This window comes from Streptomyces sp. NPDC094032 (assembly GCF_040303965.1).
In the GTDB taxonomy this organism is placed as follows: domain Bacteria; phylum Actinomycetota; class Actinomycetes; order Streptomycetales; family Streptomycetaceae; genus Streptomyces.
Map to the genome: position 1 here is coordinate 55297 of NZ_JBEOUE010000010.1, position 113332 is coordinate 168628.

General features: G+C 73.0%; 96 protein-coding genes, 1 pseudogene and 2 riboswitches (2 of these 99 running past the window's edge). Of the genes and pseudogenes, 62 read left to right on the plus strand and 35 right to left on the minus strand.

The window, feature by feature from the left end; translation table 11 throughout:
• Nucleotides 1-1892, minus strand: the 5' portion of a protein-coding gene (locus tag ABTZ54_RS16430; RefSeq protein WP_351663199.1) for an MMPL family transporter. The gene continues 391 nt to the left of window position 1, outside the view; only the first 1892 of its 2283 coding nucleotides appear in the window; the start codon lies at nucleotides 1890-1892; its stop codon lies off the left edge, out of view.
• 148 nt (nucleotides 1893-2040) lie between these two features.
• Entirely contained in the window at nucleotides 2041-2505 is a 465-nt protein-coding gene (locus ABTZ54_RS16435) for an Lrp/AsnC family transcriptional regulator (RefSeq protein ID WP_351663202.1), read from the minus strand.
• 94 nt (nucleotides 2506-2599) lie between these two features.
• On the opposite strand from ABTZ54_RS16435, the gene ABTZ54_RS16440 reads away from it, so the two are divergent.
• The 3 genes from ABTZ54_RS16440 to fusA all read left to right on the plus strand — a co-directional run bounded on the left by ABTZ54_RS16440 (nucleotide 2600) and on the right by fusA (nucleotide 6187).
• A complete protein-coding gene (locus tag ABTZ54_RS16440) occupies nucleotides 2600-3403 on the plus strand; it encodes an LLM class flavin-dependent oxidoreductase (RefSeq protein WP_351663205.1) in 804 nt (267 codons plus the stop codon).
• Nucleotides 3400-3840: a nucleoside deaminase gene (locus ABTZ54_RS16445; protein ID WP_351663207.1), complete on the plus strand. Its 441-nt coding sequence runs from the start codon at nucleotides 3400-3402 to the stop codon at nucleotides 3838-3840. Before ABTZ54_RS16440 ends, ABTZ54_RS16445 begins: the two co-directional genes overlap by 4 nt.
• A gap of 337 nt (nucleotides 3841-4177) precedes the next feature.
• Complete coding sequence (gene fusA, locus ABTZ54_RS16450) at nucleotides 4178-6187, plus strand: elongation factor G (RefSeq protein WP_351663210.1); 2010 nt, start codon at nucleotides 4178-4180, stop codon at nucleotides 6185-6187.
• 65 nt (nucleotides 6188-6252) lie between these two features.
• Here fusA and argG read toward each other — a convergent pair whose 3' ends face one another.
• Nucleotides 6253-7707 (minus strand): argininosuccinate synthase, encoded by a 1455-nt coding sequence (argG, locus tag ABTZ54_RS16455; RefSeq protein WP_351663213.1) that lies wholly within the window; start codon nucleotides 7705-7707, stop codon nucleotides 6253-6255.
• A gap of 160 nt (nucleotides 7708-7867) precedes the next feature.
• On the opposite strand from argG, the gene yddG reads away from it, so the two are divergent.
• On the plus strand, nucleotides 7868-8821 hold the full coding sequence (gene yddG / locus ABTZ54_RS16460; RefSeq protein WP_351663215.1) for an aromatic amino acid exporter YddG: 954 nt from the start codon (nucleotides 7868-7870) through the stop codon (nucleotides 8819-8821).
• A 36-nt stretch (nucleotides 8822-8857) separates the two neighbouring features.
• Here the strand turns inward: yddG and ABTZ54_RS16465 are convergent, their stop codons facing one another.
• Nucleotides 8858-10636, minus strand: a complete 1779-nt coding sequence (locus ABTZ54_RS16465) for a B12-binding domain-containing radical SAM protein (RefSeq protein ID WP_351663218.1) — start codon at nucleotides 10634-10636, stop codon at nucleotides 8858-8860.
• Between the two features lie 348 nt (nucleotides 10637-10984).
• Between ABTZ54_RS16465 and ABTZ54_RS16470 the strand changes: the two genes are divergently transcribed.
• From ABTZ54_RS16470 to ABTZ54_RS16485, 4 genes are all read left to right on the plus strand, one after another.
• A complete protein-coding gene (locus ABTZ54_RS16470) occupies nucleotides 10985-12073 on the plus strand; it encodes a sugar ABC transporter substrate-binding protein (protein ID WP_351663220.1) in 1089 nt (362 codons plus the stop codon).
• A gap of 15 nt (nucleotides 12074-12088) precedes the next feature.
• Nucleotides 12089-12895, plus strand: coding sequence for an ATP-binding cassette domain-containing protein (locus ABTZ54_RS16475; protein WP_351663223.1), 807 nt, complete (start codon nucleotides 12089-12091; stop codon nucleotides 12893-12895).
• A 50-nt stretch (nucleotides 12896-12945) separates the two neighbouring features.
• Nucleotides 12946-14166, plus strand: a complete 1221-nt coding sequence (locus ABTZ54_RS16480) for a sugar ABC transporter permease (protein WP_351663699.1) — start codon at nucleotides 12946-12948, stop codon at nucleotides 14164-14166.
• 79 nt (nucleotides 14167-14245) lie between these two features.
• Nucleotides 14246-14854, plus strand: coding sequence for a GNAT family N-acetyltransferase (locus ABTZ54_RS16485; RefSeq protein ID WP_351663226.1), 609 nt, complete (start codon nucleotides 14246-14248; stop codon nucleotides 14852-14854).
• A gap of 61 nt (nucleotides 14855-14915) precedes the next feature.
• Here ABTZ54_RS16485 and ABTZ54_RS16490 read toward each other — a convergent pair whose 3' ends face one another.
• Nucleotides 14916-16130 carry a S8 family peptidase gene (locus ABTZ54_RS16490; RefSeq protein WP_351663229.1) on the minus strand — a complete coding sequence of 405 codons (1215 nt, stop codon included), beginning with the start codon at nucleotides 16128-16130 and terminating at the stop codon, nucleotides 14916-14918.
• Nucleotides 16131-16449: 319 nt separating this feature from the next.
• Between ABTZ54_RS16490 and ABTZ54_RS16495 the strand changes: the two genes are divergently transcribed.
• Nucleotides 16450-17595, plus strand: a complete 1146-nt coding sequence (locus tag ABTZ54_RS16495; protein WP_351663232.1) for a PP2C family protein-serine/threonine phosphatase — start codon at nucleotides 16450-16452, stop codon at nucleotides 17593-17595.
• A gap of 15 nt (nucleotides 17596-17610) precedes the next feature.
• Here the strand turns inward: ABTZ54_RS16495 and ABTZ54_RS16500 are convergent, their stop codons facing one another.
• Nucleotides 17611-18156, minus strand: coding sequence for a GNAT family N-acetyltransferase (locus ABTZ54_RS16500; RefSeq protein WP_351663235.1), 546 nt, complete (start codon nucleotides 18154-18156; stop codon nucleotides 17611-17613).
• Between the two features lie 79 nt (nucleotides 18157-18235).
• Between ABTZ54_RS16500 and ABTZ54_RS16505 the strand changes: the two genes are divergently transcribed.
• Both ABTZ54_RS16505 and ABTZ54_RS16510 read left to right on the plus strand, forming a co-directional pair.
• Nucleotides 18236-18592 (plus strand): hypothetical protein, encoded by a 357-nt coding sequence (locus ABTZ54_RS16505; RefSeq protein ID WP_351663238.1) that lies wholly within the window; start codon nucleotides 18236-18238, stop codon nucleotides 18590-18592.
• 89 nt (nucleotides 18593-18681) lie between these two features.
• Nucleotides 18682-19275 carry a DUF998 domain-containing protein gene (locus ABTZ54_RS16510; RefSeq protein WP_351663241.1) on the plus strand — a complete coding sequence of 198 codons (594 nt, stop codon included), beginning with the start codon at nucleotides 18682-18684 and terminating at the stop codon, nucleotides 19273-19275.
• Nucleotides 19276-19340: 65 nt separating this feature from the next.
• Here the strand turns inward: ABTZ54_RS16510 and ABTZ54_RS16515 are convergent, their stop codons facing one another.
• From ABTZ54_RS16515 to ABTZ54_RS16525, 3 genes are all read right to left on the minus strand, one after another.
• Complete coding sequence (locus ABTZ54_RS16515; RefSeq protein ID WP_351663244.1) at nucleotides 19341-22139, minus strand: alpha/beta hydrolase; 2799 nt, start codon at nucleotides 22137-22139, stop codon at nucleotides 19341-19343.
• Between the two features lie 184 nt (nucleotides 22140-22323).
• A complete protein-coding gene (locus tag ABTZ54_RS16520) occupies nucleotides 22324-23169 on the minus strand; it encodes an alkaline phosphatase family protein (protein WP_351663247.1) in 846 nt (281 codons plus the stop codon).
• Nucleotides 23170-23287: 118 nt separating this feature from the next.
• Entirely contained in the window at nucleotides 23288-25417 is a 2130-nt protein-coding gene (locus ABTZ54_RS16525; protein ID WP_351663250.1) for an alpha-galactosidase, read from the minus strand.
• A 175-nt stretch (nucleotides 25418-25592) separates the two neighbouring features.
• Here ABTZ54_RS16525 and ABTZ54_RS16530 point away from each other — a divergent pair, with 175 nt between their 5' ends.
• The 8 genes from ABTZ54_RS16530 to ABTZ54_RS16565 all read left to right on the plus strand — a co-directional run bounded on the left by ABTZ54_RS16530 (nucleotide 25593) and on the right by ABTZ54_RS16565 (nucleotide 35069).
• Entirely contained in the window at nucleotides 25593-26783 is a 1191-nt protein-coding gene (locus tag ABTZ54_RS16530; RefSeq protein WP_351663253.1) for an ROK family protein, read from the plus strand.
• Nucleotides 26784-26937: 154 nt separating this feature from the next.
• Nucleotides 26938-28218: an ABC transporter substrate-binding protein gene (locus ABTZ54_RS16535; RefSeq protein ID WP_351663256.1), complete on the plus strand. Its 1281-nt coding sequence runs from the start codon at nucleotides 26938-26940 to the stop codon at nucleotides 28216-28218.
• The gene (locus tag ABTZ54_RS16540) at nucleotides 28218-29216 is read left to right on the plus strand and encodes a carbohydrate ABC transporter permease (RefSeq protein WP_351663259.1); all 999 of its coding nucleotides are present in this window, start codon (nucleotides 28218-28220) and stop codon (nucleotides 29214-29216) included. Before ABTZ54_RS16535 ends, ABTZ54_RS16540 begins: the two co-directional genes overlap by 1 nt.
• A gap of 7 nt (nucleotides 29217-29223) precedes the next feature.
• The gene (locus tag ABTZ54_RS16545) at nucleotides 29224-30066 is read left to right on the plus strand and encodes a carbohydrate ABC transporter permease (protein WP_351663262.1); all 843 of its coding nucleotides are present in this window, start codon (nucleotides 29224-29226) and stop codon (nucleotides 30064-30066) included.
• A 58-nt stretch (nucleotides 30067-30124) separates the two neighbouring features.
• A complete protein-coding gene (locus ABTZ54_RS16550) occupies nucleotides 30125-32065 on the plus strand; it encodes a glycoside hydrolase family 5 protein (protein WP_351663265.1) in 1941 nt (646 codons plus the stop codon).
• A 57-nt stretch (nucleotides 32066-32122) separates the two neighbouring features.
• A complete protein-coding gene (locus ABTZ54_RS16555) occupies nucleotides 32123-33871 on the plus strand; it encodes a glycoside hydrolase family 35 protein (RefSeq protein WP_351663268.1) in 1749 nt (582 codons plus the stop codon).
• 52 nt (nucleotides 33872-33923) lie between these two features.
• On the plus strand, nucleotides 33924-34613 hold the full coding sequence (locus ABTZ54_RS16560; protein ID WP_351663271.1) for an HAD family hydrolase: 690 nt from the start codon (nucleotides 33924-33926) through the stop codon (nucleotides 34611-34613).
• 45 nt (nucleotides 34614-34658) lie between these two features.
• Complete coding sequence (locus ABTZ54_RS16565) at nucleotides 34659-35069, plus strand: RidA family protein (protein WP_351663274.1); 411 nt, start codon at nucleotides 34659-34661, stop codon at nucleotides 35067-35069.
• 29 nt (nucleotides 35070-35098) lie between these two features.
• Here ABTZ54_RS16565 and ABTZ54_RS16570 read toward each other — a convergent pair whose 3' ends face one another.
• Together ABTZ54_RS16570 and ABTZ54_RS16575 are read right to left on the minus strand one after the other, a co-directional pair.
• On the minus strand, nucleotides 35099-37540 hold the full coding sequence (locus tag ABTZ54_RS16570) for a SpoIIE family protein phosphatase (RefSeq protein ID WP_351663277.1): 2442 nt from the start codon (nucleotides 37538-37540) through the stop codon (nucleotides 35099-35101).
• Complete coding sequence (locus ABTZ54_RS16575; RefSeq protein ID WP_351663280.1) at nucleotides 37537-39630, minus strand: SpoIIE family protein phosphatase; 2094 nt, start codon at nucleotides 39628-39630, stop codon at nucleotides 37537-37539. Before ABTZ54_RS16575 ends, ABTZ54_RS16570 begins: the two co-directional genes overlap by 4 nt.
• Nucleotides 39631-39998: 368 nt before the next feature.
• Nucleotides 39999-40153, plus strand: a riboswitch (cyclic di-AMP (ydaO/yuaA leader).
• Nucleotides 40154-40157: 4 nt separating this feature from the next.
• Here ABTZ54_RS16575 and ABTZ54_RS16580 point away from each other — a divergent pair.
• The 4 genes from ABTZ54_RS16580 (at nucleotide 40158) to ABTZ54_RS16595 (ending at nucleotide 42997) form a co-directional block, all read left to right on the plus strand.
• On the plus strand, nucleotides 40158-40991 hold the full coding sequence (locus ABTZ54_RS16580; protein WP_351663283.1) for a transglycosylase SLT domain-containing protein: 834 nt from the start codon (nucleotides 40158-40160) through the stop codon (nucleotides 40989-40991).
• Between the two features lie 76 nt (nucleotides 40992-41067).
• Complete coding sequence (locus ABTZ54_RS16585) at nucleotides 41068-41430, plus strand: DUF1304 domain-containing protein (protein WP_351663286.1); 363 nt, start codon at nucleotides 41068-41070, stop codon at nucleotides 41428-41430.
• Nucleotides 41427-41993: a TetR/AcrR family transcriptional regulator gene (locus tag ABTZ54_RS16590; protein WP_351663289.1), complete on the plus strand. Its 567-nt coding sequence runs from the start codon at nucleotides 41427-41429 to the stop codon at nucleotides 41991-41993. The genes ABTZ54_RS16585 and ABTZ54_RS16590 overlap by 4 nt, the downstream gene beginning before the upstream one ends.
• A gap of 74 nt (nucleotides 41994-42067) precedes the next feature.
• Complete coding sequence (locus tag ABTZ54_RS16595; protein ID WP_351663292.1) at nucleotides 42068-42997, plus strand: oxidoreductase; 930 nt, start codon at nucleotides 42068-42070, stop codon at nucleotides 42995-42997.
• A 30-nt stretch (nucleotides 42998-43027) separates the two neighbouring features.
• Here the strand turns inward: ABTZ54_RS16595 and ABTZ54_RS16600 are convergent, their stop codons facing one another.
• The 3 genes from ABTZ54_RS16600 to ABTZ54_RS16610 form a co-directional block, all read right to left on the minus strand.
• On the minus strand, nucleotides 43028-44359 hold the full coding sequence (locus ABTZ54_RS16600; RefSeq protein ID WP_351663295.1) for an amidohydrolase: 1332 nt from the start codon (nucleotides 44357-44359) through the stop codon (nucleotides 43028-43030).
• Nucleotides 44360-44532: 173 nt separating this feature from the next.
• Nucleotides 44533-45216, minus strand: a complete 684-nt coding sequence (locus ABTZ54_RS16605) for a GntR family transcriptional regulator (protein WP_351663298.1) — start codon at nucleotides 45214-45216, stop codon at nucleotides 44533-44535.
• A 93-nt stretch (nucleotides 45217-45309) separates the two neighbouring features.
• Nucleotides 45310-46818: an MFS transporter gene (locus ABTZ54_RS16610; RefSeq protein WP_351663301.1), complete on the minus strand. Its 1509-nt coding sequence runs from the start codon at nucleotides 46816-46818 to the stop codon at nucleotides 45310-45312.
• A 160-nt stretch (nucleotides 46819-46978) separates the two neighbouring features.
• Between ABTZ54_RS16610 and ABTZ54_RS16615 the strand changes: the two genes are divergently transcribed.
• Entirely contained in the window at nucleotides 46979-47419 is a 441-nt protein-coding gene (locus tag ABTZ54_RS16615; protein WP_351663304.1) for a MarR family winged helix-turn-helix transcriptional regulator, read from the plus strand.
• A 55-nt stretch (nucleotides 47420-47474) separates the two neighbouring features.
• On the opposite strand, the gene ABTZ54_RS16620 is transcribed toward ABTZ54_RS16615, so the two are convergent.
• Genes ABTZ54_RS16620 through ABTZ54_RS16635 form a run of 4 tightly spaced genes read right to left on the minus strand, consistent with a single transcriptional unit; the run spans nucleotide 47475 to nucleotide 51206 of the window.
• On the minus strand, nucleotides 47475-48686 hold the full coding sequence (locus ABTZ54_RS16620; RefSeq protein ID WP_351663307.1) for an ABC transporter permease: 1212 nt from the start codon (nucleotides 48684-48686) through the stop codon (nucleotides 47475-47477).
• Nucleotides 48668-49429 (minus strand): ABC transporter ATP-binding protein, encoded by a 762-nt coding sequence (locus ABTZ54_RS16625; RefSeq protein ID WP_351663310.1) that lies wholly within the window; start codon nucleotides 49427-49429, stop codon nucleotides 48668-48670. Before ABTZ54_RS16625 ends, ABTZ54_RS16620 begins: the two co-directional genes overlap by 19 nt.
• Nucleotides 49430-49488: 59 nt before the next feature.
• The gene (locus ABTZ54_RS16630; protein WP_351663312.1) at nucleotides 49489-50574 is read right to left on the minus strand and encodes a peptidoglycan-binding protein; all 1086 of its coding nucleotides are present in this window, start codon (nucleotides 50572-50574) and stop codon (nucleotides 49489-49491) included.
• Nucleotides 50571-51206, minus strand: coding sequence for a hypothetical protein (locus ABTZ54_RS16635; protein WP_351663315.1), 636 nt, complete (start codon nucleotides 51204-51206; stop codon nucleotides 50571-50573). The genes ABTZ54_RS16630 and ABTZ54_RS16635 overlap by 4 nt, the downstream gene beginning before the upstream one ends.
• A gap of 154 nt (nucleotides 51207-51360) precedes the next feature.
• Here ABTZ54_RS16635 and ABTZ54_RS16640 point away from each other — a divergent pair, with 154 nt between their 5' ends.
• From ABTZ54_RS16640 to ABTZ54_RS16650, 3 genes are read left to right on the plus strand one after another with little or no spacing between them, the layout of a single operon-like run.
• Nucleotides 51361-52050 carry a response regulator gene (locus ABTZ54_RS16640; RefSeq protein ID WP_351663318.1) on the plus strand — a complete coding sequence of 230 codons (690 nt, stop codon included), beginning with the start codon at nucleotides 51361-51363 and terminating at the stop codon, nucleotides 52048-52050.
• Nucleotides 52047-53618, plus strand: coding sequence for an ATP-binding protein (locus ABTZ54_RS16645; RefSeq protein WP_351663321.1), 1572 nt, complete (start codon nucleotides 52047-52049; stop codon nucleotides 53616-53618). The genes ABTZ54_RS16640 and ABTZ54_RS16645 overlap by 4 nt, the downstream gene beginning before the upstream one ends.
• A gap of 47 nt (nucleotides 53619-53665) precedes the next feature.
• Entirely contained in the window at nucleotides 53666-54145 is a 480-nt protein-coding gene (locus ABTZ54_RS16650) for a hypothetical protein (RefSeq protein ID WP_351663324.1), read from the plus strand.
• 177 nt (nucleotides 54146-54322) lie between these two features.
• Here the strand turns inward: ABTZ54_RS16650 and ABTZ54_RS16655 are convergent, their stop codons facing one another.
• From ABTZ54_RS16655 to ABTZ54_RS16670, 4 genes are all read right to left on the minus strand, one after another.
• On the minus strand, nucleotides 54323-55501 hold the full coding sequence (locus tag ABTZ54_RS16655) for a nitric oxide synthase oxygenase (protein WP_502997254.1): 1179 nt from the start codon (nucleotides 55499-55501) through the stop codon (nucleotides 54323-54325).
• Nucleotides 55502-55706: 205 nt separating this feature from the next.
• Nucleotides 55707-57638 carry an ABC transporter ATP-binding protein gene (locus ABTZ54_RS16660; protein WP_351663330.1) on the minus strand — a complete coding sequence of 644 codons (1932 nt, stop codon included), beginning with the start codon at nucleotides 57636-57638 and terminating at the stop codon, nucleotides 55707-55709.
• Nucleotides 57639-57758: 120 nt separating this feature from the next.
• Complete coding sequence (locus ABTZ54_RS16665; protein ID WP_351663333.1) at nucleotides 57759-57920, minus strand: hypothetical protein; 162 nt, start codon at nucleotides 57918-57920, stop codon at nucleotides 57759-57761.
• Nucleotides 57917-58087 (minus strand): alpha/beta hydrolase family protein, encoded by a 171-nt coding sequence (locus ABTZ54_RS16670; protein ID WP_351663717.1) that lies wholly within the window; start codon nucleotides 58085-58087, stop codon nucleotides 57917-57919. The genes ABTZ54_RS16665 and ABTZ54_RS16670 overlap by 4 nt, the downstream gene beginning before the upstream one ends.
• A gap of 102 nt (nucleotides 58088-58189) precedes the next feature.
• On the opposite strand from ABTZ54_RS16670, the gene ABTZ54_RS16675 reads away from it, so the two are divergent.
• From ABTZ54_RS16675 to ABTZ54_RS16715, 9 genes are all read left to right on the plus strand, one after another.
• A complete protein-coding gene (locus ABTZ54_RS16675; protein WP_351663701.1) occupies nucleotides 58190-59389 on the plus strand; it encodes a glycosyltransferase in 1200 nt (399 codons plus the stop codon).
• A gap of 381 nt (nucleotides 59390-59770) precedes the next feature.
• Nucleotides 59771-60280 carry a tellurite resistance TerB family protein gene (locus ABTZ54_RS16680; RefSeq protein WP_351663336.1) on the plus strand — a complete coding sequence of 170 codons (510 nt, stop codon included), beginning with the start codon at nucleotides 59771-59773 and terminating at the stop codon, nucleotides 60278-60280.
• 203 nt (nucleotides 60281-60483) lie between these two features.
• Nucleotides 60484-61863, plus strand: coding sequence for an SUMF1/EgtB/PvdO family nonheme iron enzyme (locus ABTZ54_RS16685; RefSeq protein WP_351663339.1), 1380 nt, complete (start codon nucleotides 60484-60486; stop codon nucleotides 61861-61863).
• On the plus strand, nucleotides 61860-62585 hold the full coding sequence (locus ABTZ54_RS16690; protein WP_351663342.1) for a class II aldolase/adducin family protein: 726 nt from the start codon (nucleotides 61860-61862) through the stop codon (nucleotides 62583-62585). Before ABTZ54_RS16685 ends, ABTZ54_RS16690 begins: the two co-directional genes overlap by 4 nt.
• An 84-nt stretch (nucleotides 62586-62669) precedes the next feature.
• Nucleotides 62670-63731, plus strand: a complete 1062-nt coding sequence (locus ABTZ54_RS16695; RefSeq protein ID WP_351663344.1) for an LLM class flavin-dependent oxidoreductase — start codon at nucleotides 62670-62672, stop codon at nucleotides 63729-63731.
• Complete coding sequence (locus tag ABTZ54_RS16700) at nucleotides 63728-65020, plus strand: aminotransferase-like domain-containing protein (RefSeq protein ID WP_351663347.1); 1293 nt, start codon at nucleotides 63728-63730, stop codon at nucleotides 65018-65020. The genes ABTZ54_RS16695 and ABTZ54_RS16700 overlap by 4 nt, the downstream gene beginning before the upstream one ends.
• Nucleotides 65017-65574: a pyridoxamine 5'-phosphate oxidase family protein gene (locus ABTZ54_RS16705; RefSeq protein WP_351663350.1), complete on the plus strand. Its 558-nt coding sequence runs from the start codon at nucleotides 65017-65019 to the stop codon at nucleotides 65572-65574. Before ABTZ54_RS16700 ends, ABTZ54_RS16705 begins: the two co-directional genes overlap by 4 nt.
• Nucleotides 65531-66913 (plus strand): aminotransferase family protein, encoded by a 1383-nt coding sequence (locus ABTZ54_RS16710; RefSeq protein WP_351663353.1) that lies wholly within the window; start codon nucleotides 65531-65533, stop codon nucleotides 66911-66913. The genes ABTZ54_RS16705 and ABTZ54_RS16710 overlap by 44 nt, the downstream gene beginning before the upstream one ends.
• A gap of 27 nt (nucleotides 66914-66940) precedes the next feature.
• Nucleotides 66941-68149 (plus strand): cytochrome P450, encoded by a 1209-nt coding sequence (locus ABTZ54_RS16715; RefSeq protein WP_351663355.1) that lies wholly within the window; start codon nucleotides 66941-66943, stop codon nucleotides 68147-68149.
• A gap of 25 nt (nucleotides 68150-68174) precedes the next feature.
• On the opposite strand, the gene ABTZ54_RS16720 is transcribed toward ABTZ54_RS16715, so the two are convergent.
• Entirely contained in the window at nucleotides 68175-68543 is a 369-nt protein-coding gene (locus ABTZ54_RS16720; protein WP_351663358.1) for a hypothetical protein, read from the minus strand.
• 286 nt (nucleotides 68544-68829) lie between these two features.
• On the opposite strand from ABTZ54_RS16720, the gene ABTZ54_RS16725 reads away from it, so the two are divergent.
• The 4 genes from ABTZ54_RS16725 to ABTZ54_RS16740 are packed head-to-tail and all read left to right on the plus strand — an operon-like array spanning nucleotide 68830 to nucleotide 73020.
• Nucleotides 68830-69585: a (5-formylfuran-3-yl)methyl phosphate synthase gene (locus tag ABTZ54_RS16725; protein WP_351663703.1), complete on the plus strand. Its 756-nt coding sequence runs from the start codon at nucleotides 68830-68832 to the stop codon at nucleotides 69583-69585.
• A gap of 8 nt (nucleotides 69586-69593) precedes the next feature.
• Nucleotides 69594-71003 (plus strand): aldehyde dehydrogenase family protein, encoded by a 1410-nt coding sequence (locus ABTZ54_RS16730; RefSeq protein WP_351663361.1) that lies wholly within the window; start codon nucleotides 69594-69596, stop codon nucleotides 71001-71003.
• 2 nt (nucleotides 71004-71005) lie between these two features.
• Nucleotides 71006-72112 (plus strand): NAD(P)-dependent alcohol dehydrogenase, encoded by a 1107-nt coding sequence (locus tag ABTZ54_RS16735; protein WP_351663705.1) that lies wholly within the window; start codon nucleotides 71006-71008, stop codon nucleotides 72110-72112.
• Nucleotides 72109-73020, plus strand: coding sequence for a class I SAM-dependent methyltransferase (locus ABTZ54_RS16740; RefSeq protein ID WP_351663364.1), 912 nt, complete (start codon nucleotides 72109-72111; stop codon nucleotides 73018-73020). The genes ABTZ54_RS16735 and ABTZ54_RS16740 overlap by 4 nt, the downstream gene beginning before the upstream one ends.
• 67 nt (nucleotides 73021-73087) lie before the next feature.
• Here ABTZ54_RS16740 and ABTZ54_RS16745 read toward each other — a convergent pair whose 3' ends face one another.
• Nucleotides 73088-73621, minus strand: coding sequence for an EF-hand domain-containing protein (locus tag ABTZ54_RS16745; RefSeq protein ID WP_351663367.1), 534 nt, complete (start codon nucleotides 73619-73621; stop codon nucleotides 73088-73090).
• Nucleotides 73622-73835: 214 nt separating this feature from the next.
• Between ABTZ54_RS16745 and ABTZ54_RS16750 the strand changes: the two genes are divergently transcribed.
• Together ABTZ54_RS16750 and ABTZ54_RS16755 are read left to right on the plus strand one after the other, a co-directional pair.
• Complete coding sequence (locus ABTZ54_RS16750) at nucleotides 73836-74363, plus strand: hypothetical protein (RefSeq protein ID WP_351663370.1); 528 nt, start codon at nucleotides 73836-73838, stop codon at nucleotides 74361-74363.
• On the plus strand, nucleotides 74360-77287 hold the full coding sequence (locus ABTZ54_RS16755) for a M48 family metalloprotease (RefSeq protein WP_351663373.1): 2928 nt from the start codon (nucleotides 74360-74362) through the stop codon (nucleotides 77285-77287). The genes ABTZ54_RS16750 and ABTZ54_RS16755 overlap by 4 nt, the downstream gene beginning before the upstream one ends.
• A gap of 7 nt (nucleotides 77288-77294) precedes the next feature.
• On the opposite strand, the gene ABTZ54_RS16760 is transcribed toward ABTZ54_RS16755, so the two are convergent.
• Nucleotides 77295-78137, minus strand: coding sequence for a hypothetical protein (locus tag ABTZ54_RS16760; RefSeq protein ID WP_351663376.1), 843 nt, complete (start codon nucleotides 78135-78137; stop codon nucleotides 77295-77297).
• 171 nt (nucleotides 78138-78308) lie between these two features.
• Between ABTZ54_RS16760 and ABTZ54_RS16765 the strand changes: the two genes are divergently transcribed.
• The 5 genes and pseudogenes from ABTZ54_RS16765 to ABTZ54_RS35705 all read left to right on the plus strand — a co-directional run.
• On the plus strand, nucleotides 78309-78995 hold the full coding sequence (locus ABTZ54_RS16765) for a hypothetical protein (RefSeq protein ID WP_351663379.1): 687 nt from the start codon (nucleotides 78309-78311) through the stop codon (nucleotides 78993-78995).
• 333 nt (nucleotides 78996-79328) lie between these two features.
• Nucleotides 79329-79835 (plus strand): hypothetical protein, encoded by a 507-nt coding sequence (locus ABTZ54_RS16770; RefSeq protein ID WP_351663382.1) that lies wholly within the window; start codon nucleotides 79329-79331, stop codon nucleotides 79833-79835.
• Nucleotides 79836-79837: 2 nt separating this feature from the next.
• The gene (locus tag ABTZ54_RS16775; RefSeq protein WP_351663707.1) at nucleotides 79838-80215 is read left to right on the plus strand and encodes a tail fiber domain-containing protein; all 378 of its coding nucleotides are present in this window, start codon (nucleotides 79838-79840) and stop codon (nucleotides 80213-80215) included.
• Nucleotides 80212-80886: a 2OG-Fe(II) oxygenase gene (locus ABTZ54_RS16780; RefSeq protein WP_351663385.1), complete on the plus strand. Its 675-nt coding sequence runs from the start codon at nucleotides 80212-80214 to the stop codon at nucleotides 80884-80886. The genes ABTZ54_RS16775 and ABTZ54_RS16780 overlap by 4 nt, the downstream gene beginning before the upstream one ends.
• 377 nt (nucleotides 80887-81263) lie before the next feature.
• Nucleotides 81264-81392 (plus strand): annotated as a pseudogene (locus ABTZ54_RS35705) (IS5/IS1182 family transposase); the annotation flags it as partial.
• Here the strand turns inward: ABTZ54_RS35705 and ABTZ54_RS16785 are convergent.
• Complete coding sequence (locus tag ABTZ54_RS16785) at nucleotides 81357-81761, minus strand: HlyD family secretion protein (protein ID WP_351663388.1); 405 nt, start codon at nucleotides 81759-81761, stop codon at nucleotides 81357-81359. The pseudogene ABTZ54_RS35705 and the gene ABTZ54_RS16785 overlap by 36 nt on opposite strands.
• A 395-nt stretch (nucleotides 81762-82156) precedes the next feature.
• Between ABTZ54_RS16785 and ABTZ54_RS16790 the strand changes: the two genes are divergently transcribed.
• The 3 genes from ABTZ54_RS16790 (at nucleotide 82157) to ABTZ54_RS16800 (ending at nucleotide 86760) form a co-directional block, all read left to right on the plus strand.
• Nucleotides 82157-83506 carry a peptidoglycan DD-metalloendopeptidase family protein gene (locus tag ABTZ54_RS16790; RefSeq protein WP_351663391.1) on the plus strand — a complete coding sequence of 450 codons (1350 nt, stop codon included), beginning with the start codon at nucleotides 82157-82159 and terminating at the stop codon, nucleotides 83504-83506.
• A gap of 211 nt (nucleotides 83507-83717) precedes the next feature.
• Nucleotides 83718-85346 carry a glycoside hydrolase family protein gene (locus tag ABTZ54_RS16795; protein ID WP_351663394.1) on the plus strand — a complete coding sequence of 543 codons (1629 nt, stop codon included), beginning with the start codon at nucleotides 83718-83720 and terminating at the stop codon, nucleotides 85344-85346.
• 64 nt (nucleotides 85347-85410) lie between these two features.
• On the plus strand, nucleotides 85411-86760 hold the full coding sequence (locus ABTZ54_RS16800) for a peptidoglycan DD-metalloendopeptidase family protein (protein ID WP_351663397.1): 1350 nt from the start codon (nucleotides 85411-85413) through the stop codon (nucleotides 86758-86760).
• A gap of 126 nt (nucleotides 86761-86886) precedes the next feature.
• On the opposite strand, the gene exaC is transcribed toward ABTZ54_RS16800, so the two are convergent.
• Together exaC and ABTZ54_RS16810 are read right to left on the minus strand one after the other, a co-directional pair.
• On the minus strand, nucleotides 86887-88410 hold the full coding sequence (gene exaC, locus ABTZ54_RS16805; RefSeq protein ID WP_351663400.1) for an acetaldehyde dehydrogenase ExaC: 1524 nt from the start codon (nucleotides 88408-88410) through the stop codon (nucleotides 86887-86889).
• Nucleotides 88411-88457: 47 nt separating this feature from the next.
• Nucleotides 88458-89732 carry a GAF domain-containing protein gene (locus tag ABTZ54_RS16810; protein ID WP_351663709.1) on the minus strand — a complete coding sequence of 425 codons (1275 nt, stop codon included), beginning with the start codon at nucleotides 89730-89732 and terminating at the stop codon, nucleotides 88458-88460.
• Between the two features lie 181 nt (nucleotides 89733-89913).
• Nucleotides 89914-90019, plus strand: a riboswitch (ZMP/ZTP riboswitch).
• Between the two features lie 28 nt (nucleotides 90020-90047).
• Here ABTZ54_RS16810 and ABTZ54_RS16815 point away from each other — a divergent pair.
• Both ABTZ54_RS16815 and ABTZ54_RS16820 read left to right on the plus strand, forming a co-directional pair.
• On the plus strand, nucleotides 90048-90902 hold the full coding sequence (locus ABTZ54_RS16815) for a bifunctional 5,10-methylenetetrahydrofolate dehydrogenase/5,10-methenyltetrahydrofolate cyclohydrolase (protein ID WP_351663403.1): 855 nt from the start codon (nucleotides 90048-90050) through the stop codon (nucleotides 90900-90902).
• A 139-nt stretch (nucleotides 90903-91041) separates the two neighbouring features.
• A complete protein-coding gene (locus tag ABTZ54_RS16820) occupies nucleotides 91042-91839 on the plus strand; it encodes a hypothetical protein (protein WP_351663406.1) in 798 nt (265 codons plus the stop codon).
• Between the two features lie 22 nt (nucleotides 91840-91861).
• Here the strand turns inward: ABTZ54_RS16820 and ABTZ54_RS16825 are convergent, their stop codons facing one another.
• Both ABTZ54_RS16825 and ABTZ54_RS16830 read right to left on the minus strand, forming a co-directional pair.
• On the minus strand, nucleotides 91862-93178 hold the full coding sequence (locus tag ABTZ54_RS16825) for an SWIM zinc finger family protein (RefSeq protein ID WP_351663409.1): 1317 nt from the start codon (nucleotides 93176-93178) through the stop codon (nucleotides 91862-91864).
• On the minus strand, nucleotides 93175-96189 hold the full coding sequence (locus ABTZ54_RS16830; RefSeq protein ID WP_502997255.1) for an SCO1167/SCO6262 family helicase: 3015 nt from the start codon (nucleotides 96187-96189) through the stop codon (nucleotides 93175-93177). The genes ABTZ54_RS16825 and ABTZ54_RS16830 overlap by 4 nt, the downstream gene beginning before the upstream one ends.
• Before the next feature lie 257 nt (nucleotides 96190-96446).
• Here ABTZ54_RS16830 and ABTZ54_RS16835 point away from each other — a divergent pair, with 257 nt between their 5' ends.
• The 3 genes from ABTZ54_RS16835 (at nucleotide 96447) to ABTZ54_RS16845 (ending at nucleotide 99922) form a co-directional block, all read left to right on the plus strand.
• Nucleotides 96447-97553 carry a fatty acid desaturase family protein gene (locus ABTZ54_RS16835; protein ID WP_351663412.1) on the plus strand — a complete coding sequence of 369 codons (1107 nt, stop codon included), beginning with the start codon at nucleotides 96447-96449 and terminating at the stop codon, nucleotides 97551-97553.
• A 42-nt stretch (nucleotides 97554-97595) separates the two neighbouring features.
• Nucleotides 97596-98159 carry an MOSC domain-containing protein gene (locus tag ABTZ54_RS16840; protein ID WP_351663415.1) on the plus strand — a complete coding sequence of 188 codons (564 nt, stop codon included), beginning with the start codon at nucleotides 97596-97598 and terminating at the stop codon, nucleotides 98157-98159.
• Between the two features lie 170 nt (nucleotides 98160-98329).
• On the plus strand, nucleotides 98330-99922 hold the full coding sequence (locus tag ABTZ54_RS16845) for a phospholipase D-like domain-containing protein (RefSeq protein ID WP_351663417.1): 1593 nt from the start codon (nucleotides 98330-98332) through the stop codon (nucleotides 99920-99922).
• 280 nt (nucleotides 99923-100202) lie between these two features.
• Here ABTZ54_RS16845 and ABTZ54_RS16850 read toward each other — a convergent pair whose 3' ends face one another.
• From ABTZ54_RS16850 to ABTZ54_RS16870, 5 genes are all read right to left on the minus strand, one after another.
• Nucleotides 100203-101120 carry a MurR/RpiR family transcriptional regulator gene (locus ABTZ54_RS16850; RefSeq protein ID WP_351663420.1) on the minus strand — a complete coding sequence of 306 codons (918 nt, stop codon included), beginning with the start codon at nucleotides 101118-101120 and terminating at the stop codon, nucleotides 100203-100205.
• Between the two features lie 98 nt (nucleotides 101121-101218).
• The gene (locus tag ABTZ54_RS16855; protein WP_351663423.1) at nucleotides 101219-102589 is read right to left on the minus strand and encodes a tannase/feruloyl esterase family alpha/beta hydrolase; all 1371 of its coding nucleotides are present in this window, start codon (nucleotides 102587-102589) and stop codon (nucleotides 101219-101221) included.
• Between the two features lie 195 nt (nucleotides 102590-102784).
• On the minus strand, nucleotides 102785-103597 hold the full coding sequence (locus tag ABTZ54_RS16860; RefSeq protein WP_351663713.1) for a hypothetical protein: 813 nt from the start codon (nucleotides 103595-103597) through the stop codon (nucleotides 102785-102787).
• Nucleotides 103598-103751: 154 nt separating this feature from the next.
• Nucleotides 103752-105905 (minus strand): InlB B-repeat-containing protein, encoded by a 2154-nt coding sequence (locus tag ABTZ54_RS16865; RefSeq protein ID WP_351663426.1) that lies wholly within the window; start codon nucleotides 105903-105905, stop codon nucleotides 103752-103754.
• Between the two features lie 125 nt (nucleotides 105906-106030).
• Nucleotides 106031-106633: a class I SAM-dependent methyltransferase gene (locus tag ABTZ54_RS16870; RefSeq protein ID WP_351663429.1), complete on the minus strand. Its 603-nt coding sequence runs from the start codon at nucleotides 106631-106633 to the stop codon at nucleotides 106031-106033.
• A gap of 183 nt (nucleotides 106634-106816) precedes the next feature.
• Here ABTZ54_RS16870 and ABTZ54_RS16875 point away from each other — a divergent pair, with 183 nt between their 5' ends.
• The 7 genes from ABTZ54_RS16875 to ABTZ54_RS16905 all read left to right on the plus strand — a co-directional run.
• Nucleotides 106817-107719, plus strand: coding sequence for an MHYT domain-containing protein (locus ABTZ54_RS16875; protein ID WP_351663432.1), 903 nt, complete (start codon nucleotides 106817-106819; stop codon nucleotides 107717-107719).
• A gap of 108 nt (nucleotides 107720-107827) precedes the next feature.
• A complete protein-coding gene (locus ABTZ54_RS16880; protein ID WP_351663435.1) occupies nucleotides 107828-110749 on the plus strand; it encodes a nitrate- and nitrite sensing domain-containing protein in 2922 nt (973 codons plus the stop codon).
• Nucleotides 110746-111177 (plus strand): roadblock/LC7 domain-containing protein, encoded by a 432-nt coding sequence (locus ABTZ54_RS16885; protein WP_351663438.1) that lies wholly within the window; start codon nucleotides 110746-110748, stop codon nucleotides 111175-111177. Before ABTZ54_RS16880 ends, ABTZ54_RS16885 begins: the two co-directional genes overlap by 4 nt.
• Nucleotides 111178-111189: 12 nt before the next feature.
• The gene (locus ABTZ54_RS16890) at nucleotides 111190-111606 is read left to right on the plus strand and encodes a DUF742 domain-containing protein (protein WP_351663441.1); all 417 of its coding nucleotides are present in this window, start codon (nucleotides 111190-111192) and stop codon (nucleotides 111604-111606) included.
• A complete protein-coding gene (locus tag ABTZ54_RS16895; protein WP_351663444.1) occupies nucleotides 111587-112204 on the plus strand; it encodes a GTP-binding protein in 618 nt (205 codons plus the stop codon). Before ABTZ54_RS16890 ends, ABTZ54_RS16895 begins: the two co-directional genes overlap by 20 nt.
• A 115-nt stretch (nucleotides 112205-112319) precedes the next feature.
• A complete protein-coding gene (locus ABTZ54_RS16900) occupies nucleotides 112320-112742 on the plus strand; it encodes a roadblock/LC7 domain-containing protein (RefSeq protein ID WP_351663446.1) in 423 nt (140 codons plus the stop codon).
• Between the two features lie 60 nt (nucleotides 112743-112802).
• A protein-coding gene (locus tag ABTZ54_RS16905) for a DUF6397 family protein (protein WP_351663449.1) crosses the window boundary here: on the plus strand, nucleotides 112803-113332 show its beginning. It continues 559 nt past the right edge of the window; the window shows 530 of its 1089 coding nt (coding positions 1-530); it begins with the start codon at nucleotides 112803-112805; its stop codon lies beyond the right edge, outside the window.

Here is a 113332-nt window from a genome sequence, read left to right on the forward strand (position 1 = left end):
AAGACGATCGCGAACATCATCATCGGTACGTAGCTCTCGACGGGCACCTTGCCGGAGACGCCGAGCGCCGGGCCGCCCCAGCCCCACTGGAAGACGGCGACGACGACACCGTACGAGGCGGCGATCGACAGCACGTTGAGGACGGCCGCCTTGACCGCGACGAGGAGGCCGCGGAAGACGGTCAGGATGACGAGGAAGGCCAGGCCGACGACGACGGCGATGATCAGCGGCAGGCGGCTGGAGACGATGTCCAGGAAGTCGACCTGGGCGGCGGTGGTGCCGGTGACATAGGTCTGGGCGCCGGTGCCGGCGACCGCCTGGGGGAGGACGTCGTCGACGAGGTGGTCGGTGAGCTGGGTGGTGCGCTGGTCCTGCGGGGCGGCGACGGAGTAGGCCGTGCCGATGAGGACGTCGCCGTCGGGCGTGGCCTTCAGGGGCGTGATGGACGCGGCGTCGGGGACGCTGGCGAGCGACTGCTGGAGCTTCGTGGCCAGCGCGGCCCGGTCCGCCTGGGGCACGGCCGTCTGGTCCACCACGAGCGTCAGCGGCCCGTTGGCTCCCGGCCCGAAGGCGGTGGAGATCAGGTCGTACGCGCGCCGGTCGGTGAAGCTCTTGGGGTCGGCGCCGTCGCCGATGTGGCCGAGCTGGATGAAGAAGAGCGGGATCGCCAGGATGACGAGCGCCACGACTCCGCAGGTCAGGAAGGTCCAGGGGCGCCGTTCGACGCGCTGCGCGTAGCGGTGCCAGGTGCCGTGCGCCGTGGCGCCCGGCTCGGCGTCGGTCTCGGCGACGGGTTTGCGCACGTGGTAGCGGTCGATGCGGCGGCCGACGAGGCCCAGCATCGCCGGGACCAGGGTCAGCGCGGCGAGGACGGCGGTGACCACGGTGAAGGCCGCCGCGAGCCCGAGTTTGCCGATGAAGGTGACGCCGGAGACCCACAGCCCCGACAGGGCGATGATCACGGTGCAGCCGGAGACAAGCACGGCCCGGCCGCTGGTGGTCGTGGCGAGACCGGCGGAGTCGGCGGGATCGTGCCCGTCCATGAGGTTCTGGCGGTGCCGGGTGATCAGGAACAGCGCGTAGTCGATGCCGACGCCCAGGCCGATCATGGTCGCCAGGGTCGGCGAGACCGTGCCGAAGGTGAAGGCCGCCGCCATCAGGCCGAGCAGCGCCAGTCCGCAGATCGCTCCGATGAGGGCGGTGACCAGCGGGAGGACGGCGGCGATGACGCTGCCGAAGCCGATCAGGAGGACCACGATCGCCACCGCGAAGCCGATCGCCTCGCTGGTGCGGTCGTCGGGCGCGGGCCTGGCCAGTTCGCCGAGCGGGCCACCGTACTCGACGGTGACGCCCGCGTCGCGGAGCGGCTTGACCGCCGTGTCCACGCCGTTGAGGTAGTCGGTGCCGAGGGTGGACGGCGGCACGCTGAAGCGCACGGTGATGTACGCGGTCTTCCCGTCGGTGGACAGCGGCCCGGTGTTCGGCACCGAGGACGGGCTCGTCGGCGGGGGCGTGCCCGGCGGCGGCAGCGGGTTCTGGGCGCTGAGCACGTCGGGCAGCTTCTGCAGCGAGGCGACCGCCGAGTTCACGGCGGACGCCTCCTTGGTGAGCGGCTGCGAGGGGTCGTTGAGCACGATCTGGGCGCCGTATCCGCCGGCGGCCGGATCGTGGGCCTTCAGGACGGCGAGACCGTCGGCCGACTGCACACCGGGGAGCGTGAAGTTGTCGGAGTACTGCCCGCCGACCGCCCTGTTCACGAGCTGGAGGCCCACCAGGGCCGCCAGCCACAGCACGATGACGACGACGAACCGACGGGCACACCAGTGCCCGATCCGGTAGAGGACACTCTTACGCGGTGCGAGCCCGCCCGCGGCGGGGGCCTGTGCGCTCATGACGTGGCCACGTTCCGGTAGGGGAGTCCCCGAGCGGAGGCGACGGCGACGGCGCCGGTAGCCGTACGGCCTCCTTGGCTCGTGCCTCCTCACCCAATTGTTCGCCCTCGTAGGCGGGTCGGCATCTCGGCCCCGGGAGCCCGGCGCCTCACGGCCGGGCGGGCCCCCGGAACGGCAGCGTCTGGCTGTAGACGACGCTGGTGGCCGTGGAGCCGAAGCCGGCCAGCTCGTCCATCAGCGCCTCCAGGTGCGGCATGGAGGTCGCGGCCACCTTGAGGGTGTAGCAGTCGTCGCCGGTGGTCCGCAGGCACTCCAGGATCTCCCGCCGCTCGGCGAGCAGGTGGCGCAACGGCTGGTGGCGGTTGCCCGGGTACTTCAACCGGACGACGGCGAGCACCGGATAGCCGGCCTTCGACAGGTCGACCGTCGCGTGGTAGCCGGTGATGACCCCCAGCGCCTCCAGCCGCCGCACCCGTTCCGTGGTGGCCGACGGGCTCAGGCTCACCCGGCGCCCCAACTCGCTGAGCGAGACGCGGGCTTCGCGCTGCAACTGGGTGATGATCGCCCAGTCGACGTCGTCGAGGTCGGCGCGTGCGTCGGGATCCACGGTCATGGCGCGATCCTACCGGGAAATCCACGGAGGACGGGCCCCAGCACGGGGAGAAAGGTCTTCAGCCGTCCATGATCGCCGGGATAGCCTCCGGGGCATGCAACTAGGCGTCAACGTACCGAACTTCGGCCCCGGCACCGACCCCGGCGTGCTGCGCGACTGGGCCCGGGTCGTGGAGGGCCTCGGCTTCGACCTGCTCATGGTCTCCGACCACGTGGCCGTCACCCCGGACGTGGCCGAGCGCTACCCGGAGCCGTTCTACGAGCCGTTCACCACGCTGTCCTGGCTCGCCGGTGTCACCGAACGGGTGCGGCTCGGCACCACCGTGCTCGTCCTGCCGTACCGGCACCCCCTCCTGGTGGCCCGCATGGCGGCCAACCTGGACGCGCTCAGCGGCGGGCGCCTGGTGCTCGGGGTCGGCGTCGGATGGGCCCGGCAGGAGTACGAGGCGCTCGGAGTCCCCTTCGCCCGGCGCGGGCGCCTCACCGACGCGCACCTGGCCGCCCTGCGCGAGGCCGGCGTCGGCTCCGTACCCCTGTGGGTCGGCGGCAACAGCGAGGCGGGGATCCGCCGCGCGGTCCGCTTCGGCGACGCCTGGCACCCGCTGCGGGGCACCCTGCCCTGGATGCGCGCGGTCGTGGGGAGCCACGAGCTGCCCGGGTTCGCGCCCCGGATCGCGCTGCGGCTGACCCCCGAGCCCGCCGACCCCGCCGATCCCGAGCGGCTCGCCGGGGTCGGCAGCATCGAACAGGTCCTCGACGACCTCGAACAGCTCCGCCTGCTCGGCGCCGGGACCGTCGTGCTCGACCCCTACCACGGAGACCCCGAGACCACCCGCAGGCCGCACACGGCCTGGCGGGACCTCACCACCCTCGCCGCACACCGGAGGACCGCACCGTGATCAGCCCCGCCGACGAGAAGCTGCTGCGCCGCGCCGTCGACCTCGCCGCCCGCGCCGTCACCCTGGGCGACGCGCCCTACGGCTCCCTGCTCGCCGGACCCGACGGCACCGTCCTCGCCGAGGCCCACAACACGGTGCGCCGCGACGACGACATCACCGCGCACCCCGAACTCAAGCTGGCCCGCTGGGCGGCGAGCGAACTCGACCCCGAGACGGCCGCCCGCACCACCCTGTACACCAGCTGCCAGCCCTGCGGCATGTGCGCGGGCGCCCTCGTGCGCTCCGGTGTCGGCCGGGTCGTCTTCGCGCTGGCCACGGAGCAACTCGTCGCCCTCAACCCGGAGTCGGGCGCCTGGCCGACCCTCCCGCAGGACGGCCCGGCCCTCTTCGACGAGGCACGCCGCCCGATCGAGGCGTACTACGGGGCGAAGGGCTGACCCCCGAACCACCTTCCGGAAAACCGTTGTTCACCCCGGCCCGCTTCTCCCTACACTCCCCGAAGCGGGCCGGAAGGCCCCTCACGTCACCACCGCAGAGCCACGAAACGAAGGGAGCCGACCATGCGTACCGACGTCACCGTCAACGCCGCCGTCGTCTCCCGTGCCCGGTACGACGTGATCCTGGCCTCTTCGTCCGTCCGGTGCCCGCTGCGCGGCCGGCACCGCTGACCCGAGACGAAGACCGATCCCCGCAGGCTCCCCGCTCCTCCGCGTGCCCACCGTCACGGGAATCGCGCTGCCCGGCACACCGCTTCGCACGCGAAGGACCATCCTCATGCGTACCGCCCGTACCCTGCTGCGCAACCTCGGCATCCTGGCCCACGTCGACGCGGGCAAGACCACCCTCACCGAGCGGTTCCTCTTCCTCACCGGCGCCGTCCACAAGCGCGGCGAGGTCCACGACGGCACCACCGTCACCGACTTCGACCCGCAGGAGCGCGACCGCGGCATCACCATCTCCGCCGCGGCGGTCAGCTGCGACTGGGCAGGACACCGGCTGAACCTGATCGACACACCGGGCCACGTCGACTTCTCCGACGAGGTCGAGCGCGCGCTGCGCGTCCTCGACGGCGCCGTCGCCGTCTTCGACGGCGTGGCGGGCGTCGAGCCGCAGAGCGAGTCGGTGTGGCGCCAGGCCGACCGGCACGGGGTCCCGCGGATCGCGTTCGTCAACAAACTGGACCGCGCGGGCGCCGACCTCGACACCGCCGTGGACTCCCTGCGCACCCGGCTCGGCACCGTACCGCTGCCCGTCCAGCTCCCCATCGGGCGCGAGTCCGCCTTCACCGGCGTCGTCGACCTCGTCCGCATGCGGGCGTACGAGTGGCCCGACGGAGCCGACACGTACACCGAGGGACCCGTGCCCGGGGACCTGCGGGACGAGGCCGAACGCCGCCGCCGGCACCTGACGGAGACGGTCGCGGAACTGCACGCCCCGGCCCTGGAGGAGTACTGCGAGCGCGGCACGCTCACGGACACCGCCCTGGCCGCCGCGCTGCGGGACCTCACCCTCTCCGGCGAGGCCCTCGTCGTGCTGTGCGGCTCCGCCTACCGCAACCGGGGGATCGAACCGCTGCTCGACGCCGTCGTCGCCTACCTGCCCGCGCCGACCGACCTGCCGCCGGTACGCGGGGAACGCCCCGCCGACCCGGAGGCGCCCTTCACCGCGCTCGCCTTCAAGGTGAGCAGCACGCCCACCGGCCGCCTGACCTACCTCCGCGTCTACGCGGGAACGATCCGAAAGGGGGACACCGTGCTCGACACCGCCGCGCGCCGCACCGAACGGATCGCCCGGATCCTGCGGGTCCAGGCCGACCGGACCACCGAGGCGGACCAGGCCGTGGCCGGTGACATCGTCGCCGTGGCGGGCCCGAAGGCGGCCCGCGCCGGCGCCACGCTCTGCGCCCCGGACGCGCCGACACTGCTCGAACCGCCCGTCTCCGCCGACCCGGTCGTCTCCGTGGCCGTCGAGGCCCGGCGCGGCCTCGACATCGAACGCCTCGCCGGGGCGCTGGCCCGCCTCGCCGAGGAGGACCCGTCGCTGGTCGTGCGCACCGACCCGGAATCCGGCCAGACCGTGCTCTCCGGCCTGGGCGAACTGCACCTGGAGGTGGCGGTGGAGAAGCTGCGCCGCGCCCAGGGGCTCGAGGTCACGGTCGGCCGGCCGCGCGTCGCGTACCGGGAGACCGTCGCCACGGGCGTCAGCGGGCTCACGTACCGGCACGTCAAACAGGACGGCGGCGCGGGCCAGTTCGCCCAGGTCGTCATCGACGTCGCACCCCTGGAAGGGGGCTTGGACGCGGCGGAGTTCGTCTTCCGCTCGACGGTCACCGGCGGGCGCGTCCCGCAGGAGTTCGTCCGCGCGGTCGAGGCCGGCTGCCGTGACGCCCTCGCCGAGGGCCCGCTCGGCGGTCATCCCGTGACGGGCGTCCGGGTCACGCTCACCGACGGGGCGACCCATGTGAAGGACTCGTCCGAGCTCGCCTTCCGGGCCGCCGGCCGCTTCGCCCTGCGCGAGGCGCTCCGCCGGAGCGCGATGACCCTGCTCGAACCGGTCGCGGAGGTCACCGTGACCGTGCCCGACGCGGCCGTCGGCACGGTCCTGGGCGATCTGTCCGCCCGGCGCGGCCGGGTCACCGACTCGACCACCCGGGGCGGTACGGCGGTCCTGACGGCGACGGTGCCGCTGGCCGAGCTCTTCGGCTACGCGTCCCGGCTGCGCGGCCGCACCCAGGGCCGCGGCACCTTCACGACGCGCCCGGCGGGCTACGCGCCGGCCGGCTGACCGTACGGGGGCATGGGAACGGCCCGGCGCCAGAGGCGTCGGGCCGTTCCCGGAGGCGGTACGGGTCAGTCCGTGCCGGACTCCATCGCGGCGGCGTCCAGCAGCTCGTCCTCGGCCGAGACCTCGCCGCGCGAGGCGATGGCCTCGGCGCCGCCCTCGGGCAGCTCCGGCATGGTGCCGATCAGACCGGTCGCGGCGGCCTGGGCGGCGCCGATCGCGGGGCTGCCGGTGCCGATCAGGCCGAGGCCGACGTACTGCTCCAGCTTGGCGCGGGAGTCGGCGATGTCCAGGTTGCGCATGGTGAGCTGGCCGATGCGGTCCGTGGGGCCGAAGGCCGAGTCCTCGGTGCGCTCCATGGACAGCTTGTCCGGGTGGTAGCTGAAGGCGGGGCCCGTGGTGTCGAGGATCGAGTAGTCCTCGCCGCGCCGCAGCCGCAGGGTCACCTCGCCGGTGACGGCCGCGCCGACCCAGCGCTGGAGGGACTCGCGGACCATCAGCGCCTGCGGGTCCAGCCAGCGGCCCTCGTACATGAGCCGGCCGAGGCGACGGCCCTCGTTGTGGTACTGGGCGAGGGTGTCCTCGTTGTGGATGGCGTTGACGAGCCGCTCGTACGCGGCGTGCAGCAGGGCCATGCCGGGGGCCTCGTAGATGCCACGGCTCTTGGCCTCGATGATCCGGTTCTCGATCTGGTCCGACATGCCCATGCCGTGGCGGCCGCCGATGGCGTTGGCCTCCATGACCAGGTCGACGGCGGAGCCGAACTCCTTGCCGTTGATGCTGACCGGGCGGCCCTGGTCGAAGCCGATGGTCACGTCCTCGGCGGCGATCTCGACCGACGGGTCCCAGAACCGCACGCCCATGATCGGCTCGACGGTCTCGACGCCGGTGTCCAGGTGCTCCAGGGTCTTGGCCTCGTGGGTGGCGCCCCAGATGTTGGCGTCGGTGGAGTACGCCTTCTCGGTGCTGTCCCGGTAGGGGAGGCCGTGGGCGAGCAGCCACTCCGACATCTCCTTGCGGCCGCCGAGCTCGGTCACGAAGTTCGCGTCGAGCCACGGCTTGTAGATCCGCAGGTGCGGGTTGGCCAGCAGGCCGTAGCGGTAGAACCGCTCGATGTCGTTGCCCTTGTAGGTCGAGCCGTCGCCCCAGATCTGGACGTTGTCCTCCAGCATCGCCCGGACGAGCAGCGTGCCGGTGACGGCGCGGCCGAGCGGGGTGGTGTTGAAGTAGGCGCGGCCGCCCGAGCGGATGTGGAACGCGCCGCAGGCGAGCGCGGCCAGGCCCTCCTCGACGAGCGCGGCCCGGCAGTCGACCAGGCGCGCGATCTCGGCACCGTAGGCCTGGGCGCGGCCGGGCACCGAGGCGATGTCGGGCTCGTCGTACTGGCCGATGTCGGCGGTGTAGGTGCAGGGCACGGCGCCCTTGTCGCGCATCCACGCGACCGCGACCGAGGTGTCGAGACCGCCGGAGAAGGCGATGCCGACGCGCTCGCCGACCGGGAGGGAGGTGAGGACCTTAGACATGGCAATATTATGCATCAAGACGCATGGTCATGCAAAGCCCACTTCGGGAGCGCCGCCCCGGCTGTCCGGAAAGCGCAGGTGCCGGTGGTGCGCCCCCTCCCGCCTCCCCGATAGTCGTCGACGGGCAGAGCGGCACCGGACCCGACGGAGTGGGGAGCACGTGGACGCACAGGACGCACGGCAGCAGGTCGTCATCGCCGGGGGCGGGCCGCACGACGGCGGCCCCGCCGCCACTCCGGGGCGCCGCCTCAGAGCGACCGCGGTCGGCGGCGTGGCGGTGCTGCTGTGGGCGTCGCTCGCCCTCTTCACGACGCTCACCGGGCGGATCCCGCCGTTCCAGCTCACCGCCATGGCCTTCGCCGTCGGCGGGCTCATCGGGCTTCCGAGGGCCCTGCGCGGCGGCGCCGCCCTGGCCCGTGGGCTGCCCGCCGGCGCCTGGGTGCTCGGCATCGGCGGCCTCTTCGGCTACCACTTCTTCTACTTCCTGGCCCTGCGCAACGCCCCGCCCGTCGACGCCGGGCTCATCGCCTATCTGTGGCCGCTGCTGATCGTCGTGTTCTCCGCGCTGCTGCCGGGCGAGCGGCTGCGCTGGTGGCACATGGCCGGCGCGGTCCTCGGCCTCGCCGGCACCTTCCTGCTCGTGACCGGCGGCCAGGGCGTGCGCTTCCAGGGCGCGTACCTGCTCGGCTATGTCGCCGCCGCCGTCTGCGCCGTCGTCTGGTCGGTGTACTCGGTCGCCAACCGGCGCTACCCGCAGGTCCCGACCGACGCCGTGGCCTTCTTCTGCCTGGCCACCGCCGCCCTCGCCGCCGTCGCCCACCTGCTCTTCGAGACCACCGTCCGGCCCGAGGGCTGGCAGTGGCTCGCGGTGCTCGCCCTGGGCGTCGGACCGGTCGGCGGGGCCTTCTACGTCTGGGACCACGGCACCAAGCACGGCGACATCCGGCTCCTGGGCACGGTCTCCTACTTCGCCCCGCTGCTCTCCACCGGCCTGCTGGTGGCGACGGGACGGGCCGCGGGGAGCTGGCCCGTCGCCGTCGCCTGCGTGCTGATCACCGGCGGCGCGCTGCTGGCCTCGGCCGAGGCCCTGCGCGCGGCGCGCCGCCGTACCTAGGGGACCTAGGGGACCTAGGGGGACCTAGGGGACCGGTCAGGCGTCCACCGGCCAGGTCCCCCTGCGGACCATTTCGGTCACCTTGTCGGCGCCGTTGGCCCGGACGAGGAGCTCCAGACGCATCCGCTCGATGTCCTCCGCCGTCCACTTCTCCGTGGCCATCGTCGCCTTCTCGTGCGACCAGCCGTTGTCGTAGTGCCGTACGACGTAGTCCTTCTGGAAGTCCCACATCTTGGTCCCCGGCAGCGGGGTGACGATGAACGGGTTCGCGTACGCCATGCCGTGCCCCATCAGCGTCACCGCGTAGTCGATCGTCTTCTCGATCTGCTCAAGGGACTCGATGTACGGCGCGGCGCCGGGCCGTTCGGGCGGATTGACGAAGCCGAGCATGAAGCCGCCGGTGACCTGGATGCCGTACTCGGTGAACATCTCGACGATTTCACCGGTGGCCTGCTGGAAGGCGTTGAGCCGCGGCTTGCCCGACTGCTCCAGGCTGTCCTCGTTGGCGCTCTCCACCGCGAGGTACACGCTGTAGCAGCCGCCGTCCGCCATGGCCCTGATGAGGTCCCGGCAGGTCAGCCCGTCGCGCATCGCGGCCAGCACGTTGCGGAAGTTGGGGTTGCGCCGTTCCGACTCGGCCATCGTGGCGGCGAACTTCTCGCCCAGGTGCAGCAGCACCAGGTTGAACAGGCTCAGGCCGCCCTCCTCGACCCACGGCAGATCGTGCTTGCGCAGCAGCTCGAAGACCCGCATCGCGTACAGCGGGTCGTGCAGCAGATGGTCGTCCTCGATGAGGACCTCGGTCACGCCCTGCTTGGTGATCTCGGCGAGGTGCAGATCGAACCAGTCGTGGCCGAGCGCCCGCCACGGCCCGTTCACCATCGGGATGTAGCAGAAGTCGCAGCCGACGTTGCAGCCGATCGTCGAGAAGATCTGCGCCCACGAGCCGTGCGCCCGCACCCGCTTGCCCGAGGAGTGGTACGCCTGCTCGTACTGGCGCATGTCCAGCAGCCCGAAGTCGGGCAGCGGCATCATGCCGAGACGCTGGTCGAGCCCCTGCCGCTTCGGCAGGATCCGCATGTACGGGGAGGAGGCCGTCGTCCGGACCACGGCGCCGTCCGCGCGGCGGTAGGCGAGGCCGGGCACGGCGTCGATGTCGCCGCCCTCCTCGGTCAGCGCCTGGAGCAGCGCCGTGAAGGTCTGGTCGGCCTCGTTGATGACCACGTGGTCGAAGGGCGAGTCGGGCACCGAGTAGCGCCAGTCGCCGCTCGGGTGCGCGCCGCCGGTGACCGTCACGATCGACGGGTCGATGTCCTTGATCAGATCGGCGAGGGCCCGGGCGTTGCCCCACTGGACGGTGTAGATGCACTGGACGCCGACCACGTCCGGATCGAACTCCTCGATGACGGCCCGTAATTGGGCGTCGTCGAGGCCGTAGCGGACCAGGTTGCTGCCGCCGCCGAGGTCGACCAGGTGACGTTCCTGCTCCCAGCCGGCGAAGGGGGAGTCGACGATCTTCACCTCGAAGCCGGAGAGCCGGGCGTTGGTGGCGATGCGCAGCAGGCCGATCGGCGTACCGGCCCGCTTCATGACCTCGAAGGTGTCCAGGCCGAGCGCCCGGAAGCTGCTCCGTTCCGGAGAGGGCTCCACGACCCGCGTGTACGAGGGCACGAGGAGCAGGACCCGCGGCGCCTCGCCATGGGCGCGCCGCCGGGTGCCGGAGACCGAGGTGCGCAGCGAGGGGCGGCCCAGGTGCCGCAGCGGCCGGCGCTGCGGGGCACTGGAGAAGTCGATGGTGGGATTCTCGATGAGCACGGGCGAAGGGGAAACGTTTCGCGACACGAGCGCTCCATCTGTCCGATGCGAATGGACAATGAGCTCAGATCGTGAACCCCCGCGGACCGCGCGGGTGGTGCTTCCGCGGTCAATGGCGTGAATTCACGCGCCCGCCGCCCAATGCGTCCGGATCCGGTGGAGCGACCGGCACGGGACGTGACCCGGCGGCCACCCCAGGTGAGACGGACCGCGCCCCCGGATTCCCCGCGCCGACGGCGAATGGTCGCCCCTCAGGGTTGGGTCTAGTGTCGAGATATAGGCCAGAGGCGCGCCCGCGCCCCCGCGGTCTCGGAGGCGGAATCGCGCGGCGTGCGAAAGGAGCCTCCCATGACCCGTACATTGCGCGCCGCGATCACTCTGGCGGGCACCGCGGTCCTGTCTCTGGGAGTGGTGTCGACGAGCGGAGTCCTTCCCGCGTCCGCGTCGACGATGGCCACCGACGTGAAGATCGGTCTGCTGCTCCCGGAGAGCAAGACCACGCGGTACGAGAAGTTCGACCGGCCCTACATCGAGCAGAAGATCCAGGAGCTGGCCCCGGGCGCCCACGTGGACTACTACAACGCCGCCGAGAGCGCCACGACCCAGCAGCAGCAGGTCAACACCGCGCTCGCCAAGGGCGACAAGGTGCTGATCCTGGACGCGGTGGACGCCAAATCGATCCAGTCCTCCGTGCAGAAGGCCCATGACGCGGGCGTGAAGGTCGTGTCCTACGACCGCCTCGCGCAGGGCCCGGTCGACTCCTATGTCTCGTACGACAACCGCGAGGTCGGCAGGCTCCAGGGCAAGGCGCTGCTCGACGCCCTCGGCGCCAAGGCCCAGAGCGGCGAGATCGTGATGCACAACGGGTCGCCGACCGACCCGAACGCGGCCGAGTTCAAGGCCGGCGCGCACTCCGTGCTCGACGGCAAGGTGAAGATCGGCAAGGAGTACGACACCCCCAACTGGGACCCGAACAACGCCAACCAGCAGATGTCCGGCGCCATCAGCGCCCTCGGCAAGGACAAGATCGTCGGTGTCTACTCGGCCAACGACGGTCTGGCCGCCGGTATCTCCACCGCTCTCCAGGCGGCCGGCATGCACGTGCCGCTGACCGGCCAGGACGCCCAACTCGACGCCATCCAGCGGATCCTGCTGGGCACCCAGACCATCACCGTCCAGAAGCCGTACAAGCCCGAGGCCGACATCGCCGCGACCATGGCCGTCGACTACGCCCAGGGCAAGACGCCGCCCGCCGCCCTGACCCCCGTCACCGTCACCAGCGGCAGCGGCCAGAAGGTGCCGTCCAACCTGCTGAAGCCGGTCGTCGTGAACAAGACCAACATCCAGGACACGGTCGTCAAGGACGGCATGTACACGGTCCAGGAGATCTGCACCCCGGCCTACCAGGCGGCGTGCAAGCAGGCCGGCCTGATGTAGTCGGAGGCGGTGGACGTGCCGGAAGCACCTGTGCTGACCCTGCGGGGGATCTCCAAGCGGTTCGGCGCGGTCCAGGCGCTCTCCGGGTTCGACCTGGAGGTCCACGTCGGCGAGGTCGTCGCCCTGGTCGGCGACAACGGCGCCGGAAAGTCGACCGCCGTCAAGTCGATCGCCGGGGTCAACCCGCCCGACGAGGGCGTCATCGAGTGGCAGGGGCGGCCGGTCTCGATCGGCCGCCCGCACGACGCCCAGAACCTCGGCATCGCCACCGTCTACCAGGACCTCGCCCTGTGCGACAACCTCGACGTGGTCGGCAACCTCTTCCTCGGCCGGGAACTGCGCCGCTTCGGGATCCTCGACGAGGTCCGCATGGAGCGGCGCTCCCGCGAGCTGCTCGACACCCTCTCCATCCGCATCCCCAGCGTCCGTATCCCCGTGGCCTCCCTCTCGGGCGGCCAGCGCCAGACCGTGGCCATCGCGCGGTCCCTCATCGGCGACCCCAAGGTGGTCATCCTGGACGAGCCGACCGCCGCACTCGGCGTGGAGCAGACCGCCGAGGTCCTCGACCTCGTCGAACGCCTCCGGGGCCACGGCCTGGGCACCATCCTCATCAGCCACAACATGGTGGACGTGATGGCCGTCGCCGACCGGATCGCGGTGCTCCGGCTCGGCCGGAACAACGGCGTCTTCGACAAGAGCTCCACCACCACCGAGGAGATCATCTCCGCGATCACCGGAGCAGGCGACAGCGCCGTCACCCGCCGCCAGGCCCGTATCCGCGAGGAACGGGAGGCCCGGGGGGACCGCCGGGAGGAGCCGTGACGAGGCCCTCCGGAGGCTCCGGCGACCGGGACCGGGCGGCCCCCGAGGCGATGCCCGCCGTCGACAGCCGCCTGATCGTCCGTGAGAAGGGAGTGCGCGGTTACGTCACCGAGTTCCGCCGCAAGCTGCGCAGCGGCGAACTGGGCTCGTTGCCCGTCGTCGTGGCCGTCGTCGTCATCTGGACGGTGTTCGGCAGCCTGAACAGCGCCTTCCTCTCCGCGCAGAACCTCTCCGACCTCAGCCAGCAGATCGTCGGCACCGGCATGATCGCCGTCGGCATCGTCTTCGTCCTGCTGCTCGGCGAGATCGACCTCTCGGTCGGCTCCGTCAGCGGCCTGTGCGCGGCCATTTTCGCGGTGCTCAACGTCATCAACGGCATGAACCAGTGGCTGGCGCTGCTGGTCGCCCTGGCCGGGGGAGCGGCCGTCGGCCTCATCCACGGCTTCTTCTTCGCCAAGGTGGGCGTGCCCGCCTTCGTCGTCACCCTGGCCGGCAACCTCGCCTGGAACGGCCTCATGCTGCAAGTGCTCGGCAGCAGCGGCACGGTCAACATCCCCAGCGAGAGCATCGTCTCCCGGCTGTACTCGACCATCTTCCACAGCCCGGCGGCCGCCTATGCCGCCGCGGGCGTCGGCGTCGGTCTCTTCCTGCTCGCCTCGCTGCTCGACGCCAGGCGCCGCCGGGCGGCCCGGGTGCCCTCCCGGCCGGTCGCCGAGATCGTGCTGCGCACGGGCGTGATCGCGGCCATCGCCTTCGCCGCCGCGTACATCCTCAACCAGTACCAGGGGCTCCCGCTGGCGCTGCTGATCTTCCTGATCCTGCTGGTGGTCCTGGACTTCGTGCTGCGGCGCACCCGGTACGGGCGCCAGATCTTCGCCGTCGGCGGCAACATCGAGGGGGCCCGCCGCGCCGGCATCGGCGTGCCCTTCATCCGCATGAGCGTCTTCACCGTCTCCGGCGTGATGGCGGCGGTCGGCGGGCTCTTCCTGGCCGGCCAGATCCAGTCGGCGAGCCAGACCTCCGGCGGCGGCAACCTGCTGATGAACGTCATCGCCGCCGCCGTCATCGGCGGCACCAGCCTGTTCGGCGGCCGGGGCTCGGTCTGGTCGGCGCTGCTCGGCTCCCTGGTCATCGGCTCGATCCAGTCGGGCATGAACATCATGGGCGTCAGCAACGCGGTCCAGTTCATGATCACCGGCTCGGTGCTGCTGGCCGCCGTGGTCGTCGACTCGCTGTCCCGGCGCAGCCAGAAGGCCGCGGGACGCGCCTGACGGCGGCCCGCTCCCGGGGCTCGCGGGAAGCGGGACCCCACCCCGAAGACCAAGATCATCTCGGGGCAGAATGACGCCCATGACCATGACGAACGTACCCAAGACGGCCACGGTCGACGACGCCGCGCTCATCGGCGGCATCCTGACCCGCGCGTTCGACGACGACCCGATGATGCGCTGGTTCTTCCCGGAGGACGCCACCCGCGCGGCCTCGCTGGACCGCTACTTCACCACCCTCTTCACCCGCCAGTACGTCCACCACGGCGTGTGCGAGCGCACCGGCGCCGCCGCCTCCTTCTGGGTGCCCGCCGAGGCGCAGGAGAAGGCCGTGCCCGACGCGGACACCATCGAGGAGCTCAAGGGCATCCTCGGCGACCGGGTCGCGCAGTTCGGGGCGGCCGTCGAGACCGCCGCCGCGCACACGCCCCAGGAGCCCCACTGGTCCCTGTCGCTCATCGGCGCCGACCCGGCCGCGCAGGGCCAGGGTCATGGAGCCGCGCTGCTGCGCTCGGGCCTGGCCCAGGCCGACGCGGCCGGCATGCCGGTCTACCTGGAGTCCTCCAAGGCGGCGAACCTCCCCGTCTACGAGCACTTCGGCTTCACCGTGCGCGAGGAGGTGCCGCTGCCCGGCGACGGCCCGATGCTCTGGGGCATGTGGCGCGAGCCGCGCCGCCCGGCGGACGCGTAGCGGGACGGGCGGACGCCCCGGCGGCCCTGGTGGGCCTCCGGGGCGTCCCCTGGAGCGTGGGTCACGGCACGAGCCGCAGCAGGCGGTTCGGGGAGCCGCTGCCCGGGCTCGTCACCTTGTTCGGGGTGGCGCCGTTGACGAGGGCGGTGGCGACCTGCGCCGGGGTGGCGGAGGGGTGGCCGGCCAGGTAGACGGCGGCGGCGCCCGCGACGTGCGGGGTGGCCATCGAGGTGCCGGAGATGGTGTTGGTGGCGGTGTCGCTGGTGTTCCAGCCCGCGGTGATGGACACGCCCGGGGCGAAGAGGTCGAGCACCGAACCGTAGTTGGACCAGCTCGCCTTGGCGTCCGCGCTGTCGGTGGCGCCGACGGTGAGGGCGGCGGCGACCCGGGCCGGGGACGAGGAGGACGCGTTCGTCCCGGAGTTGCCGGCGGCGACCGCGTACGTGACGCCGTCCGCGATGGACTTCTTGACCGCGTTGTCGAGAGCGGTGGAGGCGCCCCCGCCGAGCGAGAGGTTGGCGACGGCCGGATCGCCCGCCGCGTGGTTCGCCGTCACCCAGTCGATGCCCGCGATGACACCGGAGGTGGTGCCGGAGCCGTTGTTGTCGAGCACCCGGACGGCCACGATCCTCGCGGCCTTCGCCACGCCGTACGTCTTCCCGGCGATGGTGGTGGCGACGTGCGTGCCGTGCCCGTTGCCGTCCTGTGCGACGGAGTCGCCCTCGACGGCGTCGTAGCCGTTGACGGCGCGCCCGGCGATCTCGGTGTGACCGATGCGGACACCGGTGTCGATGACGTACGCGGTGACGCCCGCGCCCGCGCTGTCGGGGTAGGTGTACGTGCCGGAGAGCGGCAGGTCCGCCTGGTCGACGCGGTCCAGGCCCCAGGGGGCGTTGGACTGCGTGGCGTCGGAGCGGACCACCTGGTCCTGCTCGACGGACGCGACAGCCGGGTCGGCGGCCAGCCGGCGGGCCGCGGCGGCGTCGAGCCGGGCGGTGTAGCCGTTGAGCGCCGAGCCGAAGGTCCTGCCGACCCGGCCGCCGTAACCGGCTATGAGGCCCCGCCCCTTGGCGGAGGCGGCCGTGAACCCGGCGCCCTGCTTCAGGGTGACGATGTAGCTGCCGGGCACGGCGTCGGCCGATCCGGCGGCGAGCACGACGCCCTCGGCGGGGGCGGCCTGGGCGGGGACGGCGGCGAAGGCGCCCAGGAGGGCGGCCGCCGTGGCGGCGGAGACCGTCACGGCCAGACGGGCCCTGGAGTTCTGCGGAAGTGCCATGGTGAGGGAGTCCTCCTCTTGGCGGCGCGCCCGGGGTGGGCGGCGCGACGGTGGGGGCTGTGCGCTCGGGACCGCCGGGAACGGGGGTGTGGCGTTCCCGGCGTGAGCAGCAGCCTGGCCGCCGCCACGGGTGGGACTCAAGGGAGTTGGGGTCTTGTCATGGATCCGCCATACCGCCGCAATCGAATCCGCAAGGAAAAGGGGTGAACCGGACGGCGCATGGTCGAAGCCCGGCCACTGGCGTGATCTGACGGTGGAAAAGATTCGGAGGGGACCCGACAAACGGGACATACCCCATCACCTGATGTATGCCTTTCACATGGATCCCCACCAGCAGGCCTCCGCCGCCCCCCGCCTCGCCCGGCGCGGCGGCCGACTGCTGCTCGCCGTACCCTTCGCGCTCATCGCGGTGGTCACCGTCGTGGACGTCCTGTCACCGCCCGACGTCCACCTCGGGCCCTTCCTGATCGCCGCGCCCGCCGTCACGGCCTCGTTCGCGGGCGCGCGCATGACCGCCTTCGTGGGGGCGGTCGCCGTGCTCGCCCAGTCGGTGGTGGCGGTCTCCCGGACCACCCTCACCGACCTCAACCACACCTACCAGATCGTCGCGCTGGTCCTGATCTCGGTCATCGCGACCTTCTTCGCCCACCTGCGCGAGCGGGACGAGGAGCGGGTGCGGCGGCTGCGGTCCATCGCCCACGCCGCGCAGAGCGTCGTCCTGCGCCCGCTGCCGCACCGGGCCGGACCGCTGCACATCGCCTCGGTCTACCTCGCGGCGGAGGAGGAGGCGCAGATGGGCGGCGACCTGTACGCGGCGGCCCGCACCGCGACCGGGACGCGGCTGCTGATCGGGGACGCCCGGGGCAAGGGCCTCGACGCCATCGGCGAAGCCTCCCTGGTCCTGGGCGCTTTCCGGGTCACCGCCCGCCGCGAGCAGGAGCTGCCGGACCTCATCGGCCACCTGGAGGCGGGCGTCGGCTCCGCCGAGCCGACCGGGGACGAGCCGGGCACGGGAGCGGCGGCCGCGGCGGCCGACGACACCGCGGACGAGGCCTTCGTCACCGCCCTGGTCCTCGACATCCCCGACCGCGAGCCGGTCGTACGGCTCGTCAACTGCGGGCACCCGCCGCCACTGCTCCTGCGGCAGGGCCGGGTGATCCCCCTCGACACCGCCGACGCGAGCCCGCCGCTTGGCCTGTCGGACGTCCTGGCACCCGCCGTCACCGTGGAGACCTTCCCCTTCGACGTCGGCGACGTCCTGCTCCTCTACACCGACGGGGTCGTCGAGGCCCGCGACGCCTCCCGCGCCTTCTACCCCCTGACGGAGCGCCTCGCGGCCTGGGCCGGGGACGACCCGCCGACCCTGCTCGGCCGCCTGCGCGCCGACCTCCAGGCGTACGCGGGCGGCCACCTCGGCGACGACGCGGCCCTCGTCGCCGTCGAGCGGCTGGCCCCGGAGCCGTAGGGCCTGTCCGACGGATCAGACCTCGGGCAGTGAAGGGTGCGGCGTCCACGGCAGCGGGGCGGTGACGGCCCACCGCTCGTGGTCCCGCCAGTCCCCGTCGATGTATAGGTAGCCGGGCGACATCCCCTCGTGACGGAAGCCCAGCTGCCGGACCAGGGCCAGGGACGGCTCGTTCCCCGGCTGGATGTTGGCCTCGATCCGGTGCAGCCGCAGCTCGGTGAAGGCGTGCTCAAGGACGAGGGCGACCCCCTCGGACATGTACCCGTGCCCCGCCGACGGCGCGAAGGCCGCGTACCCGATGGACGCGCCCTGGTAACGCCCCCGGATGATCGAGTTGATGTTGACCATGCCCGCGACGGCACCCGTCTCCCGGACCCGGACCAGGAAACCCAGGTTGGCGTCGTCGAAGCGCCGCATCCAGACACGGAACTCCTCCGCCGTCCCGGGCAACTGCATCCACGGCCCGTGCAGCTCGGCGCTGGCCCGTACGAGCGCGCAGAACTCGTCCTGGTCGGAGAGGGTGAGCGGGTGGAGTGCGACCCGTGGCGGAAAGTTGACCATGGGCCAACGGTAGGGGACGCCGCTCCCGTGGCGGCGGGAGACCGCAACCACGGGCGGCGCGGAGGCGTCCCTGCCGGGTATGAGCGAGAAGCGGACGTCCGCCGACGGAACCAGGGCCGAGAGCGCCGGAGGCTGCCTCGTGACCGCCGGGGGAGCGCTCGCCGGTCTCGGCTACTGGGCGCGGCGAGCCGCCTTCAGCGTCGACGGCGGCTTCGAGGCGCACGCCCGCGACCTGAGCGTCGTCCTCGTGGACCTCCCGCTCATCCTCCTCGGCGCCGTCGCGCTGCCCCTCGTCACCTGGCTCCTCACCTTCCGCCGCGGGCCCTGGCCGGCCGCCCTCGCCGCCCTGCTCGTCCTCGCCCTCTTCCTGTACGGCGTGGACGCCTTCTGGCGGCCCCGGCAGGCGCCGGACCCCGGCTACGGACCCGGGATCTGAGGGGCGCGAGCCGCGCCGTTCGGGCCCACCTGCCCGCGCGGGCGTGCCGGAGGAACGCCCGGGTGCGTCGGCGTGGTTACGGTGGGCCGATGCGACCAGTTCCCCGGTGGGCCCTGATCTCCTCGGGGTGCGCCCCGGTCCTCCTCATCGGCGGCTGGACGATCGCGGGCAGCATGGAAGGGCCCGGCTACGATCCCGTCACCCAGACCATCAGCGTCCTCGCGGCGTACGGAGCGCCGGGAGCCTGGGTGATGACGGGCGCGCTCCTCGGCCTCGGCGTCTGCCATCTGTTCACCGCCTGGGGGCTGCGCGCCGCCGCGCTCGCCGGACGGATCGCCCTGGCCGCCGGCGGCGTCACGGCGCTGGTCGTCGCGCTGCTCCCCGCGCCGAGCAGCGGAGGCTCCCTGCGGCACGGCTCGGTCGCCGCCGTCGGCTTCGCCCTGCTCGCGCTGTGGCCGCTGCTCGCCACCGACCGTACGGGTCCGGCGCCCTGGGGCCTGCGACCGGTGCCCGCCGTCGCGGTGACGGCGCTGATGGGGCTCGGGGCCGGCTGGTTCCTCGTCGACATGCAGCGGCACGGCGCCGTCGGCGTCGCCGAACGCCTGGTGACCTGCGTGCAGGCCGTCTGGCCCCTCGTGGTCGTGGTCTCCTGCCTGCTCCACCGAAGGCGGGACGCCCAGTAGAACGCGAAAGGCGGACACCGGCCCCGGGAAGGGGCGGTGTCCGCCTCGCGTCACCTCAGATCACCTCAGACCGCGTCCCGCACGGTGCCGGTGACCTCCGGGCCCGGGATCGGCTCCCAGTTGCCGTCGTAGGTGGTGAACCTGCCCCGCAGGGTCTCGGCGGGCTCGGCGATCGTGTCCTTGACGGTCGGCACGCGGATCTCCGCGCTGGTCTGACCGGCCGGGACGCTCACGCTCAGGTACAGGCCCCAGCCCTCCATCACCTGGGACAGCGGCACGGCCGGGTCCGGCACCTGGCCGATCTGCTCCTCCAGCCAGGCACGGTCGACGTCCGCCGTGGACAGCTCGGTGCCGCCGGTCACCGGCTCCAGCTGGATCCCGCCCATGATGTCGACGTCGGCGGGCTCCGACAGCGTCGCCCGCCAGACCAGGGCGGCGCCCTCGGTCACGTCGTCGGCGACGGGCGTCAGGGTCACCTTCGGCATGGGGTCGTCGTTCCGCGCGGTCACCCCGCCGTGGTGCGCGCCGACCACGGCGCCGCGCACCGCCTTCACGAAGGCGTCCCGCGAGATGTCGTAGCCGAACCGGGTGTTGCCCCGCACCTGGACCGGAAGGTCGATGTCATGGCGTCCGGGGCGCACCGTCACCAGCCGGGTCGTCACCTGGTCGCTGTCCGGCTTGGGCACGAACAGCCGGACCTGGCCGCTGCCCTGGCCCGTGACCTTCACCGGGATCCGGTACGTCTTGACGCCCGAGTCGCCCTCCTTGACCGTCAGACGGCCCACGTCGACCCGCGCGAGCGCGGCGGGCCGGACGGCCGGAGTGCCGGGGCGCCAGCCCCACCCGTCCATCAGGAACGCGCGGCCGTCGCGGCTGCGCGGGGTCAGTTCGAGCGAAGCGATCTTCTTCAGGTCCAGCCGGGCCCGGGTGGCGGCGGACAGCGGTACGCGGATCTCACGCGCCCACGAGGCCGCGGTACGGGAGCTGCCCGGCAGGCCGTCGACGCGGGTGCGGCCGAGGTGCGCGCGCTTGCCCGCGGCATCCCTCACGGCGATGTCGAGCACGGTGCCGGTGCTGTTCGGCGGCACGATCAGGCGCAGCGCCAGCGACTCGGAGCCGGCCAGCGAGACCGGCCGCTTGGCCCGCACGGTGACCGGCGCGCCCGGGTTGGTCCAGCGCAGCGCGACGGCGTCACGGCCCGGTTCGGGCGAGGCCTCCCAGTTCGCGAAGTGCGGCGAGGCGCCCTCGTCGGGCGACAGGCAGGAACGGGTCGCGTCGGGGTCGACCTGGGCGCAGAGCCGCGCGCCGGTCCCGGACACGGTGACCGAGGAGCCCGGCAGGAAGGCCGGGGTGCGCCGCGCGCCGACGGCGTGGGTGACGACCCGCGCCGGGTCGGCCGAAGGGGCGCGCCGGCCGGTGCCGTCGAGGAGCGGCCGGACCCGGTCGTCGCCGCCGACGAACAGCCGCGCGGCCGCCGCGATGTAGGTGGCGCCCGCGGTCTGCTGCTGCGGGGCGGTCAGCCGGGTGCGGGTGCCGGGGGAGCAGACCGGGTCGGTGCCGTCCTCGGACGAGAAGTCGTCGAAGGCGGGCGCCTTGGCCTGTCCCGGGGTCCACTCGCTGTTGAAGAAGTTGTGGTTCGCGCCGACCATGTAGACCGCGCTGTGCAGGGCGGCGCCCTGGCTGACGCCCCGGGTGCCGTCCACGTAGATCTGGCCCTGGAGGTCGGACACGTCGCCGTCGCAGCCCGGCAGGATCGTCGTGGAGGGCACGTCGGGGGCCGGGTTCTGGCCGAAGATCGTGGGCCCGATCAGGACGTTGCCCCGGATCTTCCAGCGCACGGGGCCCCGGTAGCCGTCCTGGTCGGCGGGGGCCGGGTAGAGGCTGTCGAGCGCGGCGCGGTTGACGCCCTCGCCGCCACGGGAGTGGCCGACGAGCAGGACGCGGGAGAGGTCCGCCTGCCCGACGCCTCGGACGGCGGCCGGCGCGGAGGGCCGCTTCGTGGTCCACGCGGCCCAGCGGGCGAGGTGCTGGCGCACGAGGGAGGAGCGGGCCTGGGCGCCGCCGTCCTCGGCCTGCCAGTCCTGCCCGTTGATGCCGTTGGCGGAGATCGACACCGTCACGTAACCCTGGGAGGCCAGCAGCTTCTGGGCCTTCAGATACCCCTTGTGGCTGGGGATCGGCTTGAAGCCGGGGGCGCACGGCCAGTCGCCGGTGACGTCCTCGGTGCCCGGCTTGTAGCAGGTGCCGTGGCGGCCGTGCAGGAACAGGGCCACCGGGCGCTTGCCGGGAGCGTTGGTCGGGCCGACGACCACGGCCTCCATCTCGACGGGCTTCGGGAAGCCGGGCAACGAGACGGAGCGCAGGGCGTATTCGCCGCTGCTCGTACGGTAGGGGCCGGCCTTGCCCGGGTCCACCGGGTTCGCGGGCAGCGCGGCCTCGGGCCGGACGGCCTGGGCGCGCGGGCGGTTGTGGGCCGAGCGGGCCGGCGCGGCGGCGTCGAGCCGCCGTCCGCCGGCCGTCACGCTCAGGTCGGAGGTCTTGTCGATCCGGACGCCACCGAGCGGCAACCGGAAGGTCCGGCCGTCCCGTTGGGCCTCCGGAAGGCCGAGCAGCCGGTCCCCGGCGCGGAACTCGACCCGGGCGTCGCCCATGCGGACGGGCTTGGGCGAGGTCCACACCAGATGGGCGGCGGCGCCGGTCCCGGAGATCTGCCAGCCCTCGGGGAGGCCGGCGTCCCCGGCCCGGCTCCCCGGGGACGCCGGCGGTGATCCCGGGGTCGGCTGCGCGAACGCCGGCAGGGGCGACGCAGCCGTTATGGCGAGCAGCGCCACGGCGGTGGTCACGCCGCGTGTGACACGTATCAAAGCGGTCTTCCTCACGATCGGTCTCGTGAGGGCACCTGCGGTGTCCCCGGTCCCCCGGGCATCCCCCGTCCCTGGTGCCCCCCTCGACCCGGAGGACGGTGGGAAAGACCTGTGGGTTGCCTCAAGGGGGCGTCAAAAACCTGTCAGGGTAAGGAAAAACCTTCGGGGCCGTGCGCGGGGCGTCTCAGGGACAGAAGGCCTTGCCGTCCAGGGTCCAGTGCGGGTCCGGGGCGATCCCCAGGGCGGTGTAGACGTGCGCGGCGACGTCCGCGTGGTGGAGCGGCGCCGACGGGGCCTTCCCGGGCGGCAGTCCGGGCCCGCACGCCGCGATCCAGGCGGTGCGCTCCAGCTCGCTGCGCCCGCCGTGGCCGCCCTCGTCCCGGTGGCCGTGGTCGGTCACCGCGATGACCGTCCACTCCTCGCCCGCGCGCTCACGGCGTCCGCGTACGGCGTCGAGGAGCCGGCCGAGCCGCCGGTCGGCGGCCTCGACCGAGGCGCGGTACTCCTTGCCGCAGCCGACGAAGTGCGCCGTCTCGTCCACGGCGCCGAGATACACGAAGCCCGCGTGCAGCTCCTCGTCGAGACCCAGGAGGTGTTCCGCCTCGGCCGTCACCCGCTCGTCGGCCTCCTCCCACGCCTCGGGCGTGTCCTCGGCCGGGGCGACGTAGCCGAGCCGGGTCGGCGCGACGAACAGCGGGCCGCCCTCCCGCGCGAGGAAGAGCGGCGCCCACCCGCCGACCGCGAAGGTCCGGCGCCCGCACTCGGCGGCGAGCCGGGTCGTGAAGTCGGGAAAGACATCGAGCCGGTTGCCGTCGAGCCGGTTGCCCCAGACACCGTGCTTGGCGACGCCGACGCCGGTGACGATCGTCGTCCAGCAGGGCCCCGACATGGTCGGGGTCGTCGCGTCCACCTCGACGGGCGCGAGGAAGCCCGCGCGGGCGATCGAGTCGAGGTGGGGGGTGTCGAGGCCGGGGAGCACGTCGAGGCGTACGCCGTCGATGCCGATCACCAGGGTGGGGGAGGTGTGCATGGAGGGTTCCAGGGGGTGTGGGTGGGTGGGTGCCGCAGGAAGGGGACGGGGAAGGGGAAGGGGACGGGGATGGGTGAAGGGGCGGCGGGCGGGTGGTGGCGCCCTGCGGAGTGCCCCGTCAGGCGGAGCCCACCCGCCGGAGCCGGATCATCCGGCTCGCGTGGTCCCCGGCCGGGAGGCGCAGGTCGAGGCCCCGGTGGACCAGGACGTCGCCGCTGTGCGACTCGTCCAGGTCCAGGTCGCGGTAGCGCGCCGTGGGGTCGAGTGCGGGCAGCGGCACCGGGGCCGGGGCGTGGCCGAAGCGGGTCGTGGGGCGCCAGGCGAGGACCACGTGGTCGTCGCCGTCGGGCGCGGCGTAGTGGACGGCGCGCACCGGCCCGGTCGTCGCGACGCGGTGCTGGACGCCGTGCTGGACGACGGGGCGCACGCTCTTGTAGCGCGCGACGAGCTCGGCGGCCTCCGCCAGCTCCTCGTCCGTCCACCGCGTCAGGTCGCCGCCGAGTCCCAGGGCCCCGGCCATGGCGACATGGAAGCGGAAGCGCAGCGGGGTGCGCCGGCCGGTGGTGGTGTTGGGGCTGTCGGTGACCCACGCGGCCATGGCCTGCGCCGGGAAGAGCTGGCCGAAGCCGTGCTGGATGCCGATGCGGTCGACCGGGTCGGTGTTGTCCGAGACCCAGGCCTGGTCCGTACGGGAGAGGATGCCCAGGTCGACCCGCCCGCCGCCGCCCGCGCAGGCCTCGATCCGCAGCCCGGGGTGGTCGGCGCGCAGCCGGTCCATGATCCGGTAGACGGCCCGGGTGTGGTCGATCCAGAGCCGGTCGGGGTCGGGGTGCCCGGCCCATCCGGCCTCGGTGAAGGCCCGGTTGGCGTCCCACTTGAGCCAGTCGACCCGGTGGTCGCGCACAAGATCGTCGAGGGTCCGCCAGGCCCAGTCCGCCACCTCGGGGCGGGCGAAGTTCAGCACCAGCTGGTTGCGGAGCTCGGTGGCGTCGAGCTCGGGGGAGTGCACGACCCAGTCCGGGTGCGCGCGGTACAGATCGCTGTCCCGGTTGACCATCTCCGGCTCCACCCAGAGCCCGAACTCCATGCCGAGGCGGTGCACCTCGTCGGCGAGCGGCCGCAGGCCCTCGGGGAAGGCCGCGCGGTGGGGGGTCCAGTCGCCGAGCCCCGCCCGGTCGCTGCGCCGGGCGCCGAACCAGCCGTCGTCCAGGACGAACAGCTCGGCGCCGAGGCCCGCGGCCAGCCGGGCGAGCCGGATCTGCCCCGCCTGGTCGACGTCGAAGCCCGTGGCCTCCCAGGAGTTGTAGAGCACCGGCCGGTCCCGCCCGGGCTCCGGCAGGACGTGCCGCCGGATGTGCGCGTGCCAGCCGCGACTGGCCGCGCCGAAGCCGTCCGGGGTGTAGAGACCGGCGTACGACGGGGTGCGCAGCGTCTCGCCCGGGCGCAGCGTCCAGCCGAGCCCCTCGTGGCCGAAGCCGCCGGTCCAGGTCGTGCGCCCGACTGGGTCGCGGTGGACGGTGACGCGCCAACTGCCGCTCCAGGCGAGCGCGGTGCTCCACACCTCGCCCCGCTCCTCGGTCGCGGTGCCGTCGTCCAGGGCCAGCCACGGGCTGGCCTGGTGGCTGGTGATCCCGCGCCGGCTGGTGAGGACGGTCTCGGCGACCGGGAGCCGGTCGCGGCGGAGCTGGAACTCGCTGTTCCAGCCGCCCACCAGATGGCTGAGCCGGTAGTCGGCCAGCGCGGGCGCGGTCCAGGACGCCGAGTCCAGCCGCTCGACGGTGACGGGCCGCGCGGGATCGGCGTCGGGCGCGGTGTGGGTGAGCTCCGTCCAGCGCTCGACGACGTCGCTGTCCGGCCGTACCCGGTAGCAGAGTTCGGTACGCAGCGGACGGCGCCGGTCGTCGAGGCGCAGCCGCAGCTCGCCGCCGTCGACGACGGCCCCGGCGAACCGCCACTGGACCCCCCGGGTGCCGTCCGCGAAGCGGACCTGGAGGCCGGCCGGACCGAACCGGGCGCCGCTCTGGGGCGCGAGCTCGTCGGCGGCGGCGTCGGCCTCGAAGCTGCTCGCGGCGGGCGACGCGGGCGCCGGGAGCCGGGCGAGGACGGCGCTGTCGAGCGGACGCCCCCAGTGCAGGTGCCGTGGGCTGCCGTCGGCGCCGACGCGTACCGCGTACTGGCTGTTCGGCGTGCGCAGGACCGCGAGGCCGAGCGCGGGGTCGAAGGTGACGGGCGGGAGCGTGTCGTGCACGGATGAGTCCCCTTGACGTGCGGAGAGATACGGGGCGGGGCCGACGGAGGCGAAGTCAACACGCGGTCGGCCGGAGCCCCTTGGCGGAAGGCACGGAGGCGGCCACGAGCGTAGGGCGGCACCTGACGGGAAATCAATACTGGAAGAAGTTATTTATTTGCTCTACGTTTCACCCGTGTTTCGACATCGAACCCGGCCTCTGGTCAGCGCACCCGCCGAAACCGCGGTCCTCGCCCTCCTGTTGGCGGAAGGACCGCTCAGCAGGGTGGAGCTGGCACGCCGCACCGGACTCTCCTCGACGGCCGTCACCAAGGCGGCCCGGCCGCTCCTCGACGACGGCTACCTGTACGAACTCCCGCCGGAGCGCACCGCCCCCGGCGCCGGACGGCCCGTCAACCCCCTGGCGGTCGCCCCCGACCGGGAGTTCTTCATCGGCGTCAAGGTCAGCCCCGACCACCTCTTCGGCGCGGTGTGCGACCTGCGGGCCGGCATCCGCGTCACGGCGAGCCTCCCGCTCACCGACTGCGAACCCGGCACCGTCGCCCGGGTGTTCACCGAGCTGATCGACCGACTACTCGACACGGAACCGGAGTTCCGTGACCGCACCCGGCACGTCGGGGTCGCCGTCTCCGGCGACGTCGACCGCGAGAGCGGCCGGGTGCGCCACTCCGGCCTGCTCGGCTGGAGCGACGTCCCGCTCGCGGAACTGCTCACCGCCGCCACCGGTCTTGCCGTCACCGTCGAGAACGACGTGCGGGCCCTGACCGTCGCCGAGCACTGGTTCGGCGAGGGCATCGGCACCGGCTACTTCGCGCTCGTCACCATCGGCGCGGGCATCGGCTCCGCCCTGGTCGTCAACGGGGAACTGCTGCGCGGCGCCTACGGCGTCGCGGGCGAGGTCGGGCACATCTGCGTCGACCAGACGGGACCGCGCTGCCGCTGCGGCGCCCACGGCTGCGTCGAGGCCCTCGCCTCGACCGACGCGATACTCCGCGCGGTCCGCGACGCCACCGGACGGCCGGAGCTGGCCTTCGAGCAGGTCGTCGAGCTCGCCCGCAAGGGCGACCCGGCGGCCGTCGCCGCCTTCGCCCGGGCCGGCCGCGCCATCGGCGTCGGCATCGCCACCCTGGTCAACCTGGTCGGCCCCGAGCGCGTGGTGGTCAGCGGCGAAGGGCTCGCCGCCTACGACCTGTTCGGCCGCCACATCCAGGAGGCCTTCGCGGCCCACGCCTTCGGCGCGGCCGCCCGCTGCCCGCTGCTGCTCCGCCCGCTGCCCTGGGAGGAATGGGCGCGCGGCGCCGCCGCCGTCGCCATCCAGGCGCTCTTCCCGCAGTACGCGGCCACCGCCGCGACCGGCTCCGGCTGACCCGCATGACCACCACGGCTCGCGCGGGCCCCCACCGTTCGCGCGCGCCCGTTCCGTACGACTCCCCGGCCGACGCCCTCCACTGCCGGCAAGCACTGTCGAAGGCACCGGCCAGGGAGCACCCGCCCCGCCCCACCCTCACGAAGGATGCGACATGAGCGCACGCAGAACCGAGCTTAGCCGACGCGGATTCCTCACCGGATCGTTGCTGGTCGCCGCCGGAACCGTGCTGACGAGCGCGTGCAGCACCGACCCCACCGGCGCGGCAGGCTCCGGCGCCCGGACCACGCTCAACGTCTGGTACCACGCCTACGGCGAGGCCGGCACCCAGCAGGCCGTGCTCCGCTACGCCACCGCGTTCACCAAGGCGCACCCGGACATCGCCGTCAAGGTCACCTGGGTCCCCGGCGACTACGCGGGCAAGCTCAACGCGACCCTGCTCACGGATGCCGCCCCCGACGTCTTCGAGATCGGCGACTTCAGCGAGAGCCTGGCCCGCCGGGGCCAGATCGCCGCCCTGGACGACGTGTACGGCAGCGCCAGGAGCGACTTCAACACCAACGCCGTCGACTCGGTCACCGTCGACGGCAAGCTGTACGGCGTCAAGATGATCGACGACGTCATGATGCTCTACTACCGCAAGAGCGCCCTGGCCAAGGCCGGCATCACCCCGCCCGCCGACTACGACGGCCTGGTGGCCTCCGCGAAGGCGCTCAGCACGGGCAGGAGCAAGGGACTCTTCCTCGGCAACGACGGCCTCGGCGACGCGCCCATCCTGGCCGTCTGGTCCAACGGCGGCGAACTCGTCGCCCCCGACGGCACGGTGGGCTTCGGCTCGCCCCAGGCGCTCGAAGCGCTCACCGGTCTCAAGCGCCTGCACGACGACAAGTCGCTGCTGCTCGGCTTCACCACCGACTGGTGGGACCCGGCCGTCCTCACCCAGGGCGTCGTGCCGATGCAGTGGTGCGGTCTGTGGGCGATGCCCGCCGTCAAGTCCGCCCTCGGCGACGACTTCGGCGTGCTTCCCTGGCCCTCCTACAAGCCCGGCGGCACCCCCGCCGTGCGCGTCGGCGGCTGGACCAGCTGCGTCAACGCCAAGGGCAAGAAGGTCGACGCGGCCAAGAAGTTCGTCCAGTGGCTGTGGGTCCAGCAGGCCGACCTGCAGAAGGACTTCGCCGAGAGCTACGGCTTCCACGTCCCGCCGCGCCGGTCCGTCGCGGCCACCGCGAAGAAGCTCTCCGAAGGCGCCGCCAAGGAGACCGTGACCCTCGCGGACCGGTACGGCAAGCACAACCCCGGCACCTGGGACACCGCCGTCAGCGCGACCTTCAGCGCGGCGGCGGCCAAGATAGCCGCGGGTGATGGCGACCCCGCCGCGCTCATGGCCGCGGCGGTCAAGAAGGCCCAGGGCGAGATCGACAAGCAGCGCGGCTGATGGAACCCGCACCGGAACTCACCCTTCCGTCAGCCCGCGCAGGGCGCCCCGCGGCCGAGCCGCGGGGCGCGCTCCGCACCCGCCGCACCGGCCGCCCCCGCACCGGACGCGCGAACTGGCTCGCCTTCACCCTGCTGACCGCGCCCATGCTCATCGGGCTCGGCGTCTTCAAATACGTCGCCATCGGCTGGAGCTTCCTGCTCAGCCTCAGCGACGCCCGGGGCACCATCGCGCTCGGCCACTGGGTCGGACTCGACAACTACCGCACCCTCCTGGCCGACCAGGCCTTCCGCGACTCCCTCGGCCAGATCCTGGTCTTCACCGCCTTCATCGTGCCCGTCACCTTCGCCGCCTCCCTCGGACTCGCCCTGCTGGTCCACCGGGTGAGGCGCGGCCGCGCCCTGGTGCGCACCGCCTTCCTCGTCCCGGCGGCCGTCTCCTACGTCGCCGCCTCGCTGCTGTGGAAGATGTCCCTGTTCAACGGCCTGCCCGCGGGCATCGCCAACACGATCGGCGGCTGGTTCGGCGCGGACCCGGTCCCCTGGCTCCAGACCACGTCGCCCCCGCTGTACTGGGTCGTGCTCGTCACCCTGCGGCTGTGGCTCCAGGTCGGCTTCTACATGGTGCTCTTCCTGGCCGGACTCCAGGCCATCCCGAGGGAGGTCCACGAAGCCGCCGCGCTCGACGGTGCCACCGGCCTCCGGCTGCTGCGAAGGATCACCCTGCCAATGCTCCGCAACACCTCCGTCGCCGTCCTGATGCTGCTGTTCATCGCCGCCTTCCAGGCCTTCGACGAGTTCTACAACCTGTTCAACAGCGGCCTCTCCGGCACCGGCACCGCCCCCGTCCAGACCCCGCTGGTCCACCTCTACAACACCGCCATGGGCAGCCAGAACTACGGTCTCGGCTCCGCCGGAGCCTTCGTGCTCACCGCCCTCATCGTCGGCGTGACGCTGCTCCAGGGCCGGTTCACGGGATTCGGCAAGAGCGAAGGATGAGCCGCACATGACCCTTCCCGGACTCTCCCGAGCCCTCCGCCGCACCGGCCGCGGGCTGCTCGTCGGCCTGCTGACCGCGCTCTTCCTCGCGCCGTTCTACCTGATGCTGCGCAACGCGCTGATGGACTCCCAGGGCCTGACCTCGCCCGACTGGACCTGGTGGCCCTCGACGGCCCACTTCGAGAACTTCACCGCGCTCTTCGCCGACCCCACCGTCTCCATGGGCCGGGCGCTCGGCAACTCGCTGCTGATCGCCGCGATCACCGCCCCCGTCTCCACCCTGCTCGCCTCCGCCGCCGGCTACGCCTTCGCCCGGATCCCCGTACCGGGCCGTGGCGTCCTGCTGGCCCTGGTGGTGGCCACCCTGATGATCCCGGGCTCGGTCACCTTCGTACCGACCTTCGTCGTCGTCGGCTCCATGGGCGGCGTGAACACCCTCTGGGGCATCATCGTCCCGGGCCTGTTCAACCCCTTCGCCGTGCTGCTCTTCCGCAACTTCTACCTCCAGTTCCCGGCGGAGATCGAGGAGGCCGGACGGCTCGACGGCCTCGGCTGGTTCGGCCTGTACGGGCGGATCGCCCTGCCCAGCTCCGGCGCGATGCTCGCCTCCCTCGGCGCCCTGTCCTTCATCGACAGCTGGAACTCCTTCCTGTGGCCGCTGGTCATCGGCCAGGACCCCTCGGCGTGGACCGCCCAGATCGCCCTGTCGACCTTCCTCACCTCGCAGACCGTCAACCTGCCGGGCCTCTTCGCCGGCGCCGTCGTCACCATCACCCCCCTCGTCGTCATGTTCCTGGTCGCCCAGCGCTACATCGTCGAAGGCATCGCCACCAGCGGCCTCAAGGGCTGACGCACCCCCCCGCACCACCAAAGAGCAGGCACCACACCTCCCTCCACAAGGAGCCCCCGTGACACCTGGCACTCTGCTCCGACGCGCGACCACGGCCCTGGCCACGGTCTCCGCGCTGCTCATCGGCGTCCCCGCAGCGGTCGCCTCCACACCCACCGGGCCCGCCGTCGCGGCGGCGCCCACCGTCCTCACCGGGCCGCAGCTCGCCGCCTCCTGGACCGGACCGCTCAGCACCCGTGGCCGGTGGATCGTCGACGCGGCCGGCAACCGCTTCAAGCTGAAGGCCGGCAACTGGGCCGGCGCCCAGGGCACCTGGGAAGGCAGCGGCGACGTCAACGACGTCACCAACCACCAGGCCGACCAGATGTCGCACAACATCCCGCTCGGCCTCGACCGCACCCCGATCGACCGGATCCTGGCCGACTTCCACGCCCTCGGCCTGAACAGCGTCCGCCTCCCCTTCGCCAACGCGGTCGTGCACGACACGGTCCCCGTCCCCGACTCGGCGGTCGCCGCCAACCCGCAGCTCAAGGGCAAGACCCCGCTCCAGGTCATGGACGCCGTGGTCGCCGCGCTCACCGCGGACGGCTTCGCCGTCATCCTCAACAACCACACCACCAGCTACCGCTTCTGCTGCGGCCTGGACGGCAACGAGCGCTGGAACAGCGGCCAGACCACCCGGCAGTGGATCGACGACTGGGTCTTCCTGGCCAAGCGCTACCAGAACGACACCCGCGTCGTCGGCGCCGACCTGCGCAACGAGGTCCGCCGCGACACCTGGAACGACGCCAACTGGGGCTGGGGCAACGACTACGACCTCAACAAGGCCTTCGAGGAGGCCGGCAACGAGATCCTCCAGGCCGACCCCGACCTCCTGATCGTCATGGAGGGCATCAACTGGCAGGGCATCCCCACCGACATCACCCCGCACGGCCGCCCGATGCTCACCCCCGTCGCCACCCTCTCCAACACCCTCATCCACTCCGACAAGCTGGTGTACGCGGCCCACTTCTACGGCTACACCGGCCCGAACCACACCGGCGCCACCGGCACCGGCGAGACCCACGACCCGCGCTACGAGGAGCTCACCCCCGAGGCGCTCGCCCAGGCCGTCGACGACGAGGCCCTGTTCGTGACCCGCGACGGCCAGCACTTCACCGCCCCCGTGTGGATCAGCGAGTTCGGCGCGGGCGGCCGGGGTGCCGTCGACGCCCCGGAGCGCGCCTGGTTCGGCCGCTTCACCGACATCCTGGTCAAGAACGACACGGACTTCGCGATCTGGCCGCTCGTCGGCTGGACCAACGCCGCCGGCATCCCCAACGACAGCTGGGCCATGGTCAACTACAGCGCCACCGGCACCCGCCTGAGCGTCCTGGACCCCGGCGACTGGCGCGCCGCCGACTGGACCAAGCTGGTCGAGGCCCCCGCCCGCTCGGGCCGTATCGACCCCACCCCCCGCTGGAACATGCTCAACCTGGACTACGGCGACTACGACGTCTCCGCCACCATGCGCGCCAAGCCCGACTGGTCCGCCGGCAACCGCAAGGGCAACTGCCCGGACACCCAGCGCCTGGTCGGCCTCGGCCGCAGCGACAGCCGCGGCCTGTGCACCGACTCCGGACAGCCCGCCAAGGCGAGCGGCGCCTGGACCACCGTCACCGACGAGCGGTACGTCACCGGCGGCGACTGGGCGAGCGGCTACAACAAGCTCCAGTGCCCCGACCGCACCTTCGCCGTCGGCTACAGCGTCAAGAGCAACGCCATGTCCGCCCTGCTCTGCGCCCCCGCCACGGCCGCCCTGCCCGTCAACGGGCGGGTGCTCTGGTTCGACCACGGCGACAACCGGCCCGCCACCGGCGGCTCGAACGCCAGCGACTGGGCCCCCGGCTACTACAAGGGCCAGTGCGCCGACGGCGAGCACCTCGCGGGCGTGGCCTTCACCTGGAAGTGGAACCACGGCGGCGTCCCCGACGCGCTGCTGTGCCGGCCGCTCGCCTGATCACCGGCCCAGGCGCCTGAACCACCCGCACACGTTACGTTGAGGAGTACCACCGCCATGCCCCGACTGGAGATCGCCGACGACGGCTTCCGTCTCGACGACCGCCCGTTCCGGATCGTCTCCGGCGCCCTGCACTACTTCCGCGTCCACCCGGAGCAGTGGGCGGACCGCCTCCACAAGGCACGGCTGCTGGGCCTCAACACCGTCGAGACCTACGTCCCCTGGAACCTGCACGCCCCCCGGCCCGGGGAGTTCCGCATGGACGCCGGTCTCGACCTGCCCCGCTTCCTCGACCTGGCCGCCGCCGAAGGACTCCACGTCCTGCTCAGGCCCGGCCCCTACATCTGCGCGGAGTGGGAGGGCGGCGGGCTGCCGTCCTGGCTGCTCGCCGAGGAGGACATCGTCCTGCGCAGCCGCGACCCGCGCTTCCTGCGCGCCGTCGACGCGTACCTCTGCGCTCTCCTGCCCCCGCTCCACCGCCACCTCGGCGGCAACGGCGGCCCCATCCTCGCCGTCCAGCTGGAGAACGAGTACGGCGCCCACGGCGACGACACCGCCTACCTCGCCGAACTCGCCGCCCTGCTGCGCCGCCACGGCGCCGACGTCCCGCTCTTCACCTGCGACCAGCCCGCCGACCTGGCCCGCGGCGGCCTCGACGGCGTCCTCGCCACCGCCAACTTCGGCAGCCGGACCACCGCCGGCCTCGCCGCGCTCCGCGCGCACCAGCCCACGGGCCCCCTCATGTGCTCCGAGTTCTGGATCGGCTGGTTCGACCGCTGGGGCGGCATCCACACCCGCCGCGACCCCGCCGACGCCGCCGCCGAGCTCGACACCCTGCTCGCCGCCGGAGCCTCCGTCAACATCTACATGTTCCACGGCGGCACCAACTTCGGCTTCACCAACGGCGCCAACGACAAGGGCACCTACCGGCCCACCGTCACCTCCTACGACTACGACTCCCTCCTCGACGAGGCCGGCGACCCCACCCCCAAGTACGCGGCCTTCCGCGAGGTCATCGCCCGCCACGCCCCCGTCCCCGACGCCCCCGTCCCCCCGGCCGCCCCCAAGGCCGCCCACGGCGCCGTCGAACTCCCGTACACCGCGGGACTGCTGACCCAGGCCGACGCCCTCGGCACACCCGAGAAGGCCGGCCGGCCGCTCACCATGGAGGAGCTCGGCCAGTCCTTCGGATTCGTCCTGTACGAGACGGAGCTCACCGAGCCGGGACCCGCGCTCCTGCACGCCGAGCGGGTCCACGACCGCGCCCAGGTCTTCGTCGACGGACAGCCCGTCGGCGTCCTGGAGCGCGAGAACCACGAGCACGCCCTCGCCTTCACCGTGCCCCGGCCGGGCGCCACCCTCACCGTCCTCGTCGAGAACCAGGGCCGGGTCAACTACGGCGCCGCCCTCCACGACCGCAAGGGCCTGCTCGGCCGCGTCACGGTCGACGGGCACGCGCCCGCCGTCTGGCACAGCCGCGCCCTGCCGCTCGACCGCCTCGACACCCTGACCTTCCGGCCCACCGGGTCCCCGGAGGTCGGGCCCGCCTTCCACCGGGGCACCTTCACCGTCGCCGGGCCCGCCGACACCTATCTGCACCTGGACGGCTGGACCAAGGGCCTGGCCTGGATCAACGGCTTCCCGCTCGGGCGCTACTGGTCCCGTGGCCCGCAGACCGCCCTGTACGTCCCGGCGCCGGTCCTGCGCGACGGCGAGAACCAGCTCACCGTCCTCGAACTGCACGCCGCCACCGGCCGCCACGTCCACCTGCGGGACCACCCCGCCCTCGGGGCCACCGAGGAATGACCTCCCGGTGGACGCCCATCCGTACCCTTCGACCCGCCCGGGAGGCCGGCGCATGACCGCGGTCCTTTTCGACATGGACGGCACGCTCGTCGACACCGAACGGCTCTGGGAACAGGCCGTCGAGGAGGAGGCCCGGCGGCTGGGCCTCGGCCTCGGGGACGCCGACGTCGCGTACATACGCGGCCGGGCGATCGAGGACTGCGCCGCGTACCTCGCCTCGCTCACCGGCCACCGCGCCGACCCGGTCCGGCTGGGCGCCTCCCTCGGAGCCCGCTTCGCGGAACTCGTGCGCGGGCAGGTCGTCCCGCTGCCGGGCGCCCTGGCACTCCTGGCGGCGCTGCGCACCGCGGGCGTGCCCACCGCGCTCGTCTCCGCCTCGCCCCGGGCCGTCGTGGACACCGTCCTCGACACCCTCGGACGCCACTGGTTCACCACCTCCGTCGCCGAGGGGGAGACCCCGCGCACCAAACCGGCCCCCGACCCGTACCGGGCGGCGATCGGCCTCCTCGGCCTCGTCCCGGCCGACTGCGTCGCCGTCGAGGACTCCCCGACCGGCGTCGCCTCCGCCGAGGCGGCCGGCTGCGCCGTCGTGGCCGTCCCCTCCCTCACCCCCATCCCGCCGGGACCCCGCCGCAGGGTCGTCCGCAGCCTCCTGGACGTGGACCTCGCCCTGCTGCGGAGCCTGGCGCCGGGGGCGTTCGGAGCGCCGGGAAAACCCGTCGAGAGCCTGGGCGATCTCTGACAGGGTGACCTCCGCTCCGTACCGCCGTCCCCGAAAGGGAACTCCATGCCGCGTGCCGTCGAACTGATCCGCTCCGCCACCCTGTCCGACGTCGCCGAGTACGCCTACGCGGCCACCGCCCCCGCCGAGGCGCGGCTCGTCTTCCTCGCCGGGGCGTGCCCGCTCGACGCGGACGGCGCCACCGTGGCCGTCGGGGACGTCGCCGGACAGGCCGCCCAGGCCGTCGCGAACCTGCGGACCGCCCTGGCCGACGCCGGCGCCACGCTGCACGACGTCATCAGCACCCGCGTGCTCGTCGCCACGGACCGGCAGGAGGAGCTGGTACGGGCGTGGGAGGTGGTCCGCGACGCGTTCGGCGAGCATGACGTGCCCAGCACCCTGATGGGCGTGACCGTCCTCGGCTACGCCGACCAGCTCGTGGAGATCGAGGCGGTCGCCGCCGTCCTCGACGCCTGACCGTACGCCCGACCCCTAAGGACGGAGTTTCAGCCGGGGAGCTCCTGTTCCGCCCAGATGGTCTTGCCGCGACGGCTGTAGCGGCTGCCCCAGCGGGTGGTGAGCTGGGCGACGAGATACAGGCCCCGGCCGCCCTCGTCGGTCAGCCGCGCCCGGCGCATGCGCGGGTGGGTGGCGCTCGGGTCGGACACCTCGCAGATCAGCCGCCCGGCGCGGATCAGACGTACCTCGACCGGGCCGCCCGCGTACCGGATCGCGTTGGTGACCAGCTCGCTGAGCACCAGCTCGGTGGTGAAGGCCAGCTCGTCGAGATCCCACGCCCGCAGCCGCGCGGTGGCGGCCTCACGCACCCGCCCCACCGCCGCCGGGTCGGCCTCCACCTGCCAGCAGGCCACGTCCTCCGGCGGCACCGTACGGGTACGGGCGAGCAGCAGCGTCACGTCGTCCGCGAGCCCGGCGGCGGGGCGGCCCGTCACGATCTCCCGGCCCAGCTCCCGCAACGGGCCCGCCGACGCCCCGGGCCGGGCAAGCCGGGCGGCCAGCTCGGCCATCCCCGCGTCCAGATCGCCGTCCCGGCCCTCGATCAGGCCGTCCGTGTAGAGGGCGAGGACGCTGCCGGGGGCCAGGTCGACCTCCGTCGTCTCGAACGGCAGCCCGCCGACCCCCAGCGGGGGCCCGGGGTCCACCGGCAGGTACGCCACCCCGCCCCCGGGGTCGGCCACCACGGGCGGCGGATGACCGGCGGAGGCCACCGAGCAGCGCCGCGAGACCGGGTCGTAGATCGCGTACGCGCAGGTCGCCCCGGTCGTCGGGGAGGCGTGCCGGTCCCGCCACCCGTCGGCGTCGGGGTCGTCGGGGTCGCTCTCGTGCTCCTCGCCCTCCTCGGGTTCGGCCGGCAACTGGGAGACCAGGTCGTCCAGATGGGCGAGCAGCTCGTCGGGTTCGAGGTCGAGGTCCGCGAGGGTGCGCACCGCCATCCGCAGCCGGCCCATGGTGGCGGTCGCGGCCAGGCCGTGTCCGACGACGTCCCCCACGACCAGGGCGACCCGCGCGGAGGACAGCGGGATCACGTCGAACCAGTCCCCGCCGACCCCGCTCGCGGTCCCGGCCGGGAGATAGACGGCCGAGGTGCTCGCCCCGGGCGTCTCGCTCTGCGTCGGCGGCAGCATGCTCCGCTGGAGGCCCACGGCCGCCCGGTGCTCCCGCGTGAACCGCCGCGCGTTGTCCAGCGCGAGGGCGGCCCGGCCGGCGATCTCGCGCAGCAGGTCCCGGTCGGGCGCCTGGTAGGGCCCCAGGTCGGCGTCCCGGCCGACGGACACCCGGCCGAGCACCATCCCGCGGGCGTGGAGCGGGACCGTCATCGTCATCGGGTGACCGCCGACGGCCCGGCCGCCGGGCGCCGGTCCGACGGCGTCCGGGGCGTCCCCGCCGGAGGGGACGGCGACGAGGACGGTCTCCGGGGCGGGCTGGGGGGCCGCGCCGCCGCCGGCCTCCGGACGCCCCCCGCCGTCCCCGGCCGGCTCCGCCGACCGTCCCGCCACGGCGGTCCGGCGCAGCAGCAGGCGGCCCTCCCGGTCCGGCACCGGCTCCTCGCCGTGCACCACCCCGTCGGCGAGCTCCACGACCGCCAGATCGCCCAGTCCGGGCACGAGCGCGGCCGCCAGCTCGCGCCCCGTGTCCGTGACCGACAGGGAGCGGCCGACGGACGCGGTGGCGTGGTGCAGCAGGGCGAGGCGCTCGGCCGAACGCCGCAGCTCGGTCATGTCGGTGAACAGCGCGGTCAGCCCCAGGACCTGCCCCTCGGGGGACTGGAGACGGAACGCCGACACCGAGAGGGTCACCCCGCCGAGCGGATCGTCGAGCGTGCGCAGCACCTGCTCCACCCCGAGCAGCGGCTTGCCGGTGCGCAGCACCTCCCGCAGCCCTCCCTCGATCGCGTCCGCGTCCCCGGGCCACAGGAAGTCGCCCAGGCGCCGCCCCCGGAGGTCGTGCGGCACCCCCGTGTACGGCAGCAGGTGCGTGTTGGTCCGCAGGAGCCGCAGCCCCGGGTCGAACACGGCGAGCCCCACCCGGTCCTGGTGGAACAGCTCCCGGATGAAGGCCCGGTCCTGGTGCCTGCGGACGGCCCGCGCCGCCGGGGTGGCAAGGACCAGGTACCCGGCGGGTCCGCCGTTCCCGGCGAGGTCGAACGCCTGGAAGACCACGGGCAGTTCGGCGCCCCGGCCGGTACGCAGCACCGCGTCGCCGTGCCGGACGCCCCGCGCGTACGCCGCCACCAGCGGCGGCCAGGCCGAGGGGTCCGCGAGGAGCGCGCGCGCCGAATGGCCGACGACATCGGCGGCGGACCGGCTCAGCAGGGTCCGGGCCTCCGGCGTCCAGCCCTCGATCCGGCCCCGGCCGTCGAGCAGCGCGGCGGCGCAGTCCTCCGTGAAGGGCGGCAGGCCGTCGTCCTGCGGGAGCGCGTCGCTCACGGTGCCCCCTCTCCGTACGGCTGCCGGGCGCGGGCGATCAGCAGCGCCACGTCGTCGTGGTCGTCGGGCCCGCGCAGCGAGCCGAGCAGCAGGTCGCAGATCTGCTCCAGGGGGAGCGGGGCGCGGTCCAGCAGGTCGGTGAGGGCTTCGAGGCGTACGTCGATGTCCTGGTCACGGGTCTCGACCAGGCCGTCCGTGTACAGCACCAGGTCGTCGCCCACCCCGAACGGGATCTCCTGGGTCTCGAAGGGCACGCCGCCGACGCCCAGGGGCGCGCCCGCGGTCAGCTCCAGCAGGCGGGGGGCCCGGCCGGCGGCGACATGGACGGGCGGCGGGTGGCCGGCGTTCGCGACCCGGCAGCTCGCGCTGTACGGGTCGTAGACGGCGCACACACAGGTGGCCATCGCGTCGTCCAGATCGGCGGCGGTGCGGTCCAGGTGCTCCAGGACCACGCCCGGCGCGAGCCCGAGCCCGGCGAGGGTGCGGGCGGCGGTGCGGAACTGCCCCATGGTCGCCGCCGCGTTGATGCCGCTGCCCATCACGTCGCCCACCACCAGGGCGGTCTTGCCGTCGGGCAGCGGGATCGCGTCGAACCAGTCGCCGCCGACCTCGACCGACTCCGAGGCGGGCTGGTAGCGGTAGGCGACGTCGAGGCCGTGGAGCCGCGGCGGCCCGTGCGGCAGCAGGTGGCGCTGGAGGGCCAGGGCGGCCTGGCTCTGGTGCCGGTACCAGCGGGCGTTGTCGATGGCGACCGCGGCGCGGGCCGCGAGCTCCCCGGCCAGCAGGACGTCGTCCTCGTCGAACGGCACGGAGTTGCGCGCCCGCTTCAGGTCGAGCACGCCCAGGACCACGCCGCGGGCCCGCAGCGGGACGGCGAGGTACGAGTGGATGCCCGCCCGCCGCAGCAGCGCGGCGGTGGCCTCGCCGCTGGCGATCCGGGGCAGGTCGCCGTCGGTGACGTGCCGCACGAGGACCGGGCGCCCGGTGCGGGCGCACTGGGTGACCAGCCGCTCGGCGCCGTAGCGGGCGGGCTCGCCGACCGGGTCGGCGGCCTCCCGCGCCGGCGTGGTGTACGCGGCCTTCACGGCGAGCGCGCGGAACACGGCGGGACCCGAGGTCCGCGCCGGCCCGGCGAGCGGCCCGGTCAGGATGGACTCCAGGACGTCGACGGCGGCGATGTCGGCGAACTCGGGCACCACCAGGTCCGCCAGCTCGTGGGCGGTGAGATCCAGGTCGAGCGTGGTCCCCACCCGCTCCGAGGCCGCCGCGATCACCGCGAGCCGGCGGCGGGCCCGGGCCGCCGTCCTGGCCGCCTGGTGCTGTTCGGTGATGTCCCTGACCGCGATGGCGACCCCCATGATCCGCCGCTCGGGTGTCCGCAGCCGGTAGAGCGAGACCGACCACACCCGCTCCGCGCCGTCGGGCCCGGTCACTCCGCGCACGCTCCGGGACAGCACGGGCTCGCCCGTCTCCAGGACCTCGCCCAGCGCCGTCTCCAGGGCCTCCGCGTCCGGGGACGCCATCGTCTCCTGGAGCGTGCGCCCCAGGTGCGCGGCGGCGGCCAGGCCGTCGATCCGTTCCAGGGCCGGGTTGACCAGCACGAAGCGGAGGCCGTGGTCCAGGACGGCCAGGCCGATGGGGGAGTGGGTGACCAGCAGCGAGGACAGCGACAGGTGCTCCTCCACGCGCCGGTCCGTGGCCCGGTCGGAGGCGAGCCCCAGCGCGTAGGGGCGCCCCCGCTCGTCCTGGAGCCGGGTGTTGCGGAACTCCGCCAGGAGCGTGTGGCCGTCCTTGTGCCGTACCGGGAAGACCCCGGCCCAGGGCCCGGCGCCCGACACCACGCGCGCGAAGAGCGACCGCACCAGGTCCTGGTGGCGCTCCTCCACCAGCAGCGCGACGGCGGGGCGGCCGAGGGCCTCGGCCGTCGGGTAGCCGAAGAGCTCCTCCGCCTGCGGGCTCCACAGGGCGATCCGACCGCGCTCGTCCAGGACGACGGCGGCCACCCCGAGGACGTCGAGGAGACCGCCCGGCTCCAAGGTGAGATCGCCGTCCGCCGGGTCCTGTCCGGCAGGGAAGGCCGCCGCGCTCATCCAGACCGTGTCCCTCCTCCACCCCGCAGCCCCTCCATCATCCCGCCCCGGAAGCGGACCGCCAGTCGTCGCGAACCCCCGATTTCTCAAACCTTTCCTAAATCGCATGGATCCGGACATATCAGATTAAGTGACCGGCGGTGATCTGAGTCACGGCCCGGCATGTCCCCAAGATGCTGTCGCGGAGTCATGCGCGCGCCCCCGGAAACCAGTTGGCGAGTTGGATCACGGCACCGCGATCGCCCTATTTCCGGCTGCTAAAAGATCTGCTTGCTTTTGCGAATTGGACCCTTGTTCTCGCCGTTCGGATTCGCCTACGGTCACCCGTCATCCGGACGGAACGCCGAATCCTGCCGCCGCCCGGGCACCGCACTCACCCACCCACACGTACGGCAGGAGCGGGGGACCCAGGTTCTCCGCCGCCCCGGTCACCGGGGCGGCTCGGGGTGAAGCCGCGCGCCGCGCGGCCGGGCAGCTCCTGCCCGAACCCGACAGCTCACCTCGCAGGCGAAGGAGAGGAACTCGCCATGCGTGGAAACGGGAAGCACCGCCGCACCAAGAGCGCCCCGCTCGCTCGCGGACTGGCCGTCGTCGGCATCACCGGCAGCGCCGCACTCGCCCTGCCGCTCCTCGGAGCCACCGGCGCCGCCGCTGAGACCCCGCAGGCCGTACGCGCGGTCCATTCCGTCGCAATCGAAAAGGCGGCGGTGCCGGCGGCCAAGGCGGGCGGTCCCGTGCGCTACTCCGTGGTCGCCGGTGACTCGCTCTCGAAGATCGCCCGCGAGCACCACGTGAGCGGCGGCTGGCAGAAGGTCTACCGCGACAACCGTGCCGCCGTGGGCGCCGACCCCGGCCTCATCCGCCCCGGCCTGCGCCTCGCCATCGACGCCCGGAACGCCGCCGCGAGCGGCGGCGCGAGCGGCGCCGCCGCGGCCCGCCCGGCGGTCGCGCCCCAGGCGTCCGCCCCGTCGGCGGCCGTGGTCCAGGCCGCGGCGCAGGCTGCCCCCGCGGTCTCCTCGGCGGTCTCGGCCGTCTCGTACACGAACGACCTGGACGGCTGGATCCGCGAGTCCCTCTCCATCATGGCCAAGAACGGCATCCCGGGCACCTACGAGGGCATCCACCGCAACATCATGCGCGAGTCCTCGGGCAACCCGCTGGCCATCAACAACTGGGACTCCAACGCCCTGGCCGGCACCCCCTCCAAGGGCCTCCTCCAGGTGATCGAGCCGACCTTCCAGGCCTACCACGTCGCCGGCACGGCCTACGACCTCTACGACCCGGTCGCCAACATCACGGCCGCCTGCAACTACGCCGCCGACCGCTACGGCTCGATCGACAACGTCAACAGCGCCTACTGAGGCTCCGGGGATTTCATGGACAGGTGTCCAGCTATGATGGACACCTGTCCATAAAACCCGAGGAGCGGTTGAGTCGATGGATACGCTCGCGAACGTGCTGGTCGGCCTGGTGGCGGCGCTGCACGCGTACTTCCTGGTCCTGGAGATGTTCCTGTGGGAGAAGGCTCCGGGGCGCAAGCTCTCGGGCTTCGACCCGGCCATGGCCCGGGCCACCGCCCCGCTCGCCGCGAACCAGGGCCTCTACAACGGCTTCCTGGCGGCCGGCCTCGTCTGGGGCCTGATCGCCGGGGACCCGACCGGCTTCCGGGCGCAGATCTTCTTCCTCGCCTGCGTCGTCGTCGCCGGGGTGTACGGCGGCCTCACCGCCAACCGGCGCATCCTGGTCGCGCAGGCGCTCCCCGGCGCGCTCGCGCTCGGCGCCGTCCTGCTGGCCGGATGAACCCCGCACCGGCGGACCCCAGGGCCGAGCGGACCAGGTCCAGGCTGCGGCAGGCGCTGCTGGAGGAGTGCGCGGACAGCCCGCTCGCGCAGGTGAGCGTCGCCGCGCTGGTCCGGCGGGCGGGGGTCGGCCGCGCCACCTTCTACCTCCACTACGCCGACCTGGAGGCGCTCGCGACCGACGCCTGTGCCGGAATCGTCCGCGAGGCCGTCGACGCCCTGCACGCCTGGCGCGGTGTCCCCGACCCGGCCGCCGCGCCCGCCGCGCTGAGCGACTTCTTCCACCGGCTGCCCCCGCACGCCGGGCTCTACAGGGAACTGCTGCGCCCCGGCGGCGGCGGCCCGCTCGGGCTCGTGCTCCACCAGGAGCTGCGCCTGCGCAGCCGGACCGAGCGCGCCCTGGCCGGGGCGCCGGAACCCGACCTGATCGCCTCGGCGGTCGCCGCGACCTTCGCGGGGGTGCTCGCCGACTGGCTGCACGGCCTGATCGAGGCCACCCCGGACGAGATCGCGCAGCGGGTCTGGCGCCTGCTGGTCACCCTGCACCGCACCCCGCTGCCCTGAGGTGCGTCCCTATGATGCCGTCACCCGTGGTGGCGGCATCATAGGGACGACACGGCCGGAAGGAGCGCCCGGAGATGACGGGCTGGAACGCACAGGACATCCCCTCCCAGCGGGGACGCGTCGCGGTGGTGACTGGGGCCAACAGCGGCATCGGCTACGTCACCGCCCGCGAGCTGGCCCGCGCCGGGGCGCACGTCGTCCTCGCCTGCCGCAGCCGGACCCGGGGCGAGGCCGCGCTGGCCCGGCTGCGCGCCGAAGTCCCGGACGCGGCGGCCGAGTTCGCCCCGCTCGACCTGGGCGACCTCGCCTCCGTACGGAACTTCGCGGCAGGCCACGCCGAGCGGCACGAGGGCCTCGACCTGCTCGTCAACAACGCGGGTGTGATGGCCCTGCCCGCAGGCCGCACCGCCGACGGCTTCGAGACGCAGTTCGGCGTGAACCACCTCGGCCACTTCGCGCTCACCGGGCTCCTGATGCCCCTGCTGCCGCGCGGTCGGGACGCCCGGATCGTGAGTCTCTCCAGCGGCTTCCACGCCCTGTCCGACCTGGACCACACCGACCTCAACTCCGAGCGCCGCTACCGCCGCTGGATCGCCTACGGCCGCTCCAAGACGGCCAACCTCCTCTTCGTCCACGAACTCTCCCGCCGCCTGGCCACCGCCGGGGCCGGGATCGTCGCGGCCGCCGCCCACCCCGGCTACGCCGCCACCAACCTGCAGACGGAAGGCCCCCGGCAGGCGGGCCGCAAGACCGCCGAGCGCGTGATGGAGCTGGGCAACCGGATCATCGCCCAGCCCGCCGACACCGGTGCCCTGCCCACTCTGTACGCCGCCACCGCCCCCGGCGTACGCCCCGACGCCTTCATCGGCCCGAAGCTGGGCCTGCGCGGCGCGCCCACCCGGTCCTGGCGGGCCCGATGGACGCTCGACGACACCTCGGGCGAACGCCTGTGGGCCGCGTCCGAGGAACTCACGGGCGTCCGTTACGAGTCGCTCACCGGGTGACCCCGGCGGGCCCCCCGCCCGGCCCGTCGCTCAGGCCAGGAACTCCCCGTCCCTGGCCACCACGACCCCGCCGTGCACGACCAGGTCCCGGCGCGGCATGTCCACCACGACCTGGGGCAGGCATTCGCCCCGTACGAGGACGAAGTCGGCCGGCGCGCCGGGCCGGAGGTCGGCGTGCGGCAGGCCCATGACGTCCGCGCCGCCGTTCGCGGCCACGCCGTAGCAGTCGGCCAGCTCCTCGTCGAGGCGCACGTCCGTCACCCAGCCGAGCAGGTGCGCGCGGTGCATCATGTCCGCGTTGCCGAACGGGCTCCAGGAGTCCCGCACGCCGTCGGAGCCGAGGCCGACCCGTACCCCGTGCTCGCGCAGCCGGGCGATCGGCAGCACCAGCGAGTCGGAGGGCGCGACGGTCGTGAGGGCGATGTCCTGCGCGCCCAGGTCGGCGGCGATCACACCCAGTTCACGGTCCGAGAGGGCGGGCAGACAGAAGACATGGCTGACGGTGACCTTGCCCGCGAGCGACAGCGCACGCGTGCGGTCGATGATGCCGCGCATGGCCCTGACGCCCTTCTCGCCGCGGTCGTGCAGATGGATGTCCACGCCGACGCCGTGGCGGTCCGCGATGCCGAAGACCAGGTCGAGCTGCTCGTCGAGGGCCTGGTCGAAGCCGATCGGGTCGATGCCGCCGATCATGTCCACGAGCCCGTCGCGGGCCGCCTCCTCCAGGAGCCCCGCCGTCCCGGGGGTCCGGACGACGCCGTGCTGCGGGAAGGCCACGATCTGGACGTCGAGCGCGTGCCGCAGCCGCTCCCGCGCCTCGGCGACGCCCTCCACTCCGGCCAGCCCGTACGCGGGGGCGACGTCGGCGTGGGCGCGCATCGCCCGGGTGCCGCGGGCGACGGCGTGGGACATCAGCCCGTACGCGCGCTCGGCGACCGGCCGGCGCTGGGCGCGGAACAGCTCCACGTCCTGGGCGACGTAGTCGGCGATGCCGCTCGCCGGGCGCCGCGACACCCATGAGCCGCCCCAGGTCGTCTTGTCCGGGTGGATGTGCGCGTCCACCAGCGACGGCAGCGCGATCCTGCCCCCGCCGTCGACGACCTTCGCGCCACGCGGCACGGGGCCGCCCGAGACGCGCCCGTCGACGACCACGAGGTCCGTCGCCTTCGCCGCGCCGAGGACGCGCACGTTGCGGAAGACCACGGCCCGGTTCCGGTCCCGGTCCCGCTGGGGCCCGGCACCGGCGGCGGACGCGGGGGCGGCGGTCGCGGCCACCGTGGCCGTCGTGGCCGTCGTACCGGCCAGGGCGGCGGCACCGGCCAGCATCGTGCGGCGGGAGAGCGCGGGGGAGGAAGGCTGCATGGGGGACTCCTTGAGGAAGAGACCAACGGCTCTCCGATTTTGTATACCAAGCTGTGCGCGCCGAACAAGGGAAGGGTGACCCGGGGGCGCGAACTCCCAGATGAATGGCTGTGTGGAGGGTGTAAGTGGAAGAAGGGCTAGTGTTCAGCCCCGCGCTTGGTATACAAAGATCCTCAGGCGTCGCCGAAGAGGGAGCGCAGCGCGACCGCCCTGCTGTCCCGCACGTGCAGCAGCGTGCTGGCCCCGGCCGCCTCCGCGTCACCCGCCGCGATGTGCCGGAACATCTCGGCGTGCTGGGCCCGCATGTGCGCGGGCTCCTCACGGAGCCCGAAGAGCAGCCGCAGCTGCCAGCTGAGCTGCTCCATCATGCGCGCGAGCAGGGGATTGCCCGCCATGGCGACGACACCCTCGTGGAACGCCGTGTGCGCGGCGACCTCCCGCGTCCCCTCGCCCTCGGCCGCCGCCGACTCGGCCTGGTGCAGCGTCGCCTCCAGCGCGGTGAGCCCCTCGGCGTCCCCCGCCGCCGCGACCCGGGCCGCGAGCCGCGAGGCCTGGACCGCCAGCGGCTCCCACACCTCGTACAGATGCTCCACGTCGGTGCGCTCCAGACGCCGCACGCGTACGCCGCTGTGCGGGAGCAGTTCCAGAAGGCCCTCGGCGACGAGGGCGCGCAGCGCCTCGCGGACCGGCACGCGCGACATGCCGAGCTCCTCGGCGACCTCCCGCTCGACGAGCCGGGCGCCCTGCTCGTACCGCCGGTCGACGATCCGCTGGAGGACGGCCTCGCGCGCCCGTGCGCCGAGCGAGCCCGATCCGGCCTCCCGGGCCGTCGCCCCGGCCCTGCTGCTGTCCGCCACCCTGTCCGACCTCTTCCCGCCTCTTCCCGTCCGCGCCGGGAACGCCCGGGCCCGCCGCGCCGAGGATACGACGGGCGGGCCGGGCCGGCCGGGTCAGGCGGTCGCCGGTGCGTCCGTCCGCTCGGGCGACTCCTCGGGCGCGGGCGCCGCCGTGGCACGCGGACCCTGGGCGGCGCGCAGGCCGAAGCGCGCGATCACCGCGACGAGGGCGAAGGCCGTCGCCCCGATCCAGAAGGTGAGGGTGAAGCCGGATTCCGCGGGCAGCGGCGGGACGCCCGCCGGCAGGTGCTCCACGGTCCTGGAGGCCAGGATCGTGGTGACGACGGCGCTGCCGATCGCGCTGCCGGTGGAGCGCGAGATGGAGTTGATGCCGTTGGCTATGCCGCTCTGGTGGTGCGGGACGCTGGCCATGATGACGGCGGGCATGGCCGCGTAGCCGAAGCTGACGGCCGCGCCGACGATCACACCGGCGCCGATCACCGAGGCGGTGTGGGCGTGGTCCAGGGCGAGCCAGCCGAAGCCCGCGGCGCCGAGCACGGCGGCCAGCACCAGTGCCGTACGCGGCCCGCGGTGGCGGACCAGCTGGCCGCCGACGGGGGAGGCGAGCAGCGAGACGATCGCGCCCGGCAGCAGGAACTGCACGGAGGCACGCAGGATCGAGGCGTCGAATCCGTATCCGGTGAGGGCCTCGGGCATCTGGACGAGATAGGAGACGCCCAGGAAGTTCGCGAACATGCCGAAGCCGACGAGGATGCCGGCCAGATTGGCCATGAGCACCGGCCGGTGGACGAACATGCGCATGTCGACGAGGGGCTCGCGGACCTTCAGCTCGATCAGGACCCAGACGGCCGTCATCACGGCCGCGCCCGCGAAGCTGCCCAGCGTACGGCCGGAGGTCCAGCCCCACTCGTGGCCCTGCGAGATGGGCAGCAGGAGGAGCAGCAGGGTGATGCCGAGGGCCAGCGCGCCGAGGAAGTCGGTGCGGCCGCCGGTCTTCTGGCGGGTCGCGGGCACCAGGAAGAGGACCGCGAGCAGGGCGAGGGCGGCGAAGCCGGTCGCCATCCAGAAGGCGCTGCGGTAGTCGGCGTCCGGGCCGGAGGTCAGCAGGCCGGTGGCGACGAGCGCCAGACCGCTGCCGAAGGCGAGGGTGCCGCTGACGAGCGACATGGCGCCGGGCAGCTTCTGCGGGCGGACCTCCTCGCGCAGCACCGACAGCGCGAGCGGGAAGATCGCCGTCGCGGCGCCCTGGAGGACGCGGCCGACGATCAGCCAGGGGAGCGAGGTCGCCAGGGCGGCGACGACGGAGCCGACGACCATGACGCCGAGCACCGCGACGAGGGTCGGCTTCTTGCCGTGCTGGTCGCCGAAACGGCCGAGCAGGGGCGTGAAGACGGCGGCGGAGAGCAGCGTGGCGGTCGTCACCCAGCTCACCTCGGCCGTGGAGACGCCCAGGTCGGCCCGGATGAGGCCGAGGATCGGGACCGGCAGGGTCTGCATCATCGACACGACCATGGCCGCCAGGCTCAGCGCGAAGACGATGACGGTCTCGCGTCTGGCGCCGGCGCCGGCAAGGGCGGTGGACGGCGGGGTGGTGCTGCTCATGTGGGGGCCTTCTCCATGCCTCATCGCTCCGTCCCTCGTCTTCTTCAGGACGTCGATGTTTGATGCCATCAAGTAGTTTCGGCGATGACGGTAGACCTCGATAGTTAAGGGGGTCAAGTAAATAATTGATAATGTGAAAGATCTTGAGTACGCTCGAACCATGAGCGCGACGGCCCCCGAGACCCCCAGCAAGCTCCAGCTCCTGGAGCTCCTCGCCGCCATCGGCACGGCCCAGTGGCGGGACTTCGCCACGGCCGCGGCCCACCACGGCCTGACCTCCACCCAGGCCAAGGTCCTCGCCCAGCTCGACGCCCCGCTGCCGATGCGCGCCCTCGCCACCCTGCTGGTCTGCGACGCGTCCAACGTCACCGGCATCGTGGACCGCCTCGAAGCCCGCGAGCTGGTGCGCCGCGAGCCCGACCTCTCCGACCGCCGCGTCAAGAACGTGGTGGCCACGGACAGCGGCCGGGAGATCATCCGCCGCGTCCGCGAGGAGATGCAGGCGACCCACGGCGCCCTCGACACGCTCACCACCGCCGAGAGCGCCATGCTCTACGCCCTGCTCGGCCGCCTGCGGCCCGGCATGGAGCAGGGCGACTGATCGGCGTCCTGCGCTTCCGCTTCCCTTTCCGCTTCCGTTTCCGTTTCCGCTTCCGTCAGGTCGCGTTGAGCGCCGTGGTCGGATCGAGCCGGGAGGCGCGGACGGCGGGATAGAGACCGGCCAGCGCCCCGATGACCAGGGTGGCGGCCAGACCCCCGCCCAGCGACCAGAGCGGCACGACCGGGGTCCAGCCCTGCGCCAGGGCGAAGCCGTGCGTGGCGGCCGCCCCCAGGACCGCCCCCGCCAGACCGCCGAGCGCGGACAGCAGCAGCGACTCCGTGAGGAACTGCAGCCGGATGGCACCCCGGGTGGCCCCGAGGGCCCGGCGCAGCCCGATCTCCTGCCGCCGTTCGAGCACGGACACCACCATGGTGTTCGCCACGCCGACGCCGCCCACGAGCAGGGCCACCGCCCCCAGACCCAGCATCAACGCCGTCAGCCCCTTGTCGGTGGCGGCCTTCGCGGCCAGCGCGTCGGAGGGACGCGAGACCTTGACCCCGGCGGGGTTCCCGGGGCTGACCGTACGGGCGAGCACGGCGCGTACCTCCTCCACGGAGGCGTCAGGGGAGCGCTCGAAGACGGTGGAGGGACGCCCGTCGAAGGCGAAGTAGCGTTCGGCGGCGGGGAATCCGACGAGCGCCACCCGGTCCAGATTGGGCACGAGCTCGATCGGTTCGAGGATGCCGACGACCACGACGTACCGGTCGTTCATCATGATCTTCTCGCCGGGTGCGGTGACACCGAGCCGCCGGGCCGCCACCGCCCCGAGGACGGTCACCGGAAGGCGCTCGTTGGCCCCGTTCAGCCACACCCCACGACTCACCTCGGCGCCGAGCGCGGTGAGCAGGTCGGGACGGGCGGCCTGCGCGGTCACCCCCGCCGTCCGCTCCTCGGGCACGACGTCGCTGCGCCGGATCCGCGCGTCCACGTCGGCGGTGGCCGTCGCGTGCTGCACGGGGCCGATGCGCCGGACCATCGCGACGGCGTTCTTGGGCAGGGCGACCTCCTGCCCGTACGGGTCCCGGCCGGCCTCGGCGGTCAGCAGGTTGGTGCCGAGGCGGTCGAGACGGCTCATCAGGTCGGCGCGGCTGGAGGTCGAGAGACCGACGACGCCGATCATGGTCGCGATGCCGATGGCGATGCCGAGCGCGGAGAGGACGACCCGGGTACGCCGGGTCCGCAGCCCGACGGCCCCCGTACGCAGCACGTCCCGCAGGGCGGGACGCGCGGGCTTCAGGGGCGCGGGCTTCAGGGGCGCGGAGCCCATGTCCCCACCTCCTTCTCCTTCCGAGGGTCCCGACCGGAGTCGGCCACGACCGCGCCGTCGAGGAAGCGCACCCGGCGCGGCAGCGAGTCGGCGATGTCGTGGTCGTGGGTGATGACGCACACCGCCGTACCGGCGGCGTTCAGCTCGTGCAGGAGCTCCATCACGATCCGCCCGGACGCGGTGTCGAGGGCACCCGTCGGCTCGTCGGCCAGCAGCAGATCCGGCGCGCCCACGAGCGCCCGGGCGATGGCGACGCGCTGCTTCTCGCCGCCGGACAGCTCGGTCGGCCGGTGCCCGAGGCGATGCCCGAGCCCGACCCGCTCCAGCGCGGCGCGGGCCCGCGTACGCCGGTCGCGCAGGCCTACGCCCGCGTAGAGGAGCCCGTCGCAGACGTTGTCGACGGCGTCGCGCCCGGCGGACAGGTGGAAGTGCTGGAACACGAAGCCGATGTGCCGGGCGCGCAGCGCGGACAACTGGGCGTCCGACAGGGCCCCGACATCCCGCCCGGCCACATGGACGGTGCCGGTCGTGGGCCGGTCCAGGGTGCCCATGATGTTCAGCATGGTCGACTTGCCGGAGCCCGACGGGCCGACGATGGCGAGGAGTTCACCGGCCTCGACGGTCAGGTCGACCGCCCGCAGCGCGTGCACGGGCCCTGGGTGGGTCTTCGACGCGCCCCGGAGCTCGACGACCGGGGGGACGGGGGCGGGGGTTGAGGCGCCGGGGGTGGCGGGCGAGCCCACGCCCGCACCCGGGACTTCGGCAGTCCCGGTGGCCCTTCCGGAGGACCGGCGGCCGGTCGTCACGACGCCGCCACCCCCACCCGCATCCCCTCGCGCAGTTGGGCGCCGCTGACCTCGATCTTCCCGTCGGCGGTCATGCCCGTCTCGACCCGCACCATGTGGGTCGTGGTGCCCTGGACGACCTCCAGTCCGTAGCCGCCGTCGGCGCCGCGCAGCGCCACCACCGCCTCGACGGGCACCACGAGCACCCCCTTCCTGCTCTCGCTCACGAACTTCACGCTCGCCGTGGCCCGGGCGTCCTCGCCCGGCGGCGTCCCGTCGTCGAGCGTCACCTCGACGGTGATCCCCTCCCGAGCACCGGCCCCGGCCCCCGCTCCATCCCCGCTTCCGTCGCCGCCGGGCCGTACGGTGCCGGTCACCTTCCCCCGTACCGTCGCCCCGCTCGGCAGCGTCACCTCCACGCGGGTGCCCGGCGCGGTCAGCGGCGCGTCCGACTGTTCGAGGCCGGCCCGTACGACGGGACGGGGCGAGGCGACCGTGAGCACCGGCCGGTCGGGCCCGACCTGGTCGGCCAGGGCCGCGTCCGCCGAGACGACCCTGACCCGGCCCGGCTGGAACACCACGTCCCCCTTGCCGACCCGCCCGGTCGGCTCCCGGTTGAGCGACTTCTGCCACCGCTTCACGGCGGCTTCGGTCGCCGCGTCGAAGCGCGGGTCCACGTACAACCCGCCGCCGAACCCGAGGTCGCGCAGGTTGCGTTCGAGCTGGAGGACGTCGGTGCCCCGGTCGCCGGTCCGCATCTCGCGGAACATCGGCACGGGCCCGTACAGCAGTGTGACGGGCTTGTCGTCCAGCTCGTACAGCGGCTGCCCCTGCCGTACGGTCGTGCCCTCCACGGCCGCCACCGTGACGGTGCCCGGGACCGCCGCCTTCACCGGTCGGCGGCCCGCGTAGTCGAGCCGGCCGTCGACGGTCTTGCTGCTCACCAGGTCGGTCCGTACGACCGTGGTGGTGGCGGGCGGCAGCCCCGACCGGCCGCCGGCGGGCTCCGCCTCCGGTCCGGCGCCGAGCACGAAGGCCCCGGCACCGCCCGCGAGGGCCACGGTCAGCGCACCACCGACGAGAAGTGTCCTGCGCCGCGTCACTGCATGCCGTCCAGGCCGTCGAGCAGCTTGTCCTTGCAGGCCGTGACGGCCCGCTTGTACGCGGGGGAGTCATGGTCGAAGGACGGGCTCGCGGGGTTCGGGTCGCCGCCCGGGATCACGTTGCCGCCGGACATCGTCGGGTTCTGGAACCGCGACACGCCCTTGTCCCGCATGCACTGGGCGTGGGCGAGCATCGACTCGTACTCCGTCTGCGTGTCGCGCTCGGGCTCCTGCTGCGCCGCCGTTGTCATCTCGGCCACGCACACGCCGTTCTTGCCGCCCTTGGAGACCTCCGGGTACGTGGAGCCCAGCTCGTCGATCTTCGTCCAGTCCAGGTAGCCGCTGAGCTTGGGGTCGGGGAACTCCTTGACCCCGCCCTTGCCGCGCATGCACCGGACATACTCCATCTGCGCGTCGTAGAAGGCCCCCTTGCCGGCGGCGGTGCTGCTCGGGGTGACGGAGGAGGCCTTCGGCTCGTCGGAGACGGTGGCCACACCGGCGTCCCGGACCCCGCCATCGGTGCCACAGGCGACGGCGAAGGCGAGAACGGGCAGAGCGAGGAGCGAGGCGAGAAGGCCACGGCTACGGCTACGGCTGCGGGGACGCGTACAAGCGCCGCTGTTCGAGGTCATGCGGACGACTCTCGGACCCGGACATGGCGGTCCGTCCCGCGCCGCTCCATGAACACGTAACAGCACATGATGAGAACGTAACAATGCCCGTGGTCGCCGGATCAGGCCCTTGACCAGGGACTACGGAACGAAAACCTCGCCCATAATCGGGCGCATGCCCCATGTGCTTCTCATCGAGGACGACGCCGCCGTACGCGACGGCATGGAACTCGTCCTGCGCCGACACGGCTACGGCGTCGACACCGCGGCCACCGGTGAGGAAGCCCTCGCGCTCCTCGACAGCCCCGCGGGCAAGGCGGTGGAGCTCGCCGTCCTCGATCTCATGCTGCCCGGCATCGACGGCTTCGAGGTCTGCCGCCGGCTGCGCGCCCGCTCCACAATGCCCGTCATCATGCTCACCGCGCGCGGCGACGACACCGACATCGTCCAGGGCCTGGAGGCGGGCGCGGACGACTACGTCGTCAAACCCGTGACGGCCCCCGTCCTGGAGGCCCGTATCAAGGCGGCCCTGCGCCGGGCCGAGCCGCAGCCCGCGCACCCCGAGCGCTCCGAGTACACGGGACTCGTCCTCGACCGCGCCGGACTGACCGTCACCCGCCACGGGACGCCCGTGGCCCTGCCCCCGACCGAACTCCGCCTCCTCCTGGAACTGTCGGCCTCACCCGGCCGCGTGCTCAGCCGGGAGCAACTCCTCGAACGCGTCTGGGACCACGACTTCCTCGGCGACTCGCGCCTCGTGGACGCGGCGGTCGGCCGCCTCCGCGCCAAGATCGAGGACGAGCCCGGCCGCCCCCGCTACATCCAGACCGTCCGTGGCTTCGGCTACCGCTTCGGCCCGATATGAACCCGCTCCGCCCGGGGGCGCAGGGCCGCACGGCAGGCCGCACGTCGAGCCGTACGCCGGGCCGTACGCCGGGCCGCGACGCATCGGATATCCGCTCAGGCCGTACGCCGGGCCGCCCCAAGCGCCCCCGCAAGCCCTGGCTCGGAAGCCTCCGCACCCGCCTCCTGGTCGCCTTCGTCCTCGTCACGCTGACCGGCTCCGCCACGGCGACCGCGCTCGCCTACCGTGAGGCGCGCACCGCGATCCTCCAACGCGCCCAGGACTCCTTCCAGCGCGACCTGCACGACCGCGTCACCACCATCGCCCCGGACGTCGACCTGCCGCCGACCGCTCGCGGCCTCACCGAACTCGCCGAACGCGTCTCCGGGAGCCTCGACGGCGCCCCGCTCGTCATCAGCCGCTACCGCGAGCTCCAGGGCACCTCCGACGGGCTCGCCGACCGGAGCAGGATCACCCCGGAACTGCGCGAGGCGGTCCGCACGCGCTCGGCCATCAGCTTCCAGCGCGTCACCCACCACGACATCCCGTACCTCGTCGTCGGCACCCCCGTCACCTTCGCCGACGACGGCAGGGCCTCCGGCCTGGAGATCTACGCGGTCACCTCGCTGCGACCCGAGCAGGAGGACACGGCGGCCCTCCTCACGGCGGTACGGGACGGCGTCGTCCCCGTCGTCCTGCTCTCCGCCCTCCTCGCCCTGCTCTCGGCCCGCGCCGTCCTGCGCCCGGTCCGCGACCTGGGGCGGGCGACCCGGAGACTGGCCGAGGGCGACCTCTCGATCCGGGTCACGGCGAAGGGACGCGACGAACTCGCCAATCTGGCCCAGGACTTCAACGAGACGGCCGACGAGCTGCAGTCCTCGGTCACCCACCTGCGCGACCAGGAGGAACGCGCCCGGCGCTTCGTCGCGGACGTCTCCCACGAACTGCGCACCCCGCTCGCCGCGATGACGATGGTGGCCACCGTCCTGGAGGAGGACGCCGACCAGCTCCCGCCGGACACGGCCCACGCCGCCCGCACGGTGAGCGCCGAGACGGCGAAGCTGTCCCGCCTGGTCGAGGACCTGATGGAGATGTCCCGCTTCGACTCCGGCGCGGCCCGCCTGACCCGCACCGACACCGACGTGGCGGAGGCGATCCGGGCGAGCCTGGCCCTGCGGGGCTGGACGGAGGCGGTCCGTACCGAACTCCCCGACGGGGTACGGGCCCCGCTGGACCGCCGCCGCCTCGACGTGATCATCGCCAACCTGGTGGGCAACGCACTGCGCCACGGCGCACCCCCGGTGACGCTGACCCTCACGACCGACCACAGGACGGCGACGATCACCGTCACCGACCACGGTCCCGGCCTCTCACCCGACGCGCTCGCCCATGTCTTCGACCGCTTCTACAAGGCGGACGCGGCCCGCACCCGCTCCGAGGGGAGCGGCCTGGGCACCGCGATCTCCCTGGAGAACGCCCGCCTGCACGGCGGAACGATCGAGGCCGCGAACCACAAGAACGGCGGCGCACTCTTCACCGTGACCCTCCCCCTCCCCGAGACCCTTGAGGCGAAGGCCCCGACGGAATGACCCCCAGAAACCCCAGAAACCCCAGAACACCCGCACTCCTGCCCCTGATGTCCATACTGACGACGGCCCTGCTGACCGCCTGCGGAGTACAGCCGAGCGGAGTGATCGGCGCAGGCGAACCCCCGACGGGCCTCACGAAGGGCCTGCGCCTCTACTTCGTCTCCCCGGCGGGCCACCTGGAAGGCGTCTCGCGCCCCGAGGTGCAGATCACCGGCCTGGCCGCGGCCCTCAAGCTCCTCGCTTCCGGCCCCACCGAGCCGGAACAGAGGCGTGGCCTGACGAACCTGGTCGGCCAGGTCTCGTACGACGCGACGGGCGAGGGCACCCGCGTGACCCTGCGAGCCCCCGGCACGACCTTCTCCGGCAACCGCCGCGACGACCTAGTCAACGGCCAACTCGTCTGCACCCTGGCCCGCGCCCACTCCACCCTCCACCCCACGATCCGCCCGGACGACGTCCAGGTCACCCTCGACGGCGAAGGCCGGCCCCTGGGCCCGTACAGATGCTCCCAGTTCATGGGCGGCTAGAGAGTTCGTCACCGCGGTCAACTGAGAGGGCGGCGTCCAAGAGGCGGTTGCGTTTGGCGCCGCCCCAGGAGATTGGCGACCGACTCGGGGACGTTCAGGCAGGCGACGGTCGTCCTGGAGACCTTCTTCGAACGCCCGGTCTCGCCGGACGGGCCGGCGAGCGCGTGACGCCGAGGCCTACGCCTCGCGGGGGAGGAAGGCGGGGCGGAGGGCGGGGTCCACGGCGTCGTAGTAGCGGTGGAAGACGGGCGTGGCGGAGCCGGATATCGGGGGGACGATCCAGCTCCAGTCGGCCGGAGTGGGGCGGCCGAGACGATTCTCCTGCTCGATGTGGCGGAGGAAGCGCTCCGACTCGGTGTGATGGTCCGCCATCGTCACCCCGGCCTCCTGGTACGAGTGCAGCACCGCCACGTTCAGCTCGACCAGCGCCCGGTCCCGCCACAGCGTGCGCTCGGAGGACCGGTCGAGGCCCAGCCGGTCCGCCACCACCGGCAGGAGGTCGAAGCGTTCGGCGTCGGCGAGGTTGCGGGCGCCTATCTCCGTACCCATGTACCAGCCGTTGAACGGGGCGGCCGGATACCGTACGCCGCCGATCTCCAGCGTCATGTCACTGATGGCCGGCACCGCGTACCAGCGCAGCCCCAGCTCCGCGAACCACCCGTGATCGGGGTGGCTCAGCGGGACCTCCAGCACGGCGTCGTCCGGGAGTTCGTACCAGTCCGGTCGCCGGCCGGGACGTTCCTGCACCATCAACGGGAGCGTCTGGAAGGCCTCTTCGTCGCGCTTCCAGCCCAAGTGGCGGGCGCGGGCGGTCAGGAGGTCGCTGCGCGGGTCGCCGCGCCAGTCGCCGTCGGCGGTGCGGTGTCCGGCGTACCGTACGAGCTGGTCATTGACGATCCGCGGCGCGGGCCTGTCCGGCCGCTCGGGCGCGAAGACGGACACCACGGGGCGGATCCTGCCGCCGTTCCCGGCGAGCCGGAGGTGCTCGAAGCACTCGGCCGCGATGTCGTCGGGGGCGGTCACGTGCCGCAGGTCCCGCACCACCATGCTGCGCCAGTACAGCCGCCCGATGCACCGCGCAGCGTTCCGCCAGGCGACCCGCGCACCGAAGGCGAGCTCGGCGGGGGAGTGCTCGTAGGTACCACTCCGATCGATCTCGCCCAACACCTCCCGAACCCGACTCTCGACGTCCCCCGCGCGCGGCTGCTCGCGATGAAACTGCCGCACGAACGCCTCCGCCTCCAGCCGATCGACGAACTCACCCCCGGACTCTTGCGAAACGCGGACCGCGGCTGCGGGGACGTCACCCGCGGCACCGGACGAGGTGTAGGGACAGGAGCTGCTGACGGCGGGCACGGATATGGATATGGACGTGGATGCGGACTTGCGGCGACGACTCAGACTGAAGACCAAGGTGTTCCCTCCCGCGCCCATGATTACCCCATGGAATCGGGCGATCGTGGAGAGTAGTCAAACTCGCCCGTCGGACGGGTGCCACTGATAGCCTGCCGAGATTGCCCCTCCGCTGCCCGCCACCGAGCACCAACACCCCTCGCACGCCCTACGTGGTCGAGTCCGTCGAGCGCTGCGTGGGGATCCCCCGGTCGTTCTGCAGCCGTAGCAGCTCCTGGAAGAGGCCCGGGGCTTCGGCGAGTTCCGTGTATGTGCCCTGCTGGATGATCCGGCCGTGGCTCAGCACGATGATGCGGTCGGCCACGGCCACGTTGGCGAGGCGGTGGGTGACGAGGACGACCGGGCGGTCCTTCGCGATCTCGCGGAGGCCGGCGAAGATGCGGTGTTCCGCGCGGGCGTCGAGGGCGCTGGTGGGCTCGTCGAGGACGAGGAGGCCCGGGCGGTAGAACGCGCGGGCGATGGCGATGCGCTGCCACTGGCCGCCCGACAGCTCGACGCCGCCGAACCACTCCCGGGCGAGCAGCGTGCTCCAGCCGCTGCGGAGGCCCTGGACGACCTCCGCGGCCCCCGAACGGTCGGCGGCCTGGCGCAGCGATTCCCGGTCGTCGGTGCGCGGCTGGCCGAGCGTGATGTTCTCCTCGGCGGTGAGCGGCCAGTGGGCGAAGACCTGCGGGACGACCGCGGTGTGCTTCCACATGGCGTACGGGTCGAGCGTACGGATGTCCCGGGCGTCCCACGTGACCGTGCCCCGGGTGGGGAGATACAGGCCGGCGAGCAGTTTGGACAGCGTCGTCTTGCCGGAGCCGTTCTCCCCGACCAGGGCGATGACTTCCCCGGCCCGTACCTCCAGGGTGATCCCGTCCAGGGCGGGCTCGTCCGCCTCGGGGTAGGCGTACGTGAGGTCCTCCGCGCGCACCGTCGTCGGCGGGGCCGGCACGACGCCGCCTCGGTCGAGGCGGTGGCCGCCGGCCTCGGAGATGAAGTCGACCCAGTCGTCGACGTACAGGCCGGTGCGGAAGATCTGGGTGCCGTAGCCGACGATCCCGTACAGGTTGTTGCTGACGGTCTGCAGGGCGAAGACGGCCGTTCCCGCGGTCGCGAGCGTCATCCGGCCGGTGGCGAGCAGCCCGACCAGCGCGCCCCACATGACGGCCGACGCCACCCCGCCGGCGAGCGAGCCGGCGAACGCCCAGCGCGCGCCCCGATGGATGGCCCGGTCCGTGACCGCGTCGACCCGCGCGCCGATCTCGCGGTACCGGCCCAGGAGGAAGCCGAACATCGTGCCCGCGCGGAGTTGGTCCGCGATCTGCCGGTCGGCGATGTACCAGCGCAGATGACCGAGCGTGCGCCGCTCCGCCGACACGGCACGGCTGCTCTCCCAGTGCAGATGGGCGCCCTTCATCCGGGCGAGCGCCTGGGGGAGCACGGCCAGGACGAGCAGGGGCAGCAGCACGGGGTGTAGGACCGTGACGACACCGGCCGCCGCGATGATCGAGGCGAGGCAGGACATCAGCATCTGCGACTCGGTGATCAGGTCCTTCGCGACGTCCGCACCCCGGTCGGCGTGGTCCCACTTGTCGTTGAAGCCGGGATGGTCGTACGCCGTGAGCTCGGCGTTCGCGGCGGCGTGCAGCATCTCCAGCTCGGCCTCGCGGGAGATGCGCGGCGACAGGCGGGACGAGACGTTGGTGATGACGATGCCGAGGACGGCGCGGACCGCGACGGCGGCGCCGATGAGCACGATGGACGGCAACGCCTGCGTCAGCCGCTCATGGATGTCGCCGGACGAGACGAGTGAGGTGATGGTGCTGCCGGTCGCTACAAGCCCGGCCGCCTCCAGGACGGCCGAGAGGGCCTGGCAGGAGAGCAGGACCGTGACGGCACGGCGGTCGACCCGCCAGCCGAGCGCGAGCCCTTTGCGGACGAGTTGGGGCAGGCGGCGGACCATGACCCAGGGGGAGGTCGGCTTGCCGTCGAGCGCGGCCAACTTGGGCTGGACGTAGCGGTATTGCTCGACGGGCTGGGCGTTGGTGGCGTTGACTGTATCCGTGTCGGCGTCGGTTTCGCTTTCGGAGGGCATGGATCCGGTCCCTTCGCTGGAGTGGCCACGGAAGGAACGGGCTACCCGGCCGGGAGGCCCCGCGCACCCGAGGGCGTCCGGATCACCCCAGGGAGTGATCGAGGCGGCGCCTCGGCCCGGTCAGGGAGCGCACGTCGCCCCGGGCGCCTCTCCCGCCACGAGCGCCGCCACCTTCGTGCCGTCCTCGCCGTCCGCCTCGCGCAACGCGTCGGCCAGGCCCTGGTCCGAGCCGTCAACCGGCAGCGGCTCGGCCCATGTTGGCCGGATCAGGCGGTCGATCATCGTACGTATCTCCAGTCCAGCGACGGGTCGACCGCCCCGTCCAGGACCATCGCGCGGACCCGGCGCGCGAACTGCTCGGCGTACGAGGTGCCCAGGCTCGTCCCGCCCTGGGCGACGCAGGTCAGGGCCGGCCTGCTCCCCCCGACCCCGCGCGGATCGAAGGCCACGATGGGTGACGGAGCGCGCGAGTGCTGTCGCGGACACGGCTCCGCGCCGACGCCCCCAGGCGCCGCCCCGTGCGGCACACTGGCGGGGTGCGCATCGTGATGATGACGGCGGGTTCGCGGGGTGACGTCGCGCCGTACACGGGTCTGGGTGCCGGTCTCGTACGAGCCGGGCACGAGGTGACGTTGGCGACGCACGCGGTGTTCGCACCGCTCGTGGCGGGGTCGGGGATACGGTTCCACCCGCTGCCGGTCGACCCGCGCGCCGAACTGCACTCCGCGCGGGGCCGACGGCTGCATCAGGCGCGGACCGGTGCGGGAAAACTCGTACAGCTGGCGTCGATGGCCCGGAGTGCCGTCGACGAGATGACGGCGGCCCTGGTGGAGGTGGCGAGGGACGGCGAGGTCCTGCTCGTCGGCGGGGCGCTGGGGCCCCTCGGGTACGCCATCGCCGACGGCCTGTCCGTACCCGCCCTGGGGCTGCACCTCCAACCGCTGCACCCGACCCGGGAGTTCTCCGCCCCCGTCCTGGGGACGCGATCACTGGGCGCGGTGGGGAACCGGCTGAGCGGACGGGCGGTCATGGCGTCCGTGGACTGGATGTTCTCCGGCGCCGTACGGTCTCTGCGGCGGTACGGGCTCGCGACGACGGGCAGGTCCCGGGGGCGCGGGGAGCGGCCCGTGCTGCACGGCTACAGCGAGCTCGTCGTCCCCCGGCCACGGGACTGGCCCGCCGGACTGGAGGTGACGGGGTACTGGTGGCCGCACGAGACCGGGCGGCTGTCCCAGGAGGTGGAGGACTTCCTCGCCGCCGGGCCCCGGCCGGTCTTCGTCGGACTGGGCAGTGCCACCGTTCCCGACCCCGAGCGGGTGAGCCGCGAGATCGTCACCGCGCTGCGCGCAGCCGGCGTGCGGGGGATCGTCCAGCGAGGCTGGGCGGGGCTCGATGCCGGGGGCGACGACATCCTGACCGTCGACGAGGTGCCGCACTCCCTGCTGTTCCCCCGGACGGCCGCCGTCGTCCACCACGCGGGAGCGGGCACGACGGGCGCCGTCCTGCGGGCCGGGGTGCCCAGCGTCCCGGTGCCGGTCCAGTTCGACGCGGCGTTCTGGGCGTCCCGGCTGACCGCGCTGGGCACCGCGCCCGTGGCGGTGCCGCTGCCCCGCCTCACCTCCGGGACCCTGGCCGAGGCTCTGCGCCGCGCGACGCGGGACGACTCCCACCGGGCGCGCGCCCGCGCCCTCGCCGACGGCCTGGCCCTGGAGGACGGCATCGCACCGGTGCTCGCCCGACTGTCCCGCTGACCGCCCATCTCCTCTCAAGCCGCCTGTAACCGCCCACGCGGTCTGTTTCCCCTGATCTGGTGAACTGTCACCCCGCCAACGACACCCATGCCACGGCTCCCACCTGGTCTTTTGTCCCGTGACCCGATTGCCGAGCAAGATCGAGTGGTGCCGTGATCCTCCTAGCATCTCCTCCGAGCGAAGTTCCCGTGATCACCAGGAAGCTCAGTGGACGAGCCGTGCTCGGCCGCACAAGGTGCGCACGGAAGCAGAGCGGGTCCGGTCGATCGAACCGGACTCACAAGGTGAGGCGACGAGACGTTTCCCGCTGTGCGCGAGGCGTGCTCGTCGATGTCTGGTCGCTCCTTTCGAGGAGCCGCCCACAAGGAGGCGTGTCCCACCATGTCCGTTGCCACCGAGCGTCCCGAGACCATCGGGCTCACCTGGATCTTCCAGGAGTTCTGGGGCTTCAAGAACCCGCCCAGCGCCACCGACTTCAAGGCGTACGGCAAGGCCCTGCTCATCTGCGCCGCCGGCGACGGTGACCTGGCCAAGGCCGAGCGGGAGTACGCGATCGGCCTGATCGCCGGCATGCACGGCCCGGACGAGGTCGTCGAGCTGCTCAAGACGTACGACGGCGAGGAGGACCTCCGGACCGTACTCAGCAACGCCGAAGGCGCGCGGGAGTCCGGCGGTTGTCTCGTCTACGACACCGTCCGCGTCTCGGCCGCCGACGGCACCCTCGCCGCCGGTGAGCTGGAGAAGATCCACGAGGTCGCCGACCTGCTGTCGGTGCCTCGCGAGAACGTCGCGCAGATGGTGAAGATCCACCAGCAGGAGCAGAAGCTGCGCGATGAGCGGTTCAAGCTCTGCTACCCCGACGCGGCGAACCGTCCGTTCGCCTCGGTCTGAACCGGCCGTGATCGGTGTCGGAGCACGAGACGGGGGAGGGGGTGACGTAGATGAACGCCGAGGACTTCCTGGGCTCCCGCGAGGCGGGTGAAGCCAAGACCAAGTGGTGAACCCGGTTCGCTGAACCGGATTCACGGCGCGGGTCCCACCGGGGCAACCCGGTGGGACCCGCGCTGCCCATTCTCACTGAGGACGACGACATCATGCAGTACAGCTTGCCGGACGCTTCCGTGCTCGCGGCTCTTCCGGCGGACGCCTACGCCGGGCAGCTGGAACTCCTGGAGAAGGAGCTGTCCGGCCGACCCGCGGAGCCCCACCTCGCCGAGCTGCTCAGCTCGGCCGCGACCGGCCACGGCGACTGGAACGTACGGCGGTTGTGCGTGGAAGCGCTCGCCGAGAACTTCGCCGAGGTACCCGCCGCCAGGCGGGCGATCTGCGATGCCACCCACGACGACGTCGACTGGGTCGCCTTCACCGCCATCCGGGTCATCGGCGCGCTGAAGATGCCCGAGGCCGCGGAGCACCTCATCCGGATCTCCGGCTGGCCCAGCAACTTCAGCCGCCCCGGCTACAGCCGCAAGCCGGTGGGCTGCGGAGCGGCGTTGACCAAGCGGGCCCTGTGGGAGATCTTCGACTCGCGGGACCCGGAGCGGCTGCGGGAGCTGGAGGACGAGCTCTTCGCTCCGATGCACCGCGAAGTGGCCGCCGCCCGCCGCGACCCCCAGGTGTCGGGGGCCGTGCTGGTGCCGGGCGGCCCGTTCATCGCGGGGGCGCGGAAGGAGGCGACCGGCCCGTTCCAGATGGACGACACGGACAATCCGATGCGTGTCGTGGAGCTGCCGCCGTTCTTCATCGACCGGTGCGCCGTGACCAACGAACGCTACGCCCGCTTCCTCGAAGAGGCCCGCGGCACCCGTACCTTCGCCCACCCGGACGAGCCCGAGGGCAAGGACTACACCCCGGCCCACTGGCGCGACCCGCGCTTCAACGACCCGTCCTTCCCGGTCGTCGGCGTCGACTGGTACGACGCCTGGGCCTTCGCCCGCTGGGCCGGCGGCAGGCTGCCGAGCGAGGACCAGTGGGAGATGGCCGCGCGGGGCAAGGACGGCAGGCGCTTCCCCTGGGGGGACGAATGGGACCCGGCGCGTGCCCGGGGCATCGAGACGGCCTACCCCGAGCCCGCCCCCCGCGACCTGGAAGAGCTGGAGCGGCTCCTCGTCCGCACCTCCCTGAGCTGGCCGCCGGAGCCCGTGGTGGCCGCCGACTCGCTCCCGGAGGGGGCCAGCCCGTACGGGGTGCTCAACATGTCCGGCAACGTCTGGGAGATCACCCGGACCAACTTCTTCACCCGGGAGGACATGAACCCCTTCTTCTCGGGACGCAAGGGCATCGAGTTCATGAACCGTCCCGAGGCCTTCCATGTGCTCAAGGGCGGCACCTGGACCTCGCCGCCCGTCTGCATGACCACCTACTACCGCGGCAAGGACCTCCTGACCGACCGGCACAACGAGGTCGGCTTCCGCTGCGTCTACGACGTCCCCGCCCAGGGCAGGGGCGCCGGCCGCGACGGATCCGCCTCATGACCGCCCCCGCCACCGGCCCCGCCCACGACGGGGACCCTCGGCGCCCGCTCGTGACGGCGCTGCGCACGCTGGGCGCCCTCGGCTTCAGCCACGGCCTGGCCGGCTACTTCAGCGCCGTCGACCCCCGCAGGCCCGACCACTACTGGGTCAACCCGCTCGGCCCGGACTTCACGCAGATCCGGGTGGAGGACCTGCTGCTCGTCGGCCCGGCGGGACAGGTCGTGTCGGGTGACGGCACGGTCAATCCCTCGGTCGACGCCCTGCACGGCGAACTGCACCGGGCCCGGCCGGACTTGACGGCCTTCGTGCACACCCATTCACGCTACGGCAAGGCCTGGTCGACGCTGGCCCGTCCCCTGGACGCGATCACGCAGGACGCGTGTCTGCTGTACGGCAGGCACGCGGTCTTCGACGACTTCGGAGGCCCGGTGACCGACCGCCAGGAGGGCAAGGCCATCGCAGCCACCCTGGGCGAGGGCGTGGGCGTCATCCTGCCCAGCCACGGTTTCGTGACGGGCGGGCGGTCGGTCGCCGAGGCGGCCTGGCTGCACGTCGCCATGGAACGCGCCGCCGAGGTGCAACTCCTGGCCGAAGCCGCCGGCACCCCCCGGATCATCCCCGACGACGTCGCCCGCGCGACGGGCGACATGCTCGGCCGGCAGGAGTACACCGAGCGGGCCTTCCTCAACCTGAGCCTGTCCCAGAACATCACCTGCCCGTGACCCCGCGCGGTGCCAGGTCGGCCGCGATGCCCGGCCCGCCCGGCATCGCGGCCGACGGGGCGCCGCCCGACCGTACGGACCCTCATGAAGATCGGCCTCAACTTCCTGCCCACCCTCTCGCCGGACGAGGTGGCGGCCTCCGAGTACTACGCGGACTGCCTCTCCCTGTGCGAGACGGCCGACCGCCTCGGATTCGCCCACGCCAAGGCCGTCGAGCACTACTTCCACCCCTGGGGCGGCTACAGCCCCGACCCGATCACGTTCCTCGCCGCCGTCGCCCAGCGCACCACCCGGCTGCGCCTGGTCACCGGCGCCTGCGTGCCGGCCTTCACCCACCCCGTGAAACTCGCCGCGTCGCTCGCCACGCTCGACAACCTCTCCGGGGGACGGCTCGACGCCGGATTCGGACGGGCCTTCCTGCCCACCGAGTTCGCCGCGTTCGACATCCCCCTCGCCGAGAGCAAGTCCCGCATGCGGGAGGGCGTCAGCGCCGTCGTGAAACTCTGGACCGAGTCCGGATTCCGCTGGGAGGGCACCCACCACACGTTCGGGCCGCTGCCCCCGCTGCTGCCCCGGCCCGTGCAGACGCCCCACCCGCCGGTCCTGATCGCCGCCACCGCCTCCCAGGACTCCTTCCAGTGGGCGGGCGAGCAGGGCCACCACCTGATGATCATCCCCGTCGTCGCCAGCCACGAGCGGCTCGCGGAACTCCTCAGGGTGTACCGGAACGCCCGCGAGGCCCACGGCCACCGGGACGTGCCGAAGCTGCACGTCAGCTATCACGCCTACGTTGCCGAGGACCACGGCACCGCGCTGCGCGAGGCCGAGGCCCACTTCGACGCCTACCGCGAGAAGCAACTGGAGGCGTACGCGAGCTGGCGCGGCGTCAGCAGTGACCAGTACCCCGGCTACGAGCTCATGGAGGCCGCCGTCCGCTCCCTCACCTTCGAGGACCTGCTCAAGGCCGGCAACGTCGTCGTCGGCGACCCCGACGCCGCGATCCAGGCCCTGAACAAGGTCGCCGACCGCTACCCGGGAGGCGAGATCAGCCTGCACGTACGCTTCGGGGACATCACACACCGGCAGGCCGCGCGCACGGTGCACCTCCTCGGCCGGGACGTCCTCCCCGCGGTGGCCCACCGGTGAGCCCCCGCGACGCGCCCGCCACCGCCACCGCCGAGGCCGACAGGCCCTGGCGGGTCGCGGACCGGGCGGCGCACTGCGGCCCCTCCGCCATCGCCGACGCCCTCGCCATGGCGGCACGCAGCCGGGCCATCGGACTCGCGGCGGGCTCACCCGCCACCGAGGCGCTGGTCGACGACGAGCTCCAGGACGTCGTGGCAGGGGCGATGCGCCGGGCCCCGCAGGCCCTTCAGTACACGGACCCGGTCGGCCTGCCGGACCTGCGCGCCTGGATCGCCGACGACGAGACCCGCAGGACCGGCCGGACCTGGCGACCCGAACAGGTCATCGTCACCCACGGCTCGCAGCAGGGCCTCGACCTGGTGTGCCGGGCGCTGCTCGACCCGGGCGACACCGTGGTGGTCGACCGGCCCGCGTACAGCGGAGCCCTCCAGATCCTCGGCATGCACGGCGCACGGATCGTCCCCGCCCCCCTCACCGAAGAGCCGGGTCTTGACGAGCTCGCCCGCGTGCTGGAACGTCTCGCCCCGGTCCGGATGCTCTACGTCGTCCCCTCCTTCGCCAACCCCAGCGGCGCGACGCTCACCGGCGAACAGCGCGCCCGGCTGGCCGCCCTCGCCGACCGGCACGGCTGCGTCGTCGTGGAGGACGACCCGTACCACGAACTCCACTTCGGAGCCCCGCCGCCGTCCTCGACGCTCACCGGGCTCTGCCGGCGCGCCGTCCGCCTCGGCAGCTTCTCCAAGACCTTCTTCCCGGGCGCCCGCACCGGCTATCTACTCGCTCCCGAACCGCTGCGCCCGGTCCTGACCCGGCTCAAGGAAGCGACCGACCTGGGCAACTCCGCGCTCCTCCAGACCGTGCTGCACACCGCCCTGACCACGGACGGCCTGCCCGCCCGCCGGTACGAGCGGCTGCGCGGCGTCTACCGGAGGCGCCGGGACACCTTCACCGCCGCCCTGCGCGCGCACTGCGAGGGGCTGCTGACCTTCACGGAACCCGAGGGCGGGTTCTTCGTCTGGGCCACGCTCGCCGACGGCACGGACGCCACCCGGCTGCTGGACCGCGCGCTCGCGCACCAGGTGGCCTTCGTGCCCGGCGCCGCCTTCCACACCGGCGGCGACGGCGCCCCCACCCTGCGGCTCTCGTACTCGGCGGCCCCCCACGACCTCCTCGAAGAGGGCTGCGCCCGGCTCGCCCGCGCGATTGGGGAAACCCGCGTACCACGCCCCGCGGAGGCGGAGTGGGAACCCGCCGCCGCCCTCACCGGCCCACCGGAGGTACGACGTTGAGCGCCACCGTCACCCTGAGGGTCGGGCCCTACGGGCTGCGCGGGGCCGAGGACGCCCCCTTCGCCCCGGAGGCCTTCCTCGCCCGCCCGCTTGTGGCCCGGCTCGCCACCCAGCCCCTGGTCATCCAGCCCGTCTGGTACCTGTGGGAGGACTCCGAGTTCTGGGTGATCACCGGATCCTGGTCCACCCTGACCCGTCGGCTCCGCGCCGACCCCGCCTTCAGCCTGGTGGTGGACGAGTGCGACCTCGAAACCGGGCGCACCCGCCAGGTCATCGCCCGGGGCACCGGGGCGGTCGTCACCGGCGGCCCCGACCGCGCCCGCCGCAAACTCACCCGCTACCTCGGCCCCGACGAGACCGCCTGGGACCCTCGATTCCGGCCGGGCCCGGACCTTCGCTGGGCCCGCCTGACCCCCACGACCCTGCGCGTGGCCGACCTGTCCTTCCAGGTGCCCGCACCCGCGTCCCCGCCTTCCCCCGGAAGGCCGTACGACCTCGAAGGAGGCCCGCATGTCCTCGCTCATTCCACCGCACCGGACCTGGGAGGAGCGTGACCGCTCCGCCGTCCTGCACCCCTTCCTCCCCGACTCCCAGCCTCGGCGCGTCGTCATGGTGGAAGGGGAGGGATGCGTCCTGCGGGACGCCGAGGGCCGGGAGTACCTCGACGCCACCGCCGGGATGTGGCTCTGCCAGGTGGGACACGGACGACCGGAGATCGCCGAGGCCGCCGCCCGGCAGATGCGCCGCATGGAGTACTCCACCGCCTTCTGGGACTTCACCCACGACCGCGCGATCAGCCTCGCGGAGAGGCTCGTCGGGCTCGCGCCCCCCGGGACCGGCCGGGCGTTCTTCACCAGCGGCGGCTCGGAGGGCACCGAGACCGCGCTCCGCATGGCACGCAACTTCCACCACCGGCGCGGCGCCCCCGACCGCACCTGGGTCCTGACCCGTACGGGTGCCTACCACGGGGCCGGCTACGCCAGCGGAGAACTCTCGGACTTCCCGCCGTACGCCAGCGGCTTCGGGCCGCAGCCCGGTCACGTCCACCGGCTCACCGCCCCCTACCCCTACGTGCACGCCCGGTCGTCGGGAAGGGCCGGGAACGAGGACGTCACCGCGTTCTGCCTGCGTGAGCTGGAGGAGACGATCCACCGGATCGGTTCCCACCGCATCGCGGCCCTCATCGGCGAACCGGTCCTCGCCCTCGGCGGCATGGTCGCCCCGCCGCCCGACTACTGGCCCCGGGTGGCGGAACTGCTCCGCGCCCACGGCATCCTGCTCATCATGGACGAGGTGGTGACCGCCTTCGGCCGCACGGGAAGCTGGTACGCCGCCGGGGAGATGGGCGTACGGCCCGATCTCACCGTTCTGTCCAAGGGGCTGACCAGCGGCTACTTCCCGCTCGGCGCGGTGCTCCTGACCCACGAGATCGCCGATGTGCTCGGAGCCGACGGCGGATACCCCGTCGGGCACACCTACTCCGCACACCCCACCGGCTGCGCGGTCGCCGAGGCCAACCTCGACATCATCGAACGCGAATCCCTCCTGGCCGCCGCCTGGACGGTGGGGTCCCGGATCGCCACCGGACTCGCTCCGCTGCTCGACCTGCCCCTCGTCGGCGAGGTCAGGCAGCACGGGATGATGATCGGCATCGAAGTGGTGGCCGACCAGGAGCTGGGCCGGCCCCTTCCCCACGGGACGTACGCCCTCGCCGACCTCATCAGGGACCGTACCGGCGTCCTGGTCCGAGGGGGACCCCGTGCCCTCACCCTCGCACCGCCCCTGGTCATGACGGCGCAGGAAGCCGACCGCGTGTCGGCCGCCCTGGTCGAGGTCCTGACCGAGCACGCCGTCACCGTCTCCCGCGCAACCGACCCGGTACCGGCGTCCTGACGCCCCCGCCGAACTCAGGAACCCGCCATGCCCGATCCGTCCTGCCCCTATCGCTTTCCGCTGCCCCGGGTCCCCGCCACGGAGCCCCCCGGTGCCTACACCGGATTCCGTGCCGACTCGCCCGTGGTCCCCGTCACCATGCCGAGCGGTGACACGGCCTACCTGATCACCCGGTACGAGGACGCCCGCCGCGTCCTCGTCGACCCCCGCTACTCACGCCGCCTGGAACTGGCCGGACTCGAACTCGGCACCATCGGCCTCGCCGAACACCTCCTGCTGTCCACGCTCTCCAACATGGACCGCCCGGAGCACACCCGGCTGAGGCGTGTGGTGGCGCCCGAGTTCACCTCGGAGCGCGTGGAACGGCTGGTCCCCCGCATCCAGGAGGTCACCGAGCGGATCCTCTCGGAGACCGCGGCCGCACAGCCCCCCGTCGATCTCATGAGCACGCTCTGCCACGACCTGCCGGCCGCCGTGCTGCTCACCTACCTCGGCATCCCGTTCAGCGACTCCGGTGACCTGCTGAGCTGGACCAAGACCCTCACCGACCTGAGCGGGCACACCCAGGAGGAGGTGGACGAGGCCAGGGCCCTGCTCCACACCTACCTGAAGGGCGTCATCCAGGAGCGCCTGGGCGACCCCGGCGACGACGTCCTCACCGCCCTCGCCCGACGGTGCTACGAGGACGAACGCATCACCGAACTCGAACTCGAAGCGCTGGTGATGTTCCTCCTCATCGGCGGCCTCCACACCGTCGTCTACCAACTCGGCCTCTGTGTCGTCGCGTTGCTTCAGGACCCCGACCGGATCCCCGAACTCCTCGCGGCCGACGACCCGGGCCCGGCGGTCGAGGAACTCCTGCGCTACACCAACGCGGTGGAATCCAGCCTTCTGCGCATCACCGCCGAGGAGGTGGAGATCGCCGGAGTACGCATCCCCGCGGGCAGTCCGGTCCTCTCGGCCATCCCCTCGGCCAACAGGGACCCCGAACGCTTCGACCGCCCCGACACCCTCGACTTCGACCGCCCCGACACGGCCCATCTCACCTTCGGTGTGGGCATGCACCGCTGCCTGGGCGCGCCCATCTCCCGGCTCATGCTCCAGATCGCCCTCCCGGCGATCTTCCGCCGCCTCCCGGACCTGCGCCTCGCCGTACCGGACGACGAACTGCGCTGGCTCCCCGACCGACTGCTCACCGGCTACGAGAGCATTCCGGTCACCTGGGGCCGGCCCTGAGGGCGGCGGAGATCGAGCGGTGTGATCAGGACACGCGCTTGAGGGTCCAGGCGTTGTTGTTGAAGCCGGAGTTCGGCCAGGCGACGCAGGAGCTGCTGTAGTAGGAGCTGGTCGCGGTCCAGCCGACGGGGTAGTACGTGGACCCGCAGGCCTGGACGACGGTGCCTATGGGCAGACCGGTGAGCTGCTTGATCTGCTTGATGTTCGGGTCGAAGTTCTGGGTGCCGCAGCTGGCGCTGTAGCCCCAGCTGACGTCGACGTAGCCGGACGGGGTGGCGGTGCTCGCGCACGTGGTCGTCACGTCACCCGGGGCCGCCTGGGCGGGGGCGGCACTGAGGGCGAACATCGCGGCGGCGCCGGCGAGGGCCATGGTCGTGGTGCGGATACGGCTCATGGTGGTCTCCTAGGATCCAAATCAGCCAATGGCATAGGGCAGCCATGTTTCTACGGTGTGTGCGCGAGGGGTAACAGTCTGTTTCCGGTCGGATGGAATCAGGCCAAGGGGGCTCGCGGCGGTGCACGCTTCGTCAGGGGGCGTGCCCTCGCGCGCCCCCTGGGAGCTCCGCGCGCCCTGTCGGTGCCCGCGGGGCGACGGAAAGGATGAGCGGACCGCATAGGAACCAGGCGATCCGCACACCCCCGTCCTCGGCCAGGTGGGTACGCGGCGGAAGGAGCTCATGGTGTTGCTTCTCATCTCCCCGGACGGTGTCGAGGAAGCCCTCGCCTGTGCGAAGGCCGCGGAACACCTCGACATCGTCGATGTCAAGAAACCCGACGAGGGCTCGCTGGGCGCCAACTTCCCCTGGGTCATCCGGGAGATCCGCGACGCGGTCCCGTCGGACAAGCCCGTGTCCGCCACCGTGGGGGACGTGCCGTACAAGCCCGGCACGGTGGCGCAGGCCGCGCTCGGCGCGGTCGTCTCCGGCGCCACGTACATCAAGGTCGGGCTGTACGGCTGCACGACTCCCGAGCAGGGCGTCGACGTCATGCGGGCGGTCGTCCGCGCCGTGAAGGAACACCGTCCCGAGGCGCTCGTCGTCGCCTCGGGGTACGCCGACGCCCACCGCGTCGGCTGCGTCAACCCGCTCGCCCTGCCCGACATCGCCGCCCGCGCCGGTGCCGACGCGGCCATGCTGGACACCGCGATCAAGGACGGCACCCGGCTCTTCGACCACGTCCCGCCCGACACCTGCGGCGAGTTCGTCCGGCGCGCCCACGCCTCCGGTCTGCTCGCCGCCCTCGCGGGCAGCGTCAAGCAGGCCGATCTCGGTCCGCTGACCCGTATCGGCACCGACATCGTGGGCGTGCGGGGAGCGGTCTGCTCCGGCGGTGACCGCAATGCCGGGCGGATCCAGCCGGATCTGATCGCCGCCTTCCGGGCGGAGATGGACCGGCAGGCCCGGGAGCACGCCGTCGGCACCCCGGCCGTGAACTGACCACCGGGATGCCGACACCCGAAGCCGGTGGCCTCCCCGGGCATCGCGCCGCACACCTCGCCGTCGTCGACCCGGCCACCGGGGAGGCCTTCGACGAGGCCCCCGACCAGCGGCCGGACGAGCTGGACGAGACGGTCGCCCGGGCCGAACGGGCCTGGCACGGCTGGCGCGCCGACGCCGCCGCCCGTACCACCGCCCTGCGCGCCGCCGCCGACGCCGTCGAGGCGGCAGGCGACGACCTGGCCCGGCTGCTCACACGGGAGCAGGGCAAGCCCCTGGCCGAGTCGCACGCCGAAGTCGCGCGTACGGCGGCCCGGCTGCGCTACTTCGCCGAACTGGCGCCCCGGACGCGCCGGATCGACGACGGCCGCCCCGTGCACAGCGAGGTCCGCTGGCGGCCCGTCGGGCCGGTCGCCGCGATCGTGCCGTGGAACTTCCCGATCCAGCTCGCGGCGGCGAAGTTCGCGCCCGCACTCGCGGCCGGCAACACCGTGGTCCTCAAACCGTCCCCGCACACCCCGCTCGCCACCCGGCTGCTCGGCTCCGTCCTCGCCACCGTCCTGCCCGAGGACGTCCTGACCGTCGTGACCGGCCGCGAACCCCTCGGCGCCCGGCTCGCCGCCCACCCGGACATCCGGCACGTCACCTTCACCGGCTCGGTGCCCACCGGGCGGGCCGTCGCCGGAGCGGCGGCCGCCTCGCTCGCCCGGGTCACCCTGGAACTCGGCGGCAACGACGCCGCCGTCCTCCTGGACGACGTCGACGTGGACCGGATCGCGGACCGCCTGTTCTGGGCCGCGTTCCGCAACTGCGGGCAGGTCTGCATGGCGGTCAAGCGCGTCTACGTCCCCGCCCGGCTCCACACCGACGTCGTCGAGGCCCTCGCCGAGCGGGCGAAGACCGTCGCGGTCGGCTCCGGACTCGACCCGTACACCCGGATCGGTCCGGTCAACAACGCTCACCAGCTGGCCCGGGTCGAGCAGGTCACACGGCAGGCCCTGGCGGCCGGCGCGCGGGCCGCGGCCGGCGGCCACCGGCTCGAAGGAGCGGGGTACTTCTTCGCCCCCACGATCCTCACCGACGTCCCGCCCGACAGTCCGGTGGTCACCGAGGAACAGTTCGGACCGGTCCTGCCGGTCCTGCCGTACCGGACCCTCGACGAGGCCCTCGACGCGGCCAACGGCACCGGCTTCGGCCTCGGCGGCTCCGTCTGGGGCACCGATCTCGACCGGGCCGAGGCCGTGGCTGACCGGCTCGAATGCGGCACGGCCTGGATCAACCACCACGCCGAACTCTCCCTCGCCCAGCCCTTCGCGGGTGTCAAGGACAGCGGCGTCGGTGTCGCGGGCGGACCGTGGGGTCTCTACGGCAACCTGCGGCCGTTCGTCGTCCACCGCCCGAGGGAGGAGCCCGCGTGACGATGAGGTTCCAGGCGGCCGTACTGCGCTCGTACGAGGAGCCGTTCACGGTCGAGGAAGTGGCTCTGCGCACGGAGCTCGGCCCGGGAGAGGTCCTGGTCGAGATCGCGGGCGCCGGGATGTGCCGTACCGACCTCGCGGTACGGCGATCGGCCGGCCGCAGCCCGCTGCCGGCGGTCCTCGGCCACGAGGGCGCCGGGGTCGTGGTGGCGACCGGCGGCGGACCCGACAACGCGCTCGGCGTCGGCGACCATGTCGTGCTGAGCTTCGACTCCTGCGGACACTGCCGCAACTGCCGGGCCGCCGCCCCCGCCTACTGCGACTCCTTCGCCTCCCTCAACCTCTTCGGCGGGCGCGAGGAGCAGCCGCCACGGCTCACCGACGCGGTCGGAAAAGCGCTGGCTCCCCGGTGGTTCGGCCAGTCGTCCTTCGCCGCGTACGCGCTCGTCCGGGCCCGCAACGCCGTACGGGTCGACCCCGCCCTGCCGCTCGAACTCCTCGGCCCGCTCGGCTGCGGCTTCCTCACCGGCGCCGGAGCCGTGCTGAACACCTTCGGCGCGGGACCCCGCGACACCCTCGTGGTCCTCGGCGCGGGAGCGGTGGGCCTGGCCGCGGTGATGGCGGCCACCGCCGCCGGTGTGCGGACGGTGGCCGTCGACCGGCATCCCGCGCGGCTGGAGCTGGCGGAACGTTTCGGGGCGACCCCGCTGCCCGCCGGATCGCGCGGACTGCCCGAGCGGATCCGCCGACTGACCGACGGCGGAGCCCAGTACGCCCTGGACACCACGGCCTCCGCCCCGCTCATCAACGACGCGCTCCAGGCGCTGCGCCCCACCGGCACCCTGGGCCTCGTGGCACGCCTCCACACCCCGCTGGCGCTCGAACCGGGCACGCTCGACCGGGGCCGCGGGATCCGTCACATCTGCGAAGGCGACGCGGTGCCCGGACTGCTGATACCCCGGCTGACCGGCCTCTGGCAGGCCGGCCGCTTCCCCTTCGACCAGCTGATCCGCACCTACCCGCTGGCCGATGTCAACGAGGCCGAACGCGACTGCGACGCCGGCCGCGTGGTCAAACCCGTCCTGCTGCCGGAAAGAAGAGACCGATGAGCGAAACCTTCACCACCCAGGAGCCCCTCCATCCCGGTGGCGTGGACGGCGGTGTGGGCCTGACCGCGCTCCTGGTCGCCGCGGCCCGGGCGATCGAGACGCATCGCCACGACAGCCTGGCCCAGGACGTCCACGCCGAACACTTCGTACGCGCGGCGGCGGCGAGCGCGGAGTGGCCGGTACGCATCGGGCAGGTCCCGGAAGGGGACGACAACCCGCTGTGGGGGAGGTTCGCCCGCTACTTCGGGCTGCGCACCCGGGTCCTCGACGACTTCGTCCTCGGATCGGTCCACGACGGCGCCCGCCAGGTGGTCCTGCTGGGCGCGGGACTGGACACCCGTGCCTTCCGGCTGGACCTGCCGTCCGACTGCGTGGTCTTCGAGATCGACCGGGCGGGCGTGCTGGCCTTCAAACAGCGGGTGCTCACGGTCCTGTCGGCCGCCCCGAGGACCAAGCGCGTCCCCGTACCGGTCGACCTGCGCGAGGACTGGGTCACCGCGCTGACCTCCACCGGTTTCGACCCGGCCGCGCCGAGCGTCTGGCTCGCCGAGGGGCTGCTCTTCTATCTGCCGGGCGCCGCCGAGACGTACCTCGTCGACACGGTGGACCGGCTGACCACCGGGGGCAGTGCGCTGGCCTTCGAGGCCAAGCTGGAGAAGGACCTGCTGGCGTACCGCGACAGCGCGATCTACACGGCGACGCGGGAGCAGATCGGCATCGACCTGCTCGACCTCTTCGACCTGGGCCCGCGTCCCGACTCGGCGGGCCGTCTGACGGCCCGGGGCTGGTCGACGTCCATGCACACGCCCTTCGACTTCACCCGCCGGCACGGGCGCGGCCCGCTCCCCGAGCCGAACGACGCCCTGGAGGGGAACCGCTGGGTCTTCGCCCACAAGCCCGGACCGTGACGTCCGGCGGGCCGCCGGTGTCCCGGGGCGCTCGGCGCCGCCCCGGGACACCCGCCGGCGGGGCGGGTCAGGCGGCCGGGGTGCCGACCAGCAGGTCACCGGGGATCCCGGCCAGGTCCGGCGCGTAGTAGTCCTCGATGCCGGCGGCCCACGTGGCCACCGCGATGCGGTCCTCGGCGTCGGGGCCGAAGTCGTCGAAGAGCGCGTGGATGTTCGGCTCCTCGAAGCCGATCGCCGTCATCAGCGACAGGAAGAGGGGGCGCTCGATCAGACCGTCCCCGTCCGGGTCGCCGAGCGCGGAGAGCGCCACGGCGAACTCGGTGACCGTGGGGCCGAAACGCTTGGGGTCGAGAACGAAGGGGCGGAACTCGTCGACGGTGATCACGCCGTCGCCGTTGGCGTCCAGCTCGGTGGCCAGCGTCGTCCAGTAGTTGCCGAACGCGGACCGGATGGCCTCCTTGGCGTCGGCGTCCGACGCGACCGCCGCCTTGAGGACGCGTCCCGTCATGAGGTCGAAGTCACCGGAGTCGATGACCCCGTTCCCGTTGGCGTCGAAGAGGGAGAAGACCAGCTCGACCCGCTTGGCGGCCTCAGTGCGCATGTCTGTCACCTGTCGTGTACGGCCCGTCGTCCGGGCCCGGCTCAATGAGTGCTCCTACGTAACCGAGCTGGGGGAGAGGCGTGACGGTGCGGCGGTCGGTGTTACCGGAAGGAGTGAGTGCGCCGACCATCTGTCCGGGCGGGACCGGGTAGAACACGTCAGACTGATGTCGGGGGCGTCGGGTCGGGCGGCGCCGGAACGGGGGTGGTACGGGATGGGGACCACGGTCGTGCGCGTGGTGGTCGGGGACGTCGTGACGGGGTACGCGCCCGAAGAGGTGCCGGTGCTGGCGGCCTTGGCCCATGTCGACGATGCCGAGGTGGTCAGGATCCTGCGCGGACGGCGCAAGGGCGAACCACTGGGTTTCGGCTTCGCCGAGGTGGCCGCGGTGGTGACACCCGTGGTGTGGCTGGCGGTCGACGAGGCCTGTCGCTCCGCGGTGCAGTCCTCCGTCGGCTCGGCCTACGCGCGGCTGGCCGGGGTCACGCGCAGGCTGCTGCGCCGCCCGTCCGCGGAGTCCGCCACGGAGGTTCCGGAGCTGTCCCGGGACCAGTTGGACGTGGTCCACCGCCGGGTGACCGAGGACGCCCGGACCGCAGGGCTCGCAGCCGAGGACGCGGAGAGGCTGGCGGATCGTGTGGTTGCGCGGCTGATTCTGGCGCGGCCCACGTCCGAGGGCACGGGTACGGGTCGGGACGGGGACGGCGGTGGCACCACGTCGGACGACAGGCCCGGGGCGTGACCGGCCCGGACCCGTACGGCACTTTCCCGTATCCCCACCTCACCGGTCCCCACGACGAGGACGGCAGCGGGCGGCCGGGTCTTCCCTCGGGGACCGTTCTGCGCTTCGCCCTGCTCGCCGTCGGTATGCTCACCGCCGCCCTGGAGATGACGAACACCGCGGCCTCCCTGCTCTTCGCCGACGGCACCGGTCTGGGCTGCTGGTTCGCCGTCGGTGACGACAGCGCCTTCTGGCGTGACGCCCTCGCCGGTCGCGGCGGGTCTCCGCTCGCCGAGTCCTGTCTCACCGAACCCGTACGGGGCGGAATCCGGGACTGGGGGTACGCCGGCACGGCTGCCCTGCTCGCCACCGCCACGGTCCTCTACTGGCTGCTGCCCCGCTTCCGCGAGCGCCGGCGCGGCCTGGTGGCGCTGGAGGACCTCGACGCGGTCTTCGACCCGGCCGGTCTGCGCACCGAGCTGGACGAACTCGTCACCCTGGCCGGACACGCCGAACACCACGGCAGTCTCGACTCGTCGTACCTGGTGCTCACCCCGCCACGCTTCGTCGTGGACTGCACGGCACTCGACGCTGGCGCCGTCGTCTTCGGCCGGGCCCGCGCTCCGGTCGTCTCCCTGCACGCCGGGCTCCTCACCGTACGCGGCACGGCCCCCGAACGCTTCCGAGCGGTGGTCCTCCACGAACTCGCCCACATCCGCACCATGGACGTCGGCCTCGCCTACTCGGTGCTCGCGCTCTGGCGAGCCTTCCTGGCCGTGGTGCTCGTCCCGTACACCGTGATCGTCGGCGGCTCCTTCGTATGGGTCGCGGCGACGGGGAATTTCCCGGGCCTCGACGACAGGCTCTGGCCCGCCGCCCTGCCGGAACTGACACGGCAGACGGCCAAGGCGCTGCTGCTGGTCGCCGCGGTGGTGCTGATGCGCGCCGCCACCCTGCGCCATCGTGAACTCGTCGCCGACGTCGACGCGGTGGCGGCCGGCGCCCGCATCGAGGTGTGGGAGAAGGCGGCCGCCGCCGAGGCCGCGCGCAGCCGACCCGGTCCGAACGCGTCCGGCTCGGCAGCCCACTTCCTTCCGGCTGCCCGCGCCCTGGCGCTGCTCAGCCCCCACCCCACCTGGCAGGAACGGCTGCGGGCGCTGCACCGCCCGTTCACCCTGCGCGGGCTGAGCCCCCTGCAGTACTTTCTCATCGGCTGCACGGCCATGATCTCGGTGCACACGGTCGTTCGGGCCTGGGGCCCCGGCCTGGGAGCGTCGACGGTCGCGATGATCGCCGCCGGCATCCTCTTCTTCGCCGTCTGGCACGACCAGCTCCGTGCCCGCTTCGCCCACCTGGTACGGGAGTACGGCCCCAGCCCCGCCCCCGGGCTCGCGTTCGGAGGCGGTCTGTTCCTCGGCCAGCTCGTCGCCGGAGTGGGCCACAGCAGCCGTTGGTGGCCCACCGCGCCGGAAGCGCCCGTCGTTCTGCTGGCCCTGCCGTTGTGCGGTGCGCTCTGGGTCGGGTGGGTCGACCAGATCAGCCACCTCTGCCTGCTTCAGGGCGCGCGGCCGCGCGCCGCCGTCTGGCTCACCGCCCTTCCCGGTTGTCTGTTCGGAGTCGCCCTCTTCCAGTGGTGGGTGGATGACGCCTTCACCGCCCTGGCCGGAGATCCCTTCGGATCCGCACTGGAGTCGCTGGCCGGGGAACTGCCCGAACTCGCGCGGACGCATCCCACGACCCTGCGCGTCATGGCGGGCACGATCCAGTACGTCGGTGCGCCCGCCACCCGGGATTCCATGGCGTTCCTCGGAATCGCCGCCTGGTTCCTCGTCGTCCTCGTCCAGCTCCCACGGTTCTACGGTCGCGGCCCCCTCTACCGGATGCGCTCGGTGACCATGCGCGCGGAGCGCGCCGGCTTCGGCGGCGTGGCGACGCTCGGACTGATGTGCGGTCTCGCGGTCTGCGTCGTCCTGTTCGTGCTGCTCTCGTCGGCGGATTCCTTACGGCCCGGGACTCCGCTGCCCGAGTCCGCCCGCCGGACGCTCCTGGTCTGGTGGACCGCCATGGCCTTCTGGGCGGGCTCCGCCCTGGCCGCCGTGCTGACGGCGATACGCCTGGGCCCGCTCTGGCTGCCCCGCGCGCTGACGGCGGCGGCCGTCGCCCAGGCCACCGCACTGGTCGGCTTCCTCGGCCTGATGTCCTTCGGCGGCTGCGGAGGGCTTGTGGCCACCGCCTCGTGCGGGCTGTACTCGCCCGAACTCGCGGCGATCCATCCGGTGCTCTCCGAGACCGTCTCGCTGGGGTCGCTCGCCGCCGCGCTCGCCGCCGTGCCGGCGGCGCTCCTCGCGTACGTCGTCCGCCGGCCCGTCCGGCTGCGCCCCCGGCCGCCCCGGGGACGGGCCGCCACGCCCGTCCGTACCTGGGCGGCTCGTGCGGGCGTCGGACTCCTGCTGGCCACCACGGTCGCGTCCTGCTCGGCAAGCCAGGAGCTGACGGGCGACCCCGCCCTGGTGCTCCGCCCCCACCGGGGCGTGCTCACCGGGGAATCGACCGCCGACCGGATCCGGGCGCTCCAGCTCCGCGCCTGGGAGGGCACCGAGAACCCCTTCTTCACCGACGTGGTGGGCCACCACAACCTGGCCGCCCGCCTGATCCGTACCACTCCGCCACGTATCGACGATGTCGTGGCCGCCTGCACCGCCCTGCGCTCATCGGCCGAACGGGCGCTCCAGGCCCGCCCGTTCCCCGACGAGGACCTGGGCCGCCGCTGGACCGACGCCCTGCACCGTTCTGCGACCGCAGCCGAGGCATGCCGTACGGGTGCCGCCTCTCGCGCCCCACAGGGGGCCTGGCCGACCGATCTGGCCGACGCACGCACCGAGGCCATAAACCTTTACTCGGCGACGTCGCTACGGCTCGCCTCGGGCCGGATGGGCGACGGGTGACGATCCCTCACCACTGGTACATGTACTGGTTCCACGTGCCGTGCCAGCCGGTGCCGTAGTAGGTCGAGGTGTCGGAGTCGTACAGAACGACATGACCGCCCCAGTACACGCTCTCGTCGAGCTGGAAGACGGCCCACCAGCCGGTGTTCTGCGTCGGCGTGTAACTCGTGCGCACCGCCTTCGACTTGAACCAGGACCACATGTTCCGCGCTCGTATGGGCCGGTGGGCGTACGTGGAGCAGCGGGCCTCGATGTAAGGGTTGGGGTCGGCGAGTTCCGTGTACCCGGCGCGGATGAACGCGTCCGAGAGGAAGTGGGCGCAGTTGTTGACGAAGGCGTCGCCGCCGACGCACTTGTTCGTCCAGCAGCTGCCGACGGTGGAGAGGGGAGGGGCGGGCAAAGCCGCCGCGTAGCGCGGCGCGCCTGGCACGTCCACGGCCGGTGGAGGGGCCAGGTGCTCCATCGCCTCGGCGTTCGCGAGGCCGACGGGGCCGCCGGCCGGCCTAGGGTCGCCCGGCATTCCGGGGCTGGTCGGCGGTGCGATGTCCTCCATGGCGACCATGAAGATGTCATGCGGTTCGCCGGCGCGGATCCGGCCCAGGCGGAAGGCCGTGGCCCCCGCCCGCACGTACACCCTGATCCGGTTCTCGCCGATGCTCTCCCGGTCCATGATGTCGGACTTGGCGAAGGAGTAGACGCAGTCGCCGGACTCGACGATCAGGATGTTTCCCGGGATGTTTCCGTCATCGCGGCTGTAGCCCTCGAAGGGGACGGTGAGATCGCGCTTCGACGCCCGCTCCATGAGCGAACTGAGGTCGTTCTGTTGACCCTTCATGATGTTCTCGGCCATGCCGTTCGCCTCCTGTGTGCGGGCGTGCGGCCGTCGACATCCCCTCTATCAGCGTGCACCCCGGGGCCCCGCTCGCGCCACTCGTGGGGCTCGGAGTGAGTACGCGTACTCACTCCGAGCCCGGTAGCCGCACCCATCCGCCGCGGCACTCCGTTTACGTAGAGTCCCCGTATGCCCGACGAGACCGTGCCGTCCCCCGCCCCCGCCCCCGCCTCCGACCCCGACTCGACCGGGTCCGGGGCGCCCTCTCGCGTGCGGCGCCCCTTGGGATGCGCCGGCGCCGCGCTCGTCGGGGTGATCGCGCTCGTCCTGCTCACATGGGGCTCGTGGGGGTCGACGGACTTCCCTCGTGCCGCGCCCGAGGAGATGGCGAAGCGCGCCTTCCAGCGTTCGCAGGAGGCCTACGAGGTCATGGGGTTCACGCGGACCATCGAACCCGGAGTCCAGGACGTCGGCGTCAGCACGGAGAACACGTTCGGTTCGTCCTTCTGCTACGACGGAGGTCTGCTGGGGCTGGAGGACAAGACCGTCGAAGGCGCCTACGCGATGAGCCACGCGTGGGCCCTGGACCACGTGCCGGCGAGCCAGGCGGTCCCCGGTCTCCGCAGACTGCGCGGGTTCCTCACGGACAGCGGCTGGAAGGTCACGTCGTACAGCGAAGGCGAGCGCGGCGGGACCTGGGAGCTGTTCGTCCAGCGGGCCGACGGCGACGAGCGCATGTCCTTCACCTGGTATCCGGACCGGGAGTACTTCACCGGCGGCGCGACCGTGCCCTGCGCCTACGATCCCGAGTGGCGGAACGGCGACGTCGGTCCCGCCGGGGACGACCAGAGGCCGCCCGCTTTCGGTCCCGCCTGACCTGGAGGAATGTTGGTTCGGCGCGTCGTGGGCGGGGCGTTGGACCGCGTATGGTCCGGATCCTGGGATGGGCATGATGACCAAGGCGGCCGCCGCACCCAGAGAGCCAGAGGCCGCTCCCTGATCCGGCGTTCGATGAGGCCCTGCGTTGGCCGGTATGAATCGGCCGTGTTCGTCACGGTGCCGCCGCCGACTCATCAGATGGTGCGTACTCGCTTTCATCGGATGTTCGCTTCGGACGGGTGTGGCTACGGTCGTTCGTGTCGCCCAAAGGGGGCGGCAAGTCGATGGGGAGTGGACATGGGTTATGTCGGTCGCAGGACAGCCGCGGTGATGGCAGCCGCTCTGGCGTCGCTGGGCGCGGGGAGCGCCGTACCCGCGACCGCGGTCACGTCGTCGCCCGTACCGTGCAGCGGCGCGGAATGCCCCAGCCTGAAGCCGGTCAGGCTCGTGGCCAGCCAGGCGACCCTGAACATCACCCAGATGCAACTGGAGAACCTCCACGCGATCGCCTCCGACGCCATCACCGGGGAGCCCATCCGGGGCGTGAAGGTCGTGTTCGCCACCATCGGTGGCCGGACGCTCGGGGCGGCCTACACCGACTACGACGGCGTGGCCGCGATCACCGCCCCGGAGAACCTGGGTCCCGGAACCCTCCAGGAGCTCCTCGGCGGCTACGAAGCGGCGCTCCAGGGCGACGGCGTCCACGCCCCGGTCGGAGCCCACGGGGCGATCACCGTCGGCACGGACCAGGGTCCTGGGGTGCCGGCCAGCCCGTGCTCCATCTGCAGTGACCGCGGGCTCAAGCAGGACGTGGTCCCGGTCGACTGGAGCCGGTGACGATGCGGCTCTTCCCCCGGCGCTCCCGGGCGGCCGACCGAGGTCCCGAGGTCCGTGGTGAGGCCGGCGTCCGCGAGGGTGGCGCGGTGGCCCCGGTCGGCGCCGTCAACGGGTACCAGGTCCTGGAGACGGTGGCCACGCTGCCCATCAGTACCTGGCGTTATGTCTGGGAGCCCGAGGACGTACGTCACCTCGGACCGATGGCCCAGGACTGGCACGCGGCGTTCGGCCTCAACCGCGACGACACCAGGATCCCGGTCGTCGACGGCCTCGGCGTGGCCCTGGTCTGCGTCCAGGCGCTCCATCGCCACGTGACGGAACTGGAGGCCGAGGTGTCCCGGCTGCGGGACGCCATGGTCACGGCCGAGGCGGGGCGATGACGGCGGAGAGTCCCTCGCAGTTGTCCACGGACGCGGTCTTCCGGGTTCCGGTCACGGTCTGCCGCATCACCGGGCTCCTCGGCGAGCGGACGTCCGGCACCCTGCTGGAGCGCGCCGTCGCCTCCACGGGGGACCGGCTCAAGCCCTCCCTGATCCGGGACCGGGAGCTGGACCCCGACCTGCGCCGGTCCCGGTCGTGCCCGGACTTCGAGGCGCCCGAGTTGCTCGCGGCCGTGGAAGATGTCCGGGAGGCGGTCGAGCACACCCTGGGCGTCGACTGCCGGTACACCGAGGCCAGTTACGGGCTCAATGTGCACAACGACGGAGACTTCTACCGGCCGCACCAGGACACCAGCGTCGCGTACGCCCCTCGGCGTCTGCTCACGTTCGTGTACTACCTGCACCGCACGCCCCGGCCGTTCACCGGCGGCGAGCTGCGCGTCTTCGACGCCGCCCTGCCACTGCACACCGCGACGACCGGGGCGTGGGAGGAACGCACCTGGCGGGACTGGGAGCCCGAGCACGACAGCATCGTGTTCTTCCTGCCCACCGCCTGGCACGAGGTACGACCGGTCGTGTGCCCCGGGAAGAACCACGCGGACAGCCGCTTCGCCGTCAACGGCTGGCTGTGCGCACCCGACCCCGCACACCGCCCGGACGACGGAGGCTAGGGGCGGCGTCCTTCCGGCCATTGGGCGAGCCGGATGAGGTCGTTTGACTCGGTGGCTGATCTCCTCCTCGTCGGCGTCCCAGTCAGGAAGGGGCCTTGCTCTCGGCGCTCTGCGCAAGGCGCGTCGTGGCAGGTCACGCGGCAGCGGGGACGGGGGACGGACGTGCGTCGGGCACTCCTGTGGTCGGGCGCGCGGTGGAAGTTGGGGGCGGTGAGGCAGGGCCCGCCGGTGGGGTGGTTCAGCTGTTGGGCGGCAGGAACTGCCGGTCGGGCTCCACGCGCCAGGTAAAGTCCGGGAACGGACGGTGAACGTGCCGTTCGGCCCAGGGCCGAATGGTGTCCCAGGTCTTCCGCGTCGGCTCATTGGTCCGGAACCCGTTCCGCCGCCTGCGGATCCGCTGGGAGATCCGCGACGACATCCATGAAGCCTTCCTCACCCTGGGTTGCGCGCTCATCTGCTGGCGACGCCTGTCACAGCTCGCCCGGGCCCTCACCCTCCCGCAATAGCCATTCCCGGACCGAAGGCGCTCGGTCAAGGAGCCGCCTGACCTGCGTCCCCTCTTTGCGTGAGGTCACCTTCGGCAGAGGGGTGAAGTCGTCGGGAATCGCATCCAGCAGGCTCAGCACACGGTCTCCCGTACGCAGAGTGATCAGCGCTTCCCACCGGACGTGACGTGGAACGTCCGGGCGGTGGGACAGGCTGTGCCACAGGGCCGGCCACAGGTAGTGGGTGCCGTCGGGCGCCGCATGCGCGCGTACCCACGCCGGGTCCAACCGCTGGCTCAGGCCGAGATCACCCGCCCGCTCCTCCAACCTGAGCAACGAGGCCGAATCGATGACCTTCACCTCGCGCGGCAGCGGCTGTTCGAAGTCCATCGCCCCATGCTGCCCGACAGCACCCCACGCCGGGCAGCCGACCCGACGAGTCATTCCGTTAGGAGTTCAAAGCTCTCCGGCTGGGCCCAGAAGGCCATCTCGGACAAGGAGCTCCGCAAGGCCAAGGCCACCGCCGGCGCCCGGCTGTTCGCTCTGACCCTGGCTACTCAGAACGACGCCTGGCTCACCGACACCCATCTCGCCGGGCAGGTGAGCGCGCCCTCCCGCTCACCTGCCCCCTCCGGGCGGTCGGGTGCGAAGCCAGCGGCATCATCCCGCCAAACTGAAACAGTTTTCTAGAAATCCATTCCATATCGAGATGCCTCGGAACCATACTGACGCCGTTCCGCGGCTCAGAGACGCACGGCCATCAGCCCCCTACTCCAAGGAGACGCATGAGAATCACACGGGTCGGCCTCCTGGCAGCGGTGGCAGCAGCACTGCTGCTCGCACCGACCGCGCCCTCGCCGGCTTCGGCCGCCGCCCAGGCTCCGCATGCGAGCGCTGCGGCCGACCGGCCGGACTTCTTACTTCCGTTCCCCTGCGACAGCGTGATCGAGCTGAAGACCTACGCAGGTCACAACCCCGACGACAAGAAGATCGACATGTACCGGCAGGGCATGCCGGTGGGCAGCCCCGTCCTGGCCTCGGCCGACGGCTACGTGCACGAGAACTTCTCGCCGGGCGGGCTGGAGATCCGGCACGGCGGCGGTTGGTTCACCACGTACATGCACATGACGGGCGTGGCGCCGGCCGGTACCTGGGTCGAGCGCGGCGACGTGGTCGGCTACATGGGTGACGTCGGCTCGGAGGGCAAGCCCCACCTGCACTACGAGCAGCTCTACAACCCCAACAGCGACCAGGACGCCGACAACCAGCACATCGTCAACCCCGTGCTTCAGGGGCAGGGGCCGCTGGTCATGAACCCCAACAACCCCATCACCATGACGAGCACGAACTGCGGTGTGTCCGCCGGCAGTAGCTTGTTCGCCCTGTCCCCGGATCGTTCCGGCGTGTTCCAGTGGTCGGGGAACGGCACGGCCTGGAACAAGGTGGGTGGCGCCGCCGGAACGCTCTACGCGGGCGGAGCCGGAGTCTTCGCGACGAACCCGGCCACCGGTGACCTGTACAAGATGAACGGTGCGAACAACTGGGCCAAGGTCGGCGGGCCTGCCAAGACCTTCGCCGTCACCGGTAACGGTCTGTTCGGCCTCTCGCCCGACGGCACCGGGGTGTTCCAGTGGTCGGGGAACGGGACGGTCTGGAACAAGGTGGGTGGGGCTGCCGGAACGCTCTACGCGGGCGGAGCGGGCCTCTTCGCGACGAACCCGGCCACCGGTGACCTGTACAAGATGAACGGTCCGAACAACTGGGCCAAGGTCGGCGGGCCCGCCAAGACCTTCGCCGTCACCGGTAACGGTCTCTTCGGCCTCTCGCCCGACGGCACCGGCGTGTTCCAGTGGTCGGGGAACGGCACGGTCTGGAACAAGGTGGGTGGGGCTGCCGGAACCCTCTACGCGGGCGGCGCCGGCCTCTTCGCCACCGACCCCGCCACCGGTGACCTGTACAAGATGAACGGCCCCAACAACTGGGCCAAGGTCGGTGGATCGGGCCACCAGTTCGCCGTCGCGGGCGATGCGATCTACGGCCTGTCGCCCAACAGCGACGCCGTCTTCAAGTGGACCGGCAACGGCACCATCTGGAACAAGGTCGGCGGCCCCGCCTCCTTCATCGCGGGCAAGTAGTCGGCGAAGTCGTCAGCGGACGGGCCCGGGGTCCTGGACCGGGCCCGTCCGTTCCTTCCCCTGGAGCGACGTGTTGTCACGCATCACCCTGACTGCCGCGGCCTTGGTCGCGGTCGTACTCCCCTCCGCCGTCCCGGCGCCTGCCCGACCGGCCTCTCCGCCCTCCGTGGACATCGCGTCCCCGGACACCGGCTCGGCGGATGCCGGCTCCGTGACCACGGGAGACTTCGTCCGCGTCTACAACCCCGGCACCGGGGAGTCGCAGCCCTGGTACATCAACGACCACACCTTCATCCGTGACGAGGCCACCGGGACCTGGCACCTGTTCGGCATCACCCACGCCGAACCGGCCGCCCCGGAGGACGAGGACTCGTTCGCGCACGCCACGGCACCCAGCCTGCGCGGGCCGTGGACCAAGCAGCCCGTGGCCCTGACGGTCGACCCGTCCTACGGTGAGTCGCACCTGTGGGCGCCGCACGTCATCCGCTCCGGTGCCACGTACTACATGTTCTACGCGGGCGGGCAGACCGTCGGTGACCTGTCCAGGAGCCAGATCAACCTGGCCACCTCCACCGACATGGTCCACTGGAAACGGCGGCCCGCGGGTCCTCTGTTCCGCGACGGGCAGGAAGCACGCGACCCGATGGTCGCCCGGGTCGGCTCCCAGTGGGTCATGTACTACACCGCCACGGAGACCGCCGCAGGGGGACGCAGCATCGTCGCGTACCGGACGAGTCCGGACCTGATCACGTGGAGCCCCCGCGAGACCGCGTTCACCGCCGTCGGCGACGGCTGGTCCGAATCGCCGTACGTGGTACAGCGCAACGGCCTCTGGTACCTGTTCATCGGCGGCTCGGCGACGAACGACTACGTGGGGGCGGAGGTGTACGTCAGCGAGGACCCACTGCACTTCACGGCCACCGGGCAAGTGGGCCGCCTGCCGTCCCACGCCGCCGAGGTCGTCACCGACGACGACGGGAGCCAATGGCTGAGCACCGCGGGCTGGGGTACGGGCGGAGTCGACCTGGCCCCCCTCAAGTGGCGGGCGCGGCCCTACACACCGCACCATCTGTACGCGCTGAGCCCTGACAGGAACACCGTCCAGCAGCGGACGGACGGCAACTCCTGGGCGAGGATCGGGGGCCCGGCAGGCGCCCTGATCGGCGGCGAGGGCGGGCTGTTCGCCACCAACCCCACGACCGGCGACATCTTCAAGTACAACGGCACCCCGGACAACTGGACCCGGATCGGTGGACCCGGGGCCCAATTCGTCGTCGCCGACGGCACGCTGTACGGGCTCGGCCCGGACAGGAAGGCCGTCTTCCAGTGGACCGGATCCGGGACCGCCTGGACGAGGATCGGCGGCCCGGCAGGCGCGCTGCACGCGGGCGGCGCCGGCCTCTTCGCCACCAACCCGACCACCGGCGACATCTTCAAGTACAACGGCACCCCGGACAACTGGACCAGAGTCGGCGGACCGGGAAGGACCTTCGCGGTCACCAACGAGGCGCTGTACGGCCTGTCGCCGAACGGCGGTGCCGTCGTGAAGTGGACGGGGTCGGGTACGGCCTGGACCACGGTCGGCGGAGCCGCTGGAACCCTCATCGGCGGTGGCGCCGGCCTGTTCGCCACCAACCCCGCCAACGGCGACCTCTACAAGTTCAGTGGCCTACCGAACAACTGGTCCAAGACCGGCGGTCCCGGCAGTGCCTTCGCGGTCGCCGGTGACCGGCTCTACGGGTTGAGCCCCGACAAGAGTGGCGTCTTCCAGTGGTCCGGGTCGGCGACCTTCCAATGGACCAAGGTCGGCGGGCCCGCCGCGAGCATCGCCACCGACTAGCCATCGCTCCCGTACTTCCTTCTCCCTCTTCCCACGACCACACCCTCGCCCCAAGGAGACGTCAATGAACATCAGATGGACCGGCTTACTGACGGCGGCGGCGCTGCTGCTCGCCCCAGTCGCAGCCCTCGCGCCCGCAGCCCCGGCCGCGGCCACGACGGCCGCCCCCGAGGTGGACACCGCCGCCGCCGAGACGCCGTGGTTCCAGCTCCCCATTCCCTGCGGGCAACGGTGGACGACGTCCACGCACGACGGACATGCCAGCCAGTACATGGTCGACATGGTCTCGGCCGGCGGAGCCACGCAGGGCACACCGGCCCTGGCCTCGGCGGCCGGACGTGTCGTCACCTCGCAGTTCGACAGCCAGGCCGGCAACTTCATCGTGATCGACCACGGTGGCGGCTGGCAGACCCGGTACCTCCACCTGGACCGGCTCGACGTCGGCGTCGGCAACGACGTCGAGCAAGGCCGGCAGATCGGCCTCGTGGGCAACACCGGCAGCTGGACCACCGGGGCGCACTTGCACTACGAGCAGAAACTGAACGGCTCCGTCGTGCAGGCCACGCTTGAAGGGCGCCCCATTCCCGTCACGTGGGAGTACAACCAGCACTACGAGACAAGCACGAACTGCGGTGTGTCCGCGGGCAGTAGTCTGTTCGCCCTGTCCCCGGATCGTTCCGGCGTGTTCCAGTGGTCGGGGAACGGCACGGCCTGGAACAAGGTCGGCGGGGCTGCCGGAACCCTCTACGCGGGCGGAGCGGGTGTCTTCGCGACGAACCCCGCCACCGGTGACCTGTACAAGATGAACGGTCCCAACAACTGGGCCAAGGTCGGAGGGCCCGCCAAGACCTTCGCCGTCACGGGTAACGGTCTCTTCGGCCTCTCGCCCGACGGCACCGCAGTATTCCAGTGGTCGGGCAACGGCACGACCTGGAACAAGGTCGGCGGAGCCGCCGGAACCCTTTACGCAGGCGGAGCAGGCCTCTTCGCCACGGACCCCGCCACCGGTGACCTTTACAAGATGAACGGCCCCAACAACTGGGCCAAGGTCGGCGGGCCCGCCAAGACCTTCGCCGTCACAGGCAACGGCCTCTTCGGCCTGTCACCCGACGGCACCGGAGTCTTCCAGTGGTCGGGCAACGGCACGGTCTGGAACAAGGTGGGCGGAGCCGCTGGAACCCTCTACGCGGGCGGGGCGGGTGTGTTCGCGACGAACCCGGCCACGGGTGACCTGTACAAGATGAACGGCGCGAACAACTGGGCCAAGATCGGCGGCCCCGGCAGCACCTTCGCCGTCGCCGGCGACGCGGTCTACGGCCTGTCGCCCAGCAACGACGCCGTCTTCAAGTGGACCGGCAACGGCACCATCTGGAACAAGGTCGGCGGCCCCGCCTCCCTCATCGCAGGCCGGTAGACCGACTCACTCCACGCGGCCGGCCGGCGGGAGAAGACGTCCCAGATCGCCGAGAGCCGCAACCCGCACACGTGCGAGAGGCGCCTGACCGGCGGAAGGCCAGGTCAGGCGCCTCTTTGTCTGTCTCTAGAAGAAGCCCAGCTTCTTCGGGGAGTAGCTCTGGAGGATGTTCTTGGTCTGCTGGTAGTGGTCCAGCATCATCTTGTGGGTCTCGCGGCCCACGCCTGACTGCTTGTAGCCGCCGAAGGCGGCGTGGGCCGGGTAGGCGTGGTAGCAGTTGGTCCAGACGCGGCCCGCCTGGATCGCGCGGCCCGCGCGGTAGGCGGTGGTGGTGTCGCGGGTCCAGACGCCGGCGCCGAGGCCGTACAGCGTGTCGTTGGCCGTTCGGATCGCGTCGTCGAAGTCGGTGAACGAGGTGACCGCGACGACCGGGCCGAAGATCTCCTCCTGGAAGATCCGCATGTGGTTGTCGCCCTCGAAGATGGTCGGCTGGACGTAGTAGCCGCCCGCCAACTCTCCGTCGTAGGTGATCTGCTGACCACCCGTCAGGATCTTGGCGCCCTCCTGCTGACCGATCTCCAGGTACGACAGGATCTTCTTGAGCTGGTCGTCGGAGGCCTGCGCGCCGATCATCGTCGTCGTGTCGAGGGGGTGCCCGGGGACGATGAGTTCCGTGCGGGCGACGGCCGCCTCCAGGAACTCGCGGTAGTGGCCGCCCTGGATCAGGGCGCGGGAGGGACAGGTGCAGACCTCGCCCTGGTTGAGGGCGAACATCGTGAAGCCTTCGAGGGCCTTGTCGCGGAAGTCGTCGTCCGCCGCCCACACGTCGTCGAAGAAGATGTTCGGCGACTTGCCGCCCAGCTCCAGCGTGACGGGCTTCAGGTTCTCCGAGGCGTACTGCATGATCAGCCGGCCCGTGGTCGTCTCGCCGGTGAAGGCGATCTTCGCGACGCGGGGGGAGGAGGCCAGGGGCTTGCCCGCCTCCTCGCCGAAGCCGTTGACGATGTTCAGCACGCCCGGCGGCAGCAGATCGGCCACCAGGCTCAGCCAGAAGTGGACCGAGACCGGGGTCTGCTCGGCCGGCTTCAGGACGACCGCGTTGCCCGCCGCGAGCGCCGGCGCCAGCTTCCACACCGCCATCAGGATCGGGAAGTTCCACGGGATGATCTGGGCGACGACCCCCAGCGGCTCGTGGTAGTGGTACGCCACGGTGTCCTCGTCGAGCTCGCTCAGCGAGCCCTCCTGCGCGCGCAGCGCCCCCGCGAAGTAGCGGAAGTGGTCGATGGCGAGGGGGATGTCCGCCGCGAGCGTCTCGCGGACCGGCTTGCCGTTCTCCCAGCTCTCCGCGACGGCCAGCGCCTCCAGGTTCGCCTCCATCCGGTCCGCGATCCGCAGCAGGACCTGGGCCCGCTCCGCCGGCGCCGTGCGGCCCCAGCCCGGCGCCGCCGCGTGCGCCGCGTCCAGCGCCCGCTCCACGTCCTCGGCCGTACCCCGGGCCACCTCCGTGAACGCCTTGCCGTCGACCGGACTCGGGTTCTCGAAGTACCGCCCGAGCGCCGGGGCGACGTACTCGCCGCCGATCCAGTGGTCGTAGCGGGGCTCGTACGACATGATCGAACCCTCGGTGCCGGGTGCGGCGTAACGGGTCATGGGTGTGGCCTCCTCGTACCGCGCCGGCCGTCCCTGGCCGGCTGTGCTCAGCGGCGAGTCTGCGCGGGCCGACGTTGCAACCCCGTTGCACCCGCCGACAGTTCGGCGTCCAGGGCGGTCAGCCGCGCCCGTACGGCCGGAGCCTGCGCCGCCGGCACCGCGGAGGCCAGCGCCCGCCACACCGCCACATCGTCCTCGCCCCACGCGCTGTACGCCCAGTCCGCCAGCAGCCCCGGATCCGCCCGGTCCACCAGCGCCGCCCGCAGCCGCCCGGCCAGCCGCTCCCGGAGCCGTACCACCGCCGGTGCCCGCGACCCCGGCAGCAGCGGCCCCGCGTACTCCCCGAGCGCCGTCGCCACCGCCCCCGAGGCGAGCCGCCGGTCCACCGTCAGGAAGTCCGCGTCGACCACCCCCGTCAGCCGGTACGGGCGCGACGCCAGCAGCTCCGCGCCGAGCAGCCCCCGCAGCCGGGACATCTCCGCCCGCAGCGTCACCGGGGTCACCGACTCGTCCTCGTACAGGAGGGTCAGGAGCTCGTCGCCCCCGACGCCCTCCGGCCGGTGCGCCAGGACCACCAGGATCTCGCTGTGCCGACGGCTCAGCCGCAGTCGGCGCCCCGCCACGTGCAGCAGCGCCTCGTCCCTGCCCAGCGCCGAGAGCCGCGGCCGTACGGCGACCGGGGCGGGCGCGAGCAGCGCCAGCTGCGACTCGGCGGCCCGCGCCACCGCCTGCACGAACGCCAGACTGTGCGGATGCGCCAGACCGTCCCCGCCCGTGATGTCGACCGCGCCGAGCAGCCGCCCGCTGCGCGGGTCGTGGACCGGGGCCGCCGCACACGTCCAGGCCTGCGCGGGCCGCTGGAAGTGCTCCGCCGCGCACACCTGCACCGGCCGGTCCACGGCGAGGGCCGTCCCCGGGGCGTTGGTCCCCGCCGCCGACTCCGACCAGCGGGCCCCGGGCACGAAGTTCATCCGGCGCGCACTGCGGAGCGTCCCCGGGTGCCCCTCCACCCACAGCAGCCGCCCCGCCGCGTCGCAGACCGCGATGAGATGCTCGCCGTCCCGCGCGTACGCCCCCATCAGCTCCCGGATCACCGGCATCGCCGCCGCCAGCGGGTGCTCCTCCCGGTGCCCCGCCAGCTCCTCCTCGTCGAGCTCGACCCGCGCCGCGCCGTCCGGGCTCACCCGCGCCCGCACCGAGCGCCGCCACGACTCGGCGACCAGCGGCCGCACCGGCGGGACACCGAGCGGGCCCCCGGCCGTGAACGCCTCGTGCGCCTCGCGCACGGCGCCGGATCCGTCCCGGGAGGCCGGTCCCGCCACACCCGCCGGTCCCGCCCCACCCGCCGTGCCTGTCCGCGCAACGCTCAACTCGGCCTCCCCTGCGAGGTCGTTCGCCTCGTGGACGCCATCGTCGTGCGCGCGCGGGGCGCCGACAAGCGTGTACGCGAGTTCGCATATGCCCCCTGTCCGGTACTCGTCACGCGGACCGTCACGTACAGTGGTTCCGGGCCGTGACTGGCGCTTGAGGTGGATCACCACCGGGGAGCGGCCCGGCGGAGGCGCTCACCGGAGCCGCCGTGTCGCGGTCGCGCGCCTGGGCATCCACCGGTCATCGTCGACGCCCAGGAGTGGCCCATGTCCACCAGCACCGCCCGCCTCATGGACGGCACCGCGCTCGCCCGCCGCACGGTCGAGGAGACCGCCGTCCGCGCCGCCGAGATCACCCGCCGCACCGGCACCACCCCCTGCCTGGCGACCGTCCTGGTCGGCGCCGACCCGGCCTCCGTCACGTACGTGAAGATGAAGCAGAACCGCTGCGCGAAGGCCGGAATCCGCTCCAAGCACGTCGAACTCCCCGCCGACACGACCACCGAAGAGCTCGTCGCGGCGATCACCGCCCTCTCCGAGGACCCCGAGGTCCACGGCATCCTGCTCCAGCACCCGGTCGGCCCGCACATCGACGAGCGCGCCGCGTTCGAGGCCATCGCCCCGGAGAAGGACGTCGACGGCGTCACCATGGCCTCCTTCGCCGCCATGGGCTTCGGCCTGCCCGGCTTCGTCTCCTGCACCCCCGGCGGCATCATGCGGCTGCTCGACGCGTACGACGTCGAGCTCAGCGGCAAGCGGGCCGTGGTCGTCGGCCGCAGCGCCATCCTCGGCAAGCCGGCCGGTCTGCTGCTCCTCGGCCGCGACGCCACCGTCACCTACTGCCACTCCCGCACCACGGACCTCTCCGCCGCCGTCCGCGAGGCCGACATCCTGGTCGCCGCCGTCGGCAAGCCCTCCTTCATCAAGGGCGAGGACATCAAGCCGGGCGCCGTGGTGATCGACGCCGGTTACAACCCGGGCAACGTCGGCGACGTCCACTTCGAGAGCGCCGCCGAGCGTGCTTCCCTCATCACCCCCGTGCCCGGCGGTGTCGGCCCGATGACCATCGCCGTCCTGCTCGCCCAGACCGTCGAGGGGGCCGAGCGCCAGCTCGGGCTCTGACCTCCCGTACCCCGCTGCCCGCAGACCCTGCGCACTTCGTGGGCCGTGATCAGGGTCTCGCCCCAGCTGCGGGAATGTCACGGTTCTGTATGAGCGGTGCCCAAGTCACGGATATCGCTCGCCACATGGACGACGCCGGGTGAACCTGTTGCCTATGCTCCACCCGCCGACGGCATCCCCGTCCCGCGGCGCCCGGCGCCCCAGACGGCCGGGCGCCGTCGCCCTGCTCGTCGCGGCGCTCGCCGCGGTCCTGTTCCTGTCCGTCGCCCTCACCGCGCGCGGCGGCCCCGACACCCGTGCCCCGCGCGCCGTCGGCCCCGCGCCCGCCGGGGCCGACCCGGCACCGCCGCCGGACGCCGGACCCGCCGGAGGGCGCGCCGACACGCCGTACGACACGCCCGGCCAGCACCCCTCCGCGCAGGGCGAGAGCCCCTCGCCGCTGCCGACGCGGACGGCGGCACCCACCCGGACGGCGAAGCCCAGGCACGTCCGCTCCGCGACCATGACACCCGCCGCCTCCGTCCCCGCCGCGCGCGGCGGCACGAGCCCGGGCCCGCGGACCACCCAGACCCGCTCGACCGGGCCCACGGGCACCCCGTACGACCGGCTGCGGGTCGGCGACTGCTTCGACATCGACCGCGACGCGCCCGGCACCGTCGTCCACCGTCCCTGCGACACGCCGCACGACGCCCAGGTCGTCGCCCGGCTGCGCCTCACCGGCCGGTACGCCGACGACGCGGCGGTACGGGACGCGGCCGCCGACCTGTGCCGGGGGCTGCTGCGGCGCAAGGCCGCGGACCAGCCGCTGGGCACCCGCTGGGCGACCTTCGTCCAGTACCCGTACCGCACCAGCTACCTGCTCGGCGACGACATCGCCGTCTGCAGCCTCGCCGCCCTCTCGGGCTCGGGCCGGAAGCTGACCGCGCCGCTCCAGTGACGCCGCCGGGCGACCGCCCGGGTCAGGGCGCGGTCACGGCCGCCAGCGCCGCCGCCGGGTCCTGCTCCGCCGGGCCCGCCGGGACCCAGCGGCCGTGTTCCCTGCGGTACGGCCACCAGCGGCCGTCCGCGCCGAGCCGGAGCTGGACGTCCGCTCCGACGACCGTCCAGCGGGCGGCGCCGACGGGCCGCAGCGCGGGCCGTTCGCCGTCCTCCCAGGCCTCTGCGAGCTGTGCGCCCGCCCGCACCAGCGCCTCGGGGGCCGGCACCCACTCCTCCTCCAGGACCGACAGCGCCGCCGCGCCGCCGAACCGCCAGGCCCGTACGGCCAGTTCGAGCTCGGCCGGCCCTCGCCCGGACCCCTCGGCGAGTCGTGCCGCGATCCACGGCCCGGGGGCGCCGGCGGCGAGCCGTACCGCGTCCTGGGACGGGGTCGGGGGAGCGTCGTCGAAGGCGCCGGCGAGCATCCGGAGCGCCCGGGCCGCGGCGTCCGCCGCCAGGAACTCCAGCGCCGCCGGATCGATCCCGGGCTCAGGGCCGCTCTCGGTGTCGAGCGACGGCGGCTCGCCGGGCGTCGCGGGCGGGACCGGCGGGCCGGGCAGCGGCGGCAGGATGCCCCCCGCCGCGTACGCCTCCTCCGCCGGTACGCCCGCCGGACGCGACACGCCGGAGCCGCCGCCCGCACCAGCCGCGCCCGACGGGCCCGACACGCCGGAGGCGCCCGCCCCGCCGGCCCCCTCCGGGCCCTCGGCCCCGGCGGCCCGCGCCGCGCTGCGCTCCTGGAGCGCGTCAAGGAGCGCCCGCTCCCCACGCCCCCGCATGAGCAGCAGCACGAACGGATCCTCGTCGAGCAGCCGCGCCACCTGGTAGCACAGCGCCGCCGTGTGCGGGCAGTGGTCCCACGCCTCGCAGGCGCACTCCGGCTCCAGGTCGCCCACGCCCGGCAGCAGTTCGAGACCGGCCGCCGCCGCGTCCTCCACCAGATGGGGCGGCATCTCCCGGTCGAGCAGGGCCGCGATGTGCCCCGCACTGTCCACCGCCAGGTCGAGCAGCCGGTCCCACTCCGCCCCGGACAGCTCCTGCAACAGCACGTCGCTGCGGTACGCCGTGCCGTCCGGGTCCCGCACCACCGCCGTGATCCGGCCAGGCCGCACCGACACCGCGCCGACCGCCCCGGCCCGCGCGTGTCGCCGCCCCTGCTTCAGCTGCTGCCCGTCGAGCGCCGTGTCCTCCAGCGCCTGCAGCCACGCCCGGCCCCACCAGGTCCGGGCGAACACCGAGCCCCGCACCGGCGGCAGCGCCGCGAACGTCCGCTCGTCCTCGGTCCCGTACCCGCTCATCGTCCGTCCTCCCCGCGCAGCCGCACCAGCTCCGCGAGCTCCGCGTCGGTCAACTCCGTCAGTGCCGCCTCGCCGCCCCCGAGCACGGCGTCGGCCAGCTCGCGCTTGCGCTCCAGCATGGCCGCGATCCGGTCCTCGATCGTGCCCTCGGCGATCAGCCGGTGCACCTGCACCGGCCGGTTCTGGCCGATCCGGTACGCGCGGTCGGTGGCCTGCGCCTCCACCGCCGGGTTCCACCACCGGTCGTAGTGCACGACATGCTCGGCGCGGGTCAGGTTGAGACCGGTGCCCGCCGCCTTCAGCGACAGCAGGAACACCGGCACCTCGCCGGCCTGGAAACGCTCGACCATCGCCTCCCGCTCGGCGACCGGCGTGCCGCCGTGCAGGAACTGGGTGGGCACGCCACGCCCGGCCAGGTGCGCTTCGAGCAGCCGCGCCATCCGCACGTACTGCGTGAAGACGAGCACGCTCGCGTCCTCCGCCAGGATCGTGTCGAGAAGCTCGTCGAGCAGTTCCAACTTGCCCGAGCGGCCCTCCACCCGGGGCCGTTCCTCCTTGAGGTACTGCGCCGGGTGGTTGCAGATCTGCTTGAGGCCGGTGAGCAGCTTGACCACCAGGCCGCGCCGCTCCATCCCGTCGGCCTCGGCGATGGCGGCCAGCGTCTCGCGGACGACGGCCTCGTAGAGACCCGCCTGCTCCTTCGTCAGGGCCACGGCCCGGTCGGTCTCCGTCTTCGGCGGCAGCTCGGGCGCGATCCCCGGATCCGACTTGCGCCGCCGTAGCAGGAACGGGCGCACGAGCGCGGCGAGCCGCTCGGCCGCCGCCGGATCGCGGCCGCCCTCGACGGCGGAGGCGAAGCGGGTACGGAACGCGCCGAGCCCGCCGAGCAGCCCCGGGGTCGTCCAGTCGAGGATCGCCCACAGCTCGGAGAGGTTGTTCTCCACCGGCGTGCCGGACAGCGCCACCCGCGCCGCGCCCGGGACGGTGCGCAGCGCGCGGGCGGTCGCCGAGTACGGGTTCTTGACGTGCTGGGCCTCGTCCGCGACGACCAGGCCCCAGGAGCGCTCGGCGAGTCGCGGCGCGTCGAGCCGCATCGTGCCGTACGTGGTGAGGACGAACTCGCCGTCGCCGAGGGCGTCCAGGTCGCGCGCCGGGCCGTGGAAGCGGCGCACCGGCGTGCCGGGCGCGAACTTCTCGATCTCGCGCTGCCAGTTGCCCATCAGCGAGGTCGGGCACACCACCAGGGTGGGACCCGCGGAGGCCGGGTCGGTCTGCCGGTGCAGATGGAGGGCGATCAGGGTGATCGTCTTGCCCAGGCCCATGTCGTCGGCGAGGCAGCCGCCGAGCCCGAGCGAGGTCATCCGGTGCAGCCAGCCGAGGCCGCGCAGTTGGTAGTCGCGCAGGGTCGCGGTGAGCGCGGCGGGTTGGGCGATCTCCTGCGCGCCGCCCTCCGGGTCGGCGAGCCGGGCCCGCAGCCGCTCGACCCAGCCGGTCGCCGCCACTTCGACCGTGCGCCCGTCGACCTCGGTGGTGCCGGTGAGTACGGCGCCCAGCGCGTGGACCGGGGTCAGCTTGCGGTCCTGGTACGTACGGGCCCGCCGCAGCTCCTCCGGGTCGACCAGCACCCACTGGTCCCGGAGCCGCACGAGCGGCCGCCCCGCCTCGGCAATCCGGTCGAGCTCCGCCCGCGTGAGCTCCTGGTCGCCGACCGCGAAGCGCCAGTCGAAGGAGAGCAGGGCGTCGGCCGAGAGGAACGAGGGCAGGGCGTCCCCCCGGTCGCGCCCGCCGCGCCCGGCGGACCCGTCGCCCGGCTCGTCGAAGTCGTCGGTCCCGCCCGCGACTTGGAGTCCGTCCGGCGGGCCGATGACGGCGCGGGCGGTGAGCCGGTTCGCGAGTTCGCGCGGCCAGTGGACACGGACCCCGGTCGCCGCGAGTGCGCGGGCCGCGGGTCCCAGGAGCTCGGCGATCTCCTCGTCGGCGAGCTCGACGGCGTCGGGGACGGCCGCCGAGAGCAGCGGGGAGAGCGGCGGCCAGGCCCGTGCGGCCCGGCGCAGCGCGAGCAGGGCGTCCATCCGGGCCCGGGGCCCGAACGCCGCACCGGCCGGGGACGCTCCGGCCCACACCTCCGCCGCGTCCGCGACCAGGGCGGGGTCGGCGACGGAGTGCATCTGGAGGACGGCGCGGAAGGAGACGCCCGGATCGGTACCGGCCTCGGCGGCCTCGGCGGCTTCGCCGGGCGTGTCGGCTCCCACGCCCCCCACAGCCAGGCCCTCCGCGCCCACCAGCTCCAGCCGCAGCGACAGGCGTACGCCCGCGTCATGGCCCGCCGCCACATCCGCAGCCCAGCCCCGCTGGTGCGGCAGTTCCTGCGGCTCCTGGCTCTCGTCGGCGGCGAAGGCGGGACCGCCCGCCGCCAGGGGGGCGGCCGGGGTGCGCGGCAGCACGTCGGCGACGGCGTCGGCGAACGCCCGCAGCAGGCCTTCCTGTTCGGGGAGGAGCGGCGGTTCGTCCGCCGTGGTGGAGGGCAGCGGTACGGCGTGGGCGGCCGGCGGCATGGAGGCGGCGAGGTCGCGCAGGGCGGCCAGCTCCTCGGGACCCAGCGGCCCGGCGCGCCACGCGTCGCGGTCGGTGGCGGTGAGCCCGGGCAGCAGCAGCCCCCGGGCGACCAGGTCGAGGGAGAACAGGGTCGCCGCGCCCCAGAACGCGGTCGCGGGCGAGGCGTCCTCGGCGGACCGCGCCCGTGCGAGCAGCGGCAGGGCCTCCCGTACGGGCATCAGCAGTGCGGGCACGGCCCGGGGCAGCAGGTCGTCACCGACGACGGTCAGGTCTGCGGCGGCGTCCGCCGGAGGCCGCAACTCCGCTCCCCAGAAGGCGATCCGCCCCGCGCGGGGCGGATCGGCGGGCAGGAAGACGGCGGAGCAGCGGACGAGTTCATCGGAGGAAGGGAGGGAGGCGGCGGGCGACGGAGAAGGCGACGGAGACGGAGACGAGGACGACGGCGACAGCGACAACGCATTCCTCAAATTTGACTACCGGAGGGTCGAGCCGCCGAGGGTACCCGAACGCACCGCCCCCACGCGGCGAACGGCACCGTGATCCGGGTCACCCCCACCCGTACTGGTGGGGAAGACCCCACCCCCGAGTGAGGGTCGCCCCCCTGACGGGCCCGGGTGGTGACGTCATGGTTCGGACTGATCACCGTTCCGTACGTTTCAGGTGGCCGCCACGATCCGCGCGGCAGCCCCTTCCACGGACCCCGGAGCCCGCCATGTCCCAGGCCACCGCGACGCTCGCCGCGCCCCTCGCGGCACCCGATCCGCACTCCGCCCGCCGTCACGGCAAGGGCGGCGGCAGCGAGTTCGCCCCGCTGCTGCGCACCATCAAGGACCAGGGGCTGCTCGAACGGCGCCCCGGCTGGTACGCCCGGGGCATCGTGGTCAACCTCCTCGGCATCGCCGCCGTGATCACCGGCCTGGCGCTCATCGGCCCGTCCTGGTGGGCGCTGCTCCTGGCCGTGCCGCTCGCGCTGCTCTCCGCGCGCGTCGCCTTCGTCGGCCACGACGCCGGCCACTCCCAGATCACCGACCGGCGCGGTCTCGGCCGGGTCATCCAGCTCGTCCACGCCAACCTGCTCCTCGGTATGAGCCGCGAGTGGTGGAACGACAAGCACAACCGGCATCACGCCAACCCCAATCACCTCGACAAGGACCCGGACGTCGCCGCCGACATCCTCGTCTTCGCCGCGCACCAGACCGACGGGCGCACCGGCCTGCGCGGCTGGCTCACCCGCCACCAGGCCTGGATGTTCTTCCCGCTGACCACCCTGGAGGGCATCGCCCTCAAGGTGTACGGAGTCCAGGCGCTGTTCGCGAAGGACGGCCCCTACCGCACCCGCCGCGAACGCCTCGTCGAGGGCGGCCTGCTCCTCGCCCACCTCGCCGGATACGTCACGCTGCTCCTGACCCTGCTGAGCCCGCTCCAGGCCCTCGCCTTCGCCCTGATCCACCAGATGCTGTTCGGCGTGCACCTGGGGATGGCCTTCGCCCCGAACCACAAGGGGATGGAGATGCCGGACGCCCACCCGGACGGCGACTCCTGGGGCCATCTGCGCCGCCAGGTGCTGACCTCCCGCAACATCCGGGGCGGGTTCCTCACCGACTGGTTCCTCGGCGGCCTCAACTACCAGGTCGAGCACCACCTCTTCCCCAGCATGCCCCGGCCGCACCTGCGCCTCGCCCAGAGCGCGGTGCGCGCGCACTGCGCCGAGCTCGGCATCCCGTACACGGAGACCGGCTTCGTCGCCTCGTACCGCCAGGCGCTCGGCCATCTGCACGAGGTCGGAGCACCTCTCCGGGCCGGGGACGGCGTCGCGTAGGGTCGAGGCGCGCGACATCCGAGCAGAGGGGAGCTCCACGTCATGAGCGGTACGAGCGGTGCGAACGAGGCCGTGGTCACGACGGTCAGCAGCAACGGGGTCTACTCGTTCACCAAGCCCAACCGTGAGAGCATCACGCTCCTCGCCGGTCTGGGCGTGGAGGGCGACGTGCACGCCGGGGTCACCGTCAAGCACCGCTCGCGGGTGGCCAAGGACCCGACCGTGCCCAACCTGCGCCAGGTCCACCTGATCCACGCGGAGCTCTTCGACGACGTGGCCCTCGCCGGCTTCGAGGTCGCCCCCGGGGCGCTGGGCGAGAACGTCACCACCCGGGGCATCGACCTGCTCGGCCTGCCGACCGGCACCCGGCTCCATCTCGGCGCGGAGGCCGTCGTGGAGGTCACCGGGCTGCGCAACCCGTGCGCGCAGATCGACAACTTCCGGCACGGGCTCCTGAAGCAGGTCCTCGGCCGTGACGAGGAGGGCCGGATCGTCCGCAAGGCGGGCGTCATGTCGGTCGTGCTGTCCGGCGGGGAGGTACGCCCTGGCGACGCGATCCGCGTGGAGCTGCCGACGCAGCCGCACCGGCCGCTGGAGATGGTCTGACCTGGGGGTGGTCTGGCCGGGAAGAAGCTCTCACCTGGGGATGGCCGGATTTCGACCGGTTCGCGTGAACCAATGAATACTTGCTGGTAACTTGCGCGAGTTGATCAAGGTCGGGGCCCGCCTTCGCGGTGCCGTCCGGCCTGAGCCACTCCCCATTTCAAGGAACCACATTGGCACGCACCGTCCGCACGACGGCCCTGGCCCTCACGCTCTCCTTCGCCCTCCTTCCGGCCGCGCCGGCCACCGCCGCAGCGCCCGCCCCCACTCCGCACCTGGACGCCGTCGAGCAGTCCCTGCGCCAGGTCTCGCCGGGCCTTGAGGGCTCCGTCTGGGAGCGCACGGCCGGCAACCGGCTGGGCGCCTCCACCCCCGGCGGCTCCGACTGGCTGCTCCAGACCCCCGGCTGCTGGGGCGACCCCGCCTGCGCCGACCGCCCCGGCTCCCGCCGCCTGCTGGAGAAGGTGCGCGAGGACATCGCGGGGGCCCGGCAGAGCGTCGACATATCCACCCTGGCCCCGTTCCCCAACGGCGGCTTCCAGGACGCGATCGTGGCGGGCCTGAAGGAGGCGGCGCGGAAGGGCAACCGGCTCCAGGTGCGGGTCCTGGTCGGCGCCGCCCCGGTCTATCACGCCAACGTGATCCCCTCCTCGTACCGCGACGAGCTCGTCGCCAAGCTGGGTCCGGACGCCGGGAACGTCACCCTCAACGTGGCCTCGATGACGGCCTCGAAGACCGGCCTCTCCTGGAACCACTCCAAGCTGGTGGTCGTGGACGGGGAGTCGGTGATCACCGGCGGCGTCAACAGCTGGAAGGACGACTACCTCGACACCACCCACCCGGTGAACGACGTCGACCTCGCCCTGTCCGGCCCCGCCGCCGGTTCCGCGGGCCGCTACCTCGACACGCTCTGGGACTGGACCTGCCGCAACAAGAGCAGCTGGAGCACGGTCTGGTTCGCCTCCTCCAACGGCGCGGGCTGCCTGCCGACCCTGCCCCGGACCGCCGCCCCGGCGGGCGACGGTGACGTCCCCGCCATCGCGGTGGGCGGCCTGGGCGTCGGCATCCGGACCAACGACCCGGCCTCCGCGTTCAAGCCGGTCCTGCCCGACGCCTCCGCCGCCAAGTGCGGCCTGATCGGGCGGGACTACACCAACGCCGACCGGGACTACGACACGGTCAACCCGGAGGAGAGCGCGCTGCGGGCGCTGATCGCGAGCGCGACCGAGCACGTCGAGATCTCGCAGCAGGACCTCAACGCGTTCTGCCCGGTGCTGCCCCGCTTCGACATCCGGCTCTACGACACCCTCGCGGCGAAGCTGGCCGCCGGGGTGAAGGTGCGCATCGTCGTCAGCGACCCGGCCAACCGGGGCGCCGTCGGCAGCGGAGGCTACTCCCAGATCAAGTCGCTGAACGAGGTGAGCGACGTGCTGCGGGGCCGCCTCAAGGCCCTGACCGGCGACGACGGCACGGCGCGGGCGGCCATGTGCCAGAACCTCCAGCTGGCGTCGTTCCGTGCCTCGTCGTCGGCGACCTGGGCGGACGGAAAGCCGTACGCCCAGCACCACAAGCTGGTCTCGGTCGACGACGCGGCCTTCTACATCGGCTCGAAGAACCTGTACCCGTCCTGGCTCCAGGACTTCGGCTACGTGATCGAGAGCCCCGCCGCCGCCCGTCAGCTCGCGGACGGCCTGCTCGCCCCGCAGTGGACGTACTCGCAGGCGACCGCCACGTACGACTACGCCCGCGGCGTCTGCCAGGGCTGACCCGGACAGGGGGGAGGGGAGGCGGCCTCGGCCCAGGGGGGGTTGGTCGAGGCCGCCACGGGCGTTCCTCGGGATCCGTGAGACCTGACCGTCACCCGGTCACGCCGCGAGGAGGTGCGACGCGCTGGGTGGCTGATTCGACGAGGACATGGGGTCGTCCTCCCTGGCTCCTGATGGATCCGGAACGCCGATGACAGTAAATATATTTACTGTCGAGTACGCAAGGGTATGAAAAGTTTCATGCGTGGCGTGCGTGGCGCAGTACCCCGCGACCCGCCGCTTAGAGAAAGAAACCGTGCTGGTCGGCGGCCTGCTCGTACTGTTCGAGCCGGGCCTGGGTGCGCTCGGGATCCGCATCGGCCATGGCCTGGAGCAGCGCGGCCGAGAGCATGCCGGGAGCCGCGTACGAGTCGAAGACCAGCCGCGATCCGGTCCCGGCGGTCAGCACCACGTCCGCCTCCTCCACCAGCGGGCCGACGGACGGGTCGGTGATCAGCGCGACGCGCAGACCGGCGCTGCGCGCGGCCCGCAGGGCGGCCAGGGTCTCGTGGGCGTGCCGGGGCATGGCGAAGGCCAGCACCCAGCCGCCGCCGGCCGCCCTGGCCTGGAGCAGCGCGTCGTAGGCCACGCTGCCGCCACGGTTCACCAGGCGCACATCGGGGTGGATCCGGCGGGCGGCGTACGCGAAGTACTCCGCGAGCGAGACCGAGATCCGCAGGCCGAGGACGGTCAGCGGCACCGAGTGGGCCAGCTCGCGGCCGAGCTCCAGGATCCGGTGGGTGTCGGCGAGCAGCCGCCGGACGTTCTCCAGGTTCTCGATCTCCGCGTCGACGGCGGCCTGGAGCTCGTTCTGCCGGAGCTGCTCGCGGCTGTCGGGGGTGCCCGCCACCGCGCTCAGGGCGATGGGCTGCAACACCTCGCGCAGGGCGGGATACCCGCTGAAGCCGAGGGAGACCGCGAACCGGGTCACCGAGGGCTGGCTGACGCCGACCCGCTCGGCGAGCTCGGTGATGGAGAGGAAGGCGGCCTCGGTGAGGTGGTCGATCAGATACTGGGCGATCCGCCGCTGGCCGGGGGAGAGACGGTGTCCGTCGAAGAGCGCGAGCAGCCGGTCGGCGGGCGCCTTCTCCTGCTCCGGCGGGGTGCCGCCGGGCGTGATCGCGGCCGCCTGCGCGCGTGCCTGCTGCCCCGATGACACCGGCGGACCTCCCTCTCACGTCGCTCGTGTTCCAACATAGCCCACGCCCCGCAGGCGGATGATCATTGCGCCGTGCGGGGCGGGGGCCATGGGGGGAACTACTGCTCCACGGCGCAGGAGTTGACCACGTCACCGGTCTCCGGCCGCGCGATCACGTGGTCGGCGGGCGGTGTCTCGCCCGCCTCGACCCAGCGCGTCAGCGCGGTGAACGCCGAGCGGTAGCAGGGCAGGATCGGCCGCAGCCTGTCCGGGTAGGTGTCGTACAGACCGTCCGTGTGGGTGCCGTCCTGGACCGTGTAGTAGCGGTGCAGCGCGCCCCGCCCCCGGCGGTCGATCATCCGCGCGTACGCGTCCGAGTCGGTGGCGATGGGCAGCAGCGTGTCCAGGTCGCCGTGGAGCGTGATCAGCGGCTTCCCGATCCGGCCGGTCAGCGCGACCTTCGCGACCGCCCGGCGCACCGAGGCGGGCCGGGACGCGTAGTCGTACGTGGCGTCCGACGCGCACGGGGCGAGGATCTCCGGCACGGTCGTGCCGGCCGTCGCACCGGGGCACTTCGGGTCGTACGCGGGGTCGAACTCCGCCCGGAACATCTTCTGCGTCAGACCCCAGTAGGCCTTCTCGTGGTACGGCCACAGGAAGCGCGAGCGCGGCGCGAAGCCGGCCCGGATCAGGTCCTCGTCCGAGGCCGTGCCGAGGGTGTGGGCCACGGCGACCGGCAGGCTCGTGAGCAGGTTGGGGCCGCGGGTGGTCCACAGCACCCCCTCCCAGTCCACCCCGCCGTCGTACAGCTCGGGCCGGTTCTCCAGCTGCCAGCGGGTCAGATAGCCGGCGTTGGAGATGCCTGTCATGTACGTGCGCCGGGGGGCCGTGCCGTAGCGCTGGCGCACCGCCTTCTTCGCGGCCTTCGTCAGCTCGGTCACCCGGTGGTTCCACTCGGCCACCGCGTCGCCGGGCTCCCGCCCGTCGGTGAAGAAGTCGGCGCCGGTGTTGCCCTTGTCGGTGGCCGCGTACGCGAAGCCCTGGGACAGGACCTGGTCGGAGACGATGGTGTCCGAGGAGTACTGCCGCCGGGTGCCCGGCGAACCCGTGACGACGAGGCCGCCGTTCCAGTGGTCGGGCAGCCGGATCACGAACTGGGCGTCATGGGCCCAGCCGTGGGTGGCGTTGGACCGGGAGTCGTCGGGGAAGTAGCCGTCGATCTGGACGCCCGGGACACCGGACGGATTGCGCGTCCCCTTCGCCGAGAGCCCCGCCTGGTCGCCCATGTCGGTGTACGGGGTGCCCGCGAGACCCGCGGTCGTCAGATCGGCCAGGCACGCGGACTCCTGGTGCTCGGCACCCGGCACGTCCAGCCGGTCCTGGCGCGCGCAGTGCCCGGGGACCTGCGCCCCGGCGGGAGCCGCGGGCCCGATGACGGTCAGCCCCGTCAGGAGCGCGGCGAGCAGCGGAACGCCTTGGGACAGGCGCATGGTGGGCCTCCGGTGTGACGACGGTACGGGTGCCCGGCGCGGGTTCGTGTGCCGGGGCACGCCGTGGTGCGTCGGCGTACACCTCGGCGTGCCGCCACATCCTGCGCGGGACGCCGATCACCGGGCCATGGGCCCGGGCCACACCTCGGACCGCCGAACCATGTGGCCCTCGCGGTCCCGCCCGGCGCCCGGCGACTACGCGGGCCGGACCGCCATCGCGTCCAGCGCTTCGAGGAGCGCGGGCAGCTTCGGCCCCGGGGTCACCGGGAGCACCTCGTTCGGCTCGGCGTCCAGGAGGACGAAGGCCATGTCGCCGGTCCGCGCCACCAGCGACCAGCCGGGCCCGTCCGCCCGCAGCATCCGCGCGTCACCCCCGGCGAAGCTGGACCGGACCCGCCCGACGGGGGGTGTCTCCTCCAGATAGGCGCCGAGCTCGGCGAGGGCGCGGCGGACACCTTCGGAGGGGGTGGAGGGTGCGGCCGGCGTGGAGCCGTCCCCGTCCCCGTCCCCGGCCCGGTCCATGTCCTGGTCCATCCGCCCGCGCCACTCGGCCCAGCGCAGCGCCACCATGTCCGCGCCGAGCCGCCGCTGGGCCGGTCCCCAGGCGTCCTCGTCCGGCGGTGCGAGCGGTGCCGGAGCGCCCTCCTCCGGCTCGGGGTCGTGGGGCGCCGGCAGGTCGTGCGCGGCCGAGGCGACCGCGAGCGGCCAGCCGGGGAGCGCCGAGACGACCGAGTGCTCGTCGGGGGAGAGGTCGTACGCCATGCCGCAGTCCCAGGAGGAGATGGCGACCGCGACCAGCGACACGTCGTCGACGATCACGGTCCACCGCGCGCCCGTACCGTCCTGTCCGAGCACGAGCCCGTAACCCTCGGCGTACGGTTCGAGTCCCAGGGAGGCGCAGGCCGCCGGGTAGTCGTCACCGAGCACGCTGGGGAACCGCGCGGGCGTGAGCAGCGCCGCCGTCAGCACGAACAGCGCGTCGTCGTCGCCGTCCTCCGTGCCGGTCACGGCGGATTCCGGTGTACCCACGTCAGCCTCCCCCTCTGCTCGTCGGCGTCGTCGGCGCACCCTAACCAGTGAGTAACCCGCCCGTCGAGAGCTCTCGCGAGAACACCCCGACGGGCGGGCCGGGGCGCGGCGGGGTGCCGCGCGCCCGCTGGGGTCAGGCCCGCCCGAAGACGGCGGTCAGGGTGTGGCTCTCCTGCTCGAAGAGGATCGCGGTCTCGCCCTTCGCGCGCTCCTCGTCGCCGCCGTACGGCTCGCCGTCGAGCAGCCAGTCCTTGAAGACGAAGCCGGGGGACGGGGTGGCCGTGGCCGTGATGGTCTCGCCGTCCGAGTAGGGCCCGTCCTGGGAGAGCGCGACGGTGCCGTGGCCGTGCCTGACCACGGTCAGCTTGTGCCGCTTCTGCTCGAACAGGGCGGTGAGCCGCATGTCCTCCGTGCCGACGTCGAGCGCGATGGCGCTCTCGTCACCCGCGTTCGAGCCGTCGAGCACCCAGCCCGCGAAGTCCCAGCCGGGTGCCGGGACGGCCTCGTACAGCAGGTCGGCGCCCTCCAGCTCGGCCCGCTTCGCGGGGGCCTTGGTCACCGTGCCGCTGCCGGAGGTCGTCGTGGTGACCGTGGAGGTGGGCGTGGTGCCCTTCTTGAACTCGGCGACGAGGGTGTGGTCGCCGGCCGGTACGCGGAAGCCGGTGGCGCCGCCCTTGGCGGCCTTGCCGTCCAGCTTCCAGGCGGAGAAGACGTACCCCTGGGCCGCCGCGGCGTCGTAGGTGGAGCTGGTGCCCGGCGCGTACGGGCCGGGGGCGCCGGCCGTCACGGTGCCGGCGCCCTTGGGCGCGACCGACGTGGTCACCGCGCACAGCGCGTCGGAGGTCTTCGCGGCGCGGTAGGCGGCGACGGCCTTGCCGGTCCGACTCAGCACGTCGGTGCTGTCGGCCGAGTCGGGCTTGCCGATGGGGACGCCGAGCGGCAGGCCGCGGTAGGACTGCTTGGGGTTGCTGAAACGGTTGATCCGGGTGCAGACGCCCTTGGTGGCCTTGCGGCAGCTCGACTCGTACGCCATCAGCGAGGACCACTCGCCCTTCGGCGGGAAGTAGCCGGTGGCGCCGTTCTCGGGCTGGACCGGCTGGGTGACCCGGTCGTGGTCGGCGCTCAGGTTGTGGCCGATCTCGTGGCCCATGGAGAAGCGGGGGATGGCGCTCTGGCCGACCACCGAGTAGCCCCAGGCGGCGGTGGAGGGGCCGGGGTTGGGCGGGGTGTAGCCCAGACCGCCGGCGGCTCGGCCCGCGGCGATGACGGAGACCAGGTCGGCGCCGTACTGGTCGCGCAGCTGCGGGATGTTGTCGGCGATGCCGTCGTTGGTCGTGGCGACGGCGGCGAGCAGGGAGTTGGTGACGCCGTCGAGGGAGGCGGAGACGCTCGCGAGCGCGGTGCCGACCAGCCGGACCCGGGTCTTCACGCCGCTCTCGGCGAAGGCCTCGTTGGTGAGGGCGATGCCCCGTACGGCGGCGGCCTTGATCTGCTCGTCGCCACCCGCCTCGGTGCGGGCGCCGGGGGTGTAGCCGACCAGGACGTCGACCAGGGCGTACCCCTGGCCGCCCTTGCAGGCGGCGGCCGCCCGGGCGACCTCCTCGGAGGAGAGCACCGTGCCCGCGAGCGCGGAGTCCGGGGCGGGCCGTCCGCCGGTGACCGGCCGGGTGGCGGGCGGGGTGAGGACGACGGGCTCGTCCTCGTCGGTGAGCGGGGTGGTCTGCGTGACCAGGACCCGGCCCTTGGCCAGCGGCTCCACCGCGTACAGGTCGCCGCCCATCATGAACTGGGCGCTGAGGATCTCGTTCCCGGGCTTCCGGTCGCAGCCGCCCTCCAGGGTGAGCACCACGTCCTGGTCGGGGGTGCCGGTGACTCTGCCGTGCCAGACCAGGATGGAGCCGACGGTGCTCCGCTTCGTCTCGACCGCCTGCACGGTGATGTCGTCGAAGAGCGGGAACGTCACCTCCTGCCCGTAGGCGTTGCCGCAGATCGGGGCGAGCGCCGCCGGCAGGACCCGGGCGACCCGGCGGCGTACGTAGTCGGCGCCGAAGTCCTCGGCGGCGTCGCCCTCCTCGTCGGCGGCGTTGGTGCGCCGGCCGTCCGCCCGGTCGACCGGTCCGGTACTGAACACGCCCGCCGCGACGGCCGCCCGGACCTCCCGGTCCCGGGCGCCGGCCGGACCGTCCCGTTCGGCGCCGACCGAGGGGGGTGCGAAACCGGTGATCGCGGTGGCCCCGAGCACCATCGCCCCGAGCGTCGCACCGCCCGTCCATCTGTTGCGGGCCATCTGTCGCCTTCCTGCCGTCCCGTGCCCCGGCCTGTGCCGGCCGGGGCTCGTCCTGTCGGATCGTCAGAAGGCTTCCTCGTGGCATAAGTGTGATCACCGGATCGCCCGAACAGTCACCCCGTCAGTCACTCCGTACGGCGCACAGCGAGGGCCAGATAGCGGTCGTCCTCGTCCGCGTAGCCGAGCAGTTCCCAGCCCGAACCGTCCAGCGCCTTACGGAGGTTGGGCTCGGCGCGCAGATCGTCATCGGTGATCCGGCGGCCGTGCCGGGCGGCGAGGGCGGCGCGGCCGATCGGGTGGAAGAGCGCGAGCCGTCCGCCGGGCCGGACCACGCGGGCCAGCTCCCGCAGGTCCCCCTCCGGATCGGCGAGGTGCGAGATGAGCCCCGCTCCGAACACGGCGTCGAGCGCGCCGGACCGCAGCGGCAGCCGGGCGACGTCCGCGAAGACCAGGGCGGCGGCCTCGCCGCGCCCGGCCCGTTCCGCCTCGGCCAGCATCTCGGGCGTCAGGTCCGCGCCGATCACGGTGCCCGTCGGGCCGACCGCCTCGCGCAGCGGCGGCAGGGCGCGGCCGGTGCCGCAGCCCGCGTCGAGGACCGCGTCGCCCGGGCGCAATCCGAGATCGGCGACGGCGGCGGCATAGGCGGGGCCGTCGTCGGGGAACCGGGAGTCCCAGTCGGCGGCGCGTATGCCGAAGAACTCGCGTATCTGTGTGGGGTCATCGCTCATGCGTCCCATGATCACGGCGGGCGAGTCACTCACAGGTGTGAGATTCCTCCCCGGACGAGTGAACGTTCTGTGTGCACGTTCGAGCTCGCCGTGATCGTTCGGGAACATCTCTCTGTCATATTCCATCAGCTTTCGAAATGCGCCCCTGATGCGCCCCCAGGTGCGCACTAGCGTCCCTGAGTCATGGGACACCTGGACCACGCCACCTTCGGCTGGCTGACACCCGCGCTGTCGTACGCGATGGCCTGCATCGGCGCCGCCCTCGGCCTGCGCTGCACCGTACGCGCCCTCGACGCCACCGGCCGCTCACGGCGCAACTGGCTGCTCACCGCCGCCTCGGCCCTCGGCACCGGCATCTGGACGATGCACTTCGTCGCGATGCTCGGCTTCGGAGTGACCGGCACCGACATCCGCTACGACGTGCCGCTCACCCTCCTGAGCCTGCTCATCGCCATGGCCGTGGTGGGCGTCGGGGTCTTCGCCGTCGGATACGGACGCGACAGCCGCCGCTCGCTCCTGATCGGCGGCCTCACCACCGGCGTCGGCGTCGCGAGCATGCACTACATGGGCATGGCGGCCCTCCGGCTGCACGGCCAGGTCCGGTACGACCCGATGCTCGTCGCCCTCTCCGTCGTCATCGCGGTCGTGGCGGCCACCGCGGCGCTCTGGGCGGCCCTCAACATCCACGCGCCGACGGCCGTGGCCCTCGCCTCGCTGGTCATGGGCGCCGCGGTCAGCAGCATGCACTACACCGGCATGTTCGCCGTCCGGGTCGACGTCGCCCCCTCCGCGGCACCCCTCCCCGGCGCCTCCGTCATGCAGTTCATCTTCCCGCTCGCGGTCGGCCTCGGCTCCTACCTCTTCATCACCTCGGCCTTCGTCGCCCTCTCCCCGACGGCCCGCGAACGCGCCGCCTACGCCTCCGCGGGCCGCCTCACCGAACCCGACGACCGAGCCGTCGACGTCGCACCCCCCGGCTTCCGCCCCGAGCCGCCGGAGACCCGCGCCACCGCCCCGACCGCCCGCGCCTACCCCTCGGGGCCGGTGGACGACGCCCCGGCCGGCCCGCGCCACGTACGGGCCTAGGAGAGGCGTACGCCGGACCACCACGGCAGCCGTCCCCGCACCGTAAGCCCCGAGCACCAGGCGGACCGCCCCTTACCGGCCGGCCGTGAACCAAGGAACGAGGAGGCCATGCGAACTCCCCGCACGACCCCGGAGGCCGAGGCCCCGGCGCAGCCGTCCGCGGCGGCCCGCGGGCGCCGCGCGCACGCCGGACGGCCCGCCGACGAGAGGACATCCGGCGAGCCCGCCGCCCCGCGCGCGACCGCCGCCGCGCCTCCCGGCGGGGACGGCCTCGGTGGACCGGGACCGGGACTGGGACCGGGACCGGCGGAGCGTGGTCGCGGCCGGGTGCGTGGGCTCCGCCCTCGTACCGTCCGCGCGAAGATCGTCTCCCTTCTCATGGTCCCCGTCGTGTCGCTGCTCGCCCTGTGGGGATTCGCCACCGTCACCACCGCCCAGGACATCGCCCGCCTCCGCCTCCTCCAGTCGGTCGACGCCGACATCCGGCAGCCCGTCGCCGCCGCCGTCACCGCCCTCCAGGAAGAACGCCGCGCCGCCGTACGCCAGGTGGCGGCCCCCGGCACCGCGCGCGCCGCCGAGCTCAAGGCGCGCGTCGGGCGCACCGACGCCGCCGTCGCCCGGCTCCGTCTCGACGACCGGCACACCGTCGGCGACACCGGAAACCTCTCCGAGGACGTCTCCCACCGGGTCGCCGCCTTCGTCGCGAAGGCCGAGGGACTCGGCAGGCTCCGCACCGCCGCGGCCGAAGGACGCGCCGACTGGGACCAGATCTACGCCGAGTACACCTCCGCCGTCTCCGCCGGTCTCGCCGTCAACGGCGCGCTGACCGGCATCCAGGTCGCCCAGGCCGGATCCGACGCCCGCGTGCTCCTCGAACTCGCCCGCGCGGGGGAGATGCTCGCCCGCGAGGACGCCCTGCTCGGCTCCGCCCATCTCACCGGCCGGCTCGACACCGACCGACACCGGGCGTTCGGCGGCGCCGTCGCGGCCCGCCGCGCCCTCGTCGAGTCCGCCACCGCCGACCTGCCCGCGCCCCAGCGCGCCGCCTGGCACGAGCTCACCGCCCAGCCCGGATACCGGCGGCTCACCGCCGCCGAGGACCGCGTCCGCGCGGCCACGCCCGGCCGCAGCGCGGCCCAGGCCGCCCCCTCCGGCGACTGGGACGACGCCCACGCCTTCGTACGTGACGGCATCGCGGGCGTCGAGACCGCCGCCCACCGGGCCGCGGCCGACCGCGCCGACCCGTTCGGCGGCGGCGCCTTCAGCACGGGCGGCGCCGCCGTCCTGCTCGGCCTGGCCGCGGTGGCCGCCTCCCTCGTCATCTCCGTCCGGATCGGCCGCGGACTGGTCGTCGAACTCGTCAGCCTGCGCAACACCGCTCTGGAGATCGCCCGGCGCAAACTCCCCGCCGCCATCCTCCGGCTGCGGGCCGGCGAGGAGATCGACGTCCAGGCCGAGACCCCGCCGGGACCCGCGCCCCAGGACGAGATCGGTCAGGTCGGCGAGGCGCTCACCACCGTCCACCGGGCCGCGCTCTCCGCCGCCGTGGAACGCGCCGAACTCGCCAACGGCATCTCCGGGGTCTTCGTCAACCTCGCCCGCCGCAGCCAGGTCCTGGTGCACCGTCAGCTCAACCTGCTCGACACCATGGAACGGCGCGCCGACGACCCCAACGAACTCGGCGACCTCTTCCGGCTCGACCACCTCACGACCCGGATGCGCCGCCACGCCGAGAGCCTGATCATCCTCTCCGGCGCCGCCCCCGGACGCGCCTGGCGCACACCCGTGCCGCTCACCAACGTCGTCCGCGCCGCCGTCTCCGAGATCGAGGACTACGCCCGCGTCGAGGTCCGCAGCCTCCCCGAGACCGCCATCATCGGCGCCGCCGTCGCCGACCTCACCCACCTGCTCGCCGAACTCATCGAGAACGCGGCCCAGTTCTCCCCGCCGCACACCAAGGTCCGGATCAGCGGCGAACCCGTCGGCAACGGCTACGCCCTGGAGATCGAGGACCGCGGGCTCGGCATGGGCAAGGACAGCCTGACCGAGGCGAACGCCCGGATCGCCCAGTCCGAGGCCCTCGACCTCTTCGACAGCGACCGGCTCGGACTGTTCGTCGTCAGCCGCCTCTCCGCGCGCCACGAGATCGGGGTCCACCTGCGCACCTCGCCCTACGGCGGCACCACCGCGGTCGTCCTCCTCCCGACCGACCTGCTCCAGGGCGCCCTCCCGCCGGGCCGGAGCGCGGACCCCGACCGGAGTACCGTCCCCGACCGGAGCGCCGTCCCGGACGGGGCCGACCGGACGGGCAGGACCGATCGGACCGTGTACGGGTCCGTGTCCGTGTACGCCTCCGGACCCGTGCGCGGTGCCGACGCCGGACACGCCGCCGAGGCGCTCGTACGGGGAGAGCGGCCCGCTCCCGTGGCCCTCCCGTCCCAGGTGTCACGCGCGCACGACGCGGAAGCGCCGCCGCGCCCGCCCCGGATAGCGGCGCTCCCCGTACCCCGGGAGGCGCAGGACGGGTCCCAGGCATCGGTGGGGCGGTCCGAACAGGGACCGACGCCCGCCGGAGTCACCGCCATCGGCCGGCGTGCCCGCTCCGTGGCGGCGGCACCCCCGGCCCCGCCCGCGCCCGTCCTCCCGCCACGCCCGGCCCCGTCGGCCGACACCGGCGACGGCCGCGTGCCCGAGCCGGGCGGCCACGACGGCCCGGACCCGGAGGGCGAGCTGCCCCGGCGGGTGCGGCAGGCCAGCCTCGTACCGCAGTTGCGCGAGGCACCCGCCCCCGCTCCGTACACCGCGGCGGACACCGCGCCCGGCGCGGCCGAGCGCACCCCCGAGCAGGTCAGGGACCGCATGGCCGCCTACCGCGACGGCTGGCAGCGCGGCGGCGGCCCCGCCCCCGGCACCCCGGCCCCCGGCACACCGGCCCACGGCACCCCGCTCGACAGCAGACGCCCCCTGGGCAGTGGCCATCACGGCCGGCCCGTATCCAGCGCCCCCGTCAGTGAAGGAGACGACGCATGATCGACCAGAGGATCCCGCACCACCGCTCCGGCGAGCTCGACTGGCTCCTCGACGACCTCGTCACCCGCGTCCGGGAGGTCCGCCACACCGTCGTCCTCTCCAACGACGGCCTCGCCGTCGGCGCCTCCAGCGGGCTCAGCCGTGAGGACGCCGAGCACCTGGCCGCCATCGCCTCCGGCTTCCACAGCCTCGCCAAGGGCGCCGGTCGCCAGTTCCACACCGGTGGAGTGCGCCAGACCATGGTCGAGATGGACGACGGCTTCCTCTTCGTCGCCGCCGCAGGGGACGGCTCCTGCCTGGCCGTGCTCAGCTCCGTCCATGCCGACATCGGCCTCATCGCCTACGAGATGGCCCGCCTGGTGAAGCGGGTCGGCGAGCACCTGCACACCCCGCCGCGGCTCACCGTGACCCCGCCGGCCGCAGGCTGACCGGAGACACCCATGAACGAGGAAAGGACCGGCGTGGCCCACGCCGAGCCGGGCAGCCAGTGGTACGACGCCGAGGCCGGGCCGCTGGTCCGGCCGTACGCCCTGACCGGCGGCCGCACCAGACCGGGACCGAGCAACGTGCGGTTCGACCTCATCGCGCTCGTCGTCGTCGACGACGACCCGCCGGGCGGGGCCGAGGAGTCCCTGCTCGGTCCCGAACACCGGTCCCTGCTCGCCCTGTGCCGGGCCGAGACCCAGTCGGTCGCCGAACTCGCGGCCGACGCCGACCTCCCGGTCGGCGTCGTGCGGGTGCTGCTCGGCGACCTCCTCGAAGCGGGATTCGTACGGGTCAGCGGACCCGTGCCGCCCGCGCAGCTCCCTGACGAACGCATCCTGAGGGAAGTCATCGATGGCCTACGAGCGCTCTGAGAACACCACGGCGGGCGAGGACGTGGACACCACGGCCCTGGCGCTGAAGATCCTGGTCGCCGGGGGGTTCGGGGTCGGCAAGACCACCCTCGTCGGCGCGGTGAGCGAGATCCGGCCGCTGCGGACGGAGGAACTGCTCAGCCGGGCCGGGGAGTCGGTGGACGACACCGGGGGAGTGGCCCAGAAGACCACCACGACCGTCGCCATGGACTTCGGCCGCATCACCATCCGCTCCGGGCTCGCCCTCTACCTGTTCGGAACGCCGGGACAGGACCGCTTCTGGTTCCTGTGGGACGAGCTGTCCCAGGGAGCGCTGGGCGCGGTCGTCCTCGCCGACACCCGGCGTCTGGAGGACTGCTTTCCCGCCGTGGACTACTTCGAGCACCGCAAGATCCCCTTCGTCGTCGCGGTCAACTGCTTCACCGGCGCCCGTACGTACGGCGCCCACGACGTCTCGCGCGCCCTGGACCTGGACCGGGGCACCCCGGTGGTGCTCTGCGACGCGAGGGACCGCGACTCCGGCAAGGAGGTGCTGATCCGCCTGGTCGAGTACGCCGGCCGGATGCACACGGCACGGCTCCTGGACTCGGTCGGCTGATACCCGACGGGCGTCGCGTCCTCGGCGGCGCGCAGGTCGTGACGGGTGCTTGCCCTGTCCACGACAGTGCGTAAGGCTGACAGGTGACACGCACCAACAGGGGGAGGACCACACAATGGCGTTGGACCGAGGACTCGACTGGCTTCTCGACGATCTGACCGGGCGGGTCGATTCCATACAGCACGCGCTGGTGCTGTCGAACGACGGACTCGTCACCGGGGCGAGCGGTGGACTGGCGCGGGAGGACGCGGAGCACCTCGCCGCGGTCTCCTCCGGTCTGCACAGCCTCGCCCGTGGCTCCGGCCGGCACTTCAAGGCCGGCCGGCCGCGGCAGACGATGGTCGAGTTCGACGAGGCACTGCTCTTCGTGACGGCGGCGGGGGACGGCAGCTGCCTGTGCGTCCTGAGCGCCGCCGAGGCCGATGTCGGCCAGGTCGCCTACGAGATGACGCTGCTGGTGAACCGGGTGGGCGAGCACCTGGGCGTGGCGGCGCGGCAGCCCGGCGGCGAAGTTATCCACAGGCCGAGCGAAGGGTAGTCACTGTCGGTTACGGTCATCACCGAGAGTATTCACGACTCGCGGGGGAGGACCGACCGTATGACCACGCAGGACCGCACCACGGAGTACCACAGCAGCACCACGAAGGAGAACGGCTCGCAGCCGGTGACGCCGGGGCGGGCGGCGGAAGAGCTGGGACTGCGGCGCGACGAGTTCCAGCTCGCCGTCCAACTGGGCATCGTCCGCACGGTGCCGGGGACGGCGACGGGCCCCGCGTCCGTCGTCGGCCCGGACGGGACCGGCGGCGGGACACGCCGACGCGTGCAGCGGAGCGAGATCGAACGGCTCAGAGCCGCCCCCGACTTCCCCGCGGGACTGCGCGACCGGGTCCGCGTCGTCGGCGCGACGGAGGGCGCCGGACTGCTCGACGTCACCCGGGAGCGCTTCACCAGACTCGCCAGGACCGGGCACTTCAGCCCCCTGCGGTTCTACGTCAACCGCTACCGGATGGTCGTCTGGCTCTACCCGGCCGCCGAGCTGGCCGAGTTCGCCCTCAACCACCCCGGGCTCCTCACCGGCCGCCTCCCGCTCGACGTGCGCTCCAGGGCCGAGGGGTACGAGGACTGGCG

What these genes read in the sequence shown, in the direction of transcription:
- ABTZ54_RS16435 (WP_351663202.1), bottom strand. Translation starts at nt 2,505, where the DNA reads ATGACCGTGGATCCCGACGCACGCGCCGACCTCGACGACGTCGACTGG.
- ABTZ54_RS16440 (WP_351663205.1), top strand. Translation starts at nt 2,600, where the DNA reads ATGCAACTAGGCGTCAACGTACCGAACTTCGGCCCCGGCACCGACCCC.
- fusA (WP_351663210.1), top strand. Translation starts at nt 4,178, where the DNA reads ATGCGTACCGCCCGTACCCTGCTGCGCAACCTCGGCATCCTGGCCCAC.
- argG (WP_351663213.1), bottom strand. Translation starts at nt 7,707, where the DNA reads ATGTCTAAGGTCCTCACCTCCCTCCCGGTCGGCGAGCGCGTCGGCATC.
- ABTZ54_RS16470 (WP_351663220.1), top strand. Translation starts at nt 10,985, where the DNA reads ATGACCCGTACATTGCGCGCCGCGATCACTCTGGCGGGCACCGCGGTC.
- ABTZ54_RS16480 (WP_351663699.1), top strand. Translation starts at nt 12,946, where the DNA reads ATGCCCGCCGTCGACAGCCGCCTGATCGTCCGTGAGAAGGGAGTGCGC.
- ABTZ54_RS16485 (WP_351663226.1), top strand. Translation starts at nt 14,246, where the DNA reads ATGACCATGACGAACGTACCCAAGACGGCCACGGTCGACGACGCCGCG.
- ABTZ54_RS16490 (WP_351663229.1), bottom strand. Translation starts at nt 16,130, where the DNA reads ATGGCACTTCCGCAGAACTCCAGGGCCCGTCTGGCCGTGACGGTCTCC.
- ABTZ54_RS16495 (WP_351663232.1), top strand. Translation starts at nt 16,450, where the DNA reads ATGGATCCCCACCAGCAGGCCTCCGCCGCCCCCCGCCTCGCCCGGCGC.
- ABTZ54_RS16500 (WP_351663235.1), bottom strand. Translation starts at nt 18,156, where the DNA reads ATGGTCAACTTTCCGCCACGGGTCGCACTCCACCCGCTCACCCTCTCC.
- ABTZ54_RS16505 (WP_351663238.1), top strand. Translation starts at nt 18,236, where the DNA reads ATGAGCGAGAAGCGGACGTCCGCCGACGGAACCAGGGCCGAGAGCGCC.
- ABTZ54_RS16510 (WP_351663241.1), top strand. Translation starts at nt 18,682, where the DNA reads ATGCGACCAGTTCCCCGGTGGGCCCTGATCTCCTCGGGGTGCGCCCCG.
- ABTZ54_RS16520 (WP_351663247.1), bottom strand. Translation starts at nt 23,169, where the DNA reads ATGCACACCTCCCCCACCCTGGTGATCGGCATCGACGGCGTACGCCTC.
- ABTZ54_RS16535 (WP_351663256.1), top strand. Translation starts at nt 26,938, where the DNA reads ATGAGCGCACGCAGAACCGAGCTTAGCCGACGCGGATTCCTCACCGGA.
- ABTZ54_RS16540 (WP_351663259.1), top strand. Translation starts at nt 28,218, where the DNA reads ATGGAACCCGCACCGGAACTCACCCTTCCGTCAGCCCGCGCAGGGCGC.
- ABTZ54_RS16545 (WP_351663262.1), top strand. Translation starts at nt 29,224, where the DNA reads ATGACCCTTCCCGGACTCTCCCGAGCCCTCCGCCGCACCGGCCGCGGG.
- ABTZ54_RS16555 (WP_351663268.1), top strand. Translation starts at nt 32,123, where the DNA reads ATGCCCCGACTGGAGATCGCCGACGACGGCTTCCGTCTCGACGACCGC.
- ABTZ54_RS16560 (WP_351663271.1), top strand. Translation starts at nt 33,924, where the DNA reads ATGACCGCGGTCCTTTTCGACATGGACGGCACGCTCGTCGACACCGAA.
- ABTZ54_RS16565 (WP_351663274.1), top strand. Translation starts at nt 34,659, where the DNA reads ATGCCGCGTGCCGTCGAACTGATCCGCTCCGCCACCCTGTCCGACGTC.
- ABTZ54_RS16575 (WP_351663280.1), bottom strand. Translation starts at nt 39,630, where the DNA reads ATGAGCGCGGCGGCCTTCCCTGCCGGACAGGACCCGGCGGACGGCGAT.
- ABTZ54_RS16580 (WP_351663283.1), top strand. Translation starts at nt 40,158, where the DNA reads ATGCGTGGAAACGGGAAGCACCGCCGCACCAAGAGCGCCCCGCTCGCT.
- ABTZ54_RS16585 (WP_351663286.1), top strand. Translation starts at nt 41,068, where the DNA reads ATGGATACGCTCGCGAACGTGCTGGTCGGCCTGGTGGCGGCGCTGCAC.
- ABTZ54_RS16590 (WP_351663289.1), top strand. Translation starts at nt 41,427, where the DNA reads ATGAACCCCGCACCGGCGGACCCCAGGGCCGAGCGGACCAGGTCCAGG.
- ABTZ54_RS16595 (WP_351663292.1), top strand. Translation starts at nt 42,068, where the DNA reads ATGACGGGCTGGAACGCACAGGACATCCCCTCCCAGCGGGGACGCGTC.
- ABTZ54_RS16600 (WP_351663295.1), bottom strand. Translation starts at nt 44,359, where the DNA reads ATGCAGCCTTCCTCCCCCGCGCTCTCCCGCCGCACGATGCTGGCCGGT.
- ABTZ54_RS16610 (WP_351663301.1), bottom strand. Translation starts at nt 46,818, where the DNA reads ATGAGCAGCACCACCCCGCCGTCCACCGCCCTTGCCGGCGCCGGCGCC.
- ABTZ54_RS16615 (WP_351663304.1), top strand. Translation starts at nt 46,979, where the DNA reads ATGAGCGCGACGGCCCCCGAGACCCCCAGCAAGCTCCAGCTCCTGGAG.
- ABTZ54_RS16620 (WP_351663307.1), bottom strand. Translation starts at nt 48,686, where the DNA reads ATGGGCTCCGCGCCCCTGAAGCCCGCGCCCCTGAAGCCCGCGCGTCCC.
- ABTZ54_RS16635 (WP_351663315.1), bottom strand. Translation starts at nt 51,206, where the DNA reads ATGACCTCGAACAGCGGCGCTTGTACGCGTCCCCGCAGCCGTAGCCGT.
- ABTZ54_RS16640 (WP_351663318.1), top strand. Translation starts at nt 51,361, where the DNA reads ATGCCCCATGTGCTTCTCATCGAGGACGACGCCGCCGTACGCGACGGC.
- ABTZ54_RS16645 (WP_351663321.1), top strand. Translation starts at nt 52,047, where the DNA reads ATGAACCCGCTCCGCCCGGGGGCGCAGGGCCGCACGGCAGGCCGCACG.
- ABTZ54_RS16650 (WP_351663324.1), top strand. Translation starts at nt 53,666, where the DNA reads ATGTCCATACTGACGACGGCCCTGCTGACCGCCTGCGGAGTACAGCCG.
- ABTZ54_RS16660 (WP_351663330.1), bottom strand. Translation starts at nt 57,638, where the DNA reads ATGCCCTCCGAAAGCGAAACCGACGCCGACACGGATACAGTCAACGCC.
- ABTZ54_RS16665 (WP_351663333.1), bottom strand. Translation starts at nt 57,920, where the DNA reads ATGATCGACCGCCTGATCCGGCCAACATGGGCCGAGCCGCTGCCGGTT.
- ABTZ54_RS16675 (WP_351663701.1), top strand. Translation starts at nt 58,190, where the DNA reads ATGACGGCGGGTTCGCGGGGTGACGTCGCGCCGTACACGGGTCTGGGT.
- ABTZ54_RS16680 (WP_351663336.1), top strand. Translation starts at nt 59,771, where the DNA reads ATGTCCGTTGCCACCGAGCGTCCCGAGACCATCGGGCTCACCTGGATC.
- ABTZ54_RS16685 (WP_351663339.1), top strand. Translation starts at nt 60,484, where the DNA reads ATGCAGTACAGCTTGCCGGACGCTTCCGTGCTCGCGGCTCTTCCGGCG.
- ABTZ54_RS16690 (WP_351663342.1), top strand. Translation starts at nt 61,860, where the DNA reads ATGACCGCCCCCGCCACCGGCCCCGCCCACGACGGGGACCCTCGGCGC.
- ABTZ54_RS16695 (WP_351663344.1), top strand. Translation starts at nt 62,670, where the DNA reads ATGAAGATCGGCCTCAACTTCCTGCCCACCCTCTCGCCGGACGAGGTG.
- ABTZ54_RS16710 (WP_351663353.1), top strand. Translation starts at nt 65,531, where the DNA reads ATGTCCTCGCTCATTCCACCGCACCGGACCTGGGAGGAGCGTGACCGC.
- ABTZ54_RS16715 (WP_351663355.1), top strand. Translation starts at nt 66,941, where the DNA reads ATGCCCGATCCGTCCTGCCCCTATCGCTTTCCGCTGCCCCGGGTCCCC.
- ABTZ54_RS16720 (WP_351663358.1), bottom strand. Translation starts at nt 68,543, where the DNA reads ATGAGCCGTATCCGCACCACGACCATGGCCCTCGCCGGCGCCGCCGCG.
- ABTZ54_RS16730 (WP_351663361.1), top strand. Translation starts at nt 69,594, where the DNA reads ATGCCGACACCCGAAGCCGGTGGCCTCCCCGGGCATCGCGCCGCACAC.
- ABTZ54_RS16735 (WP_351663705.1), top strand. Translation starts at nt 71,006, where the DNA reads ATGAGGTTCCAGGCGGCCGTACTGCGCTCGTACGAGGAGCCGTTCACG.
- ABTZ54_RS16740 (WP_351663364.1), top strand. Translation starts at nt 72,109, where the DNA reads ATGAGCGAAACCTTCACCACCCAGGAGCCCCTCCATCCCGGTGGCGTG.
- ABTZ54_RS16745 (WP_351663367.1), bottom strand. Translation starts at nt 73,621, where the DNA reads ATGCGCACTGAGGCCGCCAAGCGGGTCGAGCTGGTCTTCTCCCTCTTC.
- ABTZ54_RS16750 (WP_351663370.1), top strand. Translation starts at nt 73,836, where the DNA reads ATGGGGACCACGGTCGTGCGCGTGGTGGTCGGGGACGTCGTGACGGGG.
- ABTZ54_RS16760 (WP_351663376.1), bottom strand. Translation starts at nt 78,137, where the DNA reads ATGGCCGAGAACATCATGAAGGGTCAACAGAACGACCTCAGTTCGCTC.
- ABTZ54_RS16765 (WP_351663379.1), top strand. Translation starts at nt 78,309, where the DNA reads ATGCCCGACGAGACCGTGCCGTCCCCCGCCCCCGCCCCCGCCTCCGAC.
- ABTZ54_RS16770 (WP_351663382.1), top strand. Translation starts at nt 79,329, where the DNA reads ATGGCAGCCGCTCTGGCGTCGCTGGGCGCGGGGAGCGCCGTACCCGCG.
- ABTZ54_RS16775 (WP_351663707.1), top strand. Translation starts at nt 79,838, where the DNA reads ATGCGGCTCTTCCCCCGGCGCTCCCGGGCGGCCGACCGAGGTCCCGAG.
- ABTZ54_RS16780 (WP_351663385.1), top strand. Translation starts at nt 80,212, where the DNA reads ATGACGGCGGAGAGTCCCTCGCAGTTGTCCACGGACGCGGTCTTCCGG.
- ABTZ54_RS16785 (WP_351663388.1), bottom strand. Translation starts at nt 81,761, where the DNA reads ATGGACTTCGAACAGCCGCTGCCGCGCGAGGTGAAGGTCATCGATTCG.
- ABTZ54_RS16790 (WP_351663391.1), top strand. Translation starts at nt 82,157, where the DNA reads ATGAGAATCACACGGGTCGGCCTCCTGGCAGCGGTGGCAGCAGCACTG.
- ABTZ54_RS16800 (WP_351663397.1), top strand. Translation starts at nt 85,411, where the DNA reads ATGAACATCAGATGGACCGGCTTACTGACGGCGGCGGCGCTGCTGCTC.
- exaC (WP_351663400.1), bottom strand. Translation starts at nt 88,410, where the DNA reads ATGACCCGTTACGCCGCACCCGGCACCGAGGGTTCGATCATGTCGTAC.
- ABTZ54_RS16815 (WP_351663403.1), top strand. Translation starts at nt 90,048, where the DNA reads ATGTCCACCAGCACCGCCCGCCTCATGGACGGCACCGCGCTCGCCCGC.
- ABTZ54_RS16825 (WP_351663409.1), bottom strand. Translation starts at nt 93,178, where the DNA reads ATGAGCGGGTACGGGACCGAGGACGAGCGGACGTTCGCGGCGCTGCCG.
- ABTZ54_RS16835 (WP_351663412.1), top strand. Translation starts at nt 96,447, where the DNA reads ATGTCCCAGGCCACCGCGACGCTCGCCGCGCCCCTCGCGGCACCCGAT.
- ABTZ54_RS16840 (WP_351663415.1), top strand. Translation starts at nt 97,596, where the DNA reads ATGAGCGGTACGAGCGGTGCGAACGAGGCCGTGGTCACGACGGTCAGC.
- ABTZ54_RS16855 (WP_351663423.1), bottom strand. Translation starts at nt 102,589, where the DNA reads ATGCGCCTGTCCCAAGGCGTTCCGCTGCTCGCCGCGCTCCTGACGGGG.
- ABTZ54_RS16865 (WP_351663426.1), bottom strand. Translation starts at nt 105,905, where the DNA reads ATGGCCCGCAACAGATGGACGGGCGGTGCGACGCTCGGGGCGATGGTG.
- ABTZ54_RS16870 (WP_351663429.1), bottom strand. Translation starts at nt 106,633, where the DNA reads ATGAGCGATGACCCCACACAGATACGCGAGTTCTTCGGCATACGCGCC.
- ABTZ54_RS16875 (WP_351663432.1), top strand. Translation starts at nt 106,817, where the DNA reads ATGGGACACCTGGACCACGCCACCTTCGGCTGGCTGACACCCGCGCTG.
- ABTZ54_RS16880 (WP_351663435.1), top strand. Translation starts at nt 107,828, where the DNA reads ATGCGAACTCCCCGCACGACCCCGGAGGCCGAGGCCCCGGCGCAGCCG.
- ABTZ54_RS16885 (WP_351663438.1), top strand. Translation starts at nt 110,746, where the DNA reads ATGATCGACCAGAGGATCCCGCACCACCGCTCCGGCGAGCTCGACTGG.
- ABTZ54_RS16890 (WP_351663441.1), top strand. Translation starts at nt 111,190, where the DNA reads ATGAACGAGGAAAGGACCGGCGTGGCCCACGCCGAGCCGGGCAGCCAG.
- ABTZ54_RS16895 (WP_351663444.1), top strand. Translation starts at nt 111,587, where the DNA reads ATGGCCTACGAGCGCTCTGAGAACACCACGGCGGGCGAGGACGTGGAC.
- ABTZ54_RS16900 (WP_351663446.1), top strand. Translation starts at nt 112,320, where the DNA reads ATGGCGTTGGACCGAGGACTCGACTGGCTTCTCGACGATCTGACCGGG.